At 41.9% G+C, this 115,343-nt stretch carries 113 protein-coding genes, 2 pseudogenes and 2 other annotated features (1 of these 117 running past the window's edge); of the genes and pseudogenes, 29 read left to right on the top strand and 86 right to left on the bottom strand.

Annotated elements, in window-relative coordinates; translation table 11 throughout:
• The 3 genes in view from IEW82_RS09130 to IEW82_RS09120 are tightly spaced (at most 13 nt apart) and all read right to left on the bottom strand, a layout consistent with a single transcriptional unit that may run on beyond the window.
• Positions 1 to 533 carry the 5' portion of a DUF4129 domain-containing protein gene (locus tag IEW82_RS09130; protein WP_188692663.1) on the bottom strand. Its footprint begins 778 nt before the window's first position, so only the first 533 of its 1,311 coding nucleotides appear in the window; it begins with the start codon at positions 531 to 533; its stop codon lies off the left edge, out of view.
• Between the two features lie 13 nt (positions 534 to 546).
• Positions 547 to 1,638: a DUF58 domain-containing protein gene (locus IEW82_RS09125; protein WP_188692660.1), complete on the bottom strand. Its 1,092-nt coding sequence runs from the start codon at positions 1,636 to 1,638 to the stop codon at positions 547 to 549.
• Positions 1,639 to 1,641: 3 nt separating this feature from the next.
• On the bottom strand, positions 1,642 to 2,607 hold the full coding sequence (locus IEW82_RS09120; RefSeq protein WP_188692656.1) for an AAA family ATPase: 966 nt from the start codon (positions 2,605 to 2,607) through the stop codon (positions 1,642 to 1,644).
• Positions 2,608 to 2,786: 179 nt separating this feature from the next.
• Here IEW82_RS09120 and msrA point away from each other — a divergent pair, with 179 nt between their 5' ends.
• Positions 2,787 to 3,320, top strand: coding sequence for a peptide-methionine (S)-S-oxide reductase MsrA (gene msrA / locus IEW82_RS09115; protein WP_188692820.1), 534 nt, complete (start codon positions 2,787 to 2,789; stop codon positions 3,318 to 3,320).
• 49 nt (positions 3,321 to 3,369) lie between these two features.
• Here the strand turns inward: msrA and IEW82_RS09110 are convergent, their stop codons facing one another.
• Positions 3,370 to 3,765: a DUF4064 domain-containing protein gene (locus IEW82_RS09110; protein WP_188692652.1), complete on the bottom strand. Its 396-nt coding sequence runs from the start codon at positions 3,763 to 3,765 to the stop codon at positions 3,370 to 3,372.
• Between the two features lie 183 nt (positions 3,766 to 3,948).
• On the opposite strand from IEW82_RS09110, the gene IEW82_RS09105 reads away from it, so the two are divergent.
• Complete coding sequence (locus IEW82_RS09105; protein WP_188692817.1) at positions 3,949 to 4,533, top strand: HD domain-containing protein; 585 nt, start codon at positions 3,949 to 3,951, stop codon at positions 4,531 to 4,533.
• A gap of 320 nt (positions 4,534 to 4,853) precedes the next feature.
• Here IEW82_RS09105 and IEW82_RS20005 read toward each other — a convergent pair.
• Positions 4,854 to 5,328 (bottom strand): annotated as a pseudogene (locus tag IEW82_RS20005) (transposase); the annotation flags it as partial.
• Positions 5,329 to 5,631: 303 nt separating this feature from the next.
• Here IEW82_RS20005 and IEW82_RS09095 point away from each other — a divergent pair.
• Entirely contained in the window at positions 5,632 to 6,258 is a 627-nt protein-coding gene (locus IEW82_RS09095; RefSeq protein WP_188692647.1) for a hypothetical protein, read from the top strand.
• A 21-nt stretch (positions 6,259 to 6,279) separates the two neighbouring features.
• Here IEW82_RS09095 and IEW82_RS09090 read toward each other — a convergent pair whose 3' ends face one another.
• The 3 genes from IEW82_RS09090 to mgrA all read right to left on the bottom strand — a co-directional run bounded on the left by IEW82_RS09090 (position 6,280) and on the right by mgrA (position 10,085).
• Complete coding sequence (locus IEW82_RS09090; protein ID WP_188692645.1) at positions 6,280 to 7,527, bottom strand: glutamate-5-semialdehyde dehydrogenase; 1,248 nt, start codon at positions 7,525 to 7,527, stop codon at positions 6,280 to 6,282.
• A complete protein-coding gene (gene proB, locus IEW82_RS09085; RefSeq protein ID WP_373285708.1) occupies positions 7,502 to 8,644 on the bottom strand; it encodes a glutamate 5-kinase in 1,143 nt (380 codons plus the stop codon). The genes IEW82_RS09090 and proB overlap by 26 nt, the downstream gene beginning before the upstream one ends.
• A 445-nt stretch (positions 8,645 to 9,089) precedes the next feature.
• On the bottom strand, positions 9,090 to 10,085 hold the full coding sequence (gene mgrA / locus IEW82_RS09080; RefSeq protein ID WP_188692639.1) for an L-glyceraldehyde 3-phosphate reductase: 996 nt from the start codon (positions 10,083 to 10,085) through the stop codon (positions 9,090 to 9,092).
• Between the two features lie 208 nt (positions 10,086 to 10,293).
• Here mgrA and IEW82_RS09075 point away from each other — a divergent pair, with 208 nt between their 5' ends.
• Positions 10,294 to 11,637: a sugar porter family MFS transporter gene (locus IEW82_RS09075; protein ID WP_188692635.1), complete on the top strand. Its 1,344-nt coding sequence runs from the start codon at positions 10,294 to 10,296 to the stop codon at positions 11,635 to 11,637.
• Positions 11,638 to 11,662: 25 nt separating this feature from the next.
• Here the strand turns inward: IEW82_RS09075 and IEW82_RS09070 are convergent, their stop codons facing one another.
• From IEW82_RS09070 to IEW82_RS09060, 3 genes are all read right to left on the bottom strand, one after another.
• Positions 11,663 to 12,862, bottom strand: a complete 1,200-nt coding sequence (locus tag IEW82_RS09070; RefSeq protein ID WP_188692632.1) for an MFS transporter — start codon at positions 12,860 to 12,862, stop codon at positions 11,663 to 11,665.
• Positions 12,863 to 13,495: 633 nt separating this feature from the next.
• Entirely contained in the window at positions 13,496 to 13,699 is a 204-nt protein-coding gene (locus IEW82_RS09065; RefSeq protein ID WP_188692629.1) for a hypothetical protein, read from the bottom strand.
• 98 nt (positions 13,700 to 13,797) lie between these two features.
• A complete protein-coding gene (locus IEW82_RS09060) occupies positions 13,798 to 14,280 on the bottom strand; it encodes a GNAT family N-acetyltransferase (protein WP_188692627.1) in 483 nt (160 codons plus the stop codon).
• Between the two features lie 222 nt (positions 14,281 to 14,502).
• Between IEW82_RS09060 and IEW82_RS09055 the strand changes: the two genes are divergently transcribed.
• Entirely contained in the window at positions 14,503 to 14,685 is a 183-nt protein-coding gene (locus IEW82_RS09055; protein ID WP_188692623.1) for a hypothetical protein, read from the top strand.
• Positions 14,686 to 14,790: 105 nt separating this feature from the next.
• Positions 14,791 to 14,949 carry a Fur-regulated basic protein FbpA gene (locus tag IEW82_RS09050; RefSeq protein WP_229672477.1) on the top strand — a complete coding sequence of 53 codons (159 nt, stop codon included), beginning with the start codon at positions 14,791 to 14,793 and terminating at the stop codon, positions 14,947 to 14,949.
• Positions 14,950 to 15,006: 57 nt separating this feature from the next.
• Here the strand turns inward: IEW82_RS09050 and IEW82_RS20205 are convergent, their stop codons facing one another.
• From IEW82_RS20205 to fabL, 7 genes are all read right to left on the bottom strand, one after another.
• On the bottom strand, positions 15,007 to 15,135 hold the full coding sequence (locus tag IEW82_RS20205) for a hypothetical protein (RefSeq protein ID WP_268237348.1): 129 nt from the start codon (positions 15,133 to 15,135) through the stop codon (positions 15,007 to 15,009).
• A gap of 567 nt (positions 15,136 to 15,702) precedes the next feature.
• Positions 15,703 to 17,889 (bottom strand): anthranilate synthase component I, encoded by a 2,187-nt coding sequence (locus tag IEW82_RS09045; protein ID WP_188692620.1) that lies wholly within the window; start codon positions 17,887 to 17,889, stop codon positions 15,703 to 15,705.
• A gap of 337 nt (positions 17,890 to 18,226) precedes the next feature.
• Positions 18,227 to 19,273 (bottom strand): alcohol dehydrogenase catalytic domain-containing protein, encoded by a 1,047-nt coding sequence (locus tag IEW82_RS09040; protein ID WP_188692617.1) that lies wholly within the window; start codon positions 19,271 to 19,273, stop codon positions 18,227 to 18,229.
• A gap of 1 nt (position 19,274) precedes the next feature.
• On the bottom strand, positions 19,275 to 20,510 hold the full coding sequence (locus IEW82_RS09035) for an acyl-CoA dehydrogenase family protein (protein ID WP_188692613.1): 1,236 nt from the start codon (positions 20,508 to 20,510) through the stop codon (positions 19,275 to 19,277).
• An 86-nt stretch (positions 20,511 to 20,596) separates the two neighbouring features.
• Positions 20,597 to 22,243, bottom strand: coding sequence for a class I adenylate-forming enzyme family protein (locus IEW82_RS09030; RefSeq protein ID WP_188692611.1), 1,647 nt, complete (start codon positions 22,241 to 22,243; stop codon positions 20,597 to 20,599).
• Positions 22,244 to 22,263: 20 nt separating this feature from the next.
• Entirely contained in the window at positions 22,264 to 22,518 is a 255-nt protein-coding gene (acpP, locus tag IEW82_RS09025) for an acyl carrier protein (RefSeq protein WP_188692609.1), read from the bottom strand.
• 59 nt (positions 22,519 to 22,577) lie between these two features.
• Positions 22,578 to 23,351, bottom strand: a complete 774-nt coding sequence (gene fabL / locus IEW82_RS09020) for an enoyl-[acyl-carrier-protein] reductase FabL (RefSeq protein ID WP_188692607.1) — start codon at positions 23,349 to 23,351, stop codon at positions 22,578 to 22,580.
• Positions 23,352 to 23,563: 212 nt separating this feature from the next.
• Here fabL and IEW82_RS09015 point away from each other — a divergent pair, with 212 nt between their 5' ends.
• The gene (locus IEW82_RS09015; RefSeq protein WP_229672475.1) at positions 23,564 to 24,823 is read left to right on the top strand and encodes a beta-ketoacyl-[acyl-carrier-protein] synthase family protein; all 1,260 of its coding nucleotides are present in this window, start codon (positions 23,564 to 23,566) and stop codon (positions 24,821 to 24,823) included.
• 538 nt (positions 24,824 to 25,361) lie between these two features.
• On the opposite strand, the gene IEW82_RS20000 is transcribed toward IEW82_RS09015, so the two are convergent.
• Positions 25,362 to 26,198, bottom strand: coding sequence for a lysozyme family protein (locus IEW82_RS20000; protein WP_229672473.1), 837 nt, complete (start codon positions 26,196 to 26,198; stop codon positions 25,362 to 25,364).
• 141 nt (positions 26,199 to 26,339) lie between these two features.
• On the opposite strand from IEW82_RS20000, the gene IEW82_RS09005 reads away from it, so the two are divergent.
• The gene (locus tag IEW82_RS09005; RefSeq protein WP_188692606.1) at positions 26,340 to 26,981 is read left to right on the top strand and encodes a L,D-transpeptidase; all 642 of its coding nucleotides are present in this window, start codon (positions 26,340 to 26,342) and stop codon (positions 26,979 to 26,981) included.
• Between the two features lie 83 nt (positions 26,982 to 27,064).
• On the opposite strand, the gene IEW82_RS09000 is transcribed toward IEW82_RS09005, so the two are convergent.
• The gene (locus IEW82_RS09000; RefSeq protein WP_188692603.1) at positions 27,065 to 28,084 is read right to left on the bottom strand and encodes a permease; all 1,020 of its coding nucleotides are present in this window, start codon (positions 28,082 to 28,084) and stop codon (positions 27,065 to 27,067) included.
• Positions 28,085 to 28,332: 248 nt separating this feature from the next.
• Between IEW82_RS09000 and lgt the strand changes: the two genes are divergently transcribed.
• Together lgt and IEW82_RS08990 are read left to right on the top strand one after the other, a co-directional pair.
• Positions 28,333 to 29,148: a prolipoprotein diacylglyceryl transferase gene (lgt, locus tag IEW82_RS08995; protein ID WP_188692600.1), complete on the top strand. Its 816-nt coding sequence runs from the start codon at positions 28,333 to 28,335 to the stop codon at positions 29,146 to 29,148.
• A 142-nt stretch (positions 29,149 to 29,290) separates the two neighbouring features.
• Positions 29,291 to 29,698 (top strand): Fur family transcriptional regulator, encoded by a 408-nt coding sequence (locus IEW82_RS08990; RefSeq protein WP_188692597.1) that lies wholly within the window; start codon positions 29,291 to 29,293, stop codon positions 29,696 to 29,698.
• Positions 29,699 to 29,822: 124 nt separating this feature from the next.
• On the opposite strand, the gene rpsN is transcribed toward IEW82_RS08990, so the two are convergent.
• From rpsN to IEW82_RS08975, 3 genes are all read right to left on the bottom strand, one after another.
• Positions 29,823 to 30,092: a 30S ribosomal protein S14 gene (rpsN, locus tag IEW82_RS08985; protein WP_188692594.1), complete on the bottom strand. Its 270-nt coding sequence runs from the start codon at positions 30,090 to 30,092 to the stop codon at positions 29,823 to 29,825.
• A gap of 75 nt (positions 30,093 to 30,167) precedes the next feature.
• The gene (locus IEW82_RS08980) at positions 30,168 to 31,850 is read right to left on the bottom strand and encodes a GTPase (protein ID WP_188692592.1); all 1,683 of its coding nucleotides are present in this window, start codon (positions 31,848 to 31,850) and stop codon (positions 30,168 to 30,170) included.
• Positions 31,844 to 32,956, bottom strand: a complete 1,113-nt coding sequence (locus IEW82_RS08975; RefSeq protein WP_188692589.1) for an NAD(P)/FAD-dependent oxidoreductase — start codon at positions 32,954 to 32,956, stop codon at positions 31,844 to 31,846. Before IEW82_RS08975 ends, IEW82_RS08980 begins: the two co-directional genes overlap by 7 nt.
• Positions 32,957 to 33,300: 344 nt before the next feature.
• Here IEW82_RS08975 and IEW82_RS08970 point away from each other — a divergent pair, with 344 nt between their 5' ends.
• Both IEW82_RS08970 and IEW82_RS19995 read left to right on the top strand, forming a co-directional pair.
• On the top strand, positions 33,301 to 34,029 hold the full coding sequence (locus tag IEW82_RS08970) for a CPBP family intramembrane metalloprotease (RefSeq protein ID WP_188692584.1): 729 nt from the start codon (positions 33,301 to 33,303) through the stop codon (positions 34,027 to 34,029).
• Positions 34,030 to 34,210: 181 nt separating this feature from the next.
• Positions 34,211 to 34,360, top strand: coding sequence for a hypothetical protein (locus IEW82_RS19995; RefSeq protein ID WP_229672471.1), 150 nt, complete (start codon positions 34,211 to 34,213; stop codon positions 34,358 to 34,360).
• Positions 34,361 to 34,429: 69 nt separating this feature from the next.
• On the opposite strand, the pseudogene IEW82_RS08965 reads toward IEW82_RS19995, so the two are convergent.
• From IEW82_RS08965 to IEW82_RS08920, 10 genes and pseudogenes are all read right to left on the bottom strand, one after another.
• Positions 34,430 to 34,844 (bottom strand): annotated as a pseudogene (locus IEW82_RS08965) (transposase); the annotation flags it as partial.
• A gap of 428 nt (positions 34,845 to 35,272) precedes the next feature.
• The gene (gene hisIE / locus IEW82_RS08960) at positions 35,273 to 35,953 is read right to left on the bottom strand and encodes a bifunctional phosphoribosyl-AMP cyclohydrolase/phosphoribosyl-ATP diphosphatase HisIE (RefSeq protein ID WP_188692582.1); all 681 of its coding nucleotides are present in this window, start codon (positions 35,951 to 35,953) and stop codon (positions 35,273 to 35,275) included.
• On the bottom strand, positions 35,934 to 36,704 hold the full coding sequence (gene hisF, locus IEW82_RS08955; RefSeq protein ID WP_188692579.1) for an imidazole glycerol phosphate synthase subunit HisF: 771 nt from the start codon (positions 36,702 to 36,704) through the stop codon (positions 35,934 to 35,936). Before hisF ends, hisIE begins: the two co-directional genes overlap by 20 nt.
• A complete protein-coding gene (hisA, locus tag IEW82_RS08950; RefSeq protein WP_188692578.1) occupies positions 36,701 to 37,405 on the bottom strand; it encodes a 1-(5-phosphoribosyl)-5-[(5-phosphoribosylamino)methylideneamino]imidazole-4-carboxamide isomerase in 705 nt (234 codons plus the stop codon). The genes hisF and hisA overlap by 4 nt, the downstream gene beginning before the upstream one ends.
• Entirely contained in the window at positions 37,402 to 38,004 is a 603-nt protein-coding gene (gene hisH / locus IEW82_RS08945) for an imidazole glycerol phosphate synthase subunit HisH (RefSeq protein WP_188692576.1), read from the bottom strand. The genes hisA and hisH overlap by 4 nt, the downstream gene beginning before the upstream one ends.
• The gene (gene hisB / locus IEW82_RS08940; RefSeq protein WP_188692572.1) at positions 38,001 to 38,588 is read right to left on the bottom strand and encodes an imidazoleglycerol-phosphate dehydratase HisB; all 588 of its coding nucleotides are present in this window, start codon (positions 38,586 to 38,588) and stop codon (positions 38,001 to 38,003) included. The genes hisH and hisB overlap by 4 nt, the downstream gene beginning before the upstream one ends.
• Positions 38,589 to 38,617: 29 nt before the next feature.
• Positions 38,618 to 39,904: a histidinol dehydrogenase gene (hisD, locus tag IEW82_RS08935; protein WP_188692568.1), complete on the bottom strand. Its 1,287-nt coding sequence runs from the start codon at positions 39,902 to 39,904 to the stop codon at positions 38,618 to 38,620.
• Positions 39,885 to 40,523 (bottom strand): ATP phosphoribosyltransferase, encoded by a 639-nt coding sequence (gene hisG, locus IEW82_RS08930; protein ID WP_188692565.1) that lies wholly within the window; start codon positions 40,521 to 40,523, stop codon positions 39,885 to 39,887. Before hisG ends, hisD begins: the two co-directional genes overlap by 20 nt.
• Positions 40,520 to 41,647: an ATP phosphoribosyltransferase regulatory subunit gene (locus IEW82_RS08925; RefSeq protein ID WP_229672469.1), complete on the bottom strand. Its 1,128-nt coding sequence runs from the start codon at positions 41,645 to 41,647 to the stop codon at positions 40,520 to 40,522. The genes hisG and IEW82_RS08925 overlap by 4 nt, the downstream gene beginning before the upstream one ends.
• Before the next feature lie 414 nt (positions 41,648 to 42,061).
• A complete protein-coding gene (locus IEW82_RS08920) occupies positions 42,062 to 42,667 on the bottom strand; it encodes an alpha/beta hydrolase (RefSeq protein ID WP_188692561.1) in 606 nt (201 codons plus the stop codon).
• 393 nt (positions 42,668 to 43,060) lie between these two features.
• On the opposite strand from IEW82_RS08920, the gene IEW82_RS08915 reads away from it, so the two are divergent.
• Entirely contained in the window at positions 43,061 to 44,818 is a 1,758-nt protein-coding gene (locus IEW82_RS08915; protein WP_188692558.1) for an ABC transporter ATP-binding protein, read from the top strand.
• On the top strand, positions 44,815 to 46,596 hold the full coding sequence (locus IEW82_RS08910; protein WP_229672467.1) for an ABC transporter ATP-binding protein: 1,782 nt from the start codon (positions 44,815 to 44,817) through the stop codon (positions 46,594 to 46,596). The genes IEW82_RS08915 and IEW82_RS08910 overlap by 4 nt, the downstream gene beginning before the upstream one ends.
• Before the next feature lie 235 nt (positions 46,597 to 46,831).
• Here the strand turns inward: IEW82_RS08910 and helD are convergent, their stop codons facing one another.
• Together helD and IEW82_RS08900 are read right to left on the bottom strand one after the other, a co-directional pair.
• The gene (helD, locus tag IEW82_RS08905) at positions 46,832 to 49,156 is read right to left on the bottom strand and encodes an RNA polymerase recycling motor HelD (protein ID WP_188692551.1); all 2,325 of its coding nucleotides are present in this window, start codon (positions 49,154 to 49,156) and stop codon (positions 46,832 to 46,834) included.
• Positions 49,157 to 49,517: 361 nt separating this feature from the next.
• Positions 49,518 to 50,075: a DEAD/DEAH box helicase family protein gene (locus tag IEW82_RS08900; protein WP_188692548.1), complete on the bottom strand. Its 558-nt coding sequence runs from the start codon at positions 50,073 to 50,075 to the stop codon at positions 49,518 to 49,520.
• A 160-nt stretch (positions 50,076 to 50,235) separates the two neighbouring features.
• Here IEW82_RS08900 and IEW82_RS08895 point away from each other — a divergent pair, with 160 nt between their 5' ends.
• The gene (locus IEW82_RS08895) at positions 50,236 to 50,439 is read left to right on the top strand and encodes a methionine aminopeptidase (RefSeq protein WP_188692545.1); all 204 of its coding nucleotides are present in this window, start codon (positions 50,236 to 50,238) and stop codon (positions 50,437 to 50,439) included.
• Positions 50,440 to 50,454: 15 nt separating this feature from the next.
• Here IEW82_RS08895 and IEW82_RS08890 read toward each other — a convergent pair whose 3' ends face one another.
• The 3 genes from IEW82_RS08890 to IEW82_RS08880 all read right to left on the bottom strand — a co-directional run bounded on the left by IEW82_RS08890 (position 50,455) and on the right by IEW82_RS08880 (position 53,841).
• Positions 50,455 to 51,099, bottom strand: a complete 645-nt coding sequence (locus IEW82_RS08890) for an HD domain-containing protein (RefSeq protein WP_229672465.1) — start codon at positions 51,097 to 51,099, stop codon at positions 50,455 to 50,457.
• Between the two features lie 56 nt (positions 51,100 to 51,155).
• Complete coding sequence (locus IEW82_RS08885; RefSeq protein ID WP_188692805.1) at positions 51,156 to 52,907, bottom strand: ABC-ATPase domain-containing protein; 1,752 nt, start codon at positions 52,905 to 52,907, stop codon at positions 51,156 to 51,158.
• A 64-nt stretch (positions 52,908 to 52,971) separates the two neighbouring features.
• Entirely contained in the window at positions 52,972 to 53,841 is an 870-nt protein-coding gene (locus tag IEW82_RS08880) for a GNAT family N-acetyltransferase (protein WP_188692539.1), read from the bottom strand.
• A gap of 259 nt (positions 53,842 to 54,100) precedes the next feature.
• On the opposite strand from IEW82_RS08880, the gene IEW82_RS08875 reads away from it, so the two are divergent.
• Both IEW82_RS08875 and IEW82_RS08870 read left to right on the top strand, forming a co-directional pair.
• The gene (locus IEW82_RS08875) at positions 54,101 to 54,673 is read left to right on the top strand and encodes an NAD(P)/FAD-dependent oxidoreductase (RefSeq protein ID WP_188692536.1); all 573 of its coding nucleotides are present in this window, start codon (positions 54,101 to 54,103) and stop codon (positions 54,671 to 54,673) included.
• Positions 54,674 to 54,934: 261 nt separating this feature from the next.
• Positions 54,935 to 55,354 (top strand): retropepsin-like aspartic protease, encoded by a 420-nt coding sequence (locus IEW82_RS08870; RefSeq protein ID WP_188692533.1) that lies wholly within the window; start codon positions 54,935 to 54,937, stop codon positions 55,352 to 55,354.
• Positions 55,355 to 55,566: 212 nt separating this feature from the next.
• On the opposite strand, the gene IEW82_RS08865 is transcribed toward IEW82_RS08870, so the two are convergent.
• The 22 genes from IEW82_RS08865 to IEW82_RS08775 all read right to left on the bottom strand — a co-directional run bounded on the left by IEW82_RS08865 (position 55,567) and on the right by IEW82_RS08775 (position 71,749).
• A complete protein-coding gene (locus IEW82_RS08865; RefSeq protein ID WP_188692530.1) occupies positions 55,567 to 56,133 on the bottom strand; it encodes a GNAT family N-acetyltransferase in 567 nt (188 codons plus the stop codon).
• 153 nt (positions 56,134 to 56,286) lie between these two features.
• Positions 56,287 to 56,859 carry a histidine phosphatase family protein gene (locus IEW82_RS08860; protein WP_188692527.1) on the bottom strand — a complete coding sequence of 191 codons (573 nt, stop codon included), beginning with the start codon at positions 56,857 to 56,859 and terminating at the stop codon, positions 56,287 to 56,289.
• A 27-nt stretch (positions 56,860 to 56,886) separates the two neighbouring features.
• Positions 56,887 to 58,083 (bottom strand): MFS transporter, encoded by a 1,197-nt coding sequence (locus IEW82_RS08855; RefSeq protein ID WP_188692522.1) that lies wholly within the window; start codon positions 58,081 to 58,083, stop codon positions 56,887 to 56,889.
• A 35-nt stretch (positions 58,084 to 58,118) separates the two neighbouring features.
• A complete protein-coding gene (locus tag IEW82_RS08850; protein WP_188692519.1) occupies positions 58,119 to 58,661 on the bottom strand; it encodes a nucleotidyltransferase family protein in 543 nt (180 codons plus the stop codon).
• A gap of 489 nt (positions 58,662 to 59,150) precedes the next feature.
• Complete coding sequence (locus IEW82_RS08845; protein WP_188692516.1) at positions 59,151 to 59,606, bottom strand: NUDIX domain-containing protein; 456 nt, start codon at positions 59,604 to 59,606, stop codon at positions 59,151 to 59,153.
• Positions 59,607 to 59,635: 29 nt separating this feature from the next.
• Positions 59,636 to 60,616 carry an NAD(P)H-quinone oxidoreductase gene (locus IEW82_RS08840; protein ID WP_188692514.1) on the bottom strand — a complete coding sequence of 327 codons (981 nt, stop codon included), beginning with the start codon at positions 60,614 to 60,616 and terminating at the stop codon, positions 59,636 to 59,638.
• 173 nt (positions 60,617 to 60,789) lie between these two features.
• Positions 60,790 to 61,275 (bottom strand): NUDIX hydrolase, encoded by a 486-nt coding sequence (locus IEW82_RS08835; protein WP_188692512.1) that lies wholly within the window; start codon positions 61,273 to 61,275, stop codon positions 60,790 to 60,792.
• A gap of 151 nt (positions 61,276 to 61,426) precedes the next feature.
• Positions 61,427 to 61,729 (bottom strand): iron-sulfur cluster assembly accessory protein, encoded by a 303-nt coding sequence (locus IEW82_RS08830; protein ID WP_188692510.1) that lies wholly within the window; start codon positions 61,727 to 61,729, stop codon positions 61,427 to 61,429.
• Between the two features lie 305 nt (positions 61,730 to 62,034).
• The gene (locus IEW82_RS20405) at positions 62,035 to 62,256 is read right to left on the bottom strand and encodes a serine hydrolase (RefSeq protein WP_188692802.1); all 222 of its coding nucleotides are present in this window, start codon (positions 62,254 to 62,256) and stop codon (positions 62,035 to 62,037) included.
• Positions 62,223 to 62,357, bottom strand: a complete 135-nt coding sequence (locus tag IEW82_RS20200) for a hypothetical protein (RefSeq protein WP_268237347.1) — start codon at positions 62,355 to 62,357, stop codon at positions 62,223 to 62,225. Before IEW82_RS20200 ends, IEW82_RS20405 begins: the two co-directional genes overlap by 34 nt.
• Positions 62,358 to 62,415: 58 nt before the next feature.
• On the bottom strand, positions 62,416 to 63,240 hold the full coding sequence (locus IEW82_RS08820) for a deoxyribonuclease IV (protein ID WP_188692508.1): 825 nt from the start codon (positions 63,238 to 63,240) through the stop codon (positions 62,416 to 62,418).
• Between the two features lie 46 nt (positions 63,241 to 63,286).
• Positions 63,287 to 64,342, bottom strand: a complete 1,056-nt coding sequence (locus IEW82_RS08815; protein ID WP_188692506.1) for a hypothetical protein — start codon at positions 64,340 to 64,342, stop codon at positions 63,287 to 63,289.
• 448 nt (positions 64,343 to 64,790) lie between these two features.
• Entirely contained in the window at positions 64,791 to 65,021 is a 231-nt protein-coding gene (locus tag IEW82_RS20530; protein ID WP_308422146.1) for a hypothetical protein, read from the bottom strand.
• 11 nt (positions 65,022 to 65,032) lie between these two features.
• Positions 65,033 to 65,233, bottom strand: a complete 201-nt coding sequence (locus tag IEW82_RS20525) for a transglutaminase-like domain-containing protein (RefSeq protein WP_308422147.1) — start codon at positions 65,231 to 65,233, stop codon at positions 65,033 to 65,035.
• Positions 65,234 to 65,271: 38 nt separating this feature from the next.
• Positions 65,272 to 65,403 carry a hypothetical protein gene (locus IEW82_RS20520; protein ID WP_308422145.1) on the bottom strand — a complete coding sequence of 44 codons (132 nt, stop codon included), beginning with the start codon at positions 65,401 to 65,403 and terminating at the stop codon, positions 65,272 to 65,274.
• A gap of 64 nt (positions 65,404 to 65,467) precedes the next feature.
• A complete protein-coding gene (locus IEW82_RS08805) occupies positions 65,468 to 66,505 on the bottom strand; it encodes an Rpn/YhgA-type helix-turn-helix domain-containing protein (RefSeq protein WP_188692504.1) in 1,038 nt (345 codons plus the stop codon).
• 782 nt (positions 66,506 to 67,287) lie between these two features.
• Entirely contained in the window at positions 67,288 to 67,938 is a 651-nt protein-coding gene (locus IEW82_RS08800; protein WP_188692502.1) for a fumarylacetoacetate hydrolase family protein, read from the bottom strand.
• 466 nt (positions 67,939 to 68,404) lie between these two features.
• A complete protein-coding gene (locus IEW82_RS08795; RefSeq protein ID WP_188692499.1) occupies positions 68,405 to 69,031 on the bottom strand; it encodes a spore coat protein in 627 nt (208 codons plus the stop codon).
• Positions 69,032 to 69,148: 117 nt separating this feature from the next.
• Positions 69,149 to 69,481, bottom strand: coding sequence for an iron-sulfur cluster biosynthesis family protein (locus tag IEW82_RS08790; RefSeq protein WP_188692497.1), 333 nt, complete (start codon positions 69,479 to 69,481; stop codon positions 69,149 to 69,151).
• A 14-nt stretch (positions 69,482 to 69,495) separates the two neighbouring features.
• A complete protein-coding gene (bshB2, locus tag IEW82_RS08785; RefSeq protein ID WP_188692495.1) occupies positions 69,496 to 70,155 on the bottom strand; it encodes a bacillithiol biosynthesis deacetylase BshB2 in 660 nt (219 codons plus the stop codon).
• 23 nt (positions 70,156 to 70,178) lie between these two features.
• Entirely contained in the window at positions 70,179 to 70,523 is a 345-nt protein-coding gene (locus IEW82_RS08780) for a YojF family protein (RefSeq protein WP_188692493.1), read from the bottom strand.
• Positions 70,524 to 70,525: 2 nt separating this feature from the next.
• On the bottom strand, positions 70,526 to 71,749 hold the full coding sequence (locus IEW82_RS08775; protein ID WP_188692491.1) for an alanyl-tRNA editing protein: 1,224 nt from the start codon (positions 71,747 to 71,749) through the stop codon (positions 70,526 to 70,528).
• Positions 71,750 to 71,922: 173 nt separating this feature from the next.
• On the opposite strand from IEW82_RS08775, the gene IEW82_RS08770 reads away from it, so the two are divergent.
• Positions 71,923 to 73,281, top strand: coding sequence for an MATE family efflux transporter (locus IEW82_RS08770; RefSeq protein WP_188692489.1), 1,359 nt, complete (start codon positions 71,923 to 71,925; stop codon positions 73,279 to 73,281).
• Positions 73,282 to 73,345: 64 nt separating this feature from the next.
• Here IEW82_RS08770 and glsA read toward each other — a convergent pair whose 3' ends face one another.
• From glsA to IEW82_RS08745, 5 genes are all read right to left on the bottom strand, one after another.
• Positions 73,346 to 74,281, bottom strand: coding sequence for a glutaminase A (glsA, locus tag IEW82_RS08765; RefSeq protein WP_188692488.1), 936 nt, complete (start codon positions 74,279 to 74,281; stop codon positions 73,346 to 73,348).
• A gap of 200 nt (positions 74,282 to 74,481) precedes the next feature.
• Positions 74,482 to 75,753 carry a tyrosine--tRNA ligase gene (gene tyrS / locus IEW82_RS08760; RefSeq protein ID WP_308422144.1) on the bottom strand — a complete coding sequence of 424 codons (1,272 nt, stop codon included), beginning with the start codon at positions 75,751 to 75,753 and terminating at the stop codon, positions 74,482 to 74,484.
• A gap of 141 nt (positions 75,754 to 75,894) precedes the next feature.
• Positions 75,895 to 76,130, bottom strand: a binding site (T-box leader).
• Positions 76,131 to 76,187: 57 nt separating this feature from the next.
• Entirely contained in the window at positions 76,188 to 76,691 is a 504-nt protein-coding gene (locus tag IEW82_RS08755) for a mismatch-specific DNA-glycosylase (protein WP_188692482.1), read from the bottom strand.
• 25 nt (positions 76,692 to 76,716) lie between these two features.
• Positions 76,717 to 77,565 (bottom strand): metal ABC transporter permease, encoded by an 849-nt coding sequence (locus tag IEW82_RS08750; protein WP_188692479.1) that lies wholly within the window; start codon positions 77,563 to 77,565, stop codon positions 76,717 to 76,719.
• A 9-nt stretch (positions 77,566 to 77,574) separates the two neighbouring features.
• On the bottom strand, positions 77,575 to 78,270 hold the full coding sequence (locus IEW82_RS08745) for a metal ABC transporter ATP-binding protein (RefSeq protein ID WP_188692476.1): 696 nt from the start codon (positions 78,268 to 78,270) through the stop codon (positions 77,575 to 77,577).
• 185 nt (positions 78,271 to 78,455) lie between these two features.
• On the opposite strand from IEW82_RS08745, the gene IEW82_RS08740 reads away from it, so the two are divergent.
• Positions 78,456 to 80,345, top strand: a complete 1,890-nt coding sequence (locus IEW82_RS08740; RefSeq protein ID WP_188692474.1) for an LTA synthase family protein — start codon at positions 78,456 to 78,458, stop codon at positions 80,343 to 80,345.
• Between the two features lie 627 nt (positions 80,346 to 80,972).
• On the opposite strand, the gene IEW82_RS08735 is transcribed toward IEW82_RS08740, so the two are convergent.
• The 5 genes from IEW82_RS08735 to IEW82_RS08715 form a co-directional block, all read right to left on the bottom strand.
• Complete coding sequence (locus tag IEW82_RS08735; RefSeq protein ID WP_188692469.1) at positions 80,973 to 81,224, bottom strand: hypothetical protein; 252 nt, start codon at positions 81,222 to 81,224, stop codon at positions 80,973 to 80,975.
• A 118-nt stretch (positions 81,225 to 81,342) separates the two neighbouring features.
• Positions 81,343 to 81,687 (bottom strand): fluoride efflux transporter CrcB, encoded by a 345-nt coding sequence (crcB, locus tag IEW82_RS08730; protein ID WP_188692465.1) that lies wholly within the window; start codon positions 81,685 to 81,687, stop codon positions 81,343 to 81,345.
• A gap of 2 nt (positions 81,688 to 81,689) precedes the next feature.
• Positions 81,690 to 82,076, bottom strand: coding sequence for a fluoride efflux transporter CrcB (gene crcB / locus IEW82_RS08725; protein WP_188692462.1), 387 nt, complete (start codon positions 82,074 to 82,076; stop codon positions 81,690 to 81,692).
• A 192-nt stretch (positions 82,077 to 82,268) separates the two neighbouring features.
• Entirely contained in the window at positions 82,269 to 83,387 is a 1,119-nt protein-coding gene (spoIIP, locus tag IEW82_RS08720) for a stage II sporulation protein P (protein ID WP_188692459.1), read from the bottom strand.
• A 287-nt stretch (positions 83,388 to 83,674) separates the two neighbouring features.
• Entirely contained in the window at positions 83,675 to 84,529 is an 855-nt protein-coding gene (locus tag IEW82_RS08715; RefSeq protein ID WP_188692456.1) for a cytochrome c oxidase assembly protein, read from the bottom strand.
• A gap of 259 nt (positions 84,530 to 84,788) precedes the next feature.
• Between IEW82_RS08715 and IEW82_RS08710 the strand changes: the two genes are divergently transcribed.
• Both IEW82_RS08710 and IEW82_RS08705 read left to right on the top strand, forming a co-directional pair.
• Complete coding sequence (locus IEW82_RS08710; protein ID WP_188692452.1) at positions 84,789 to 85,193, top strand: MarR family winged helix-turn-helix transcriptional regulator; 405 nt, start codon at positions 84,789 to 84,791, stop codon at positions 85,191 to 85,193.
• 22 nt (positions 85,194 to 85,215) lie between these two features.
• The gene (locus IEW82_RS08705) at positions 85,216 to 86,400 is read left to right on the top strand and encodes an MFS transporter (protein ID WP_188692449.1); all 1,185 of its coding nucleotides are present in this window, start codon (positions 85,216 to 85,218) and stop codon (positions 86,398 to 86,400) included.
• Between the two features lie 532 nt (positions 86,401 to 86,932).
• Here the strand turns inward: IEW82_RS08705 and IEW82_RS08700 are convergent.
• Positions 86,933 to 88,477, bottom strand: coding sequence for an ABC-F family ATP-binding cassette domain-containing protein (locus IEW82_RS08700; RefSeq protein ID WP_188692447.1), 1,545 nt, complete (start codon positions 88,475 to 88,477; stop codon positions 86,933 to 86,935).
• Positions 88,478 to 88,917: 440 nt separating this feature from the next.
• Here IEW82_RS08700 and IEW82_RS08695 point away from each other — a divergent pair, with 440 nt between their 5' ends.
• On the top strand, positions 88,918 to 89,025 hold the full coding sequence (locus IEW82_RS08695; RefSeq protein ID WP_188692444.1) for a YjcZ family sporulation protein: 108 nt from the start codon (positions 88,918 to 88,920) through the stop codon (positions 89,023 to 89,025).
• Positions 89,026 to 89,673: 648 nt separating this feature from the next.
• Here IEW82_RS08695 and IEW82_RS08690 read toward each other — a convergent pair.
• The 3 genes from IEW82_RS08690 to IEW82_RS08680 form a co-directional block, all read right to left on the bottom strand.
• Positions 89,674 to 89,940, bottom strand: a complete 267-nt coding sequence (locus IEW82_RS08690; RefSeq protein WP_188692440.1) for a hypothetical protein — start codon at positions 89,938 to 89,940, stop codon at positions 89,674 to 89,676.
• Between the two features lie 170 nt (positions 89,941 to 90,110).
• Positions 90,111 to 91,799: an arginine--tRNA ligase gene (gene argS / locus IEW82_RS08685; RefSeq protein ID WP_188692800.1), complete on the bottom strand. Its 1,689-nt coding sequence runs from the start codon at positions 91,797 to 91,799 to the stop codon at positions 90,111 to 90,113.
• Between the two features lie 80 nt (positions 91,800 to 91,879).
• Positions 91,880 to 92,095, bottom strand: a binding site (T-box leader).
• A 267-nt stretch (positions 92,096 to 92,362) separates the two neighbouring features.
• Positions 92,363 to 93,823, bottom strand: a complete 1,461-nt coding sequence (locus IEW82_RS08680) for an ATP-binding protein (protein ID WP_188692437.1) — start codon at positions 93,821 to 93,823, stop codon at positions 92,363 to 92,365.
• 359 nt (positions 93,824 to 94,182) lie between these two features.
• Here IEW82_RS08680 and IEW82_RS08675 point away from each other — a divergent pair, with 359 nt between their 5' ends.
• Entirely contained in the window at positions 94,183 to 95,232 is a 1,050-nt protein-coding gene (locus IEW82_RS08675) for a M20/M25/M40 family metallo-hydrolase (RefSeq protein ID WP_229672463.1), read from the top strand.
• 41 nt (positions 95,233 to 95,273) lie between these two features.
• Here IEW82_RS08675 and IEW82_RS08670 read toward each other — a convergent pair whose 3' ends face one another.
• From IEW82_RS08670 to kapB, 5 genes are all read right to left on the bottom strand, one after another.
• Complete coding sequence (locus tag IEW82_RS08670; RefSeq protein ID WP_188692434.1) at positions 95,274 to 96,344, bottom strand: hypothetical protein; 1,071 nt, start codon at positions 96,342 to 96,344, stop codon at positions 95,274 to 95,276.
• Positions 96,345 to 96,396: 52 nt separating this feature from the next.
• A complete protein-coding gene (locus IEW82_RS08665) occupies positions 96,397 to 96,612 on the bottom strand; it encodes a hypothetical protein (RefSeq protein WP_188692431.1) in 216 nt (71 codons plus the stop codon).
• Between the two features lie 578 nt (positions 96,613 to 97,190).
• Positions 97,191 to 97,688 (bottom strand): dihydrofolate reductase, encoded by a 498-nt coding sequence (locus IEW82_RS08660; RefSeq protein ID WP_188692429.1) that lies wholly within the window; start codon positions 97,686 to 97,688, stop codon positions 97,191 to 97,193.
• On the bottom strand, positions 97,685 to 98,479 hold the full coding sequence (locus IEW82_RS08655) for a thymidylate synthase (RefSeq protein ID WP_188692426.1): 795 nt from the start codon (positions 98,477 to 98,479) through the stop codon (positions 97,685 to 97,687). The genes IEW82_RS08660 and IEW82_RS08655 overlap by 4 nt, the downstream gene beginning before the upstream one ends.
• Positions 98,480 to 98,539: 60 nt before the next feature.
• Positions 98,540 to 98,926 (bottom strand): kinase-associated lipoprotein KapB, encoded by a 387-nt coding sequence (gene kapB / locus IEW82_RS08650; protein ID WP_188692423.1) that lies wholly within the window; start codon positions 98,924 to 98,926, stop codon positions 98,540 to 98,542.
• A gap of 95 nt (positions 98,927 to 99,021) precedes the next feature.
• Between kapB and hpaB the strand changes: the two genes are divergently transcribed.
• The 3 genes from hpaB to tgl all read left to right on the top strand — a co-directional run bounded on the left by hpaB (position 99,022) and on the right by tgl (position 102,344).
• Entirely contained in the window at positions 99,022 to 100,476 is a 1,455-nt protein-coding gene (gene hpaB / locus IEW82_RS08645) for a 4-hydroxyphenylacetate 3-monooxygenase, oxygenase component (protein WP_188692420.1), read from the top strand.
• An 88-nt stretch (positions 100,477 to 100,564) separates the two neighbouring features.
• Positions 100,565 to 101,533, top strand: a complete 969-nt coding sequence (locus IEW82_RS08640) for a hypothetical protein (protein WP_188692417.1) — start codon at positions 100,565 to 100,567, stop codon at positions 101,531 to 101,533.
• Positions 101,499 to 102,344, top strand: coding sequence for a spore coat transglutaminase TGL (gene tgl / locus IEW82_RS08635; protein ID WP_229672460.1), 846 nt, complete (start codon positions 101,499 to 101,501; stop codon positions 102,342 to 102,344). Before IEW82_RS08640 ends, tgl begins: the two co-directional genes overlap by 35 nt.
• Before the next feature lie 52 nt (positions 102,345 to 102,396).
• Here tgl and IEW82_RS08630 read toward each other — a convergent pair whose 3' ends face one another.
• From IEW82_RS08630 to IEW82_RS08610, 5 genes are all read right to left on the bottom strand, one after another.
• On the bottom strand, positions 102,397 to 103,560 hold the full coding sequence (locus IEW82_RS08630) for an acyl-CoA dehydrogenase family protein (protein WP_188692410.1): 1,164 nt from the start codon (positions 103,558 to 103,560) through the stop codon (positions 102,397 to 102,399).
• A 178-nt stretch (positions 103,561 to 103,738) separates the two neighbouring features.
• On the bottom strand, positions 103,739 to 104,647 hold the full coding sequence (gene trhO, locus IEW82_RS08625) for an oxygen-dependent tRNA uridine(34) hydroxylase TrhO (protein WP_188692407.1): 909 nt from the start codon (positions 104,645 to 104,647) through the stop codon (positions 103,739 to 103,741).
• 37 nt (positions 104,648 to 104,684) lie between these two features.
• Positions 104,685 to 104,996: a DUF2164 domain-containing protein gene (locus IEW82_RS08620; protein ID WP_229672458.1), complete on the bottom strand. Its 312-nt coding sequence runs from the start codon at positions 104,994 to 104,996 to the stop codon at positions 104,685 to 104,687.
• Positions 104,997 to 105,151: 155 nt separating this feature from the next.
• Complete coding sequence (locus IEW82_RS08615) at positions 105,152 to 105,586, bottom strand: BrxA/BrxB family bacilliredoxin (RefSeq protein WP_188692402.1); 435 nt, start codon at positions 105,584 to 105,586, stop codon at positions 105,152 to 105,154.
• Between the two features lie 140 nt (positions 105,587 to 105,726).
• On the bottom strand, positions 105,727 to 107,409 hold the full coding sequence (locus IEW82_RS08610) for a formate--tetrahydrofolate ligase (protein ID WP_188692398.1): 1,683 nt from the start codon (positions 107,407 to 107,409) through the stop codon (positions 105,727 to 105,729).
• 255 nt (positions 107,410 to 107,664) lie between these two features.
• On the opposite strand from IEW82_RS08610, the gene IEW82_RS08605 reads away from it, so the two are divergent.
• From IEW82_RS08605 to IEW82_RS08595, 3 genes are read left to right on the top strand one after another with little or no spacing between them, the layout of a single operon-like run.
• A complete protein-coding gene (locus IEW82_RS08605) occupies positions 107,665 to 108,081 on the top strand; it encodes a reverse transcriptase-like protein (RefSeq protein ID WP_188692393.1) in 417 nt (138 codons plus the stop codon).
• A 1-nt stretch (position 108,082) separates the two neighbouring features.
• Complete coding sequence (locus IEW82_RS08600) at positions 108,083 to 108,988, top strand: DMT family transporter (RefSeq protein ID WP_188692390.1); 906 nt, start codon at positions 108,083 to 108,085, stop codon at positions 108,986 to 108,988.
• A gap of 35 nt (positions 108,989 to 109,023) precedes the next feature.
• Positions 109,024 to 112,680 (top strand): dynamin family protein, encoded by a 3,657-nt coding sequence (locus IEW82_RS08595; RefSeq protein ID WP_188692386.1) that lies wholly within the window; start codon positions 109,024 to 109,026, stop codon positions 112,678 to 112,680.
• Between the two features lie 140 nt (positions 112,681 to 112,820).
• On the opposite strand, the gene IEW82_RS08590 is transcribed toward IEW82_RS08595, so the two are convergent.
• Both IEW82_RS08590 and cshA read right to left on the bottom strand, forming a co-directional pair.
• Positions 112,821 to 113,048, bottom strand: a complete 228-nt coding sequence (locus IEW82_RS08590; protein ID WP_188692383.1) for an IDEAL domain-containing protein — start codon at positions 113,046 to 113,048, stop codon at positions 112,821 to 112,823.
• Positions 113,049 to 113,548: 500 nt separating this feature from the next.
• Positions 113,549 to 114,985, bottom strand: a complete 1,437-nt coding sequence (gene cshA / locus IEW82_RS08585) for a degradosome RNA helicase CshA (RefSeq protein ID WP_188692380.1) — start codon at positions 114,983 to 114,985, stop codon at positions 113,549 to 113,551.
• Positions 114,986 to 115,343: the final 358 nt, after the last annotated feature.

Below are 115,343 nucleotides of genomic sequence, written 5' to 3'. Positions count from 1 at the left end.
CTTAAAAAGGGGCGCTTTTGATTAGATAATGCTGCTGCCATTAATTGCCGGTGGTTATTCACAAATAAAACGATAACTAATGTCATAATGCCTAGCCATGTGAGTAATGATTGATACGGCATTAATGCATTAAATGCCCCGAAGAGAAAATAGCCGACAAAATAAATCGGGAGGCTTCCCCATAAGATAATGAGTGGTAAGCTCTCTTCCCACTCCCTTTCAGCATGGATGATTCCCCTGTAGACTACTCCGATGGCTAGAATTTCAATGACCAATGTTATTAATAAGGAGCTGAGAAAACTTAAAGTACCGATACTCCCTATAAGCACACTAAGGAGTAGATAGACGCCTCTTTTTTTATTTTTAACTCTAGCGCGCACAATAACTCCAGCTATGAATAAAACGAGTAGGCTTGCCATCCAGATGATATGTAGCGTGTTTGGAAGAAGATAAATAGATATTAATAGGAGGATTGGCAAGACAACCAACCCCTCAATGATTCCTTCTATTACTTTACGGATCAGCCACTTCATCCATCTCCCCTCCTTATCGAACGAGATTGTCTAATTCATGTAGCTTAAAGAGCTTGACGGCATGCCCTCTTTCCTCTAAACGTCTGATTTCTTCCTGAAGAGAATCGTTGATCCAGGCGGTAAGCATAAGAATATCAGTTTTTTGAGACAGAAAGAGCTGCTGCAAAAAAGTAATGAATGAAACACTGCGGTCGGATGGCAAACTTGCTAGTGTTTCTAACAAATAGCCATATTGCTCTCGGTTATTATTCGGTGCAATAAAAATCGGTTTTTTTCTTGTTTGTCCGCTGCGAAGAATACTATAACTATTACAGCCAAAGCCAGTAGGAATGCCACGATTAAGGGCAGTGTCAGCAAGTGTAGCGATATAGGAAATGGCCCATTCCAACCGATCTTCCTCTAGTATCGGCATCCACATATCCTCTGTTAGATCAAAATTTAGTAATAACAGCAAGTGATGATCGGCAGTGGGGTCATGTTGATTCACCTGTAATTGCCCTGTTTTTGCTGTTAGTTTCCAGTTTATTGTATTCAGCGCATCTCCTGGAGTGTAGCCCCTTACTCCAGCTTGAAGAAACGGATCAAGCAGCATCCAGCGCTGAACGAGAGCCTCTCCCTGCATGCGATGAGCAGGTAAAGCGAGCATTTCCCGATCAAGCAATCGCGGATAGACCAATATTTCGGCTGTTACTTGCTGTTGGCGATGTGTTGTGCCAATTCCGAACGGATCACCAGCCGTCATATCTATGGTTTTAAGCGGATAGTAGCCTCGCTTTGTACAGGTGACTTGGTGCCGTCTGGTGATTTTCTGAAAAGGCATCATGCTAAAGAGACTGCGATGAAATTGTTCAGCAGCCACCTCAAGTTGAGATGGAGCATTAAATTGTAAAGCTGGACTAATCTGGGATTCAAGACGCAACCAAGGAATCGGTAAGCACTTTTTATTGATAAGCACTTCAATCATTTCAATCTGTTCCCCTGCAAACACAGCTTCTTTACTAAAATATCGATCATAATGTAAATTTGTTAGTCCCCATTTTGAAAAAATAATACTGAAAATGAATACACAACACAGGGTTGAAATAATGATCCATACAATCGTCATCGCTTATTCCTTCCTTTTGTCCAGCAATTGCTCTTCCGTAGGAACCGTCACGCCTTCTAAAATCTCATTTAAAATGGTTTCTGGTGAATGCTGTCTAAAGGACTGTTTTAATAAAAGACGATGGGCAAGGACAGGGATAAGCATCACTTTTATATCATCAGGAATAACAAAAGTTCTTCCTTGAATAGCGGCATAAACTTGCACAGCCTTTAATAAGGCCTGACTCCCTCTCGGACTGACACCTAATGTAATGCTAGGGTGTTGGCGTGTTGCTTCGACAATCTGCATGATGTAATAAAGCAGCTCATCACTAATATAAACATCAGAGAAGCTATTTTGAGCACTTATTAGTTCATCCTGACGGATAACAGCAGCCATTTCATTCAGCGGAGGTTGGGCTTTAAACCGTTTAAGAATATCAATGCCCTCTTCAATTGAGGGATACCCCATGTGAAGCTTTAATAAGAAACGATCTAACTGTGCTTCAGGAAGAGGAAAAGTGCCCTGACTTTCAACAGGATTTTGGGTAGCAATGACCATAAAGGGGCGCCTGAGTGGATGGGTTTTACCATCTATCGTTACCTGCCGTTCTTCCATACACTCAAGCAGACTTGATTGCGTTCGAGGCGTCGCCCGATTGATTTCATCGGCTAAGACAATATGAGAAAAAATAGGACCAGGATAGAAAACAAACTCCTGTGTATGCTGGTGATAAATATGAACACCACTCACATCAGCAGGTAATAAATCTGGAGTAAATTGAATTCTTCCGAAAGTGCAGTGAAGCGATCTGGCTAAAGCTTTTGCTAAGAGCGTTTTTCCCGTCCCAGGCACATCTTCTAATAAGACATGGCCGGATGAAATAAGGGCCACGACCAGTTGATCAATAATAGCTTCCTTACCAATGATCACCTTTGCGATATTCTCTCTCAATTTTCGTGCAATGGTTTCTATAGCTTCAATGCTCATACTTCCATCTCCTCATTTTTGTAAACCCTTTCATATTTTCTTTTAGCTAATCTGACATGCGTTTGCCTATACATCCCTACACTTATTTAACTTAACCCTTATCATACCATGAGGATTATGGATTGTCAGACGCAGACAAAAACTTTATAGTAGGATTATAGATAGAAAGGATGGCAGCAATCATGAACAAACAATATGAATTAGCAACCTTTGCTGGAGGATGTTTTTGGTGTATGGTAAAGCCCTTTGACTCACTCCCTGGAATTATTAAAGTTGTCTCAGGCTATTCTGGAGGAACGATAGAAAATCCAAGCTATGAGCAGGTGAAAAAAGGTGACACCGGGCATTACGAGGTTGTACAAATTACTTTTGATCCAGCCGTCTTCCCTTATCAGCAGCTTCTCGACCTCTACTGGCCTCAAACAGACCCTACGGATGATGGAGGTCAATTTTTTGACAGAGGGCCACAATATAGAACGGCTATTTTTTATCACAATGAAGCGCAAAAAAAATTGGCAGAGGCTTCGAAGGAACAGCTCGAACAAAGTGGAAAATTTTCTAAGCCGATTGTAACTCAGATTCTTCCTGCCTGCCCTTTTTATGAAGCTGAAGATGAACATCAACACTTCTACCAAAAAAATCCTGAACGCTATAAGCAAGAACGTCAGGATTCCGGTCGTGACGCATTTATTCAAGAGCATTGGCAAAAATAACAAGTCATAAGACACCCGTACAGCCCCCAATAAGGGGGCTCTTTAAGTACTAAGTCAGCCTGTCTTTAGGCTTTCTTACCAAGGTCATAATCCCAGCGATTAAGTATAGAATACCTGGAATGATTTCAACCAGGCTGACGATGCCAGCCACAATCAATAGCCAACCGCTTAATACAGGTTTTTTATTGCCTTTTAAAAACACCAATGCAATGATGGATAAAATCACGCTGATCACAGATGCATAGAGCACAAATGTTCCAATCTGACTCATTGTATCTAACGACTGATTAATTTCAGCTTGAGAAAGATTTGGTGCCGCATCTGCCCATTGTCTTTTTAATTCATCGTTTGACTGTGCAGAATGAAAATTAAAGCCGCCAGAGAAAGCTAATACATTAATAATTATAGCAATGATGGACATAACGAATTCGCCAGTGCGTTTCATAACGCTCCCCCCTGTTATTTATATTGGTTAAGATGACACTATTATGCTAACATATTCATCCGCTTAGCGAAATGGATTATCAATGCCTTACTTCATTCATATGTGATCGAGTAAAGATTAGAAGACAAGAATACCGCTAATTTCTTAATAGACTAATGAGGTGGGATTCAATTGGATACTAAGATTATTCAGAAGATTCTCGAGGTGATTCATCTAGCAGAGCGACTTAAAAAGGAGCTTAGACATAGCTGGCTCAGCAATGGTCGGCAGGAGAGTGTGGCCGAACACTCATGGCGTCTCGCTCTCATTGCAGTTCTTGTTGAACCCTATTTAGATCATCCGGTAAATCTAGAAAGATTATTAACAATGAGTATTATTCACGACCTTGTAGAAGCCATTGCTGGTGATATTCCAGCGTTCGATACACAACAGAATCAAGGGCTAAAGGAAAAAAAGACCCATCGAGAACTCGCTGCAATAGAGACAATACGTTCTACCCTTCCAACGGAGCTTGGTCAAGCTCTCTATGATAGTTGGATTGAATTTGAAGAAAAAGCAACCTATGAAGCGAAAGTAGCTCAGGCAATTGACAAGCTTGAGGCTCAGCTTCAACATAATGAAGCGGATATCACCTCTTGGTTAGACATTGAATATCAAATGGTTTATCGTTTGAAAAATCATGTAAGCTTCGACTCTTTTTTACAAGCATTTGAACAGGCCATTCGAGAAGAAGCAGAAGAGAAAATGACAGCTGCACGCCTTGAATAATCAATAAACCTGATTTATTCATCCTTCAAAGAAAACGAGATTTCAGTTCAAGACCAAACTATATTAGGAATAATATTGAGAAATTCACTGCGATGAAGCAATAAAATGATCGTGCACTAAAAAGTTATCTGTTTTTGGGCATACTTTTCCCTTGGCGCGAAAATAAATGTTGAAATTGGGTATAGCATGGGTAGGTGATTTCCGCTCCAGGATGCTCGCTTTCCACGGGCACGGCCTCAGCCTTCTCGGAAGAAAGACACTTCCTGCGGGGTCTTCGGACACGTGCTGTTCCCATAGGAGTCTCGCACCCTCCGCTCCAATCACTCGAGTTTGAGCCTTTGAATGCGCTGTAGTATGTCCCCAAAAAACGCTTGATACACGAAACTGGAAGAACATTTGAAGGACAAAGATCGACCTGACTTTACTCATTTGCTGTCCACTTTAATGATCTTTGTACGTATTGTTTGGATTGGCATATTCTTTTGTCCCTCAAATACAGATTCAGCTTCACATAAATCGTACAAAGCGGGGACGGCAAAGCCACTGTCCCCACGCAAGAAAAGTAGGGTTGCCGGGAATGTAAATGTAGGTGGCCTCTTCCTGTTCACCGTATGTATCGGCATGTGTTGAATCTAAATCAAAGATGAGTGCCTCTGGCGCTCTATGTTGATGGACTTTGTCCAAAAGTTCCTGATTGGCTTGATTTAATCCTTCAATTGATTGGTCATCAAATCGCCGAAAGAAGCGAGATAAACTCGGTTGAGAGGCCAACGCCTCTGTGCCAATGGGTTGTGTATGTGGTGATTTAACCTTATCAGAAACGGATTCTTTTTTCATTTATTTGATGCGTTGAAATACAGAATAAATCACTTGATAGATAAGCCTTTTTACTGTGTTTTGCGAACTTCTATGAATAATCTAGGATAAAATATTATCGCTTGATCTCTTGAAGATTTTCTTGATGGGGCTTAAGACACACACATTGACATAACCCTTCATGCTTTAAAAGGTGATAAGTAGAAAGCTTCAAAATATACCAGTGCACTCATTAATTCCATAGATCTTGTCAACACTATGGACAAAAGGTGGTGTAGAGGAATGAAAAGTCCTAGGATAGGTGGGGGGTTGACAATCATTGGCGCTGTTCTTTTTGCTATTGCCACACTTTTTCATCCCCCTCTGACCAATCCGTGGGATGTGTCGTATGCTTATAAAGAAATGAGCACCCATGAGCATTGGGTCCTTGATCACTGGGTGTTTCTTCTCGGTGTGACGCTATGGCTTATTGGTTTAACGCACTTATCTCTCATACAGTCTGGAATCCAACCTATTTATCGTTTAAGTGCTTATCTTATTATGGTTGCTCTTACACTCTGGGTGATCATCTTAGCGGGCGAAATCGCTGTCCTCCCCTTTCTTATGAAACAAATCACTGTATATGGACAAAAGGCCTATCTTCCCGCTTGGAATGCCTTTTTCATTTGGGGACTTTTCTCAGGCTATCTGGCGATGCTCTTTATCTACATCGCTCTACTTTTCCTTTCAGCTGGTCAGCGGCGCTGGATGAAGGGCTTTGGCCTCCTTTCAAGTGGGCTATCGATTATCGGTAACCTATTAAGCCTGTTGTTTCCAGAAGCTGCGCTCCCCTTAATCGTGCTAAATCTATTGCCGTTTGCCTGGAGCCTCATTTTCGGATGGTTTCAGTTAAGAGGCAAGTCGCTTTAGTTCATTTGCTTTTATCCTCATCTACTCTCTGATTTGCCCTGTTCCAGCAATAAGGTATTTGGTTGTTGTTAAAGCAGAGAGCCCCATCGGGCCACGGGCATGAAGCTTCTGAGTGCTGATGCCGATTTCTGCACCAAAGCCAAATTCGAATCCGTCAGTAAATCTTGTCGAAGCATTATGGTAAACGGCAGCAGCATCAACATTCTGATAAAAATAATCGACATGTGCCTTCGTTTCAGAAATAATGGCTTCAGAATGCTTTGTTCCATACTGATTGATATGTTCAACAGCTTCTTCAACATTAGCGACTTGTTTTAAAGCAAGAATGTGGTCTAAATATTCTGTTTCCCAATCCTCTTCTGTTGCGGGCTGTAATCGCACATCTAATGCCCGAATCATGTGATCCGCTCTTAGCTCTACTCCATGGTCTATTAACGTATTAATTAAATGCTCAACCTGATGTTTTGCCCACTTTTCATGTATCAAAACCGTTTCAATCGCGTTACATACAGAAGGACGTTGTGTTTTGGCGTTAATCGTAATAGATATCGCCAATTCAGGATCGGCGGTTTCATCAATATAAACATGACAGTTGCCTGCTCCTGTTTCTAGGACAGGAACATTCGCTTGCTCAACAACGGTTTGAATCAATTGTTTTCCTCCACGTGGAATGAGTACATCAAGATAGTCTTTTAGCTGAAACATGGCTTGCGCGGTTTCTCGACGAGTATCCTCTATCAATTGAACGGCATCGACCGGCAATGCTGATTGCTTAAGACCGTCATGGATTACTTTGAGCAGCGCGCAATTCGAATGATGTGCAGACGAGCTTCCCCTTAGCATAACGGCATTTCCGGTTTTTAAGCAAAGGCTTGCAGCATCGACGGTGACATTGGGCCGCGCCTCGTAAATCATGCCGATAACTCCTAATGGCACACTGACTTTATTAATCGTTAATTCATTGGGTCTTTGCCATGATTCCAACACCTGTCCAGTAGGATCCTTTAATGCGATCAATTGTTCGAGAGCAGTTGCCATTGCCTTAATACGTGTTTCATTAAGCATAAGCCGATCAAGCAAGGATTCGTTTAAACCGTTCGCTTTCCCCAACTCTAAATCCTTCAGATTCTCGCCAATGATAAACGAAGCTTGGTTCTGCAATGCCTGAGAAATACAGTGTAAAGCGTCATTTTTTTGCTTAGTTGTACATTGATTCAGCTTTTGAGAAGCTGTTTTAGCCCGTTTAGCTTTGTTGATTAATTCGGTCATCTTCCTTTTCCTCCTTAAAAGCAAGCACAAGTCGATCGCGATGAATAACTTCTGGTCGGGAAGCGGCAATCTCCTTGGCTGCGTTTTGACTTTTCATACCCTTGATTTTTTGCAGTTCTACATAGGAATAGTTGACCTGCCCTTTTGCTAGCTGAGTTCCTGCCTTATTTAAAATCTCTACCACCTCACCGCGTTGAAAATCCCCATCACAATGGACGATGCCTGCAGGAAGTAGGCTTTTACCAGCAGTCATAATTGCCTGCTCGGCTCCCTGATCAATATAAATCTGCCCTTGAACAGGTGAATGAAAAGCAATCCATTGTTTCGGTTTGTTAAGATAATGCGTATTATCATCACCTATATAGGTTCCATCTCCTTTTCCATCTAGTATGCGTTTCAAACCGTCTATCCCCTGTGTTTGCCCAATAAAGAGATTGACTCCGAGTGAAAGTGCGGTTTGCGCTGCACTGAGCTTAGAGGCCATTCCTCCTGTTCCTACTTTTGAACGCGAACCTTTTGCTTGTAAAAACAGTTCCGGTGTTATCTCTGGTAAAAAGTCATAACGCATGGCGTGAGTATCCTGATAAGGATTGTTGGTGTAAATGCCATTAATATCTGTGAGTATGATTAGAAAATCAGCATGGATAAGCCCGCTTACTAAGGCGGAAAGCATGTCATTGTCACCAAAAGTCAATTCGTCAACACTAATCGAGTCATTTTCGTTAATGATCGGGATCACTGAACGCTTTATCAATTCGGATAACGTTGCATACGCATTGCTATAGTGAGCATGCTTTGAGAAGACATCACGTGTAAGCAAAAGTTGCGCAGTGATTATTCCATGCTGTTTAAAAGCTTCGGTATAGGCTTCGATCAATAAGCCTTGACCAACTGCCGCTGCCGCCTGTTTACCAGCAAGTGTCACTGGGCGGGAGGGATAGCCAAGATCATTAAATCCAGCCGCGACTGCTCCTGAAGAAATAAGAATGCATTCATGTCCTTGCTTATGCAGATAGCTCATCGCCTTTGCATGTGCTTGAACCTTTTTTAGGCTGAGCGATCCATTGGTATTTGTAAGTGAGCTGCTCCCGATTTTGATAACAATCCTCTTTTTCACAACAAACAAGTCCTTCCTTTCGTCTAAAACATATGACTTATACCATTTTCACTTGGTACTTTGGCTAGGATGTCACCAAGTTTGAGGCAATAACAGCCAAGTCTAAGCTTATCCTTTTTCCTTAATCATTTTGGAAACTAAAAACCCCTTCCATCCTTTAATTAAAAAGGACGGAAGGAGTTTTTTCCGCGGTACCACCTTGATTGACCTTTAGGCTCATAGGAGCTAAAAAGATCCACTTGAAATCCCCTAACGCGGGAAAACGGCCGAGTTGCCACCCTCAGCAGCTCCATGGATGGGTACGATAACTAACATCAATGGAATTTTTCAGCCTAGAATTCCACTCTCTTATGATGTGCCTCTCATCGATTGGTCCATATCAAGGCTTAACGTATGATAATTAAAAATAATTATCGTCAAAGTCAACACATTTGTCAAGCTATTTTCACTTGGATTGAAGAATGCGGTCAATTGCTTCTAATTCATCTTTTGTAAAGGTTAAACGTTGAAGGGTTTTAACATTTTCCTCGATCTGGCTGACTCGGCTTGCACCGATGAGTACAGAAGTTAGTTTTCCTTGATGAAGCGCCCAAGCGAGCGCCATTTGTGCCAGGCTTTGTCCACGATTTTCAGCGAGAGTGTTTAATGCCTGTATTTGTTCCAGAACGTGATCATTGATCGCTTCGGTTTTTAAAGCGCCAGTGGGTTTTGCAGCCCGTGAATCCTCAGGGATACCATTAAGATATTTTTTCGTTAATAAGCCTTGAGCAAGCGGACAAAAAGCAATGCTTCCCACACCATTTTCTTCAAGAACATCTGTCAACCCGTCTTCAATCCAACGGTTGAGCATGGAATAATTCGGTTGATGAATAAGTAAGGGCGTTCCCAAATCCTTTAATATTTTGATGGCTTCTTTGGTTTGAGTTACATCATAGCTGGAGATGCCAACATAGAGCGCCTTTCCTTGACGAACCACTTGATCCAAGGCCATCATTGTTTCTTCAAGCGGTGTATTTGGATCAGGACGGTGCGAGTAAAAAATATCCACATAGTCCAATCCCGTGCGCTTCAAACTTTGATCCAGACTAGCGATAAGATATTTTTTGGATCCCCACTCCCCATATGGCCCTGGCCACATGTAATAGCCGGCCTTTGTTGAGATCACCAGTTCATCACGATAAGGCGCAAAGTCTGTCTTAAGCAATCGTCCAAATAGCTCTTCAGCTGATCCGGCAGGTGGCCCATAATTGTTGGCGAGGTCAAAGTGAGTAATGCCCAAGTCAAATGCCCTATGAAGCATAGCTCGACCGTTTTCAAATGTATCTACTCCACCAAAATTGTGCCATAACCCTAATGAAATGGCGGGTAAAAGCAACCCGGATCTCCCTGTACGATTATAGTGCATTATTTCATAACGCCCTGCATTTGCCTGATAGACCATCTCAGCTTCTCCTCCTAATAAGAGATATGTATGGTCTTAGTATAATGGGTTACCAGCAATCCACACAATGATAACGCTCACAAAAACTTGCTCACTCAAAAGGAGGGAGATTTATGTTTGAATCCAAGATTTTAGTGAAATATAAATAAAAGGAAGAACTTGAGGTTTTGAGAACCTTTGCATCTAAGACTTGAAGGAGGGACCTTTCATGTTTAATAAAACAAATAAAGGCTTGATCTATTTTTTTGGTGCACTTGGTGGTCTGCTTTATGGGTATGATACAGGTGTTATTTCTGGTGCCCTTTTATTCATAAAGAAAGATATTCCATTAAATGATTTTATGCAAGGTTTTGTAGTCAGTGCCCTACTTATTGGGGCGATTGTAGGCTCAGGACTTAGCGGGCCACTCTCCGATCGATGGGGACGACGACGTGTTGTCTCATTGATTTCCATCATCTTCATCATCGGTGCATTGTGTGCGGCCTTTTCAACAAACGCTTCCTTTCTCGTTATTTCCAGAATCATTTTAGGATTGGCTGTTGGCGGTTCAACAGCGCTCGTTCCTGTCTATTTGTCAGAAATGGCCCCCACTCACATCCGTGGTTCCCTGGCATCTTTAAATCAGCTGATGATCACGATTGGTATACTCATTGCTTATATCATAAATTATATCTTTACTGCGAGTGAGGGCTGGCGGTGGATGTTAGGTTTAGCAGCCTTACCCGCAGTTATCATGTTAATTGGAACAGCGTTTATGCCAGAAAGTCCCCGTTGGCTCATCAAAAGGAATCGCGAGGATGAAGCGCGCCGTGTCATGGCATTCACCCACGCTACCCATGAAATCGATAAAGAAGTAGACGAGATGAAGGAAACCGAAAAAAATCAAGAGGATGCTTGGAGTATCCTGAAATCCTCTTGGATTCGTCCCATGCTTATTGCAGGGATAGGGCTTGCTATTTTTCAACAAATCATTGGAATTAATGCTGTGATTTATTATGCACCAACCATTTTTTCTAAAGCAGGGCTGGCTGACTCTTCCTCTATTTTAGGGACTGTTGGTATTGGCATCGTGAATGTGCTTATGACCTTCGTCGCCATTGCTGTCATCGATAAACTGGGGCGAAAAAAACTTATGCTTTGGGGCAATGTAGGCATGTCACTCAGTTTATTTATTTTAGCGATGATTATCTTCACCGCTGGATTAACAACAACAACCGCTTGGCTAACCGTTGTTTTTCTAGGATTATTTATTGTGTTCTTTGCAGCGACATGGGGACCAGCCGTTTGGGTCATTCTTCCTGAGCTTTTCCCTTTAAAAGCACGCGGTGCAGGCACCGGAATTACAACACTGTTTCTCTCATTAGGTAATCTTGTTGTCTCTTTCCTTTTCCCTGTATTATCGGCCTCTTTAGGTGTAGCTTGGGTCTTTATCATCTTCGCCATTATTGGCGTCCTAGCCTTTATCTTTGTGTCACGATTTGTCCCCGAAACAAAAGGCCGCAGCTTAGAAGAAATTGAGCGCGACCTTAGGAGCAAAGCCCCTAGCAAATAATCACATCATGTTACTATATCAGCGTTTAAGATGCACCACTCTTGATATCAAGAGGGTGCTCTTGTTTTTTCCGATGCAACCTCGAGATAAAAATGAGGCCGAATAGGTACAAAAGTGAAAAGCCAACGATCAACCATAGTGCTGCTTGTATGCTTGCAGCGTCCATTGTCATGCCAACTAATGCGGGAAATGCAGCATTGCCAATGCCTGCGAAGGCGGTAATTGTACTGGTGATTTGTCTAGATAATCCTGGAAAGCTATGATTGGCGTACACCATGGTAATGGAATAAATGCCAGACATCGTAAACCCTAAACAAATAACAAGCAGAAAACCAACCCATTGCTGCCGTAAGAGAATAAAAGCAATAAAGCAAAGAATCGTGCTGCAGATGCTTGCTGTTAAAAAAAGATCATAAGTGACCCTTCGAATCATTATACCTGTTACCATCCGACCAAGGACCATGGTTACCCAAAAAGCACCAATGCTAAGTGAAGCGACATACGGGATGGCATGCAGGTAGTGAATAAAGATCGAGGAAAGAAAATTATTTAAGCTTCCTTCAATGCCTGTATAGAGGCAGATCATCCCAACAAAAAGTGCAAAGACCATCCATTTCACATATTTTTTCATGTGTATGGGAGAAGGCGCAGCGGCATCCATGGCTTTGGAGTCATCAATATCAGTTTTTGAATAAGTGACCTTTAACCATAGTCCCATCATGACCAAAGCAATGCTTCCTGAGATAAAGAAGGAAAAACGCCAAGCGCTAAACGCAATAAACGCACTGGCAATGAGCGGCATGACAAAAGCACCAAGACCAAATGAAACCTCGAGATAGCTCATCATGACAGCTCTCCTGCCTACAAACACCTCCATGATAAGTGTCGCCACGATGGTTTCGAAAATAGCCGCACCAGTATTATTGATAAAATTGAAAACAAAAAGCCAATGATAGGATGGCAAGAAGAAAAAGCCAAATTGAGCAACGGCTATCAAGCTGGCCCCAAAAGCTAAAATCAATTTTTCGCCCCAATGAGAAAGGAGTAATGTAGAAATCGGGACACCAAATAAAAAACCGATAGACCCAACAAAAACCAATTCTCCACCTTTTGTATAGGACAAATCATAATGATTAAGTAATTGCGGCATGACTGATCCTAATGTAGTCACCACTAATCCTGCTAAAAAATACGTCGCATAAGATGCCAAAGTAAACGATCTCATTTTATAGACTCCTAATCTCAAAGGTTTAGCACACTGTTATCATTCCAGTCATTTTATCATGACTTTCAATAAAGTAAAATGCTATTTTGCATTTTTAATCAAAAGGATGCTATAGTTCTCCGTTACAAGTATAAGAGATAATTGCTTTTTTATACTATCCGAATTTATAACTTCGCTGACGCTCATAAAGGAAGAGAGTATAAGTGTCACTTTGACTTTCGCCTTCTAAGGCTTGGCGCCAACCTAAGTGTGTGATTTGCAAAAATCACATCAGGAATACTAGCAAAGTGGTGCAAGCCAAGTTTCTAAAGAGATCAGAAAGTATAAAATTTCTGATTATGAGGACGGTGCGGATTTCCGCTTCAGGCCGCTTGCTTTCCGCAGGGGAGTGATAAGCGCCTTCGCGCTGCTGATCTCCCACCTCCCGCAGGACTCTAGTCTCCGCATCATGAGTCAGCGGCGCCCAAGGAACACATGATTTTAGAGTGTTCCGAATCTCGTGCCTTGCACTCCAATCCACTTGATCAGGCAATGAAGCCTATTTCATATCTGCTGATGCTCTTGCTCTATACTAAGGACAAGAACCGGGCATGCTTTTCTCATTCCATATAAAAAGCACCCTCTTAGAGGTGCTTAAAAGCCGATGGATGAGTGCTTCTTCTCATCTATTTCTTCGAGTGCTGCAATATGCTGAGGATTAATATAGAAATCTTCAAGTTGGACAAATGCATTGTGGAGCTCGCCATTTTCATCCGTTAAGTGATTGTTTAATAATGATTGTACATCGGACTCAATCTCATACATACGGCCATTATCTAAAAATAGTCTTGTTTTCATTCATAATCCTCCCGTTCAATAAAATCAAGAAAAAATTATACACAGTGAGATTAAGGCTCTGTTGCCTCGTCTTAAAAGCTTCATCCGTTTAGCTCTTGTTATAACGAAAGAGACTTTTCAAGCAACCACTCATCCAGAATGGGGATGCCGTTATTAGCCATTTTAGGAATCTCAGGCTTCAACTTACGAGCTTCATCAACTGCATTCAAAAGCACCTTAACCAATCGATACCCGCGCTTTTGGTAAAAGCCTAATGCGTGCATATTATCATTGGTGGTAATGAGCTTTACCAAAAGGCGACCACCGCGAAGCGCTTCTTCCTCTACACGATTGATCAATTGTGTGCCTATCCCCTTATTTTCTTCAAGACTGTCCAAGGAAATGATTTCACACTCCTTCTCCCTTAGAATATATGTAATGAGCCCAATAAGACACCCCTTTTCAGATAAGATGGCAAATCCATCTAGCTCATCGCACCGATAAACACCACTAGAAATCACCATTTCAGTACTGCCCCAATGTGTTGTAAAAAAATCAGTAAGCGTTGCTTTTTTTAGTGCATGTGTAGGTACACATTCCATAATCCTCATCCCTTTTTACGCTAATACTTGCTCCTCAATTGTCGGCGCTTAGACACACACATCATTTTTATAGATGGTTTCGATGAAGGCTACAGCACAAAGCACGGCAGATCATAACGCCGCTCTTTGGTGGCAATAGTGAAAAGTTGCTGAAAGTTCGTCAAGAGTCAGCCTGTTTGCCAAGGTATAATGTGGAATCCAACGCTTTAGAAGATATAACGAGTGAGCAGCAGCATCATAGAGACGGAAAACGTCGTGATGGTCTTTATAGAATTTGAGCAAGCTTTGAGTGATTTAACCATTGACACTACTTTACCAATTTTTAGACGATTGAACAAGCTGTTTTTTAATACTTTGGGCGACATGATCCAAGGCTGGTGCTCTATCTTAAATCCAACACTTTAAAAATCCTATCATAATTCAACACTTGCTCATGATTATGCGTTAAATTTTAAAAATGAGTTTAAAAAATAAAGGAAATGGGAAAAGTGAGTTTGGGAGGTATGATCGGTGATTAACAATCATGCGAATGACACTAAACAAGTATATATCCAGAAGCTTTTAAAGATGGGTATTTATAAAATAAAGGGAAAACAGCTTTATGAGTTTCCGGTTCAGTATTTACGTTCTTATTATGATCGAATTCATCTCAATCTACATTTAAAGTAAGAAGCTTGGACTAAAAATGCCCAAGCTTTTTCTTTTCTCACTTTTATTCGTCAAGGCTTATAACATACGGTTAAAAGCATAGATAACTAAAAACAAGATGATAAATAAAATAAGTAATCCCCAACCAAAAGCTTTAAAGCGCCTTGTTCGTGAGTGATCATAGTGTGAAGAATTATTTTCGCTCATATCGATCCATCCTTTCACGCATTATTTTGTCTAAAATGCAAAAGAATATGTGAAAAATGCGTTATCTTCTGTAAGAGCGGGCTTTTAATAACAAATGATTTCGCAATAAAAAAACAGAGGCTAGAATCATTGCGGCACCATTGGTTATTTGCTGTTACCGCAACGGCTCTCACCTTTCCTATTTTTTTGGCCTTATTCTTACGCAAATCTTTGGCCACTTTTATCAGCGTCACCCTTCTGCAACGTAAAACTATGATAAGCATCTGCGGAGTATCAATCAGCATTGACATTCACGACTTAAGGTATAAATTCTAAAGATATAAAGGCGCTGGGGCAGAAATATTTAGGACATAAAGAAGCCGAACGCATGCACATTTTTAAAGGCATGCGTTTGGCTTTTTGGTACATCATGAAGCGTTCCGCCAAACAACTTCTCTTCCCGCCGGAGTCACCGGATTTTGACTACGCTTCCGCTTTCCCTATCTCCTTTTAAAACCTTATCCTTCAGCTTGAAGGTGAGTCCTTTTAGTAGGTCTCAGTCTCCTTCAATAAGTAAGCTTCAGAGAATCATGAATAAATTGAGGTTCGGTCTGAAAGGATCTTCATAAGATTTTGGACAAGCAATATCCCTTTCTCCTCAAATGTACTTAAAATGGATTCCGGATGAAACTGAACGCCGTAAATAGGAAGTGTGCGGTGTTTTAAAGCCATTAAAACATTATCGTCGGTGACTGCTGTACCAATTAAAGGCTCTGGCAGCTCAGCCACAAATAAGGAGTGGTAACGGCCCACTTTCATCGTATCAATGCCTTTAAAAAGGCCATTTGGTTCTAAGATTGTAAGTGTTGATGGCGTGCCATGGCATGGCACTGATAACACATCAAGTCGCCCACCAAAATACTCAGCAATACCTTGCATCCCAAGACAGACTCCAAAGATTGGCATGGCTTTTTGCACAGCTAAATCAATCGTTTCCTCAAGCCGAAAGCGCTCAGGACGACCAGGACCTGGGGACAAGACCACGAGATCAAAATGCTTTTCCTGTAATTGATCACGTGCTACCTCTGAACGACACGTGATGACCTCAGCTCCTGTTTGTTTAAAATAGTTTGCTAACGTATGGACAAATGAATCTTCATGATCAACAAGCAATATGGTTTTACCCCGCCCTAAATGCTCCAGAGCTTCTGATATACCCGTTGGAGTAGCTTGCTTAGGAATAAGCGCTTTTTCAAGTGCTGCCACTTTGATTTCCGTCTCCTTTTCCTCTGCCAACGGATCAGACTCATGTAACAACGTTGCCCCTACACGAATTTCAGCTAAGCCATTGTTCAAGCGCGCCGTTCGCAAGGTTAATCCTGTATTTAATTGGCCATCAAAGGTATACCAGCCTACCGCTCCCCCGTACCATTTCCTTGGTGTTTCTTCATATTTCTCAATCCAGCGAAGGGCATCGAGCTTTGGGGCTCCCGTAACCGTCACAGCCCACATATGCGTCATGAATGCATCAAAGGCATCAAATTCTGGTCGTAATTCTCCTTCGATATGATCGACCGTGTGAAACAAATGCGAATAGGCCTCAATTTGTCTGCGCCCGATGACCTTAACAGATCCTGGAACACAAACACGTGATTTATCATTGCGGTCTACGTCTGTGCACATGGTAAGTTCGCTTTCTTCTTTGACTGAATTTAACAAAGATTTAATATTGTCTGCGTCCTCAATGGCGTTGTTTCCTCGCTGGATGGTTCCAGAAATTGGACAGGTTTCTACACGTTTTCCTTCTACTCTAACGTACATTTCTGGTGAAGACCCCACCAAAAAATCCTCTCCAAGATGAATGATAAACCCATAAGGACTTGGATTCATTTCTCGCAATTGTACAAAGACCTCGGAGGGCTTAAGGGGCGAGGCTTTATATAAGACACGTGTTGGAACAACCTCAAAAAGGTCTCCTCTATAAAAATAAGGTTTGGCCTTTTTCACCAAATCAGCATAATAGCCTTTATCCTTATTTGTGTTTAACAGTTCTTGATTAGGCTTAAAGGTGTAGTCGGTGTAGGCACCGTCTCTTTGGAGTCCTGTCGTCGATTGCCCTTGAACTTCAAAATCATAGCTAATTCTAAAGGCGATGTCCTTCTTACGGTCAACGACATAGAGCTCATCAGGTAAAAACAAATGGATATCATCCTGATGCAGGTCACGCATTTTTTCCTGCTGAATGTGCTCAAATTGAAAAATTAAATCGAAGCCAAAGGCGCCATAAAGTCCCAAAAAGGCATCATCTGAAGAACGAAACAGCTTTTGAAGATGGCGCAAAACATCAAAAATCGTTATCTGCTTTGTTCGTTCCTCTTCATTTTGGATGGCCTTTGAGGAATGGAGGTGACCACTCAAAGATTCACTGTTTAATTCTACTGTTTGTAAGAAAACAGCGTTCTCTAAATGAGAATAAATCAATGGGAGTAAAAGCTGCCCTCTAGCATTTAAAGCCTGAATGGTAAAAGCAGATCCTTGACTGCGAATTTCTAATGGAGGCTTAACAAAGCCGACATCCCATCGTGTATAGCGGCCTGTATATTCAAAATTACTAGAGAATAAAGCACCTTTATAGTGGTCTAAATCCATGAGAAGCTCTGTTGTAATCGCTTCGACATCCTCATTGATGGGCTGGGTCGTTCTGAAAATTTTCACATAGGGTGTAGAAAGGGTTAGGTGGGATTGCTCATTTTCAAGCTCAGTAAGACTGATCATGGTAGTCCTCCTTGTATACTAAAAGTATACAGAGAGAAGCGAATACTGGAAGGATATAAAGTAAATGTATTTATTTTTGAGGAAAAAACAATACGACTAACGTACGTTCACTCATCTCTGCTCCAGCTATCTCTGCTCCAACTCTGCTCTCAACTCAACTATGACTCCATTATATATGAAAGGACAAAAAGATTAAAGAAGTTTAATAAAATATTAGTAGCAGTCATTCTTAAAAGGAAACCGTCGACTATCTTTTTCTCTTGAAACCACGCATGGAAAACCCCCTTCTTTCTGATTTAATCCTGACAATGTCCTCATAAACAGTAAACAGCCCTCATTAAAAACGAGAGCCGTTTACCACAGGATTGGGTTGTATGACCCAGCGCCCCGAAGTCCGTATGCCAGAAAAAGCATGTTCAACCTCTTCTAAGGAAAGCATACCAGCTACGAGCATGGTCGGATCAAATTGCGCTTCATGGGCAGCCGCCATAAGCTGCTCTATGTCCTTCATCGTCGAACCATAGCTCATCTTTAGGGTTGCCCCTTTTCTCACACTTTTAGCAATAGAAAGTGTCATGGACTCAGAAGACATCCCCACAATCACCACAGTTCCACCTGGGCGGACGATTTCCATCGCTAATTCTGTACTTTGCGCATTGCCAATGGTATCTAGAATGACATCAATACCTACGGAGCCACCCCAGCGCCTTATGGCACGTGCTGTTTTACGTGTTTCACCTTGAGATTGAACAAATTGGTCAATCTCATTGAGACGCTCAGGTAACTGAGAAGCACGTTGGGTGACATTGGCGACACGCTGCAAGCGGAAAAGCTTTGAAAGCTGTAAAGCGGCTAAGCCAAGTCCACCTGTCCCGATGACCAATAACGTCTGACCTTCTTGCAAGCCAGCTTTTTTCATGGCGTGATAAGGCGTTGCATAGGCATCAACAAGCAAAGCAGCACCAGCAGCATCCAAATGTTTTGGCCGTTTAATAAGCTGCTCAGCGGGCACAATCACTTGTTCCGCAAATCCTCCGGATTGATGATATCCGATACACTTTTGTTGGGTACATAAATTGAACGCGCCATGCGTACAAGCTGCACACGTTCCACAATTAATAAAAGGATAGACAACGACAGGATCGCCAGTGTCAACATTGGTGACATGCTCTCCTATTTCGAGTACTGTTCCTGCTATTTCATGCCCCATAATCAGAGGAAAACGTGTGCCAAATGGAGCTGGCTCTCCTTTGACGATTTGCCGATCGCTCCCGCAAACACCACATGCGTTTACTAAGAGACGAACCTCCCCCGATTTAAGAGGGAGGTTCTGGACTTCTTCAATAGTAAAGCCAGCTTCATGACTAAACAAAGCAGCGCGCATATTAAACCTGCTGACTGGAACGGCGAGCTTCGCGTTCGCGTTGTCTTGCATTTTTTAACAAAGACTCTGCGATCGTCATTTTTTGCATTTCGGCAGTTCCCTCTTCAAACCAGAGAGAACGCGCATCACGGTAGAGCCGTTCAATCGGACTTTCAACGCTGTAGCCGATACCGCCGAACAAGGAAAGTGCCCCGTCTGTCACTTCACCAACCATACGAATGGCATTAGCCTTAGCGATAGAGGCTTCGAGAGAAATGTCTTCACCCTTATCATATTTTTTAGCAGCGTCTAAACATAATAAGCGCGCACCTTGGATAGCGATTTGCATTTCAGCAAGGCGCATTTGAATCGCTTGCCGACTGGCGATCGCTTTCCCAAATGTTTTCCGTTGTCGGACTTTGTCCAAAGTCACATCTAGAGCTTCCTGTGCTAATCCAACAGCACTTTGGGCGATGCAGACGCGGCTTTGATCAAGAAATCCTCTGACAGCAATACCAAAACCATCGCCAATTTCTCCTAAGATTTCGTCCTCGCTCACTTCGCAGTTTTCAAAGGTGATGACAGCATGAGAGCAGCCTTTATCCCCCATCATGTGGGCCATAGGCTCCAGCTTCATCCCTTTACGACCTTGTGGGACAAGGAATGCTGTTAAACCATCCCTTCCTGCCGCGCCGTCCATTTTCGCAATGACCGTGATTACCGCTGCTTCTTCTGCAAACGTGATCAAGTGTTTTTTCCCATTCAAAATATATTTCCCATTTTCATAGGTTGCCATCGTTCTTAGATCAATACCTGTTCCATTATCAGGCTCTGTAAGTGCAAATGCCACAAGATCGCCATTATCAACTAAGCGTTTTAACCAATAGTTTTGCTGTTCGTCAGACCCTTGGCCTACTGTTCGCCAAATGCTGTTATAGGCATGGAAAACCATGCGGATTGACCCATGACAATGCGCCATTTCTTCCAATATTGGAAAATACAATTCCAAAGGGAGCCCTTCACCACCCACAGATTGTGGAAGTGTCAGCTTGTGAAATCCAAGCTCTTTGACCCTATCCCAAAGGCTTTGAGGAATCTCTTGAGTGCGTTCAATTTGCTCGCCCCACTTTTGGGCCTCTTCCTTGCAAAATTGAATGACTCTGTTGCGAACTTCATTGGCTCTTTGGATAAGCTGCGGTGTACAAGCCGGAGAGTTTGACGTGATCGTATCATGTGCTGATGGATTTAAAATTGACATAGTGCGTTCCCCACCCTTATATTAACAGATTAAGTCCCAAATCCTAATAGGGATAAGGGACAATGTACCTATTGATTTCTTTCAACTTAATGCGCTTGTGCTTCAAGTAAAAAGCGTTCTCTTAAGTCAATCTTTTTAATTTTACCAGAAGGTGTCATTGGCAGTTCAGATAGAATTTCCATGCGGTCTGGGAGCTGGAACTTAGCTAATCCTTTATCTGCAAGGAAATCACGTAATTCTCTTAATGTGAAAGCCTCTGCACCTTCCTTAAGCACGATACAGGCAACCGTTTGTTGGCCCAATGTTTCATGAGGTGCACCGACCACCGCAACGGTCTCAACTGCATCATAAGCAGCAATGACATCTTCAACACTTTTTGGATCGATTTTGGTTCCGCCGCGGTTAATGATGTCATCCGCACGGGCAATAAACTTATAACGGCCATCAGGATTTCTGCGTAAAAGGTCACCGGAATGGAACCAACCGTCCTTATCCCATTGCTTCTTAGAAGCTTCTGGATTTTCGTAATAGCCTGGGCTGAAGTTAGGTCCGCGAGACCAAATCTCACCCGCTTCACCGTCTTTTACATCATTGCCCTCTTCGTCAACCAAGCGAATTTCAAGACCTGGAAGAGCGAACCCGATGGTACTGCTGACCGCCTCAATAGGGTCATCCGGGCGATTGGCTGTCGCCACGAAGCCTTCCGACCAACCAAACATAGCACCAACAGTGATGCCGCCATCTTCTTGTAAGCGTTGAAGCACAGCACTTGGCACTGGGGCACCTGCATAAATAAACACTTTAACACTTGACGTATTGGCTGATGCTAGTTTTGGTGAATTTGCCAAGTGAATGACATGAGGTGGAGCACCAATAATAAATGCAGGTTGCTCTTTTTCAATCCAGTTAAGAATGCGGTTGGCAGAGAAGCGGTCCACAAGAAGAATGCGGCCACAAGCTGCTACCGTCATCATAATCCCGGCAAGCATACCTGTTTGATGAAAAATAGGTGCGATATCTAAGACACCATCGCCTGCTTCATAACCAAAATTCTTTGCTAATACACGTGCAGACCACAAGTAATTGGCATGAAGATGAACAACGCCTTTAGGCGATCCAGTCGTTCCTGATGTAAAGACCATGAGATAGGCATCAAGAGGCCCTGGGCGATTGGCTTCTAATACGTCCTCTTCCAGCCTCTTCCCACTTTGCCTTATCGTTGTAAAATGCAGCGCATCTTCATAAACGGTCTCATTTTGTCCTTGAAGAATAAGATGCTTTAGTTCAGGCAGAGACGTTTTGACTTCTTGCGCAAAGTCATAAAGCGCTTGTCCACGGTAATTATCTGTGAGAATCCATACTTTAGCTTGTGATTGCTTCAAGCTCTTCACTAAGGCATCTCTGCCCAAATCGACCTGAAGACTAACCACTGCAGCACCAATGCGTGCGGAACCAAATAATGCTACAACATAATCAAGGGAATTGGTAAGCTGAATAGCAACTTTATCCCCTTTTTTAACGCCTAATCCGTAAAGGCCTTCAGCAACAGCTTCAACTTCATGCCACAATTCCTTATAGGTTAAGCTGCGATGTTCATCCTTATGAACGAGGTCAGGGTGATTTTGGACATTGCGCTCTAGGACATCAATGAAAGAATCCTGACTCCAAATCCCTTTTTCTAAATACGCGTTCGCGCGTTCTTCTGTCAGCACGCGGCCATTAAAATCAAACATTGAAAAGCCTCCTTTAAGAGTTATTGTAGGCGCTGGCTAATATATTGAACAACGCCATCTACAGTCGAAAGGTGACCGAAATCCGAATCGGGAATCTCAAGATCAAATGCGTCTTCAAAGCCGACGGCAAGCTCTGTTAAATCAAGGGAATCTGCGCCTAAATCATCCACGATAAGACTTTCTGGTTTGACGTCTGCCTCTTGAACATCCAATTGATTAACGATTACTTCACGAACCTTTTCTTCAATTTCTTGCTTTGATAATGTATTTGCCATATGTACCAATCTCCTTTTATATTTATTTAATTTATAACCACTAACGACATTTACTAGTCTTATGGAAGGACTAGTGAAATGCCACCATCTAATCGTACTGTCTGTCCGCGAACCATTTCTGCCTGATCGGAGCATAGAAATAAAGCTAGATTGGCGATATCTTGCCCTTCTACCATTCGATGGTAAGGCATCTTTTCTTCAAGCTTTTTGAGTGTCTCGTCCATTTCTGGAAAATGGTTCAACGCATCTGTTTTTACGGCTCCTGCAGAAATCGCATTGACATTAATTCGGCGCTCTGCTAACTCGATGGCAAAGTAGCGAACCAAGGCCTCAAGTGCTGCTTTACTTGCGCCCACCGTCGTATAATAAGGAAATACGTGATCAGAACCAAAAGAGGATAAGGCTAATATAGCACCCCCACTTTTAGGCATCAAGGTGGCAGCCTGCTGCGCACTGACTAGAAACGCTCGTGCGTTGACATTTAATGTCCAGTCCCAGCCTTTTACGTCCACTTCCATTGCCTTTCGATTGCGACCAGAAGCGGCATTATGTATAAATACATCAAGGCGACCAAAGGTTTCTCTTATTTTTTCAAACATTGACAGAATTTTTTCTTCCTGAGCAACATTGGCTCGAATCGTCAAAGCCTTTTGGCCAAGCGCCTCAATTTCAGCTGCCGTTTTTTTGGCTTCATCACCGTTACGAAAATAATTGATAACGACGTCAGCCCCTTCACGCGCGAATTCAATGGCAAGCTTGCGGCCAATACCTCTTGAACCACCGGTGATACAAACGACCTTCCCTGCATAGCGTCTTGTTTCAACAGCACTCAAATTTTCAATACCTTCTTTCTCTTCATTTTAACATTTACAAAACCAATTCGCACGGTCACGTGGACAAATATAGTGATTTCCATTCAACAATTTGTCTATAATTAGTTTTGAAAGATGAAAATCTATAGTTTTTATGATAAGCTCCTAATAGCTAATAATCAATCATTTTGACTCATTAATTTGTTAATGACGGTGTTGGAGAGGTGTAAATTTTGAATAAAGATCGTATTGTAGTAACTGGAATAGGAACGGTAACCCCCTTTGGAATCGGGGTTTCTTCCTTTTGGGACAAGATTATAGCTGGACAGTCAGCTGTGCACAAAACAGCAAACGAGGAGCTCGAACAATGGGCGCCAGTTATGGCAAGCTATGACGGCTTTGATCCAAGTGCTTATCTTCCAAAGAAACAAGCACGGGCGCTGGATCGCTTTGCGCAAATGGGTTTAATTGCAGCGATTGAGGCTCTTCAAGATGCTGGATTCTCAAATAGTGAAGCCTTACAACAGGTGTATGATAAAAATAACATCGGCATTTCCATCGGTTCAGCGTATGGCGGTGTACAAACTTTAGAGGAAGGCTCGGAACGCATCGCTAAAGGCATTTCCAAACGGGTGAGTGCAAGGCTTGTCCCTAAGTCGATTCCAAATGCCTGTGCCTCAGCCATTGCGATAAATTATGATATTCATGGACCGGCAATGACCTATTCTACGGCTTGTGCCTCTTCTTCAAATTCCATTGGTGAAGCAAGTTATTGGCTCCAGCTTGGCAAAGCCGATATGGTGATTGCCGGAGGTGCTGAGAGTCTTTTTAGCCCCGCCATTCTTTCAGGCCTGCGCGCTGCTACAGCCCTGGCTAGCACAGGCCCAGAAGATTTGGGAACCTGGTCTCGGCCTTTCGATAAACATCGTTCTGGTATGGTGATGGGCGAAGGCGCAGCCATTGTTATTTTAGAAAGATTGGAAAAAGCAAAGGAAAGAAACGCGCATATCTATGCTGAGCTTGTCGGATACGGCACTTCTAATGATGCCTTTCATGAAACAACCCCTAATCCAGCTGGAAGTAGCGCGAAGCTAGCAATGGAGCATGCCCTAAAAAGCGCTGCATTAAAACCAGAAGACATTGATTATGTCAACGCCCACGCAACAGCAACCCCAGTTGGTGATCAAGCTGAAGCTGTTGCCTTGCGGTCACTATTTGGCGACCATTTAGATCAGATCCCTGTCAGTTCTATAAAAGGTGCTGTCGGTCACATGCTAGGTACAGCTGGTGCTATCGAAAGTGTGGCTTGCATTAAAGCCATGGAAACAAGTCAATTGCCACCCACCATTAATTGTGATGACAAGGATGATAACATGCCTAAGGATATTGTACCAAACCATACTCGCACACATGATATGACCTATACCTTAAGTAATTCATTTGGCTTTGGTGGGCAAAATAGTGTGTTAGTCTGGAAAAAATACATGGACTAATCGCGTCTATTGTTTTCAGCCGTCCCGTAGGTCCACAGTTGGACATTGGGACGGCTTTTTGCACTATCAAAATTTATAATTTCGCTGTCGCTCTTGAAGGAAGATAGTATAAGTGTAACTTTGACTTTCGCCATCGACTTGGCGACAAGTCAAGTTTTCTAATACTATCAAAATTTATAATTTCGCTGTCGCTCTTGAAGGAAGATAGTATAAGTGTAACTTTGACTTTCGCCATCGACTTGGCGACAAGTCAAGTTTTCTAATGTTTTTTTTAATTAACTTACATGAATGCCTCACCTTTAGTGGCGTTCTATATAATAGTCTTCGGATTTAAGCTTCGCATTTTCTATTATGGAACGGATTCTAATAGGCATGCTTTTTATTAAGTAAATCAGCATATACAGGGATGGTGTCCATGATACCTAATAGATAATTGGTCACTTTTGTAGTGTAGGTAAAATCGCCATAACAATAAGGATATCGGAAATTCGATGTATCCCCTCCGCAATTATAAAGCTTCGGATTTTTATGCACCTGCTCAATTGAAAATTGCTTGGCGAGTGCTTTGATGTCCTCCATGTTTCGCTACATAGCTAATATAGCCGACGCCCATGTTATACGATTGTAAGATCGTTTTAAAATCGACCCCCTTCTCTTCTCCAAGCAGTAGGACGCGGTGGAAATATTTAACACCTTGTTCAATACTTTTATTAGGATCTTTAATGCTATTTGGCTTCAATCCGGCAGATTCTGAAGCTTGCATGGGGTCTCCTCCCTTCCCCTTACTCTCCTGCTCCATAAGGGCCATTAATATTGGCGTATACTCTTCAAGATCATATTTCCTTAAATCCTTCTCTAGCAATGACTGATAGGTTTCAACCCCTTTATATGAGATGGATGTCATGGCTGTTACACTTGGGGACTTTTCTGTAGAAAGCTGTTGGAAGAATTGCTCCAAGATAGAGTTTAAAGGGACAGGTGACTCATACTGAAGACGACCGTCATTTTCCTTTGCACTATTGATAAGCGCAAGTGCGGCAAATTGCGATTTTAGCAGAGATGTCAAGTCACCCAAATCTATAAGTGTAATAGTATGAAAAAGCGATGAGAAAATGGATGGTGGGCGTTCTGATTTAGCAACCTCATGTGCAAAATAAATATTTTCATTACCAAAGATTTCATACATTATCGTTGTCGGTTTCCAATGCATGGTTTCAAGATGCTTTTGCATAAAATCACTTCGGGTCCCCCAATAGATAAATAAGAGGACAAAACAATAACTCGCAATAATTGTAACGAAAAAAATTCTGGTCAATTGCCGTGTAAACAGGTGTGATTCTGATTGTTTCTGAGTCGCATGTGTTAGTGTGGTCATTGGCTTTTTCCTCCCTGTGAATCTTTACAAATGTCTAGGGGGTCTTTATAATAGTTTTATAAATAGGAACGATTACGATTTGTTTTTATGCTATGAAGAAAAACATAGCTTTAGACCATTAAATTGAAATGGAGATGTACAATGAAAAAGCTAGCAATGTTTCTACTTCTTTTAGTATTGTGTTTATCAATGATCGGCTGTTCTCATGAAGGAAACGCCTCAGATCAAAAAGCAAAATCAAAAACAGCAACACAAAACCAAAACACGAAGCAAAAGACAAGCGATCAACAGCAGCAACGAAAGGCAAAAGCAGAGGCGCCCCCGGCAAAGCCAAAAGTTGTCGATTGGACGAAGCCGACAGGCGGTTCTTATCCGACAAATCTAAGTGATGATAAGGACCTCTGGATCGATGTTTCAGTAGAAAAACAAAGAGCATACATCAAAAATGACGATCACACCTTATACACCATGATTGTCTCAACGGGTTTAGATACAAAGCCTGATGATTCGACACCTAAAGGCACCTATCATATTCAACCAGAAAAAGGCACTTGGTTTTATTCAAATGGTGAAAAAGAAGGAGCAGAATATTGGGTGTCATGGAAAAACCACGGTGAATTTCTCTTCCATACAGTTCCCATGGATGCCGACAAAAAAATCATAAAGAGCGAGGCTGAAAAGCTTGGCCATAAAGCTTCCCATGGCTGTGTGCGCTTAAGCATTCCAGATGCCAAATGGATCTACAATACGATCCCAACGAACACCAAAGTTGTAATAGAATAAAAGGAATGGGGACAGCTAGGTAAGTCCCCTCCCCTCTTTTTAACTGCCATTTACATACATTTACAGCCTTGCCTCATCCTCCTCTACATGTGCCCGCCAACAATGTCAACAAGACTGACAAGAATCAGGACATATATACTCACAATCATCATGAATACAAGTACAAAACGCCATTTAAAATATGAAAATAGCATTAACGTATTTTTAATATCTAAAATCGGACCGAGTAATAAAAAGGCTAAGACAGCACTCAATGGAATGTGCGGATAAAAAGAGGCCGCAACAAACGCATCGGCTTGGGAACATACGGATAGAATAAATGCCAAGCCCATCATAAATAAATTGGAAAATAAAGTATTTGATTGAAGGGTCATGATATGCTGCTGATCAATAAAGGTTTGAAATCCAGCTGCAATAAATGCACCAAACATTAAGAGTTTACTCGCTTGAACAAAATCCTCAATGGCATGCGATAATGTTGCTCTCCACCGATGATGCTCATGATGGTGGCTATGATCATGGTCATGATGATGCCCATGGCGTTCCTTTTGTACAGGACGCTGGTGCTGAAAGACATATAAAAGTGTCGCACTCACTAAAATTGTCAGAATTAGAGCTAAGCAAATGCGATAAACCAACACATCAATAGTTGTATTGAAGGCATAATAGGTAGATAGTGCGACAATGGGGTTAACAATCGGTGGTATGATTAAAAAGATAGCACCAATATGTGTGGGAACCCCTTTTTTTATCAGACGATAGGCAACCGGAATAATCGCGCAGTCACAAACTGGAAAGAGGACGGCAATGACTATCGCTGGAAAGATGGCGAGGAAGCCACTCTTAGGTAACCAACGCTTTAAGCGATCTTCGGTTAAATAAACTTGAATAATACCGGAAAATAATGTCCCAATTAAAATAAAGGGTAAGGCCTCAAGTAAAATACCTAAGTATGTCGTGATTGTTTCTTGAAGTGGATAAGGGAACTGGATATGAACGATCCCCTGTGCCCCTTTACTAAGTAAAAATCCCATTAAACAAAGAATAAGCAGAAGGACACCTAGCGACTCCATGCGGAAGATTTTTAAAATCAATTGAAACATGCCGTTCCCCCTTTTAACCAATCCAAAAATATTTAAACCATAATAATTACGATTTATGAAGTGTTGCTTGTAGTACTCTATGTCCCAAAAGGACAAGATATGCCTAATTCTTTAGTGAGTCGTATCCCCTCTCTTGATCTGTGGTTAAAAACTCATCCCTTCTCGAGTATTTGTTGCTTGACCACACTGTTACTTTATCTTATACTTTAAACCGTAATCTTTACTATTGTAATTTTGGAGGCGAGACATTGCACTATCCACTCAACCCCATTGCTCTGAAATTAGGAGCTTTAGAGATTCATTGGTATGGCATTATCATTGTAACTGGTTTACTTTTAGGCTTTTTTATTGCCCAAAATGAATTAAAAAGGCAACGTTTAGATCCTGATCTTTTGACGCAATTTATCTTCTATGCACTACCGGCTGCCATTATCGGCGCCCGGATTTACTATGTTGCTTTTGAATGGAATGACTATAAGGGGCAGCCATTAGAGATGATTGCAATTTGGCACGGTGGGATTGCGATTCATGGAGCAATTTTGGGTGCTTTGCTCATTACATTACTTTTTGTGAAAAGAAAAAACTTATCCTTTTGGCGTTGGACAGATATTGTTGCTCCAAGTTTAATTCTTGGTCAAGGTATCGGCCGCTGGGGCAATTTTATGAACCAAGAAGCACATGGTGGTCCCACTACACGCCTGTTTTTAGAGCATTTACATTTGCCCTCATTCATTATTAACCAGATGTATATCGATGGTACATACTATATCCCGACATTTTTATATGAATCTGTTTGGGATATCGCAGGGTTTGTTCTATTGTTTATCTTAAGAAGAACCTCCCTTCCCTTTAAAATGGGTGACATTTTTTTGATGTACCTCGTCTGGTATTCAATAGGGCGTTACTACGTTGAAGGCTTACGAACCGACAGCTTAATGCTGACATCAACACTGAGAATTGCTCAAGTGATTTCCATTGTACTCATTATCATTGCTGTGTGTATCTTTATTTATCATCATTTTGTTTCTGCAAAGTGGCGGGAAAAAGATCGAAAGGTAGTCTAAGGCGAGCTATAAGACAACACGCTTCTTACGGTATGGTTTACTTTTTCCCTCTGACTTATAAAGCTGGATCTATTTATTTTGTCACCTATTTTCTGTTACAATAGGAATAGAAGGAGTCCTTTTAAAAAGCGGGGGATTGTAAATGAATATCGGAGAAGCGTTGCACCTCTTAAAAGAAAAAGGCTATAAGACAACGCATAAAAGAGAAGAAATATTACAATTTTTGAAACAACAAAATAAATATACGTCTGTCAGAGAAGTAATTGATCATCTAAAAAAGGATTATCCTGGACTCAGCTATGAGACTATCTATAGAAATTTAGCGCTTTTTACTGAGCTAGGCATCCTTGAAGAGACGGAATTAGATGGCGAAAAAAGATTTCAATTAAGCTGCGGAGCGGATCATCATCACCACCACCTCATTTGCTTGGAATGCGGTAAAACACAAACCATTGAAGATTGTCCAATGATCGTCATGCCTGAGGTTGATGGATTTAACATTACTGGACATAAGTTTGAGATCTATGGAGTATGTGATGCCTGTCGCTGACAGCCACCAATTATATATAATAACAATAAAAGCCCGAATGAAGGTCTGGTAAATGCCAAACAACTCCATTCGGGCTTTGTGATGCGTGTCATTATCACGAAGTCTAACACTGCAAAGGCTTAACTCACCAGCTCGCCTTCTTGACTCCCGGAATCTGTCCTTTGTGTGCGTACTCTCTAAAAGCAATTCTTGACATGTTGAACTTTCGCATATATCCTCTAGGCCTTCCGGTAATTTTGCAACGGTGATGCAACCGCGTTGGAGAAGAGTCTCTCGGCAGTTTTCTTAAAGCTTCATAATCTCCTTTTGCTTTTAATTCTCTTCTTAAATCTGCATATTTCTCTACAATCGCTTGCCGTTTTTGTTCTTTTACCACTTTTGACTTTTTAGCCATTGATAAATCCCTCCATAGTAATGATTACGATTTGTAAATTATATTTAATGCCTTAATACATCCTAAAGACCCAGCTCATTTAAAAAAATAAATGAGGGCTGAGATCAAATAGGCACTGATAACTGAAGTGAAGAACTGCTTTGCAAATAATCTTCCAGCTGCAACCCACCCCCACTCTTTTTTTAACGTATATAAAGTGACCAAGCATGAAGACAACGTGGAAGCTAAGTAAACCAATATAAAAATTTGCATGACGGTTAATGTACTGAGTACCTCACCATGACCTTGATTAAGGACGAGAAGCCCGTCCTTTCGAATAAACGAAAAGACAATTCCTGGGGCTACAGTAGGTGGAAGATTAAAAAAGTGCAATACGGGTGAAATCAAGACAGCGATAGCGCCCAACACATGTGTATATTCCAAAGCCGTTGCCACACCACAAATGATGAAAAAAATCGGCATGGCTTGTAAAAGAAATTGTTTGAGAATATTTTTCACCCGCCAAATGAGCCCATACCACGTTAAGCTTTGCAAATATGGTAAAGAGGTGATGCGATTCAAACTGATAGTAGTATCATTTTTATTCCATAATCTTGTATGGATAGCTCCTACTATAAAGAGTACAAAGATGTATGGGATAAACAGCCAAGGCTTATGAGCAGAACCAAATAACGACAAAGTCGCCCCAATCTGATAACTACAAGCTGAGCCAAAGGAAATCAGTGAAACACAGGATTGTCGTGTACAGCTGCTGCAACTTCTACTTTGAAGAACCGCCACTACATTACAGCCAAATCCCGTTAATACGGGAATCAAGTCTCGTCCTGTTAAGCCGATACGTCTTAACCATGGATCTAAGCTTATCGTAATGTGCTCTTGAATTCCGGTTTCTTCTGATATTGCCGTTGTCACCCCAATTAAAAAGACGACTGGAAACGCCCAAAGGAAGGAATACCACCCGAGTGTAATCAAACCATAATCCCCCACCAAAAACTGCTGGATGATCGTCGGAAAGGGATGAAAAAAAGTCTCAATCCCTTGTATCCCATATTTTTCTGAAAGAGGCTCCATCCACTGAGCAAATTGGTAAGCTATATAAACCGGCACAGCAAACATGGCTAAAATAGTTCCTAAAGATAGCCATGGCCCAATAAGGGGCAGCGTGTACCAGGACTGCTTGAAACGGGATGTGGTCTTAACTGGAAGTATAGGTAAAAACGTTAGTAAATGATTATTAAGCTTCCATGGCTTTGCATGTTGAATGCCCTCAATAAGCTGTTGTTGATGAGTTGCCTCAACCTCCCGAGCATTAAGCCACATTACAGGAACATCAAGAAGTTCGCTGATTTGTTGTCGCTCTTGGTGAGAGTGAAGACATTTATCACAATACGTGATAGCAATGGCAACATGGCGATTGCGCAAATGGAGCATAGTGTTCAAAGTCATTAACTCTTCCTTATAATCCGTCGCCTTAATAACGAGCAACAAAGTGTCTGCTTTGTTCGCCTGTTCAAGGGCTAATTTTGTTGTCAGGCTATCTCCTTCAAACTGAATGCCTGGCGTATCAATGATCATTGTACTCTCGTCATTCATAAGTGGACCTGTTAAACAGCTCACCGTTGATCCCCTAATGTTGGTGACAATCCCTGACCGATTCCCAGTGAGATGCCTAAATAGCGTTGATTTTCCCACAGATTCTAAGCCTATCATCACAACGGTTCCTGATTGATTTTGTTTGAATGCCAGTTCTTCTAACATTGGCAGCGTTCACCACACGATGATAAATCATCCAGATAAAAATTCTGTTTTCTATATTCTTCAATAATGCTCATATCTAAGTTGAGCGCTTCTCCAATTGCTTCAGCAATGATGGGATATCTTTGCCTAAATTTATAAATGAAGCAAAAAATATGATCGTCATGACGAAGCTCAGGGCCTGCCAGAAATAACCCAGGTGTTTTGATAGATTCATCATAAGCATCAACTAACGGCTCACCGTGCTCACCATAGGAAAAGAGATGCTGAATTAATTGCGTGCTCCCTGTAAAGCCTGTTGCGATAATTGGTCGATAACGGGTTGAGAAGTGTGCTCCACCCTCCGTCATAATTTGATATTTTTCGGAAGACCATTTAATACCAGTGACCTGTGCATGCCCGACAAGATGCAGCAATTCTGGTTCTGGTAAATTTTCAATTAACGAAAAAGTATAGGGGGATAATGAGCGACTTGGGTCGCTCTCTTCCATTTCCCACGTACTCGTTTTAGCAATAACAGTGACCTGCTTTCCCCGTTTACATAATTGATAGGCGGCGTTCATTCCACTTTCAAAACCGCCAATAATCATTAGGTCGTCTCCTTGAATTGCATCCCATGAATCCACTAAACTGCTATGTATGCCGAGCTCAGCACCTGGAAAAGGCTGAAGGTTAGGATAATGAAATTGACCAGCAGCCCAAATGACAAAGGAACTCTGTAAAGTCCCTGAGGATGTTTCAATAGTAAAACCTCCATTTTCCAATTTATTCACCGTCTTTACCTCAATACCCGTCATCACAGGTAAATTAAAATGACGATGAAGCAGCTCGAGATATTCGGCATAATCCACTCCACTAGGATGCTCGACATTTAAAGTATAGGCAGGAGAGGTTTTCGGAGCTACAGCATTTAAATCGGTTTGCCCAAAGCCTTGACATGGAAATGATGGAGTGATAAAACGCATGTCATCAGGCCAATTGAAGAAACTCGCACCGATGCGCTCCTTTTCTAAAATACAAAACTCACAATGCATGGCCTTTAACAGAATGCCTAACCCAATTCCAGATGCACCTGCACCAACGATGATGACATCATATTGTTTTTTCATGGTAGTCCGCCCTTTCTTCTAACATCTAAAGCTTCCTTATGAAACAACAGGAAGCGAATAATCAAACGTTCTGTCCCCGACACTATCAACGATTGCCTAGCTTTAAATCGTAATAATTACGATTTGATAACCACAGTATAGTATAGATCTTTTAAAATGTAAACTTTTTTCTCTTTGTTCATGTGCTATCATCTAAGCATTTTTCCTGTTATTCTTTCCATTCATTATTAAATCTGTTTCCATGCCTTTTTCTCAGGTTTAGTCCAAGTATCCCTTCCCTTTTCGTCCAATTTCCGATATGCTTTTAAATGGTGACATAGGATGTCATAGATTGAGGTGTTACAATGAAGTATAAGATTCGCGCTTTTTTTGGTGTTCGCTTTACACCAACGTTTGATTTGATGATGGCCATCACTACTGAGTTGGTTATGATTGTATTTGGACTTATCAGCAGTAAGACACAACAGTTGATCCCAGGATTGGTCATTAATGGAGTGCTTATTCCTCTCCTTCTTTCCGTTCTCGTTCCATTGTTATTTATATTAGCTTATAAAAAACAACCATTGGCTAGCTTGGGCATCAAAAAACATTTTCTCTTCTCTTCATTGCTCATCTCTTTTGCGTTATCCATTGTTTTATTCCAATCCTTTATCCCTATCACACGGGATTCTAATCATATTTTACCGTTATTATTGCACAATGGTTTAATGCTATGGCAACCCTTTTTTATATATGGCTGGTTACAGCTTCGCTTTGAAAATGCGTTTGGCCCCATTCCAAGTATTATTTTATCCGGGCTCTGCTATGGTTTAAATCATTTAGGGACTTTACCAGCAAGTATCTTATTGCCTTATATCGGACTAGGACTATTTTTTGGACTAGTCTTTAAGCTTGCAGAATCGAACCTCTTTGTTCTATTTCCAATGACATGGATGGTAGGCACTACAGCCGTACAAGCAAACCATTCTATAGCCTTGCAATGGCATGGGTACGGTCTTGTTACCATTCTCTTTCTATGCGTGCTATTTATCCTCATCGGTCACGTCGCCCGTCGTCGCCGTTTAAATCAGTGACAATGAGAACGCATGGATTCGTAAATAATCAAAGGGATGAGACAATAAGAATTTTAAGAGTGAACCAGAAGATCAGGAAATGCAGCCCAAATACGGAAACTCAAAAAATTATAAAACGTATGATTTTGTCTATGAGGCTTATTCTCCTGAGCACTCTTCTTAAATCTTCGAGAAATCGCACATGTCCAGAGCTCTGCTTGGTAAACGACAACAGCACTTCGGCAGGCTGCTTCACCCCCATATGACATTGCCAAAGCTAGCACATCCTGTACGTCGGTGGTTGTACTCGGAGGAAACGCAAGGCTTAACTGAAAAAATGGCTGGGACATAACTAGTCAAAAATAAATGAAAAAAGGTTCCCGTTATCTATTTTTGGATGATGGGAACCTTTTTTGTTGAATTATTCATCAATCGTTATATTTAGCGTTTGGGCAGTGTACTTTCTTAAGTTCACTGCCATAAACGCAAATCCGAATCCATTTTCCACTTTCTCTTTGCCTCGGACTGACATACAAGTGAAACACAAATTCGCCTTCAGAAATCCAAAAACTGGTTCTACGTCACTTTTATGCTTGCCGTAGATTTCATCAGTTTTCTCTTCCGAAAGCTGTTTTCTAATCGTTTCTTTTTGTGGTTCCCATTTCTCATTGTCATAAACTCTTCGAGGATTCCCTTCAATAACCGGCGTCTGCAACGATATAATGCGGGAGTTCGAAAAAATGTTTCTCGATGTTATTTAGAAAAGGAATCAACGTGCGTGTATCCGTTGGATTGGGAAAGACATCATAAGTGAGAGTTTTAATACCAAAAGCAGCGTCGGTTTTCAAGTGGATTGGAGCGAAAGACGCTCTGGCGCCTTCGGGAACGGGGCCAGCGTTACTTCACGAATAAACGTCGTGTTCCGAGAAAGCTGACTTCGAAGCCGCATACGCGTAGACGCAGGAACAGGGGTTTTTATTCATAAATACTTGGAACACCATTCATCCATTCCAAAATGAGCTGAGGCGCTAAGGACGATCGGCTAAAAACGTCACGTCCTGTGACAACGCCGACCCTACCCACATCGTGTGGGCATGAGGAAAGTGAGCGCTCTGGAGCGGAAATCAACATTGCCAATTCCGATGCCAAACAGACTTTTATACTTTTTAATTCAAAAGAGTGGTGCCCACCAATTTTTGGTAGGTACCACTCTTAATTTACTGGGTTTTTCCCCAGCCTCTTTCTATGGCTCCCTCATTTAATCTTACCAGTCTTTGACTGCTTTTCGTTCTCCCTTAAAGTTGCCTTTTTTAGCAAAGCGGCGTTCAAGCTCTGCCTCGACTGCACTTAATGGCACATTTTGTTCAGCCAATAAGACAAAATTATGATAAATAAGATCGCTTGTTTCATTAATGAGTTCTTCTTGACTTTGATTTTTTGCTGCGATTACCACTTCCCCTGCTTCTTCAATCACTTTTTTCCCAATTTTATCGGTTCCCTTTTCAAGTAGATAATTGGTATACGAGTTTTCAACAGGATGGGTTTGGCGATCAAGTATTTCATCCATAACGGTATGATAAATCCCTTGTTCTTTAGAAGCAGTGGATTCTGAATGCAGCGGTTCGAGTGTTTTCGTGTCCAAGTTATATTCTTGGAAGAAACAAGAGGGGGCACCAGTATGACAGGCTGGCCCTAATGGCTCCACACGAATGAGCAACGTATCCTGATCGCAATCCACTAAGATTTTTTTGACCCTTTGTTTGTTACCACTTGTTGCGCCCTTATGCCATAACGCTTGACGAGAGCGCGAATAAAACCATGTTTCCCTCGTCTCACACATTTTTTCAAAGGCTTCTTCATTCACATATGCCAGCATTAATGTTTGTTCAGTTTGGTCATCAATGACGATGGCTGGAATTAAACCTTTAGAGAAGTTCAACGGCACGGATGCTCACTCCTTCCTTTTGACACAAGCTTTTGACCTCTGAAATAGAATGGGTACGATCATGAAAAATAGAGGCGGCTAAAGCAGCGGAGACATCGGTTTCTTTAAACACTTCAGCAATATGTGCAGGCTTACCACATCCCCCGGATGCTATCACAGGGATTTTCACGGCATCAATAATAGCTTGCGTTAAAGGAAGATCAAAGCCTTCCTTTACACCATCTTGATCAACACTCGTTAACAGAATCTCCCCGGCACCAAGGGCTTCCGCTTGTTTGGCCCATTCAATCGCGTGAATACCAGCATCCTTTTTGCCGCCATGGGTCATGACGTGCCAAGAGCCATCGGGAAAGGCTTTCGCATCAATGGCCACGACAATGCACTGGGCACCAAAGCGATAGGAAGCTTCCCTGATCAACTCTGGGTGTTGTACAGCTGCTGAGTTCATCGCCACTTTATCAGCACCTGCTTTTAGAAGTGTGGTCACATCTGCAATTGTTCGGACACCACCACCAACGGTAAAAGGGACAAAAACATTTTCAGCCGTTTTTCTGACGATATCAATGAGTGTTTGGCGCCCTTCGTTCGTTGCTGAGATATCTAAAAAGATGATTTCGTCTGCTCCTTCGTTAGAATAAGCCATTGCTAATGCAACAGGATCACCAACCACTCGCAATTCAATAAAATTAGTACCCTTAACCACCTTACCGTCTTTAACGTCTAAACAAGGAATAATGCGTTTGGCAATCATAAAGGAGCCTCCTCTAACCTTATACGCCCTTCATAGAGGGCCTTTCCTACAATCGCTTCCTCTATACCAATCTCCTCAAGGGCTCGTAGGTCGTCTGGAGTTGTTATGCCACCAGAAGCAACAATTGTGGCACTCACTGCTGTACTCAACGCTTGTAACTCCTCTAAATTCGGCCCCTTCATTGTCCCATCTTTTGATATATCAGTATAGATGATTCTTTGGACACCTAAATCCTCCATTTGTTTAGCAAAATCGATATAATTGATGGTACTGACCGTTTCCCAGCCTTTTGTCGCGACTTGTCCATGGAGCGCATCGATCCCAATGATGATGGCGTCTTTATAGGTGCTTAGCGCAGCTTTTGTAAACGCATGATTCTCTAACGCTCCCGTACCAAGAATAACTTGAGATACGCCACTAGAAAGATAGCGCTCAATTGTCTCCAGTGAACGAATGCCTCCACCTACCTGAATAGGAAGGGTCGCCTTTTTTGCTAAGCGGGCTATCAGCTCAAACTGTTCGGCATGTCCTGAACGCGCGCCGTCCAAATCAACGATGTGAATACGCTTTGCTCCGTCCTCCATAAATTTAACCAATTGTTCTTCTGGATCATTAGCAACTTGAGTCGATTGATCAAATTTACCCTGATATAACCGAACACATTGTCCCTCAATCAGATCGATGGCCGGAATAATTTTCATACACTCACCGCTTCCTTTAAAAAAAGTTTCAGTAATTCTCTTCCGTAGATGCCGCTCTTTTCTGGATGAAATTGCATACCGTAAATATGGCCTTGCTTCACAATTGCCGTTACTTCAGTGCCATAATCCGTAGTCGCGACGATATGAGCAAGAGACGTCTTTACCGCAAAAGAATGAACAAAATACACGTGCTTATCATTTAAGGGCAAAAATTCTTGATGTTCAGGAAGAACACGAAGTGTATTCCAACCCATATGTGGTAAAATATATGGGGTTTCGATTTTGCTTACCTTACCAGGTATAAGATCTAAACCTGCTGTTTTCTGACCCTCTTCCCCTTCAGAAAAAAGTAATTGCATACCTAAACAAATCCCTAGAAAAGGGGTTGTTTTCGCCATGTGACGCAGTGGCTCCCTTAATCCGCGCTTCTTGATTTCCTCCATTGCTGTGGGAAACGCACCGACACCTGGAAGGATGATGTGACTGGCTTGCTTTAATGTTGCGCTATCATCAGTGACCACAACGTCATGCCCCAAATGTTTTAAAGCCATTGTCACGCTAGCGATATTCCCCATTCCATAATCTACAATGGCGATCATTCAAGGACCCCCTTTGTTGAATTTACACCTTCAATGGTTGGGTCAATCATGATCGCTTTAGAGAAGGCCCGACCAAATGCTTTAAATAAAGCTTCGATTTGATGGTGAGTATTCGTGCCATAAAGTACACGGGCGTGAACAGTCATCGCCGATTGAAAGGCCACCGCTCTGAAGAATTCTTCAACAAGTTCAGTGTCGAATTGACCAAGCTTTGGATTCGATAAGGTGGCATCAAAATGTAGGTAAGGGCGTCCGCTAATATCAATGGCAACAAAGCCAAGACTTTCATCCATCGGGACATATTCAGAACCATAACGGGTGATCCCTGTCTTGCTTCCCAGAGCCTCACGAATCAGCTGCCCAATAACAATGCCAACATCTTCAACTGTATGATGACTATCGATGTGTAGATCGCCACTTGCTTTCACTTCCAAGCCGATTCGTCCATGTCTAGCAAATAATTCGAGCATATGATCAAAAAAACCAACACCTGTGTTCATACTCACTCGCGATGGCTCATCAAGATTAAGCGTAACCTCGATGGCCGTTTCATTGGTTTGGCGTGACTTTGTTGCACTTCTCATTTTCCGACTCCCCTTCTGTTTAACCGTGCTTATCTATCTAAAAATCTCATTCGTACGGCTCGTGCATGCCCCTCCAGCTGTTCTTCAGTGGCAATGGTCTCGATGTAAGGGGCTGCCTGTTCAAGCGCTTCCTTTGAATAATAGAGAAAAGTTGTCTTTTTCACGAAATCGTCCACAGATAATCCAGATGCAAAGGCCGCATTGCCTTGTGTCGGCAAGACATGATTTGGACCGGCAAAATAATCACCAAGTGGCTCAGGGGTGTAATGTCCTAAAAATACGGAGCCTGCATTTTGTACCTTACCTAATAATTGTAATGGCTCCTGACATTGGATCTCCAAATGCTCTGGAGCCAAAGCATTTGCCAGCTCAAAAGCGGTATCGATTGACGTCACCAAGACAAGCGCGGCATGCTCGAGTAAGGAAGCTTTGGCAATCACTTGACGTGGCAATGTCTGTAATTGCTTTTCTAGCTCCTTCTGTGTCGCTTCAATTAAGGACTGTGATGTTGTAAATAAGAAGACACGCGATCGCTGATCATGCTCGGCCTGGGCAATTAAGTCTGCCGCAACACATCGTGCCTCAGCAGTGTCATCAGCTATAATAGCCACTTCTGAAGGCCCGGCAATCATATCAATACCAACATCCCCATAGACCAGTTTTTTGGCAGCAGCAACATAGGCATTACCAGGTCCCACAATCTTATTGACAGGTCTGATCTTTTCAGTACCGTAGGCTAGGGCAGCAATTGCCTGTATCCCCCCTATTTTATAAATGGTTTGAATCCCCGCGATATCAGCGGCCACACATAATACAGGGGCAATGGTTTCGCCGTTACGAGCCGGACTCGTCATGACTATCTCCTCGACCCCAGCAATTTTAGCAGGAATGGCATTCATTAAAACGGTTGATGGATAACTTGCCGTCCCACCTGGAACATATAACCCTACACGTTCAAGCGGGCGAAACAATTGTCCACTCATGATGGATTCAGTTGCTGTCATCATTCTTGATTGCTGCAGCTGTTTTTGATGGAAAGACGTGATATTTTCAGCCGCTTTTTTTAAGGCGGCAATGATTTCAGGTGATACACTTTGCCAAGCCTTTTCTTTCTCCGCATCCGTTACAGTCCACTGTTCTGGGAGGCCACCATCTAGCTCTCTCATATATTTTTCCAGAGCTTGTTGCCCATTTTTTTGAATGTCTTGTATGATCACTTCAGCTGTGGCAAGAATGTCAGGATCCATTTTATTAGAACGCGAGACTTGCAAATAGCGCTCTGTAAATGTTTTTCTATCATAGATTTGAAGAAACATGACGCGGCTCACTCTCCTTATCGATGGCTTCTATAAACGGCAGCATTAGTGAACGCTTGACCTTTAAGGAGGAGCGGTTGGCAATACAGCGCGCGGAAAACCGCATGAATTCCTCTTTAACGACAAGCCCATTTTCCCTTAGTGTTGTCCCTGTTTCAACAATGTCAACAATATCATCGGCTAAACCAAGTAGCGGAGCCAGTTCTACAGAGCCCTCTAATTTGACTAAATCAACAGACTCCCCTTTTTCCTGAAAAAAGGAACGCGCAATATTAGGATATTTAGTGGCTATCGTTCGTTTTCCTTCCGGCGCTTCCTCGGTTGGAATGCCCGCCAGTGCCATCCGACAAATACCAAAGGGTAAGCCAATTAAATTGAAAACATCAGGCTGATATTCTGTGAGTATATCCTCACCCACAATTCCCAAATCTGCAATGCCGTTTTCAACATAGGTAGCGACATCGACACCTTTAGCAAAAAAAACTTTAAAATGATCCGTTTCAACACATAGCTTTCGGCCTTTTTCAATGAGCGGGGTGACATCAAAAGCACGCTGTTCTAAGTAGTCTAAGCATTGCTCCTCTAATCGCCCTTTTGTCAATGCAATGCATAATTTCATTGGTGAATCACCTCAATCGCTCCGTTTTTCTTAACAATCTGTAAGACTAGATCATACGTTTTGGCTTCGTCTCGTTCAAACTGGATGTCGATAATACAATCCCCGTATTCTTGCAATAATAGCTCGGCTTCAGCAAGTGTATCGATGCTTGCAAGTAAGCAAATACGCTTTTGATTTGAGCGTGCTTTTATATGATGGACCAATTCGTCAACATCGAAGGCTAAGCCGACTGCCGTTCTTTTTCTTTCATATTGATCATAAAGCCGATCATAGCGTCCGCCTGAGAATAATGTGGTTCCTTTTGTTTGAGAAAAACCTCTGAACATAATACCCGAGTAATAAGGAAGGTTTTTTACCCGACCTAAATCAATTAAAATCTGATTCATTCCAATGTCTTGCAGTACTTTAACAATGGTTTTGAGATGGTCGATAATCCCTAATAGTTCCGAATGATTCGACCAATGGGTGGCATAGCGATCCAATATCTCTGTTGAACCAAAGGCATTGATCAGTTCAACTAACTCTTCTGCATGCTGCTGATTACTATGCTGTTTTGCAATCTTGAAAACCTGATCTTTATTTTTATCATGCATTGCTTGGCGAAGCTGCTCACTGACCTTATCGGTAAGCTGCATCGCTAATGTCAGCTGTTCAAAAAAACCTGTATGTCCTAGTTCTATATAATAAGGCTCACACTGAATTTCCTTTAAAAATTGTTTGGCTAGGAATAGGCATTCAAACTCTCCCAAAGTTGGATCAGTGTCTACAACCTCAATGCCAACCTGTCTATACTCCATACCAGGTTTATCCCGTTGGAAAACCGAACCTTGGTAAGCCCATTTTTTACAATGTGAATGATCATTGGCTAACGCACGGGCAATGGCAATGGTCCAATCCGGTCTTAACACTTCGATTTCCCCATCCTCATCAAACCATTTAAGCATCGATTGCAGCTTCATGCCGATGAAAGGATTAGTAAAGGTTTCTGCATACTCAACCACGGGGGTTGAAATCGTATTGAAACCACGTATCGTCGTTGTCCTGTGAAACTTTTCAAAGATTTCTAGTCTCTGGTTCACGATTAAACCTAAAGCATCTTGACTTCCTGAAGGTAACTGCATCATCCATGTCCTTCCTATTTGACATTGTTTAACACTTTAGTTAGATGAAGAATTAAAATATTTGTCTCATCATATCATAGTCTTTTCTTACACGTCAATGGGTTTGAACAAAAAGTGTTTGAGTGCTTTTTAACATTTATTAGGACTGTTAATAGTATAAAGGAAAAGTCCATCTAATTAAAAGAGATTTACATAAATATTCTGTATGTTTGAAAAAAATAGTAGTTCGCTACAAGCTGTTGTTCATGGAAAAACCGAACACATCACAACTTCAATTGAATGTGTTCGGCGCTTATGTGTAATATTAGTATTTATAGCTTTGCGAGAGGAACTAATAAGGGGATTCTATTGAAGGCCTTTGGACAAGCGATCAGAAGGCAAGCTTAAATAAAGAGCGTTTGCTCACGCCTACCTTCCTTATAAAAAGGTTTTGCTATACCATCGTTGGGCTGCATGAAGCTCTGTTTGTGTCAGTTGATGGCCGCCTTCTTCCCAGTGAAGTAAAACCTTGGCATCCGCCTGTATTAAAATATCTTCTAATTCAAGGGTTTCTTCCTGGGGAATAAGCGGGTCACGACGCCCAGCACCAATGAATACAGGTGTCCCTGCTAGCTTAGGAAGAGAAAGACCCCGCCTTGGAACCATGGGATGGCAGAGTATCGCTCCTTTTAAAGCCTCTTGATAGTGGAACAGTAAGCTTCCAGCAATATTGGCACCATTTGAAAAACCTAATGCGACAATGTTCTTACGATTAAACGTATACTGCTTAGCGGCATCGTCTAAGAAATCATTGAGCTCTTTTGTTCGATAGATCAGATCCTCTTCATCAAATACACCCTCAGCTAAGCGCCTAAAAAAGCGTGGCATCCCCTGTTCACTGACATTACCGCGTACGCTTAATACCGCTGCTTGAGGATCGATATAAGCTGCTAATGGCAGTAGATCCCGTTCATTTCCACCTGTCCCATGAAGGAGCAATAAAACTGGATGTTCAGGCTGACCTTCTTTAAATAGATGAATCATGTATCTGGACTCCTTTGAGATTCATTTGATTTTATTTGATTATCTCGAATTCAAGATAATATGTCAACTCTTCTGCTCGTGCGCATAAAGCATAGACATGACATTTTTCTGTTAAAAATGCAAAATCCTCTTTACTTTTTAATAATTTCAAGGATATAATAATTTATGGATTATGAGAATTGTTAAAGAAAGCGTGGTGTGTGTCATGAGAGACCTTAAAGAAATGTCACGAACTTGCACAAAAGAATGGCACGAGACCACAGCCTTTATAAACAATTCTGCAGACCTCCATAAATCATTTCCGAAAAATTGAGGACTATAGAATAAAGCACCCATGGGCTGTTTAACACGCCCATGGGTTTTTTGCGTCTAGTCGATGGATGAGGTGAAAGTATGAAATTATTCTTAGACATGTTTTGGTATTTTAAACAAGAAAAGTGGAGGTATATTTTCGGTATTATTTTATTAATGTGTTCTAGTTTGATGAGTATGGTTCCTCCTTATGTTGTTGGGATCATCGTTGATGCCATCCGTACCCATACCCTCACATCAGCTGCATTGATTAAATGGATGAGTTTATTGGTTGCTTCAGGGTTGGCTGCTTATGGCTTTGGCTATGGATGGCGCATGTATATATTTGGTTCCTCCATGCATCTGGCAAAGCTATTGCGTGATCGTCTTTATAAGCACTTTACTACAATGACTGCCGGATTTTTTGGCAGACGTCGAATCGGCGATTTAATGGCCCATGCGACCAATGATATTCGCGCTGTACAAGAAGCAGCAGGCGACGGCATTCTGATGCTTGTGGATTCACTCACTATGGGGGCGATGGTCATCGTTTCGATGTCTGTCATCATCGATTGGCGTCTGACTATTATCGCTTTGCTTCCTATGCCAATTATGGCATGGGCGGTGAACTATTACGGCTCCTTGCTTCATAAAAATTTTCACAAAGCGCAAGCTGCTTTTTCTGAGTTAAATGATCGCGTACAAGAAAATATTTCTGGCGTTCGCGTCATCAAGGCTTTTGGGCAAGAAGACGCTGAAAAAGAGAACTTTAGGCAGCAATCAGAGGATGTTGTTAATAAAAACATTAAGGTGGCTAAAATAGATGCTTTATTTGACCCCACCATCACCTTTATTGTCGGTCTCTCCTATTTCTTAACGCTCCTCTTTGGCGCGATCTTTGTTGTCCATCATTCCATAACGATTGGAGAGCTTACCAGCTTCACTTTGTATCTTGGACAGCTTGTCTGGCCAATGCTGGCGTTTGGTATTTTGTTCAATATTGTTGAGCGTGGAAGAGCGTCCTATGACAGAATTCAAGCCTTGCTTAAAATTAAGCCAGAAATCACTGACCAACCAGAGGCACTGGAAGCTATTCCTACAGGAGATGTTCATTATGCGATCCATACTTTTTCTTATGGAGAATCAAACGCCTCAGTACTTGAAGCGATTGACTTTACGATTAAGCAAGGTGAGACCATTGGCATTGTTGGCAAAACAGGAAGTGGTAAATCGACGCTGATCAAATTGCTATTGCGAGAAATGGACTGTCATGATGGCGATATATTGATTGGTGGAACGTCTATTTATCGTTATACAATGCACAGTTTGAGATCAGCCATCGGCTATGTGCCACAAGATCATTTTCTATTCTCAGCTAGTGTTGCTGAAAATATTGCCTTTGCTAAACCAGAGGCCAGCCGTGAGGAGATCATTCGTGCGGCTAGGCTTGCTCATATTCATGAGGATATTTTGAATTTTAAAGAAGGCTATGAAACCGTTGTCGGCGAGCGCGGTGTCACCATGTCTGGCGGTCAAAAGCAACGTATCTCCATTGCCCGTGCCCTACTCATGAATCCGGAAATCTTAATACTCGATGATTCTTTGTCAGCTGTTGATGCCCGCACAGAAGAGGCCATTCTTCATTCATTAAGGCACAACCGTGAAAATAAAACGACTTTTATAACCGCGCATCGTCTGAGTGCCATTCAACATGCCGACCTGATTATCGTTTTAGAAGATGGAAAAATTGTGGAAAGAGGTACTCATGCCACGTTAATGACAGATGACAAATGGTATGCCACCATGTATCGTCGGCAACAGCTGGAATCTTTTGTTGCACAAGGAGGGATGTCTTCATGAACGAAAATTATCCAAGAGAAAATCTCACACGCAAGCATGTGTTAAGGCGTTTATTGAGGTATACAGCACCTCATAAAAAGCAATTGTTATTTGCTTTTATAATTTTAATACTTGCAACAGGAGCGGATGTACTGGGCCCTATCGTAGCCAAAATCTTTATTGATGATTTTCTAACCCCCAGACGCTTCGATGGGCAACCGTTGACCCTTTTGGCGGTAAGCTTTGTTTGTCTTTATGTCTTTACAGCTCTCTTTCATTACTTGCAATTGATTAATTTTCAAAAAGTAGCACTGAAGATCATTCAACAGCTTCGTGTGGATGTGTTTAATAAAGTCCAGCATCTTGGCCTGTCCTTTTTTGATAAAACGCCTGGTGGGAGCTTAATTTCACGAATAACAAACGATACTGAAGCGATTAAAGAGCTGTTTGTCACAGTCCTTTCTACCATCGTTCAAAGCACTGTTTTTCTCATTGGCATCTTTATTGGGATGTTCGCACTTAATGTAAAACTTGCAGCCTATTGCTTAATCATTCTTCCTGTTTTATTCGTCCTTATGTATCTGTATCGACGTGTAAGCTCGGTCATTTTTCGGGTGACTCGCGAAAAACTCAGTCAATTAAATGCCCGATTAAATGAATCTCTGCAGGGAATGGCTATTATTCAAGCGATGCGCCAAGAAAAAAGGCTTCGGAAGGAATTCGACCACATTAATACAGAGCATCGCGACGCTTCTCTTAAAAATATTAAATTAAATAGTTTGCTCCTACGTCCAGCCGTACAACTTATCTATGTATTAGGTATTGTTTTAGTGTTAAGTTATTTTGGAATTCAGTCCTTCCACCTCTCAGTTTCTATCGGTGTTATCTTTGCCTTCGTCAACTATCTCGATCGTTTCTTTGAGCCTGTCAATTCCATGATGCAACAGCTCATGAATTTTCAACAAGCCACTGTTTCTGCTGAGCGTGTCTTTGGTCTATTAGATGAGACTGAGCTTGCTCCTACTCAAGAAGGTCAATCGGCTCATAGGATCTCCGCAGGAAACATCGAGTTTAAAAACGTGAGCTTCTCTTATGACGGGAAAACAGAAGTGTTAAAAAACATTAACTTCACAGCGCGTCCTGGAGAAACGGTAGCACTTGTTGGTCATACTGGCAGCGGAAAAAGCTCCATTATCAACCTGCTGATGCGATTCTATCCCATTGAAAAGGGCGACATTCTCATCGACGGGAAATCATTAAAAACATTCTCGGATCAGGAACTGCGAGCAAAAGTTGGCTTGGTTTTACAGGACCCCTTTATTTTTGCTGGTGATGTCAAATCCAATATCCGATTAAATAATGCTTCAATCAGCGACGAGGCAATTAAAACTTCCGCCCAATTTGTGCAAGCTGATCGCTTTATTGCCAAACTGCCAAAAGGTTATGATGAACCCATTGGTGAGCGTGGTTCAACCTTTTCCAGTGGTCAAAGGCAATTGCTTTCCTTTGCACGTACGATGGCCATTGATCCAAAAATACTTGTTTTGGATGAAGCGACAGCGAATGTTGATACAGAAACCGAAGAAGCGATTCAAACCGCACTTGAGAAAATGAGAAAAGGGCGAACGACTATCGCTATCGCTCACCGCTTGTCTACTATCCAAGATGCCGATCAAATTTTGGTCCTGCATCACGGAGAAATCGTAGAAAGAGGCAATCATCAAGAACTCTTAAGCCAAAAAGGACTTTACCATAAAATGTATCTTCTTCAGCAAGGTGAAGCTGAAGTGACAGCTTAAGCCCCCCGCTCTAATGGGAAGTAGCAAAGCAAGTCTGGTGTTGGATGATAGAAAGAAATAGGCTCCATTTGACCGAATAACGTCATCAAAAAAGTATGTTTCATATCATAGGGAAGTCGAACGCATTCACAATCTGGAAGGTATGCGTTCGACTTTTTGAGTGAATCATGAAGCGCTCCGTCAAAATCTTTCGCTTTCTGCAGGCACGAGCTCAGTTAATTTAGGAATGGAACGATTAAGTATAGACATGGTAGCGCGCATTAGGAACTCGATCAAGAAAGTGGCTTTTCTCTCCAATTGATATGAGATGTAGCTCATGCATAGCACGTGTACATGCTGTATAAAAGAGCTTCCTCTCTTCTTCTCGCTCATAATGTGTTCTTGAGGCATTCGTCACAATGACAGCGTCAAATTCGATCCCCTTGGCCAAGTAAGCGGGCAAAATCACAAGGCCTTTTTCGAAGTGGCTTGTTTTTTTCGTCATCATGCGGACCGGAAGTTCTCCTTTGAATGCTTGATAAAGTCTATCACTTTCCAAGGCTGTTTTAGTAATCAATGCGATGGTTTCATAGCCCTTTGCTTCTATCATACGCACGCGTTCCTTAATGAGAGACTGCTGTGACTCTGCAGTACCAAAGGTTAAAGTCGGAAATTCACCATGACGATTAAACGCTTCAATCCTATCCTCTTGGTTTACAATTGGACTGGTAAATTGAGTGATCTCGAATGTTGAACGATAACTCTTGTTAAGCAGAATACGCTGTGTGGTGCCTAATTGATAGCGTTCTTCAGCAAATAATGCATGCACATTAGTCGTCTGCGGGTAAATCGCTTGATTAAAATCACCAAGAACAGTCCATCTGCTTTTTGGAAAAGCCGCTTTAAGCAAGGCCAATTGAAACGGCGTATAGTCTTGTGCTTCATCTAAAAAAATATGTCGAATTGACGCGTGATGACTTTGTTTAATTAAATGGCTCTTCAAATAAACAAAAGGTGCGGCATCTTCAAAATACAGCTGATGGGATTGGATATGCTCAATGGATTGGGCTGCAATCTGTTCCCATGAAGCTTCCGTATCTACCTTCATCATCTCAAATAACTGCTGATAGAGTGCGCTGAGGTGAATAAATTTAAGCTGCTTGATCTTTCTCATTAAGGGTTTAAAGTGACGGCGAACAATATATTGGCTTAACCACTGTTGTTCCCTTTCATGATCGTCAAAGCTATCCTCTCGATTCCCGTAGGTTTCTTCCAGTTCTTGAAAAGCTTTTAAATAGGCTTCCTTACTTAGCAATTCAATTTCTTCCTCTACCCAGACTTGGGTTCGCTCACGCTTCGCATGTTTTCTAAGCGCTTTGATGAGCCACTGCTGAACATTTTCGATGCGTGTCGCTATAGATTGGTGAGGATCTAGAGAATAAAAATAATCAGAGATCGCGTGAGCAGAAATTAACGTTTTATCACGAAAAACAATGTTTTTAAAACGCATGCCCTCGGTTGCTAACCTTGTAAGATAGTCATCCATGAGTGTTTTAAAGTTGAGACTGGACTTTAGTTTGATCCCTGCCATTCTTACCTTATAATTTGGATCAGATTCATCCAATGAGAGCGTGTACTCTATTTGTTGAAAAGGATCTTCGACTGCCAAAGCTTCACCTATCTGACTGTCTAAATAGTGATAAAAGGTCGTTTGCTCCATGTTTTCCTCCCCCAACTCAGGAAGGACTGAAGCAACATAACTATTGAACAGAGGATTAGGTGAGAACAGCAAAATATTACTGGCAGTCAATGTCTCGCGATATCTATATAATAAGTAAGCAACCCGTTGAAGAGCTGCTGAGGTCTTGCCACTGCCGGCAGCCCCTTGTACGATGAGCAATGGACTCTTATCGTCCCGAATGATCTGATTTTGCTCTTTTTGAATCGTCGCAACAATGCTCTTCATCTGTGTATCTGAATGATGGCCGAGCACTTCCTGCAGTAATTCATCACCGATTGTCACTCCGGTATCAAACACACCCTTAATCTGACTGCTCCGAATAATGAATTGTCGTTTCAGCTCCATGATACCTTTTATTTTCGACTCGGGGGTTTGATATTCTGCCTCACCAGGAGAAAAGTCGTAATAAAGACTGGAGATAGGTGCACGCCAATCGTAGATCAGAAAATCCTCATTCTTTTCATCCATTAAAGAAGCGATACCCAAATAAATAGACTCAGCTTTGTCCTCGCTCTCTTCTTTAAAATCAATGCGTCCAAAATAAGGATTCTCTTTCAATCGTTCAAGTGTCTTCAATTCTTTATAATACTGTTTATGGCTTCTTTCCCGTTCAGCTAACATTTCTGATTGTTGTTTAATACTGGCATGAGATTCTATGATATCATCAGGTTCATCGATATTTACTGTGACATCCTCCCAGAAATTCTTACGAAGGCCTATGATATCTCCTTTAAGACCTTCGGTGCTTTGAGTTAGAGCTTTAGCTTTTTCATCAATAACGTCCACAACGTGATCCACTCTTTTTTGTTCTTCCAACCACTGATTTTTTTCAATTGCCATACAGACATTCCCTTCTCTTGTAAGGTGATCGGGTGTAGTGCTAAAAAGACTTTATAAGTAATAACTTAGGCCGTTCGCTGTCAAACCCTTGAGCGTTAAGCTAAGTTCTCCCCACATTATTTAAAAAGATAACTTCTTTCCGTATTATAGTTTATGGATAACGGAGCCTCTTAAGTGCTTATAATGCCTACAAGCACAAAAATTGACGCATAAAGGTTGACAGATAAAAAAAATTAAGTTATAATTTATATTGGATAAATATAAATTTGTAATTATATTATTAAGAGACCAAATCCATCATATAAAAAAGTTACATAAAAAGCAAGTAAAAAAGTTTGGCAATCGCCAAACTTTTTTTTACTCATAATTGAAAGCGTTCCTTTATAGTGAGCGCTGCAGCCTTGGCACTCATACTTGAGTTGTCTATCCTCAGATAATTTTTCTCGGTGATTTCGCCTTCCAAAGAATTTAATCTCATCGTTTCCATAGTGCTTAATAAATGATGTTCGGATTCAGCAATATTGCGCTTAGTTGGTTTATGTTGCAGACGATGCACTGTCCGATTTCGTTTTAATCGTTCTTCAACAGGGGCTTCTAATTCTACAAAATAAATTTCTATGCCCTCAGCGCGAAAGATTTGGCATATTTTTTCAACACTATCCCAATCTTTTCTATCATTAAAGGCCCAAACCGTTGTAAAAATCATCCCGTAAAGATCACTCTTGGCCGTTGTTTTAAAAATCTCTTCACGAATCAAGTGGCAAAGTCGCCACATTTCTGAGCTATACCCAAATAAAGGAACGAGTAAATCGATGGTCATATGATTGTGAAAGCATTTCAAATCGGTTATCTTTGCAAGCTCCTGCCCTACCGTCATCTTCCCGACAGCTTGTGGGCCAAATAACAGGACAAACTTCATTGGTACTCCTCCTCATACATGATCTATCAATAGCATACTGAATTCATTCGCCTATACCACTGTAATACACCATGATGATATGAGCCAAAAAACATTCAGAAGTATAAAAATCCAGCAATCAAGCAAACTGATAGATATACATCAAAGTGGGGTGACATCAATGGGATGGTTTAATAAATTTTCAGAGTGGAACACAGCAAGACAAGAAAAGCATCGCTCTGAAATGGAAACTTTGGGCCTATGCCCAGATTGTAATGGACGTGGGTTCATACCTGTAAGCGGTTTGGAATACACACAGCCTTTCGACTGTCCAGGCTGTAACGGCACAGGCTTATATAGTGAATGGGATGGGGAAACTGAATAACCCATCCCCATTACACTAGTTCTCTTCCCATTCCTTATAAAAGTTGTCTAAATACTCCAGCATAAAGCGATGACGCTCCTCAGCCAGTTGTTGACCATATGCCGTGTTCATTGTAACTTTCAATTTTAGTAATTTTTCATAAAAATGGTTGATCGCCGTGCTTTTCTCATTGCGATAAGCGGCATGGGTCAAATGCTCTCGAACCGTTATGGATGGGTCATAGATGAGCTGGCCTCTAGCTCCGGAATAAGCGAAGGTTCTCGCAATTCCAATAGCTCCTAGAGCATCAAGGCGATCCGCATCCTGAACAACCTTTCCCTCTAAAGTTTGCATTGGCTGCCGTCCGCCGCCTTTAAAAGACATCGTCTGGATAATCGCCAATATATGCTGTTGATCCTCAATATCGATACCATGCTCCTTAAGCCACAGCTCAACTTTCTGAAGACCCGTCTCTTCATTATCGTTTAATTTTTCATCTGCGACATCATGTAACCAAGCCGTCAATTCACAAATAAAGGCATCCGCCTGTTCTTCAGCAGCCAAGCGCTTCGCCAGCTTCGCTACTCGCCAAACATGCCACCAATCATGGCCACTCGGATCACCACCAAGCTCAGATCGAGCAAAGGCTTTGGCCTTATTAATTATTTGAAGCTTTTCCAACGTATCCCCTCCATCACACAAGTGTAATTTAAACATAATTTAGGCGTCTGAATTCCTCATCTCTCGTTCTCTCCTATGTTACTATTTTTTTCTACACATCCATTTAAGACCTTTAAGTGTTGCCAGCGATTCATCGCCGCGGCTACCTCATGGATTCTTGGCCTCGCCAGCTCCCCTGGATGACCGTTAAAAGCAGAAAATGAAGCCAGGCCGTCTATTTCAATTTGTTTCTGGATGCGCTCGAGTAAGTCACGTAACGATAGTGTAGAGGCTCCACGATTAAAGTGTCTTTCGATAAAAGAGAAGATTTCAGCAATCATCCGAGTCTGACTTGGATGGACCAATTGTTCCACAGCCTCAAGATGAATTGAACTTTTGCCATACTGAATAGTGGCTGGATGATGTACCTTACTCAGTTGCTTATGGCCAACTTTACTGTTGAAGCAGCTAAAATCAAGCGACCTCGATTGGAGATTGCCAAAGGGACACGGATCTTCCGATTGACGCGCGCTCTTCATTTGCCTTGCGATGGTCTTTGCTTTATCAGTGACATCATAGGCGAGAAAATGTTCCATTTTAATCACAGTGTCAGCTACATCAAAATAATCTCCTGATCCACCCATTACCAATATTGTTGACACTTTGTGCACATCAAACAATGGTTGAATTTTATCAATAAAGGGCGTGATCGGTTCATCGTCTTTATGGATGAGAGCCTGCATGCGCGCATCTCGAATCATAAAATTTGTTGCACAGGTATCTTCGTCTAGTAGCAACGTCCTCGTACCAACCTCAAGCGCTTCAACAATGTTGGCAGCCTGCGATGTACTTCCACTGGCGTTATCCGTGGTAAACCGCTCGGTATCTCCTGCAATCGGAAGATGATTAATAAATGGAGAAATATCGTCCTTACGTACTGATCTGCCGTCTTCAGAACGAATTTTTACTGCAGTAGGATCGGTCAGTACAAATTCACGGCCATCCCCTTTGATATGGTAGTAGACCCCTTTTTCAATGGCTCTCAGCAACGTGCTTTTTCCATGAAATCCACCACCGACAATCAAAGTAATCCCCTGTTTTATGGCCATGCCTTTTATGGGGACCTTTTGATGAGGAACTGGGATCGCCACTTCCAAGCTCGCCGGTGATTGAAATGGAATCACCGGCGAATCACGTCGTGGCCGATCGCTCACACCACTTTCTCGTGCTAAAATCGCTTGATTACCGATAAAAGCGATAAGATTGTGCTGCTTCATATACTCTCGAATCGCCACTTGTTTGTCTATGAGCTGAACGTGATCCTGCAACAGTTCTTCCTTCAGAGCAAAAATAGACTGATTGAGCACCTGAGGAATCACTTCAAAAAAAAGCCTGATGGCTTGTTGACCAAGTATACGTCTGCCATTTGCAGGGAGACCCACTGAAAGGCAAAGTGTAATGGTTGTCTTATTAATCTGAACAGCCGTTCTTTCTAAAATTTCCTGACCAGGAGGATCAATGGATAGTGCACCACTTTTACCCGTCCCTTTTACGTTTATGTTTATTGAGGCGAGCGTACGATGGATCTCCCGAAGAAAGACATCCTCACACATCATTTTCTGAGTTTTTGTTTGCATACATTTATTAGAAATTGCCGTTTCCTCTCTTGAAACGCGTATTCTGATTTTAGAAGGTGAGGCAAAGGGATCACCTTGTACAGCATCAATCACAAGATTAAACTTAGGAAAGCGATAATCTCCTTTAATGCTTTTATAAGCTTTGTACCCTTTACCATCTATAATCATTAATTGTTCTCTCAACCTTTGAATAGCGGCTCCTCTCCTTTCCTAATGTTGGATATGTAGGTTATCGTAGCGCTATCCTGCCCCTTCGTCAAAATTGATATTCGTCATTAACTACTTGATAAGCCAATGAGTCCGCAATAGGATAATAACCGATTGCTTGATAGATCTTATTAGAGGTAGGATTGGCGAGATCTGTGTAAAGTGTGCAATATGTAAAGCCCTGTTTCAGAAGCTTTTCACTCAATGCTTTTACACAGCTTGAGGCATAACCATGTCCCCTGTGTTCAGGAGGTGTATAGACTAAAGTCACGGTAATGCCATTATCCGTTGGTCGCGAGCATTTTGCCATGGATACAGGCTGTCCGTCTACTTCCCACACATGGATGGCTTCAGCCGCAATGCCGAGCTTAACCTGTTGCTTGACTTTCTCTTCGAGGATCGCTTCGTTAAGTGCTTCAAGTGAAAAAGCCGTATACCACTTCTCAATGTACTGACTATCCCTCAGCTTCGCCACTCGCAAATGGCCAAGACACACTTCTATTGGTTGAACACGATCCAAGCGATAGATCCGCTGCTTCATCTTTACCTCGGTTTTAACGCCAAACTTTTCTTCACACATGTGTACAAATGGATTGACGAGCTCGGCAGCTCCAATAAAGCCAGGCACGTGGACGTTACGAATACCCTCAAGGGCTATCGAGAGAGTTTCATCCAGAGCTTCATCAGACCCACAAATGATTAAATTTTGAGGAGGTGTCATCACTAAAACCAAACGTGGGTCTGCTTCTGAACCGACATAGGCCATCAGCGGGGGACTTTCAAGCAAGGTTGGTAAGTCACGATTGATCAAAGAATGGATAATGCCTAAGGGTAATTGATTGATGACCTCTTGCTTTAAAAGTAAACGCTCAACACGCGTATGAAATATCTGTGGGTCGTCAAATCTAAAAAAATCCATCTTTCCACTCTCCCACACCTTTATTAAATAATTCTATAATTTTTACATAATAGAATGTTTTTTACAAGATATTTTTAGAAAAATATTAATCTATATTGCCATTGGTGTTGTGGAGTGAGCCTTCTTTAACCCCTATGCTAAACTTCTCTTAAGAATTATTAACCTTATCTTAGTCAAAACAATTACTATTTTCAAATAAATATGATACGCTTAAGTAAGCTGAACACATGTATTAGAAAAGATTTGGAGGTGCTATGACATGTATGATGTCGTAATTATTGGTGGTGGTCCTGCTGGTCAAAGTGCTGCGTTATTTACCAGCAAGGCAGGCAAAGCCACACTTATCATTGATGACGCTAAAGGATTAACACAAAAAGCTTGGGTGCGTAATCACTACGGGGTTGACGATGTTGCTGGAGGTGACCTCGTTAAAGTCGGACACCAACAAGCCGCAAAATTTGGTACCGAATTCGTTAAAGCAAAGGTCAAAAATATCATTCAAAGCGGCGAAGGTTTCACAATTGAAACAGAAGAAGGAGAAAACTATCAGGCCCAACAGGTGATTTTAGCCACGGGCGCTAATCAAAAGCTTGCACAAGACATTGGATTAGAAACAAAAGATGGCCAAGAGCCTTATGTTAAAACGGTCATTGTAGTGGATGCCGAGGGACGCACGAGTCTAAAAGGCATTTGGGCAGCGGGAACTGCTGGTGGCGTTAGCGTCCATACCATCGTAACCAGCGGCGATGGTGCGCGAGTAGCTATCAATCTTCTGAGTGAATTGGAAGGCAAACGCTATGTCGATCATGATGTTTTAGATAAAAAAAAGTAATGTACTTAAAGCGTGCATAGAGAGCCGATTATAAATCCTTTTCTATGTACGCTTTTTTTGCAATGTCCAATATGAATGTAAAACAAGCATTGCATTTGTCGAATTTAAACGATCGTTTAAAAAATTGCCGATTGATGATCCCTTAAGCTATAAACTATAAAAATAAAAGATAGTCAGCAAATTCCCCTAGCAAAAAGCTGTCATGATTTCTAGTCCACACTCATAAATTCTAGTAGTCTACTAGGATAATGAGTGAGAGAAATGAAAATTACTTTAAACAATGGCCTCCCGATGGTCAGCTGCTCTATACAATATCAAAATAAAAGCTGCTATCTTGAGCACGTTTTAATTGACAGCGGCTGTGCGGTATCTGTCTTTGATCGCGACCAAGTGACTGCTATTGATCTTGAACCGTCTCGCGAGACACGCATCGTTCGTATGTACGGCATCGGTGGGCATAGTGAATGTTGCTTGGAAATGACAGCTGACCTTCTGGTTATTGATCAATGTCCTCTCACATCCTTCACCTTTCAACTTGGCACTTTATCTCACACTTATGGGTTTGATGCTATTTTAGGTATTGATTTTATGATAGCCGCTTCTTTAGTATTAGACTTAAAAGCAATGCAAGCTCATACTGCCTCAGCCAGACCATTTGATCGTGTTGAATCATTAGAATAACCCATTCAACTTCTGATTAACAATCCAGAGTTTTTCACAAAGGCTTGCACTCATACACTCAGTGCCATAGTGCTGCAATAAACAACTGAAAATCACTAGATGTTGACGGCTAAACGCCCCTTTATAGCCCTCTACTTCTGACCTACCAGTGACTTAAGCCCGTATTTAGATCCTTCTAGTTTTTGATATCATGTATTTGGAGCCACAACAAATTATTTGCTCTGTCCTAGCTGTTCATAAAACTCCTGCGCAGTGCAACCAAAAATCAATTCGTCGTGAAAGCTTCCCTGGCTATAAATCATCTGGCGCAGACGTCCTTCTAACTGAAAACCGAGATGTTCATGAAGCCGAATCGACGCTTTATTAAAACTATAAACATGGGCATTGACTTTTTGATAGCGAAGTTCATTAAAAAAATAGTTCATGAGAAGATGTATCGCTTCCTTCGCATAACCTCTTCGCCAATAGGGTCTAAAGATAGCCAAGCCATAATAAAAGGAGCCGTTGGTTTGATCGCTATTATAAGTCACTATAGTACCAGCAACCTGCTCGGTTTCCAGACTCTCAATGGCAAGCATCCAGTCATGCCCCTCTTTTTCCTTAAGCGCCTGTTCTTCCGCCCATTTTTGTGCAGCATCAGTCGACCGTGGTGGATAGATGATATCAGATAAGCGAGCGGCTTCGCTATCTTCATCATTGACATGAAATGCCTCCCAGTCTTGACTTTCAATCGCCCGCAAGATCACTTTTTGCCCCCTCCAAATATTCTTAACAGTCAACCCTCTTCCCCCCTTCACGGCTCTTCATTAATTAGGATAACAGCTATCATCCCCAGTCTACTTATTTGGCTTTATACCCTTTAAAATAAATTGGATAGTTTCCTCGAGCTCTTCATTCAAGTATTCAAAGCAACACTATTCTGCTGCCTATTCCTATGGGATTGTTCCATCACTTTGCCCCCATATCCGTTCAATCTTTGGTGTCTGTGTTTCAGCATAGTGAACAAATGTGAGACAGAATACATCGGGATTTGTCAATCCCTCCCAATCAGTGAAGCTATAGTTATCATCATAATACTTCAGGATGAGAGAAAGCAATCCCCCATGAGTCACTAGAACTGTCACTGATTGCGCTTCTTGAAGGCACCCATCGATACATTCTATAGCGCGATGCATCGCTTCTCTTGTTGATTCACCTCCCGTGTACTTCAAATCAACATCTTCATACGTTTGTTTCAAAGCGATGTACCAATCTGAAAGCTTTTCGTTCGATAAGACGCGTTCTCGCAAACGTTCATCCACGCGAACAGGGAACTTTTCCTTCTGCGCAAAAGGCTGGATCGATTGCTTAGCGCGTAAAAACGGACTGCAGACAATTTGCTCAATGGATAGATTTGAAAGAAACATGCTCAAGCTTTCGCTTTGCAATCTTCCCTTGTCGGTTAACAGCGCTTCAGGGGCCTGACCTGAAGCCTCACAGTGACGAATCAAATAGAGTTTTTTCATTCTGACACCTCCCCTTCTTCGATAGTTTTATGAGATGCGTTTTTTTAGTGGCGAAACGCTCTGGAATCGTGCTAAACGAGCGACAAAACCGATGCTGACCATCAAAGCAAATAGAAATACAAAAATGAACAAAAATCCTGTCGCTAACCCAACGAATGTCGAGACGGCACCAATGAGCCAATTAACGACGAAAGTACCAATGCTAGCAGAGGTAAAGAGAAGCCCGAGCACCCTCCCCGATTTTTCAGGAAACAAACTACTAGCCATTGCAGCGATGGTCGGAAATATGACAGCAAAAGCAAGCCCGGTGAACCAGAAGAAAAATAACAAAAATGGTCCTCCAAATATCGCCAGACTCAGAAAACAAATGGCACATACAGTACTGATCATAATAGCCCATAAATTTCCCACTTTATTCACCCAAAAAGGTGCCGTTAAACGACCGATGGTAAAAGCGAGATAAAAGCCTGATAAGTAGGCCGAGCTGTGCGTAACAGTCAGCCCTTTTACGCGCATCAAAAAAGAAGGAAGCCAAGCTGCAATCGTTATTTCTGCCATAACATAAGTGACTATACTCGCTAATAGTGCATAGAGAAGTGGTGTCCGTAACACCCCTTTTCCCTGTTGCCCTTCATCAGATCCTGTGGCTTTGGAAGCCGTAGCAATGGCTAAAGCGTGTTTGCGCAAGCTGGCCACAACAAAAATAGTGAGCACAGCCAATAACAAAAGTCCATAAACATACCGCCAATTCCCAAAATAGCTAATGAGTCCCGCGGCCGCGATCGGAAATAAGCAAGCGCCTAAGCCATAAACACCATGCAACCAATTAAAATAACGCGCTTGCCCTTCTTGAGACTTTTCCATTGCTGGAACAACATCGTTGGCAGCTATCTCTAAAAAACCAGCACCCAATCCTAAAAAGAAAAAGGCTGGCAGCATGATGAGATAAGTTGAGCCACAGACGATAACAATAGTACCAATAGCCATTCCCATTGCGCCAAGCATCATCACCCAACGCATCCCTAAACGCCCAATGATCCACCCGCAGCAAAAGGTGCCAAGCATATACCCACAGCTATCAAGTAAAAAGATATTGCTGATCTGTAAATAGCTCAGATGCCAATCCTCTTGCATAAATGGAGCGGACACCCCTTTTAACATTTCAAAGGCACCGAATAACAGCATTGTAAATAAAGCTAATAGAAAAGGGAGCTTGATTCTCATTGATGTTCCTTCTTTCATATGTTCTTTAAAGCGCATCACTTCACTATACGCAGCTGTGGCCACCGCTCCAGCCATTTCTTCTTTTTAATTCTATTCATAAATAGCGTGGCATCTTTACATTTGGAGCTCTGTCGTAGCAGGAGTTGAACAAGATCACTCACCCCATAGGGTGCTAATAGCTGAACAGAACCCCATTCATCTCGTTGTGCAGCAACGGCTGTCGCTGTTTCAGGCCAATAACTCATCGCTTCGCCTACATTCTTGTATGACATATGGCCATTTTTAATATACATGCGCGCTTGATTTTTAACTTGCCAATTTATCGAGCTATTCCTTTTTCTTAGATAGCTCTCAACGTGTACATCCGTCATTTCACTGCTCGTTGGATCAAAATAAACCACATCGACATCATTTAAAGGCGTCCGCTCAGAATAATGGTGACATTCATCCCAAATAAGCTGACGTATCGCTCCAGCAGCTACCCATGCCGAGGGTAAATTGAGGCACTCTACTTCTCTTAATAACTGCATCGTGTATGTATCTGACTGAATCCTTTGACACACCCATGTTCCTAGCATTCCATCAGCTTCTTTTTTAAGAATTTATCTTGCGTTCCTCATTTCAAAAGCAAAGGCATTCTATCACTTTCCAAGTCTTAGAGGATGTCAAAACAACGTCTTTAGTCCATAACTTCAAAAAGCTTCTAGCGCCATTCCATTCAAACATACCACGGATTTAAGGTGAGATAAAGATATTTCCTAAACAAAAAAACGAGTCAGTAAATACTTAATCAAAGACGCTTGTTTTTTTTGAAAGAAAAGGTGTCATAGCGTGATTAATTGGGGAGGTTGTTAAACCATGTCGCTTGCTTTCAGTGAAGGAATGAGAGCATGCGGCGAGAAACGCTGTTCACGGTATCACTCCTTCAGCCATTCTTCCGTTTTTTGAAAAAAATCTATTTTTGTATGCCCAATGCATAAACTGTCCCCAGAAATACTGGCAGGACTATTGCCTTGCTTTTGAATACAATAAAAGACAATGATTTCTGAAAGTGAAATCATTGCCTGTCATTGATAGTTACGAAAGGTATTTAATTTATGCTGGATTAAAAGGTCTTTAATTTGTGGCATAAGGGCGAACGGTAAATGATTGACATCAAAAAAGCAGTCAGATAATTGGTCAGCATCCTCCATCATCACCTTAGGTTTAGAAAGATAGACAACCGATATAAAATAGCCATCTTTCAGCTGCTCGCTTTCTAAAGGAAATAATCGCTTGCCATGGATAATTTTATGCATATGCAGCGTTTGTATGTTGAAGCCACCTGTGGCTTGTTCTACAAAATACCTTGCAGCCTCTTCCTGGGACATCCCCGGCTTAGGAATCCCTCCAGGTAGACACCATTCCATAAACGTCCCTTGATGCAAAAGGTATTTACCGTGATCATTCATCACAATAACAGCCACGCCAACACAAGAGGATGAGAGTGGCCACCTTACAAGATTTGATCCGTAAATGGTCAAGTCAATCTCCGCCTTAGTGACGCATAAATTTATATAGAAAGAACAATTTTTCCTATATTTTTATTTGCTTCCATATAGGTATGAGCTTCCTTTACTTGTTCAATCGGAAAGACACGATCAACCACAGGTGTAATCTTCCTTGCTTTAAAAAGCGGTAAAGCCCACAATGCAAATTCTTCAGTCAGTCGTTCTTTATAATCCAACTGTCTTGATCGAAGCGTTGTTCCTGTCACTGTGACACGTTTTGCCATTAATTGGCCTAAATGAAACTGGTCAAGTTTCGCCCCACCAAGAGTACTGATTAAGACATGGCGGCCATCTACAGCGATCACGCGCATATTTTTCTCCCAATAGGATGCACCTATAAAATCAAGGATAACATCAATAGCCGCCTCTCCACAGGTCTCCTCTATCACCTGGTCAAAAGCGGATGTTTTATAATTGATCACAAGATCTGCTCCATAATCACGGCACGCCTGTAGCTTTTCATCTGATCCTGCTGTCGCCACCACTTCGGCACCCGCTTGTTTTGCTAATTGGATTGCTGCTGTACCGACACCACTCGCTCCCGCATGAATGAGGACGCGTTCACCCTTTTGTAAGTGTCCAACCCAAAACAAAGTTTGATATGCTGTTAAAAACACCTCTGGAATAGCAGCTGCTGCTTCAGCGTCCATTGCTTCTGGGATAGCCATAGCCATCTTTTCAGGTAGTACTGCGTATTCCGCATAGCCCCCACCACCAAGCAAGCCAAATACCCGATCCCCCTTTTTCCACATGGTGACCTCTGAACCCATTTCCTCGACAATCCCAGCGAGCTCCAAGCCCATCAAAGGACTCGCTCCTTTTGGGGAAGGGTAGTGTCCCTCTCTTTGCGCGATATCCGCTCGGTTGATCGCCGTAGCCTGAACCTTAACTAAAATTTCGTGACTTTTTGGTTGCGGTTTGTCATACTCCCCAATATAGAGTTGATCTGCATTGCCAAACGCTTTTAATAATACGGCTTTCATCAATTACCCCTCCAGTTGTAGATTTAATAAAAAAAATCAAAGCTTTCGACTTGGGTGCACATCGCTAAGTATGGCCAGAATTAGAATGAAAAATCTAGATTTAAGCCCCTCTATAAATGCGCTACGAAACCCTTTTACTATTTACCGCCTCTAATTTTTTCCATAGGCCTTGCTTATTCTATGTGTGAGTGAGTTTGTAAAGGAATACGTGTAAAGGTCTCAAGCTGCCCTTTATCGTTAAAATAGCAGCGATGTTCGTAGCTTTTGGGATCATTAAAGAACAGTGTAAGTGCCTGCTTGATATGCTCAGCGACCCCACCATTTTGTGTGTCAATAAGCCATGAAATCGACTTCCAATCTAAGATCCCTTCATTTGTCGCCTTGGGTGTTTCATAAGTAAAATTAAGAGGTAGTGTCGCAATAAAAACATACATTCCACCTTCATTATTCCAGGTCACAATCCCTTTTTCCTGCACATCGATTAACCGAATACCTGTCTCTTCCTGTATTTCTCTTAACGCACAGGCCTTAGGCGTCTCTCCTGATTCTAATTTTCCCCCAACACCATTCCACACACCCATCTCTGGTGATTTTAAGCGATTCAGCATAAGAACATCCTCGCCGCGTCGTAAGAAACAAATAGTGTAAGCTAAGTTCATTGCTCCAGCTCCCTACTTCTATAGATTTGGCCATGCTTTCCATGAACAAACTTAAAATAAATGGCCTCTTTCACTCAAGCTACTATTAAGTGCCTAAAAACCCCAAGGCAACGGCTCACCTTGGGGCTTCAGAATGGTGCTTTCGACAGACTCAGTGGTGATGATGACCACTTTTCGATGAGTTAGTAATAACAAATCCTTCTTCTGGAACGAAAAAATATTGAATCCAAATGCCGTCTAAAAATTCTTCTCTTGTATCCAAAAGAATATCAATATCTTTATCAGTGCTGACAATTTCATCATGTTCTTGTGGCGTATCAAAACTTATTTCATAGTGGGCATGGTCTCCGTGCATATGTGATACTGCAACTCGGATCATTTTTCCCTCTGCTTCTTCCGTTTCAAGCATCTTTTTCAATTGCTTGGCCGCATTACGATTTATTTTTACTTTCATGAATTCTGTCTCCTCACATCAAATCTAGGTTAAGTAATCGTTGTTGGTAATGTCAAACAAATTTCAAAAAATTTGTTGATTCACGCCACGATCTCCTTTTCATTGTACATTGATTGCTTCACATTTTACAATGAATATGATAGCCGAGTCTCACATATTTTACAAATCATCTTTGGGTTTAAGAGAAAAACTACAATTTTCATGATGTTGATGCAAGGATTAACAATGCATGACATCTTCGATTGGCTCTATTGGCGCTTTTAAGAAAAAAGCCTGTCGGTTTCTGCGCTTGCCTTGGAAATCATTTATGCTTGTAACAAAAGCCGCATGCTAAATAGGACAGCAAAAGCTTTGTCTTTGTCTTGATGAAAATAAAATCGAAGAGGTTGGTGTTTTTCCTCAGCTTCCAAATCGAGGATGGCCATCGCAGTAAAGGACTTTGTGACTGAAGCGGTTCCAAAAATGGTTTGCGGTATTACAGCTTCCTTTGATTTTAGATCACGATAGCCGAAGCCTTTTTGATAAATGACCTCGCCATTCTTTGCTTTGCGATCGCTAAACCAGGAACATGCTCCCTATTCATAAAAGTTGCGATGTATTCCTCTAAAGCTGGCCATTTTAAAGTCATAACACCTCACTCCCACATCTTCACTGATGTTTAAAAAGTAAACCATCTCTAAGCTTTTTCATGATAATGCTTTTTTTATCTCAGCTAATTCATCAGCATGCGTATAACCTGCCGTATTGGGTGTCTCGAGGATCATAGGAATATCCTTTACGCTGTTCGATTGCATAAAGGCCTTGAGTGCTTCAAAGGGAATCGCGCCATGTTTTACATTCGCGTGCCGATCGCGCTTAGATCCTGCCGAATAGACAGAGTTGTTAAGATGGATGGCCTCAAGAAAATCAAAATAGCCCAGCCTCTTGCCTTTTTCTTCTATTGCTGACCAATCGGTCCCGTCCCATAATCCACTAGCAAAAGCATGACAAGTATCGAAACAAAAACCGACCTTCTCGGGATGATTTAAAAGTTGCCTAATTTTGACCATTTCCTCCAAAGTTAAACCAAGCTGTCCACCTTTCCCAGCATTATTCTCAATCAAAATGAGACTTGTCCCTTCCCATTTCAATAATACATGATTGAGTGTGTCAATCATTTTTTTATACCCCTCAATCGGCTCACCATGATAAGAGGCAAAATGAACAACTGTACCTATCGAGCCACAGGTCTGCGTAATATCTAAATCATTCAAAATAGAATCAATCACCCATTGGCGTTTATCGTTATCTGCCGCCAAATTGCTTCCATAAGCAGAATGACCAATTGAAATAAGATGATGTTCCTGACAAAATGAAGCACAGCGCAGCGCATCCTTACGATCAAACCTTTTTGTCTTCAAGCTTCGGGGATTTTTAGGAAAGTATTGAAAGGTGCCAGCCCCCATTTCCATCGCGGTTTGTGCTGCACCATAATACCCATTTCTCGTACTGAGATGACAACCGATACGCATGATGAATCACATCCCATTTTTACTTTTATCATGCGCTTAGATGGCTTCATTCATGCGGTGCTCGGCCCTTCCTTACGTCTTGATTCCTCTCCATTATCTCTTCAGCTACACTGCGGAGCTTCGGTATAAAATCACACACTTGCCTTGCGCGTCTAATTATGCTGTCTCTGGACATCAACCCTAAATCATTCGTTACCTTATGGAAAGCTGATGCTCTCTTTTGTTCAAGCTCTGGAGCATCTACAGCTAAGATTTTATGACAGCGGGTAAACGTCGCCACTATCCAAAAGACCGCTTCAAGATGATTACCCGAATGGATCAATTGCCAACTCCCGTCAATGGCCAGTGCTCGGGCCTGTAAAGTAATATCACTACTGAAAAAAAAGGGTGTTTTTGAAACAGATACCGTTGCATCAAAAGTCTCAGTTAGCGTAACAAGATAATGAGAGACTTGCTCTTTAGTAAAAGATTGACAACCTAACAATTGCAGTAGCTCATGATAAAAATCATTCAAGCCATAATCAGAAAGGACATCACGCACGGCCACATATCGACGACGTATCGTCGGATTTTTAAGCGCTGCGACAAGAAGAACATGTGTCGTAACACCTGTAGAAAATAACCAAGCCATCACTTGATCATACCACAGATTTTTTAACCCTATTGAGTGCATTCCAGTTACAATTCGATGCATTGCATCATCACACCGTTTCAGCACCCACTTTTTTTCAGTAAAGTGATCAGCAACCGCTTTTTGCACGTGATGCAGCTCCCCCACAGGATCATAGATAATCGTGTCAAAACGCAGGCTATTCGCCAAATGATAGGAGGATAATACACGTTCGATCGATTCCAATTGCCTCGAAGAAAGAAAGGATACTTCGAGTAAGCACCCTTTAAAAACAAATTTTCCTAGCTTCATTGAAGGTATTTCGTTCGCCATTACAATCATGATGTCAACATCTGAGTCAGGAGATAATGCGGTTTTATCAGACAGGATACTGGTAGACCCGATTAAGTAGGCACCAAGAATGTCTTTATTCTCAGCTACATGCCGTAAGGTCCATTCTTTTGCCAACATTCGCGCTACGCCAGCCTTCATAAACACCCTCCTCTTTGCATCCCTTGTGATTGAAAGAGAATCATTGATCGAAAGATGTATAAAGTATAAATAATTAAGACCATTAATTATAGTCTGATAAAAATAAGAAAAATATGCTATACTTATGTTATTAGTAAAGCGCTTATCCTCGCGGTATCCACATCACATGCTTAACTTTAGCCGGCTTTCAGGTAAAAGTGATCCGAGTCGTTTCTTTTAAGTACTCCGCTAATCAAGGAAGGGCTTCTTATCACTCCACTTGTATATCAAATCCTTTAAAATCTTTGGCTGAATTCATGTGATAAAATGACTTTTAAATACCCATTTAATTTATTAAATTGTTAAAAGGTAAAGTGTTGATAGTGGTCTGCACGAATGATTGTATTTTCGCTAGTGAGGAAAAAAGAGGGGCTGTATATATTAATGGGCTTCCCCAACTCTTATGTTTCTACAGGCAAGTAGGCAAATGCCGCTTGTACATGACAAGTGTATCGGTCTGTTCTTGGAGAACAGCGACTGTCTTGGGATGAGGAGCAACATATATCATGGGATAATCCTTTTCACCTAAAGCTTTATTAACAGAAAATGCGCGTTGTTCACCACTTAGTGAAAATTGCGCGTTTACTCCCTTTTTATTTCCACGAGCATCCAAGCGCATCCACTTATTAATAGCCTTCAAATAAATCGCATTCAGTGTATGAAGACAATCCCCTGTTCAGGAGAATCAAATAGTAAAAGCCTCTGATAACAAAAACCCACAGAAATACTTTGAGTACGTAATAGCGCCGCAAGTAACATGGTTTTGGCATAGCATATCCCGTGTTTTTGCTGTATAACCTCAGAGGCTGTAGCGGTAACCATAGAATTTTGGATATCCCAAGAATGAGAAATGGTATCTCTAACAAAGGTAAAAGCAAGTTTTGCTTTTTCTATATCAGAAAGAGCTGAGCTCCAACAAATAATTCCCTTGCTTTATCTTTTTTCTCTGGATGAGAGAAATCGACTTCAGGCGTTTCATTTAAATAATTTTGTAGATCTTTTGATTCAACAGTTAGATCCATAATACAGCCCCCGACACCGCATCACTTCCAAATAACGTTAAATGCGTTCAATTAAACGCTCACTTTAATTCTTTGGCTCAGATTGTTTAATGATATTACTGATATCCTCTTGAGATAATCCAGTGACTTTCACTATCAGCTCTTGTTCAAGCCCCTCTCGTAAAAGGGCCTTGGCAATACTTTGCTTAGCTTGGCGTTCCCCTTCTTGCATGCCTTCTTGTTTTCCAACTTCTAGACCCTCTGCTTTACCTTCTGCTTTACCCTCTGCTTTACCTTCTGCTTTACCCTCTGCTTTTAAATGTTCAATATAACTTCTTATCGTTGGAGAAGGTCCATCAAGCAATCCTGACATCTTTGATTCCTCCTTTATCATCAGCGGATTAATCGTGCTATAAAGCTCAGCGGTTAGTGATTGAGGGACTTGTAGTAAATAATCAATAAAGATCAAGATTTTCCGAAGCATTTTTTGACTTGTTCGATTATCATTATACTTCTTTTTAATGAGTTCGAACAACTGTCGTTTATAATGATAACGCTGATGACTATTCTTACTTTTTATGACGTACTTTCCTGCTAAAAGCGCTAGGGCAAAAGGATTTTTCGAAAGAAGAAGCATTGTCTCATCCAGTTCTAATAATTTTACAAAATTGTATGTGTAGTGAACCTCTGTTCCATAAAAGTGATAATGAAATGGATCAGGTCTAAATACTTTACTGTTATCTGTGAAAAGAGCTAGTGCTACTACTTTTTGTTTGTATTTATCCAAAATTCTGTAAAAGTACTGAAACATACGAAAAGAAAAATCCTTATCCGGCTGTCCCTGGATCTCAATATGAATTAAAATCCATTGTTCCTGCCCATTCTTGAGATAGGCCTTAACAAGCTTATCAGCTTCTCTCCTTCCTTTTCTATTCACATCGATACCATGAAGCTCTTGTTCCAGCATTTCAGGCTGCTTTTGCCAATCCAGCTGTTCAAATAGGTCTGGCATAAAAAATAATACAAATGGTTCAAATAATTCAGTAATAATTTCTTTCCAAAGGCGGTCTTGATCAAGATAAGATGAAGGGGTTTCACAGACGATTTTTAAGGGAACTGACATACATTTCACATCCTTATTTAACATGATGCGAACATACTCTGAGAGGAGATTATCTATTCATTATTATAACTAAAGGACAAAAAGAAAACAACCGTTCCCCTTTTTGTAGATTTTTTGAATATAACACACTGTTACTTGACCCTCACGTATCACTAGTTCTCCTAATGGGATTTTGCAAATTACCTACTTAAGAGGTGTCGGCAAGCCTTAGACAGTGAAAATCACAGCGGTACTTAAATGATCATCTTCCTAAGAGCGTGAGCGAAGTTAGAAATTATGAAAGCGACTGGAACAGACGTATTCGGCTCATAGAGAAGCCCGCAGAACGCATTCACCCATTTCGAATAATGCGTTCCGATTTTTAAGTGAGTCATGAAGCGCTCAGTCAAATATTTCGCTTTCCAAGGTCACGACTCCGACGAACAATCGGGATCCCAAAAAGCACTTGACTTTTTGGGATGGTAATGATGAGCTAGTCTTACCACTCTCCCGCGGAAAGTGAGTACCTGAAATGAAATCAGCACCGAATCTTCCTTGTGCCATGACAAAAAATAAGGTAAGGGAACTTTTCCAGTGGTTTCAATACATTTTGGAATAGACGATTTGTGTTCCCTGTTCCTGCATCTACTAGATTAGGCTTCGTAGTCAGCTTCCTCGGAACAACGCGAAGTTTATTCGTGAAGTAAAGCTCGCCCCGTTCCCTCTAGGAGTCGCCGCTTACGACGCTTCCGTTTCCCCTAACTGCTTTTAAAATTTATCTTTCGGTATTCGAGTAACCTCTTTTAGTTTTTCCCCACCCTTGAGGATTGCAAATCAACGGTAAATTCTGCGAGAGACGCTTCACCCCATTTTAAAACAAATTTATCTTGATCTGCCACTGGGCCTACACCTGATGGGGTTCCAGTGTAGATGATATCCCCCTCGCCTAGGCCAAAGTGCTCTGCCGTAAATGCAATAATCGACGGTAAATCGAAAAGCATCTCTTCAATATTACCCGTTTGGACGTTTTGATCATTCTTCCATAAAGAAAAAGGCGTTTGCTTACAGGTTTCCAGACCAGGAAAGTCTATCCATTTGCTAATGATCGCTGAATTTGGGAACCCTTTCGCGAGCAACCAAGGCTGTCCTTTTTTCTTTAATTCGCTTTGAACATCACGCAAAGTAAAATCTATGCCAAGCGCCATCTTATCAATCAAATCTTCTAACGACATCCCTTTTTGATAGGGTCTACAAATATGTACAACCCATTCTGCTTCATAGTGAATAGTGCCCCGATGACCTGGTAGTGGGATGGATTGGCTCTTAGCCTCTACTAAGGCATGCGTCGGTTTGGAAAATAAGAAGGGCGAGGTTGGGACTTCGTTGTTTAACTCTTTGGCATGCTGCGCATAATTTCGGCCAACACAGTAAATATTTCGTATGGATTGTGTCATACAATTCTTTGCTCCTTTCTAGTCATGTATGAATCTAATATATACTATGCTGAAGTATAATTTAAGCCCCACGCCTTTTTTAACCAGAACCAAAATAAGAAAAACCGCGCGTAAAGCTCTGGTCCTTGTCTAGTTAGAGCATCAGCAGATATGGAAGAGACTTCATTGCCTGAACAAGTGGATTGGAGTGCAAGGCGCGCGATTCGGAACACTCTAAAAACGTGTGTTCCTCGGGCGCCGCTGACTCATGATGTGGATACTAGAGTCCTGCGGGAAGTGGGAGATCGGTAAGACCTTAGCAGTGCGCAGGCGCGAGGAGGCTTACCACTTTCCCGCGGAAAGCGAGCGGCCTGGAGCGGTAAGCCGCACCGTCCTCATGACCAGAAATTTTACTTTCTTTTCTTTTGAAAAAAGACCCGTAGAATGATGAACACGGGTCTCTCGACAAGCACATGTCACTTGGATTTCACTGATAAAGCTGGTTACTTTGTCCTGCAATTGGATTTTGATGTTCAGCTATATACTGCTGAATATGTGGCTGGTTTTCAGGAACTACTTGATATATCGCTGCAATTTTGGTTGTCATAGTAGGATCAGCAGCCTCAAGCGGATAGTACCCTTTTTGAACCATATATTGCCATATGTCATAGGCATGTGAACAGCTCATCATAAAGGCAGTTTGGCAAAACGAACGGACTTCAGGGTTAGCCATTTCCATCGCCTGCCAGGCATATTCTCGTCCGGCCCGTTTCAGAGTTAACAAATAGGCTGTTGCCATTTCACGATCATTCATATTATCTACCATCGTTCTTGGCTGTATGGGTGGATAAGTTGCCACAGGAGATGCCGTAAAATCGTTGAGTTTGGCTTCCTCCTTTAATAGAGGTAACTCCTTTGTCGCCCCTTGCGCTTGAGTTAGGAACTCTACTTTCATATTGTAATCACGAACATGAAGAGGAAAATGTCTTTCTAAAATCGCTTTAAATTCTGGATCCATCACATGCTGTAGCATATACCCCATATTCGTGATCGAATTCACACAACTCATCGTCAATTCATTCAATGCATGAAGCTCATGGGCCGCTAATTTCACTTTTAATAGCCTCCTTTTCATTATATCTCTTCTAGAGTGTTACAAGAAGAAAAGAATTATCCCAAGAAAAATTTTAAAAACGCACAAGAAAGAACGTATCTTTCTTGTGCGTCATGTTTACCGAACATTCACTTTATTCAATAACCGCATTCTTGGATTCAAGATTTGATTAGGACTTTTAAGCATGAACATCTGGGTGACATCTGAGTAATCGACGGTCAGCGCTTCATCCAAAAAAACCCGTTTAGACCGTTCTACAAGAATAGGTGTCCCGTTGGTTTCGATGAAAATATCATCAACGTCAGGCGCGGTGACCACCCACAATTCGTTCACTCCTGAGACGACACAGCCACAGCCCTCCGTTTCATATTTTAATTTTAATAAACTGTTTTCCACAGTGTTTAACTCTTCTAAAGCTTGATTGGCTCGATCGGTTATAGTGATATTCATCACTTTGATCCCCTCTAGCCTTTATATGTCCAAAACGTTTCTTTGGTAAGCCAATTGAGGAGTTCTGCATCTTGAGCGACGATTTTTTCATCCCACACTTTAAAATTTGCTTCCGTTTGACTTTTATGGGCACGAATTGTATCTAATTTTTGGTCAAGAACATCAGCAACGTCGTTGATAACGTCAGGTTTTCCAATAAAGTCCTCACAATTTTTGGAGAAGGCCTTACAGTGAATGGTGGGACGTTCATTCTCTGGTAGGCGCATCAAAGCCTTGATCATAGCGGCGCCATAAGCATCATGATCCGGGTGAACGGCATAGCCTGGATAAAACGTGATCACCAATGATGGCTTAGTTTCTTGTATAACAGCGTAGAGTTTGTCTGCAATCGCTTCTTCATCCTCAAATTCAATGGTCTTATCGCGCAAGCCCATCATGCGGAGATCTTGAATCCCCATCACTTTACAAGCATTTTGGAGCTCCTTCTTTCTTACTTCAGGTAAAGTTTCTCTATTTGCAAAAAAAGGTTGCCCCATATTTCGTCCCATTTCTCCAAGTGTTCCACAGGCATAAGTTACCGGGACACCTGCTTGTGTATAATGAATAATTGTTCCTGCTACACCAAACGCCTCATCGTCTGGATGAGGGAAGGCGACGAGCACATGTCTCTCCATATCATGGTCCTCCTCATTTACTCTTAGAATGGTTCTTTACTTAATTGCAGTGCCGCTGCTAATTTTCCATCAGCATGGTGTCCAGCTAACAGCAATCTCCCTTTATCATCTAACTCCCAATCTGTTAATCCTTCTGCATATACCCAGCCTAAATCGATTTTTAGTCCTACACGATAAGGACCTACGCCAGTAATTTTGCCTATACTGTAATTGATTTTACCGTTGCGGATGTATGCACCAACAGAAAGCGCATTTTCATCATTAAACGCTGTGTACACACCATTGGTCGTCTCCAAATGCAAATAGACATCTTGATTCAGAAAAAGATCCAATGCTTCTTGAACCTTTTCTTTATTTATACTTTCCATCTTCATTCCTCCACAAGAGTTTCTTTTTCTAAAAACTGTGTTGCATGCTTTAAAAAGAAGTCGGGTGTTACAACAGCTTCTCCACCACCTTGAGCGCGCTCAGGTCTTCCTCCGCCTTTACCGTTAATAAAAGGTAAGGCTTGTCTGACGATGGCATTCATATTGTAATGAGGCTCTGTCCCGCGAGCGGCGATGAAATGTAGGCGGGCATCATTATGTATAACAGCCAATACAATTGCTCGTGGTTCTTGATCAGTAATGCTCCCCACTAGCTTTTGACAGGTTTTCACAGAACGGTCAACAAAGCTGGTCGAAATGAGCTTATACGTATGGAATGGCTGTGCTTCAGCGATGAGATCACGAATTTCGTAATCAAGAAGCGTGTCATTCTGCTCTTCTACTTTCTTTTGCAGTTTATCTTGCCTGTCGAAAAGCTGATCTATGGCAGTGGGAAGTTCATCCTCAGGACTGTTGAGCGCTTGTGTCAGCTGCTTAAGCAATTGCTGTTTTTTTCCAAAATCATGGATGACCCGCCAGCCACAAATAAAAGAGACCCTCGTCCCTTGCTTATGACGTTGCCAGCCAAGGACTTTTACAGCGCCAATTTCACCCGTTCCTTTTGGATGCGTACCACCACAAGCATTATAATCGATACGATCAATCATAACGATACGAATATTTTCAGATACAGTTGGCGGTTTTCTTAACGGATAACGCTGCCAGTCATCGCCTTCCACCCAAGTCGCTGTGATCGGACGATGCTCAAAAACCACAGTATTCACAGCCTGTTCTACTTCGTGAACAGCCGCTTCTGAGAGAGAATCTGTTGATAGATCAATGGTATTGATTTCACGACCAAGGTGAAAGCTCGTCGTTTGCCAGCCAAAATGATCTGCAAATACAGCCGACAATAAATGTTGTCCAGCATGCTGCTGCATATGATCAAAACGCCGCTCCCAATCCAGTCGCCCTGTCACTTTGGTCCCTTGTTTCATTTTCAAAGGACTTTTCAAGTAATGAATAATTGCATCATTGCTCTTTTCAACATCAATGACAGGAATATCCTCAATCGTGCCCTGATCAGAAGGCTGTCCACCGCCAGTCGGGTAAAAAGCAGTTTCTTCAAGAATCACATATGGACGCTCTGCTTGATCAACCCCTGTTTGGACAATAAGAGAGGTGAATTGCTTGATATAGGCATCTTCATAATACACTGCTTTGGTCATCCTGTTTCCTCCACCTAACAAATATCTATAGCCCTATTATAGCATCAAGCGTCTCAGAGTCGAAATATCTAGCTTACTATGCGGTAAAAAATCATCCCAACTATATGTAGAATGACAGAGCCTATGGTATACTTCTATAGGTCTATATTGTCTTGGTCAAAGGAAGGAATCTTATGTATCCAACACATCGCCTATCGGAAAAATTGAAAGTGATTCTCACCTTACTCTTTCCGATTCTTGTCACCCAGATTGGCTTATCCGCCATGAGCTTTTTTGACACACTTATGTCAGGACACGCCGGGACAAATGATCTTGCTGGTGTCGCCATTGGCTCCAGTTTATGGATGCCTGTATATACAGGCTTATCTGGTATATTGATTGCGATCACCACACTCATTTCCAACCATCTTGGTCGTAAAAGGCAGCGAGCAATCCCTTTCACTTTAATGCAAGGAATTTATTTATCCATTGCTATCGCTTTAGCCGTTGTCATCATTGGTGGTGTTGTTTTACAGCCCATCTTAAATGCTATGGAATTGACCGAAGTGGTTCAAAGTATTGCTAAGCGTTATCTTCATGCGCTTGCTATTGGCATTCTTCCTTTATTTGTCTATGGTGTTTTGCGCAATTTCATGGACGCCCATGGTAAAACCACTATTACTATGGTGATCACGCTCTGTTCATTACCCATTAATATTCTTTTTAACTATTTATTCATATTTGGAAAGTTTGGGTTTCCAAGGCTCGGTGGTGTCGGCACGGGTTATGCCACTGCCATTACTTATTGGATCATAGCGTTAATTGCACTTATTGTTATCATCCGTGTGCATCCCTTTGCAAGCTATAAACCTTTTCGACACGTTTATAAAATTTCCTTTAAAGAGTGGAAGGCGCAATTGAAAATTGGTGTCCCCATTGGCTTTGCTATATTTTTTGAGACAAGTATTTTTTCTGCAGTCACCTTGTTTATGAGTCGATATGGTACAGTAACTGTTGCGGCGCATCAGGCCGCTCTAAATTTTGAAGCCTTGCTCTTCATGGTGCCCTTAAGCATTGCTATGGCCTTAACGATAGCAGTCGGCTATGAAAATGGCTCTGGGCGTTATCAGGATGCCAAGACCTATAGTTTTTTAGGTATTGGTCTAGCGATCATCATCGCCTGCGTCTTATCTATCTTTTTATATACTTTTAGAGAGTCGTTTGCTCGCTTGTATACTGAAGATTCTCATGTTCTTCAACTGACCAGCCATTTTCTTATTTACGCTGTGTTTTTTCAACTTTCTGATGCTCTACAGGCCCCCATTCAAGGTGCCCTACGTGGGTATAAAGATGTGAATGTTGCACTCATTCTTACACTCATTGCTTATTGGATCATTGGGCTTCCCCTTGGCTATATCCTGGCAGCTTATACCGGGCTGGGGCCATATGGGTATTGGGTTGGGCTTATTTGCGGACTTGCTCTTGGAGCGATTGGCCTCGCCTTGCGTTTAATCACCTTACAAAAGCAAGAAATGCATCAAAGCATCCATTAACAGCATGATGACAAGCATGATGTCTCCCACTCGGATGACATGCTTGTTCATTTCATCAGTTTTCCTAGGTTAAAAGGTGCAAGTCATAGCTTTTAGAAATAGCCGATAACAAGCTTAAACCAGCAATGCTATTTCCTTTTTTGTTAATAGCGGGACCAATAATGCCAATCCCCATCCGCCCTGGTGCAACGGCCAAAATCCCTCCGCTCACACCACTCTTTGCTGGAATACCTGTGCGGATCGCACTTTCTCCAGATTCATTATACATACCGGCAGTGAACATGATGGTATTCGCGACCCTTATAATATCCTCACTTACTAACGGCTGCCTTTGCCCTGGAATCACTCCTTTATTAGCCAAAAAGGCCCCAATTCTAGAGAGATGACAGCAGGTAACGTTAATAGAACAAAGACGAAAATAAAGATCAAGGGCTTCATCAACATCGGTCTCGATCACCCCGGTACTTTTCATAAAATAGGCCAGCGAGCGGTTACGATCCCCAGTCGCCTTTTCTGAGAAATACACTTTTTCATTAAGAGTAATGGTCGAATCATCGGCAATCTTCTGAATGAAGTTGAGCACCCTTTCAAACCGATGTGCCACGGAGTCTCCCTTAATTAAAGCACTAACCGCAATCGCACCTGAATTAATCATCGGATTCAAAGGAATATGATTCTCCATCGTTTCCAGCTTGCTGATAGAATTGAATGGTTCACCACTAGGCTCCATGCCGACTTTAGAAAAGACGTTATCAAAGCCATTGTCCATAAGTGCCATTATTAAACTGAGGACTTTAGAGATGCTTTGTAGAGAAAAAGCATCCTGACAATGACCTACGGAAAGCGTTTTACCATCAAGCGTCGTGATCGATACCCCTAAGCGTAAAGGATCGGCTCGCTTTAATTCCGGAATGTAGGAAGCAAGCTCCCCCTGCTGTGCGAGCCAACGTTTATCCTCAACTAATCGTTCAAGGTCATAGCGACTGATGTTCTCTGCCATCCAACTCTCCTCCACATCGATTGACTATCCTTAATATGGCACTAAAGAGGCGCGCTCATTCGAGTATCGACATCAGAAACTTGACTTATATGCCAAGCCTCAAGCGGAGAAAGCCAAGGGGCATTTAAAGGGCTTCCACAAAGTTATACATTCTAACGTTACCAAAAGCACATGATGCGCCCATCATGTGCTTTCTTCAATCAATATTGAACCAATGTGTATTTCTTCTTGCCGCGACGAATTAAAAGGTAGTGTCCTTCAATTCGATCCTTTTCGGTCACTCTATAGCTGACATCCGTTTGTCGTTCGCCATTAATGTAAATGGCACCATTTTGGATATCCTCACGTGCCTGCCGTTTTGATGGGGTCACACCTGCAGTCACAATTAAGTCAACAAGGCTCATTTCACCCTTCTCTTCCATCACATACGTAGGCACATCCTTAAAGCCTTGACGAATATCAGCAGCAGATAAGCACTTGATATCACCGCTAAATAGCGCCTCAGTAATTTTGATCGCTTGCTGCAAAGCTTCTGGACCATGAACAAAAGCTGTGAGTTCTTCTGCTAAACGCTTTTGAGCCATGCGTTTTTCTGGAGCCGTTTCAACTTCCTTTTCTAATTCAGCAATTTCCTCTTTTGATAGAAACGTAAAATATTTTATAAAACGAATGACATCACGGTCGTCGGTATTAATCCAGAATTGGTAGAACTCATAAGGTGTCGTTTTTTCTGGGTCGAGCCAGATGCCATTGCCCATTGATTTACCCAATTTTTGACCATCACTATTGGTTATAAGAGGCATGGTCAGACCAAAGGCCTGTTCTTCATGACCAGAGCGACGGATTAATTCAAGACCTGCGGTAATATTGCCCCACTGATCACTGCCGCCGATCTGTAAACGCACGCCTTCTTTTTCAAAAAGATTTAAGTAGTCATAAGCCTGAAGCATCATGTAGCTAAATTCAGTGTAAGAAATACCCGCTTCCATTCGGGAAGTGACAGAATCCTTAGAAAGCATGTAGTTTACTGGGAAGTGCTTGCCAATATCACGTAAGAATGAGATGAGAGTCAACTTCCCGAGCCAGTCATAATTATTGGCCAATAGGGCCTTATTATCACCATCCGTAAAATTAAGGAAGCGTGAGAGCTGCTGTTTTAATTTATTGCCCCAATCCTCGACGATATTCTGTTCATTTAACTGTCGTTCACTAGAGCGTCCACTAGGATCACCGATCAAACCTGTCCCCCCACCTACTAAAGCAATCGGTCGGTGTCCAGCATCTTGAAATCTTTTTAATACGATGATTTGCAAAAGATTACCGACATGTAAGCTATCCGCTGTTGGATCAAAACCACAATATAGCGTGAGTGGCTGCTGTAAAGCGCTATTTAAACCCTCTTTATCGGTTACTTGAAGCAATAATCCTCTGTACTCTAAATCCTGAATTAAATCCACTAAACCTTCCTCCATTCGGTGTCTTAAAAGTTATCTTGTTTACAATGCAACAACCATCCATCTTAGAAAAACCTCGGCTATACCTATTTGCAATGCAGAACCAGGCATTTTAGCGTATAACTATACTTCTTAAGATATAAATAAAAGCGCTCCTCATAAAGGAGCGCTTTATATGCGCGGTACCATCCTTTTTAGATCCGTTAATATTTAATCGGTGTAACGAACCCAACTTCTTTACGTTTAACGATGATTGCTCACCGTCCTTTGCTACTAAAATTCACAAAGGAAGCTCAGAGAGGTAATTTGCAAAGACTTTGTGCACCGACTCGCAGCAACCGTCGGTTTTCTGTGCCAGGGAAAGCTTCACTACTGTTTCTCTTCAACGCTGATACTATTATTTTATGTACTACCTATCATATAAACAAAGTATGAGCTCTGTCAATATCCATTTACAAATTTTTTAATTGACTATAAATCGAGACGATTTCATCTATTTTCATCCGCACAAGTCCACTGGATGAAGGCACAACAAAATCAATCATCCCCTCCACTTGTGAATAGCTTTGTTTTCCCCATGGTGCTGATTTTAAACGTGCAAATTGAAGATAGACACCTTTCCCGACATAGCAGGCACATTTTGGCTGGTAGGTCTTTAGCTTTTCTTTTAGCTTTATTCTGCCTTCTGCATACTCCTGTGGAGTAATCTCATCAGCCGCCTTTGTGGGACGGTCGACGATATTCGTCGACCCATACCCCCATTTTAATAGGTGAGTATCCTCATCTGCAGATAATTGATAAGGCGTAAGACCGGAGCGATAAAGAATGGTCCAAAAGCGATTATTGGGACTGGCGTAATGATGGCCTACCTCCGCTGACCGTAGGCTTGGATTGAATCCAATAAATAATATGGATAGATCCTTGGCAATCACATCTCTGAGTAGCGATGCTGTCATGCTCCCCTCCCCCTTTCGCATAAGTTCAGGTTTGTGTATCCTCATTGATTAGGCGGTCCCGACGTAAACGTTGCTTGGTCCGCAACAGGTCTATCGTCATGACTGTAAAATAAGTGATCCCAGTGAGGAATACAATCGCTGTTCCGGAAGAAATATGAAGGACATAGGAAATGACAACACCCACAAGAACAAAAAATAGATTTAAAACAATCGTCAAGATAATCACGCGATAAAATACTTTTGTTAGCCGTTTAGCAATAGCAGGCGGTGCGGAGTACAAGGCAATGACCAGTAGCATGCCCACAACTTTTATCATCAAAATGGTCGTGAAACCAAGGACAATAAAGAGGAACCATTCAAAAAAACGGACATTGAGACCTTGAACAGAGGCATATTCTTCATCGAAGAGATAGGCTTTAAACGCATGAAAAAGCCCTATGAAAACAAGAATAAGCAAAAGCATTAATCCTAAAAACAACCATAATTGCAAAGTAGATATCGTGAAGATGTTACCAAATAAATATTCCTCAAATTCAACTTGCTTACCAGCAAGATCCATTAAAAAGACACCGATCGCCATACTCACTGCCCAAAATATACCGATCAAAACATCGCTTGTCTCGTTTTGCCTTCTCTGAAAGCGCCCTATCCCTAAGGAAGCAAGCACCGCGACGACGACAGCACCAATCATTGGAGCGAAGTTAAAGAAATAGCCTAGTCCCATCCCACCAATAGCTGAATGGGCAATCCCTCCACTCATCATCACCAATCTTTTTTCCAAGACAATAATGCCGATAATACCACAAATAATACTTGCCATAACGCCGCCGATCAAGGCATGCATTAAAATATGCTGTGTAAATTCGATTTTCATGACGCCCTCCTATATATTCGTTGAAACAAGGAGCTGCGGTGGAAAATCCTTGCCTTTATAAAGAATCCTCTTATTAAAATAAATCATGGTTGACCCATACTGACTGATGGTTTGATCATCATGACTAATCATTACAATGGTCATCTTTTCATTTAACGTTTTCAGGATGTTATAGATTTGTAGTCGTGAAGGTGGATCCAGGCTTGTCGTTGGCTCGTCTAAGACAAGGATTTCAGGATGAGTGGACAACGCTCTCGCAATAAGTACTTTTTGCTTTTGTCCTCCTGAAAGCTCGTCCAAATTTTTATGGGCTAAATGTTCGATATTCAAATCCGCCATCACGCGCTGGGCAATCTCATGATCCTGTGCGCTATACCTGTGAAACCAACGCATTTTTGCAGGCAATCTTCCCATCAGGATCACATCTTTGACCGTAATTGGAAACTTATGATCAAAATAGCTTTGTTGGGGGACGTAACCGATTTTCCCAAAGGAATGCTGGCGATTTTGCCCGTTGATAGTGATCTCTCCTGCTGTTAAGGGAACAAGATCTAACACGGCCTTTATTAACGTCGATTTTCCGCCACCATTAGGCCCCATAATGATTAAAAATTCTCCCTCTTCAACAGCAAGACTCACGTTCTTAACAGCAATATCTGTTTGATATTGTACTGTGACATTTTTTAATTCGAGTGCCAGACTCATGCCTATATCCCTCAATATCTCTAAATGATAATTATTTTGATTTAGCTAACGTTAATTTTAACTGCCTCTATTGAATTTGTAAATAATAATGATTTTGATTTATGCGTTCGACATTTTGTCAACATAACTTGCCCACTTTCGACATATGCTATAGCTGATGTGCTACAGGGAGGTTTTTTTCAGGTATGCAGTACAGCCAATTACAAACGATTAACCCAAAGAATGTGGTATGGCTAACCATTTTCTGCTTTTGGTTAAAGTCATACCTTGCCTTTTTATTTGAATTCCACTTGGATATTGAGAACAATGTGCAAGGCTTTATTTTGCTCATTTCGCCTTTAAGCACTGCTTTTTTCTTTTTTGGATGCGCCCTGCTTTTTAACGGGCGACTTTTTAAGCTCTATACAGGCGCCTTCACTATTTCTTTTACTGTGATTTTATATGCTAATATAATTTATCATCGCTTTTTTAATGATTTTTTAACAGTTCCGGATCTCATGCAATTCAAAAATTTTAGCCAGTTGGGGAATAGCACTCAGGCCTTAATGGCCCCACATGATTTTCTCTATTGGCTCGATACACTTTGCATTCTCTCCACATTATTTATAATGAAAACCAACGACAGGGCGTTTGATAAAAAGATCAATATCAGTTCTATGTTTATTATTGCAGGGTGTTTATTTCTTTTTAATCTATCCCTTGCTGAAGGCCAGAGACCACAGCTCCTCAGCCGCGGCTTTGATCGAGCTAAACTCGTTAAACTATTAGGACTGTATAATTATCATATTTACGACATGATTATGAATATCCGGACCTCTTCTCAAAAGGCCTTTGCCGATGATTCCGATACCATAGAAGTAGAAAACTATGTAAAAGCCAATTATACGCCGCCTAACCCGAATCTTTTCGGCATCGCCAAACATAAAAATGTCATTCTTGTCTCCTTAGAATCCACACAAAACTTTCTTATTCATTATAAACTTCATGGTGAAGAGGTGACGCCCTTTCTCAATCAATTGACAAGCGACACTTTTTATTTCGATCATTTTTATCACAATACCGGACAAGGAAAAACCTCTGATGCAGAATTTCTCATAGACAACGCTTTATATCCTTTGCCCAGAGGAGCAGTCTATACAACGAATGCGCATAATCATTATCAGGCCTTACCGCATATCCTTGACAAAAGTGGCTATACTTCCGTCGTCTTTCATGGCAATCATAAGAGCTTTTGGAATCGAGACATTATGTATGCGACACTAGGTTATGATCACTTTTATTCGGAAAAGGATTTTCACTTGACAGAAAAAAATACCATTAATTACGGCTTAAAGGACAAAGCCTTTTTCAAACAAGCTGTCCCAAAGCTCGCCAGGCTCAAACAGCCTTTTTATGCCAAATTCATCTTACTCTCAAACCATTTTCCATTTTTATTAGATCATGGTGAAGCCTCTCTCAAGAGAGCAGACACTGGTGATGGTGTCGTCAACCGATATTTTCAAACGGCACGCTATCAAGATGAGGCGCTGAGATATTTCTTTCAAAGGCTTAAAGATACTGGCTTGTATGATCAATCCGTTGTGATTTTATACGGTGACCATTATGGCATTTCCGATAATCACAATCCAGCAATGGCAAGCGTATTAGGCGAGGATAAAATCACAGCCTATTCACATTACAAATTGCAAAAGGTTCCTTTATTTATTCATATTCCCAACTTAGATGGCGCTTCATCACACGTCATGCACACCACAGGGGGCGAGGTGGATCTTAGACCGACGATCCTTCATCTTCTTGGCCTATCTACTGACCATCTCATCGGGTTTGGCGCTGATTTATTTTCAAACAAACGCAAAAGCTTTACCGTGCAACGGGATGGCAGTGCGATCTCCGACCGTTATCTTTATGCAGCCAATGTCCATCAATGCTACAAACAGCCCACTGGAGAAAAAGTAGCGATGTCAAATTGCCTAACACTTAAAGAAGCGGCCCATCAAGACCTTATTCTATCAGATCATGTCGTGTACGGAGATTTGCTGCGCTTTTTACGGTCACCATCGTCTGAGAAAAATTAGAAAAACCGAGCTTAAAAGCGTGCCCGCTCCTTGTCCTTAGTATAGGGCATCATCCAATATGAAAGAGGCTTCATTGCCTGGTCAAGTGGATGGGAGCACAAGGCGCGAGACTCCTGCGGGAAGTGGGAGATCAGTAAGCCCCTTCAGGCGCGAGTTATCATGAACGAAACAAGCTCCTCACTTGTCAATTCGTAGGTTAATTTGGCAGAATGTTGATAAATAAAAAAACAAAAATTAAATCAGGGCTGCATTACGAAAGGAGCTTGTTAGAGTTAAAAGGCTTCGAGAGCCAACAAATGAAGTGGAGCAGAAGATGCGAGACTCTAACGGAAGCGGGGCCAGCGTTACTTAACGAATAAACTTCGAGTTGTTTCGAGAAAGCTGACTTCCAAGCCATACGCGTAGACGCAGGAACAGGAGACTTTTAATCATAAATACTTAGGAACACCACTTTTCCATTCCCAAATGAGCTGAGGCCGTACCCGTAGAAAGTGAGCTGCCTGGAGCGGAAGCGGCACGATCCACTCCATTAAAATTTTATTTTCCTCATTAAAGTGAAAAGGAGAGGTGAAGTCCTCTCCTTTTTTACTTTAACGCGTATTTTTGTTGTGTCATTCGCCCGCCATTTTACCAGAAAGCAATCGCTGCTAAGGCAGCAATGCTTGCTAAAGCGATTGGAAAGCCCCAGCCATATCCCCAGTAGTAAAGACCAGGTCCTCCATCGAATCCATCTTGATTCCCAGAAAGCGGTGATAAATAAACATGATTTTGATCAACACGATTAATAATACCGCGATGCACTTGACCGTCGACAGTTCTAATTTCTACGGCACGGTGCATATGTGCTTGACAGAGATCATAAAAACGATTATTAGACACGCATAGCCCTCCTATCCCATGTTGAATGTCACCATAGTATATGAGCAATATAGGACAATGGTATAGGAGAATATAACATGTAAGAAAAAATGTTAAAAATTAGTGATAAAGCTGAATGTTATTGCCCCATCCAATAACCTAGCCAAGCGAGAAATATGCCAAGACCATATGTGATCACAACGTAAAAGGTCAGTGGTCTCCACAGCTTCTTTAAATGAAGGGCTAGATTCTCCACTTTGAATGTTGAGAAGGTTGTAAATGCCCCCATAAATCCTGTGCCCAGCATCATATTGATGTATTTATGCTGATGGCTCCCTGTGAGTAGCCCAAGTAAAAAGGCACCAACTAGATTGACAATTAACGTGCCCCATGGAAAGGCCTCTTTGTTAAACAGCTTGCTAAACCAAAAGCGTGCGATGGCTCCAAAAAAGGCACCTATGATAACGTAAATAGCATATGGCATCTTTATTGACTCACCTCTCTATGCTTGCGTTGTCCCAGCTTGTCCCCCAAAAAGACAAAGCACCAACCGCCAATAAGGCTTACTAAAATATATAAGATGCCTAAAGAAACATGGTGCTTTTGAAACAGCTCAATGGTTTCAACACTAAATGTTGAAAATGTGGTAAAGGAACCAATTAAACCCGTACTAATGCCTATTTTTATATTTGTATGTATTTTTTCGGAACGCTTAATGCTCTGATTAAACCAGCCTAATACCAAACAACCAATTAAATTGCACAAAAGTGTTCCAATTGGAAATGTGGTTCCCTGCCACAGTCCGATATCTGATAGTTCATATCTTAACAATGCACCAATCATCCCAAAGAATCCCACGACAATACTTACCACTTTTCTCCACCTCCAGTAAATAGACTCCTACTCAGGAATCGATCACCTCGTAGGAGTCTCTCGCTCATGGTGGCAGCTTCTGCACAAAGATACTATAAGCAACATGCTACCGCCTTTTTATATTGTCTGTCCATTGATGCTGTGGATTTTTTTATTTTATATGAAACCCATTGACTCGTCAAATACAAACACCTAGACTTTATCAGCCTGTTTGACATATTCACTGATCACATCCGCAAGAGCATTCGCCGTCCGCTTTAATTCTTCTAAGGTATTGTCAACCCCTCCAACTTCAATTAATAAAGCGTGTGGGGATAGATCTTGGTTATATACCCCATTACCTTCAGCTCTCGTTTTTTCAAAAACACCTTTACTTACACCAGGATAGGCCTTTGTTAGCTTATGATGAAGCTCTTGAGCTACCGTCTTGTTCTTTTCAGCATTCGGATTGGCCGCTCCAATGATAAAAGAGACGCGTGCATAGCTCTTGCCATTAATGGTTGTTGTTGTATCCTTCTTACGAGAAGAGTCACGATGAATATCTAAAAATAACTGATAATCTTTTTTACTATCAATCGCTGCTTTGATAAACTTTCGAGAAATGCTGTACGCAGTATTGTAATCCGTGACAATATCTTTATCCTGGACAGCTTCAACGCCATCATTGGCAAGACCATCTATGATGAATTGATCGACAAGATGGACATTTTTGCTCTGATCTTGTGTTGAAGCAAGGTTGGCATTTTTTGCCCCTGTTTCACCTAGAAGCGGAAGATAAGACTCCCAGCTATGCGTATTATAGAAAAACACCTGAGCATGAGTAGCTGTCTGTTTTGGTGGTGGTGTATCCTTCTTTTCATCAGCGTTCTCCTTCTTATCCCCTTTTAATACATAATCGGGTGGAGGAGGCGATTCAATTGGGACATTCGTATAATTAGTCCCTTCACCTGCAATTATGATCTTTGTATCAAAGACAGAAAACCCAGGAAGTTCGTTACCTAACAAACTTCTTTCATCTTTAAAATTAATATTAGTGACCGTTTGTAAAGCCATCTTTGAGAAACTGATCCGCTCATATTCATCGGGAAGCTCTTTGTCATAATATGGGTTTTCCCACCCCATGAGCTCTAGGAAAGTTTCCGCCTTTATACCACCTAAAGCACTATTCATACTATCAATAAATAAAAACCGCTGAACTTGAGTCATCGTGAGAAGTGCAGTACAAATAAATATAAAAACAATAGAGATGGGTATAACGATGATTAATTTTGGGCGGTTAAAATGATTGCGAATGAGTTGAGGTCCTATCATAGAATCTTCCTTTGCTTGCGGCATTTCTATAGTCTATGATTAGTTATACCAATTCATGCCCGCTCTAAACAAAACTTTAATAGAATATCGATGGCAAAGTGTCAAACGATAGGAAAGTGGCTAGGACAGAAGGATTCTGCTCATAGAAAAACCGAACGCATCACAATTTCTAAAGGAAACGTTCGAATTTTCCAGAAAGGCATGAAGCCCTCCGTCAAAACCTTTTCTTTTCATGAGCAGGCCTCCGACACACAATCGGGGTCCCCGAAAAGTGTTCTCGTTCTTTATTAATAGTCTGGTTGTTGCATTAAATCAACATCAGACGTTGGATTAAGATCATTAGCTTGGGGGTCTCTTTCCTTTTTGGCCCATTTATAAATTATAGAAGCTAACACACAAATAAAGACGATCTCCTGCATGATTTTCATCACGACACCGCCAGATTTTTGATCCTGTAACGGCGGTAAAAAATGGAGAACTGTGACTTCACTTGCTGTTTTAATATAGAGAAAATGATCAGCAAACATGATCATCGCACAGGCCGGAGTCAAAATAACGCTAGAAGCAAAAACATAGCCTAGCTTTTGAAAATCCGTCAGCACTCTTGTGTTTTTTTCAGTAGGTGTAAAGACGAGCCACCACATGATAAAAGCAAAAAAGATTAGAACGACATTAGCCATCACCATCATCCATGGATGACTCATTATAAAATTAAAAATCACTGGAACATGATAAAAAGACAATAAAACGTTAAATAAAAGTACTCCTAGAATCGGATTCGTTAAAAAGTGAAGAATGCTGCGAACGCTTTTCTGCTTTAATAGTGGATCAACCATCCAATCATAAAGACCAGATAGAATCAGGGGCGGCATGACAAAATAGGTGATAGACATGCTCAGCATATGCGCTGAGAATAAATAATGATGACCAAATGCGTGAAACGGACTCCCCTCAGCCGCATAGAAGGCAAATAAACCTGCTAAAAAGAAAAAGGCTTTAAGCGACGGAATCCTTCCAAGCTTAGAGCGAACACTATAAAGGTAGAGCCAACCAATGGCAATCAGTATAATGACCATCACAGGATGCCATAGATTAAAAAAACCAAGGGACCAAAACGCATCAGGAGAATTCATACCCTGCATTACAATCACCTCACCGCTTTCAAAATCTTAATACGAAAGCTTTTTATTTTCAGATTAGCATTGTCATCACCCTACAGTCAAACGCTTACTTTTTTGAAATATATAAAAATAGTGAATAAGAAGCATTTGTCACAGGATGTTCAAATTTATAGTCGATTTTATTTTGTTGAGGTAAATAGTTTACATAGGTAAAATAATTTTGTATGATAATTGATGTGATTAAAAGCATTATTATAAAGATCACAATTAGGAGGCGACAATGGCTGAGGTTAATCTTTTTACCTTCATTCGTTTAAATCGCAGCATTAATCGCGAGGTACGCCAAAAGTGGAACTTCTATTTGTCCAGTCCACAGATTCAACTCATAGAATCCTTAGACAGCGATGGACCTAAAACCATGTCACACGCAGCGACAGAGCTCGGCATTTCTGTTGGAGCAATGACGGCGCTCGCTGATCGCATGGTGCGTTCTGGCATCATTGAGCGCCAACGTTCTGCTGATGATCGTCGTGTCATCCATCTCGTGATTACTGACAAAGGGCGGGATTTAATCAAGGATATTTCGATATCACGGTCCACAGTTTTAGAGAAATATTTCGGCAAATTAACTCCAGAAGAAGCAAAAGAAATGATCCGTTTGTGCTCCAAAATGCTAGAAGATTGAAAAATGAATTAGAGGTGATTGAATGAATTCGCATGCTACAAACAATAAGAAGGCCAACCCTTTTCATCAGCCAAAAGCAGCCTATGCTGTTGCTTTTGCATGCGTTGTGGCTTTTATGGGGATTGGCTTAGTTGATCCGATTTTAAAATCCATTGGAGAAGAGCTTCATGCTACCCCTTCTCAAGTTGAACTACTCTTTACGAGTTATATGCTCGTCACTGGTGTAGCTATGTTAATTACTGGTTTTGTTTCAAGCCGAATTGGTCCAAAAGCTACTTTACTTGTTGGGCTACTCTTAATCATTGTTTTTGCCTTTCTTGGAGGTATGTCCAACACTGTTGGCCAAATCGTAGGCTTCAGAGCGGGCTGGGGATTAGGCAATGCGCTCTTTATTTCTACTGCTCTTGCCGCAATTGTAAGTGTGGCAACTGGAGGCTCTGAATCTGCCATTATCTTGTATGAAGCAGCCCTCGGTCTTGGTATGTCCGTCGGTCCATTATTAGGTGGAACGCTCGGATCAATCAGTTGGCGCGGACCTTTCTTCGGAGTGTCCATACTCATGGCCATTGGTTTTATAGCCATTTGGATTCTCTTAAAAGGTGTGCCAAAGCCTAAACAAAAAACATCGATTTTAGACCCCTTTCGTGCGCTCAAGCATGGTGGATTATTAAGCCTTGGTATTACTGCACTCTTATATAATTTTGGCTTCTTTACTTTGCTTGCCTATTCTCCATTCGTCATGGATTTAACAGCAATTGGCACAGGCTATGTCTTTTTCTTTTGGGGTGTACTTTTGGCGATTACCTCCGTATTTGTTGCTCCTAAGCTGCAGGCGCGCTTCGGCCTGCTGAAAACTCTATATGGTATTCTAATCTTATTTGCACTGGATTTGCTCTGCATGGGGTTATTTACAAGCTCACAAAATACAGTCATTTTTCTCATCATTATCGCTGGTGCTTTCTTAGGGGTTAATAACACGCTGATCACAACAGCTGTTATGGAGGTCTCACCTGTAGAACGCGGTGTTGCTTCATCAGCCTATAGCTTTGTTCGTTTTGTTGGCGGCGCCATCGCTCCTTGGCTAGCCGGAAAGCTTTCCGAGGTCTTTAACCTACACGTTCCTTTTTATGTCGGCTGTGCATGCGTTTTAGTCGCCATGATCGCCCTTACTTTTGGCAAACCTTATTTTGAAAAAATGGAATATTAACCCACATATTTATTAAAAGGGGCTGAGATAGAAGTCTTCAGCTCATAGAGAATCCGAACGCATTCATAATTTTGAAGGCATGCGTTCGGATTTTTAAGTGAGTGATGAAGCGCTCTGTCAAACTACTCGCTTTCCTCATGCCCATACGATGTGGGTAGGGGTGGCCATCTGGGGCCCTGAAAAGTGGTTCTTTACTTTTTTTGGGGGGCCTGAGGTGCTCGCTTCGGTGTTATCACATGGATGTGATGATGTTAGCCGAAGTGCCTTGAAAACCATAAAAAACTTAGACTAAGAAACCCCTGTTCCTGCGTCTGTTAGGCTTGCTTTGTCGTCAACAACAACGCGTCGTTTATTCATTCGTGAAGTCACCCTCGCCCCGCTCCCAAAGGAGTCTCCGTATTTTGATTACGCTTTTGTTTTCCTTAGCTCCTTTAAACTCTTAGCGTTCGGTATAAGGGGAATCTCATCCTCCTTATTATATTTCATAACATTCTCTGCATAAATCAGTCTTAGTAGCTCTCCCCACCTTATACTAATTAATCCACGTCTCACTATCCCACACATGTGTGACCCAATCCTCAAAGAAACTGCATTCATGTGATACGAGTAAGATGGTTCCTTTATAAGCCATTAGCGCCTCTTTTAAGGACGCTTTGGCCTTGACGTCAAGGTGATTGGTTGGTTCGTCTAAAATAAGCCAATTGGACGGGGCTAATGTCCAATAACACAAACGCACTTTAGTTTGTTCCCCTCCAGATAAAACAGGAAGCGGTTGGCGTAAATGGCGCTCGCTTAATCCACACCTTGCAAGAGCCGCACGGATAGATTTCTGTTCATATTGCGGAAAGGCTCTCCATATAAATTCAAGAGGTGTTTCATTTGGAAGAAGATGCTCTTGTTCAAAATAAGCTGGGGATACCCTGTCACCAATAGTCACCTGCCCTGCAATCGGGCGCTGCCAACCTAAAAGTGTCTTTAATAAAGTGGTTTTGCCAATCCCATTATGCCCCACAATCGCCACTTTTTGTCCTCGTTCTAATTTAAGATCAAGTTTAGGAAAAAGCGGGCGTTCATACCCAACGGTTAATCCATCGGCTTGACAAACCAGACGAACAGACGCTTCTCTCGTAGGAAAATAAAAACGTGGTTTTGGAACTTGGGTTGGCTTTTCCAGTCGTTCTATTTTTTCTAAGCGCTTTTCTCGAGATTTAGCTTGTCTAGCCGTCGCAGCACGGGCTTTATTCTTGGCAATATATGTTTCCAGCTTCTCGATTTCCTTTTGTTGCCTATTAAAAGCCTCCAGCCATTGTCGCTCTCGTTGTTCACTCTGCTTTAAGAAAGCCGTGTAATTCCCAACATAGCGTGTTAAGCGCTGATGCTCGAGATGATAAATCAAATGAACAACCTCATTCATAAATGCCGTGTCATGTGAGATCAAAATAAAGGCATGCGGATAGGACTTAAGATATCCTGTCAGCCAGTCGATATGTGCCGTATCAAGATAGTTTGTCGGTTCATCTAAAAGCAGTACATCTGGCTGTTCCAGTAACAGCTTTGCTAAGAGAAGCTTTGTCCGCTGGCCGCCGCTCAAATGGGTCACATCGCTATCCATACCTAGAGCCATCAGACCTAATCCATCGGCAACATGATCTACTTTGGCATCAATGGCATAAAAGTCGTGCTGTTCCAGCCATTCCTGAATCCGACCGTATTTATCAAGCAGCACTTCAAGTTCCTCTGCATTTGCCGTCGCCATCCCTTCAGATATTTTGATGCCCTGCTTCTCTATCTGAAAGTGCTCCTGAAATGCCCGCTTTAAAAAGGCACGCAATGTGAGGCCTGGTTTTAAACCGATATGCTGTTGCAGATGTCCAAACCGCACCTTAGAGGCCCATTTAATCGTTCCTTCATCAGGTAAAAGCTCTCCTGTTAATAACTTGATTAACGTGGACTTTCCCGCTCCGTTCGGACCGACTAAACCGACCTTTTCACCGTTTAGTAAACGAAAATTGATATTTTGAAAAACGGTTTTATCTCCGAATGTATGAGATAATCGCTCAACAGTTATTAAACTCATTTATCCTTCACTCCTTGATGCTTTGTTATTGTCGTAACCAACCGCAAGGAGGAAGCCTGACCTGCCTTTTTAGTCATTATCCTCAGGAAGAGGTCCCAAGGCTGAAAAGGCAGTCATTAAAAAAGGCAAAGCCCGCCGACTTTGCCCTTCTCTAAAACATCCGTTAAAGCTGTGAAAGGAAATCGAGACGTTCCGTTGCTTGCAGTTGGTAAGTGCTTAAAAAAGGGCAGACTTCTCCCGTACTCACGCACAAACCATTTGCAAAACAACGGATAATTTCATCGATCCTTTCACCTCTTCTCGTTATATTACTTATTATCATACTATAAATACGAATAAACTGCAAATTTTCCGAAAAAAAAGGAGTAGGCCATCATTGAATAACATTGTTGGTACGACATGCATAAGATAACGTATCACCGATAAGGAGTTGATAAATTATGAGTTATGGAACAGATGGAGTAGGCTTTGGCGGTGGAGCAGGCTTTGCTTTAATCGTCGTCTTATTTATATTGTTGATTATCGTTGGAACGGCATACGTGTATTAATTAAAAATTCAACGCCATTCCTTTTAGGAATGGCTTTTATTCTACCATTATAAAACATCCTTACTAAGATAAACCATTGAAGGAAATAAAGTAGCTTTCGCTATACCGCTTAACTTACGCTTGAGTGCAGCGGCAAAACAAGTAAGTATTTACATAGGCAAATGTGAAAAAAGCTCAAAACCAAAGGCATACGTGTACAAGCTTAGTCCTCATCGTTTTGAAACACCTTTGATGTCATTGGTCAATCTATAGCTAAGAAAAACCGGGCGAAGAGTATACCTGGTCCTTGTCCTTAGTATAGAGCATCATCCAATATGAAAGAGGCTTCATTGCCTGGTCAAGTGGATGGGAACGCAAGGCGCGAGATTCGAAACACTCTAAAATCATGTGTTCCTCGGGCGACACTAACTCATGATGCGGAGACTAGAGTCCTGCGGGAAATGGGAGATCGGTAAGACCTTAGCAGCGCGAAGGTGCGAAAAGGCTTACCACTCCCCCGTGGAAAGCGAGCGCCTGGAGTGGAAATCCGCACTGTACTCATGACCAGAAATTTTATACTTTCCGATCTTTTAAAAAATGGCCAGAGTCCCCCAAAAAACACTGGGGATTCTCTGACCACCTAATGGTCGACTTTTATAGCCTTATAGATTAGTAGAAAAACGGATAGGGCCTAAAAAAAGCAATGTTCCCTAATGCTACCCCAGTTAAGCCGCCTAAAAATCCTCCTGCAAAAGCTCCGAAAGCAAATAGGCCTGGTCCTTGTGGGCCAGGTGCGCCATCAAACGGACGAAGATAGACATGTGTTTGATCAACGGAATGGACAATACCGTGATGGAGAACTCCATCATGGGTACGAATTTCGACAGGATGGTTAATGTGTTTTTGACAATGTGTGTAGTAATATTGTGCAGACATCCTCTTCTCTCCTTTCAGTCATGCTGATTTCAGGTGCTTTAAGTTAGAGGACTAGAGGACATAGTAATAGCTGTCTTACTGCATCATATGCATCACATAAAAAAAATGAAGGGCACGCGTGGAAGGCACATGCCACATTTTAATTCGATGAATTGAAGAATCACTTCTTTTCACATTTCTTCTGGCGCCTGTATGCCGAGTAATCTTAGGCCCTCTTTAATGACAATGGCCGTTGCTTTTGTTAAGGCAATTTTTTGTTCCTGATCTCCTCCCACTAGTATGCGCGTGTGTGCGTAATAGTGGTTAAAACACTGAGCAATTTTATAAATAGACTTTGCAAGAAGTGAAGGGTCACGCCACTCAAAAGCATCTGCGATATGTCCAGGAAAATAAGTGAGCTGTGTGATGAGCTCCCACATTTGATCGGTAACAGTAGCCCCTTCTTTGTAGACAGGCTTAGAGAGCTTGCTCTTTCTTAAAATCGAAAGCGCTCGTGCATGAGTGTATTGCAAATAAGGCCCCGTATTCCCTTCAAACCTCAGCATGTCATCGTAAGAAAACTCCACATCATTTTGACGATGGTGCTTGAGGTCGTGATATATCACTGCCCCAACCCCCACCTGCTCTGCCACACGTTCTTGATCTAATAATTCAGGATTTTTTTCACGAATATTTTGGACTGCCTGTTGGATGATATCTGCTAATACTTGTTCTAAAAACACAACTTTTCCTTGGCGCGTCGACATCTTTTTTCCCTCTTTTAATATCATGCCAAAAGGAATGTGCTCCATCGTCTCTGCCCAGCAGTACCCCATTTTTTTTAATACTTGAATAAGCTGGTTGAAATGCAGAGTTTGCTCATTGCCTGCAACATAAAATGAATAATCAAAATGATAATGCTGCTTTCTGTACAGTGCAGAAGCCAGATCGCGAGTAACGTATAAGGTGGCACCGTCTTTCTTTTTAATCAGGGCCGGTGGGATAGATGCCTCTAAACGAACAACCCGTGCTCCATCAGACTCTTCCAATAGGTCTTTTTCCTGCAATTCAGTGACAACCGGTTCCATTTTATCATTGTAGAAGGCTTCTCCATTCAGTGAATCGAACCTTACACCAAGTAAAGAATAAATGGCATTAAAGGCTTGGATAGACTCCTCTCTAAACCAACGCCACAAGCTTAAAGCTTCCTCATTTCCAGCCTCAAGCTCTTTAAACCAATAACGCCCTTCATCCTCTAATTCTGGAAGCTGAACAGCCTCGGTATGAAAACGCGTATAAAGCTTAAACAATTCAGCTATAGGGGCGCGTTTAACAGCTTCCTCATTTCCCCAACGCTTATAGGCTGCGATCAGCTTTCCAAATTGTGTTCCCCAATCTCCAATATAATTCAAACGAACGGTCTCAAATCCACATTTCTCCGCCAATTGGGCAATGGCATTACCAATTACAGTCGAACGCAGGTGCCCCATGGAAAAAGGTTTAGCAATATTCGGCGAAGAGAGATCTAACACAATGACCTGACCCTCACCAAAATCATGCGCCCCATAATCCTCTTCCTTCTGCAAAATCTCCGTGAGGGTTTCTTGAGCAACGACCTCTCGATTCAGAAAGGCATTAATATAAGGTCCAGCGGCTTGGAAGCTTGTAAAAAGTGGGTCATTCAACTGTACAGCTAAAGTCTTTGCTATCGCTTGTGGGGATCGCTTCCACTCTTTCGCCAATTGAAAGCATGGAAATGCCAGATCACCATGTCCACGATGCTTTGGTACTTCTATAAGCGAAATGATCGCTTCTTTTGATAAAGAGGGCTCAAGTTTCTGTGTTAAAGTCTCTGCATAGCGTTCCGTATAGGTTTTCATCATGACGCCTCCAGTCACGCTGGCAATCAATGTCCAGCAAAGGTTTACCCTTTCTAATCGTGCAAAAAGCCCGCCTCTATAATAGAGACGGGCTGAGTTGTCCGCGGTACCACTCTTATTGTCCAAAAAGACCTGCTTTCAACGCATAACGACGTTAGCCGGCATTATCTACTAAACTGTCTTGTTCAATAATGCATCTCCAAAGTCCGCTTCATTATTTCTTGATCAACAGGCTTCCACCATCCCTGATTCGCTATAGATCGCCAAATAATTACTCTCTTTTTCAACGATATTAAATAGTATTGTCCCTATACTAAGAAAAATCTTTTGTTCTGTCAACAGACGATTTCACCCATTGCTTTCACTCAGCTCAGCCAGACATAATTATAAAATAATCATGCACTTAAGGATGTCCGCAAGTTTCAGGTGGTGAAAGTCGAAAGTTTAAATGGATACGAGCATCCTTAAATAGTGCTAGCAAAGCTTTTATACCTTTTGATTGTACAAAAAGCAGCGATAATTCCCTAACACCACCAAATGACTCCAGAGCAGTCTCTCAAACATTACTGAGAAAATGGAAAGGTAATGGTGATGGTTGTTCCCTTACCAACCGTGCTATGAATAGACAGCGTTCCGCCATGACTTTTGACAATACGATCACAAATCATAAGCCCAAGACCTGTCCCTTTTTCCTTCGTGCTATAAAAGGGTTCACCGATCTTCTCCAATCTTTCCTCAGGAATGCCATTCCCCTCATCTTTAATTTGGATTTCAATAGCTCCATCTCTATTGATCTTTTGTGTGATATAAATCGACCCGCCTGACGCTTCCATCGCATCGATTGAATTCTTAATGATATTAATAAAAACCTGCCGGATCTTATTAGGTTCACACTCAAAGAGAAGGGACTCATTCTCATGGTCAAACTCAATATAAATATTATTAATAATGGCCTGCGATTGCAGGAGAGAAATCATCCGTTTCATCAAGTGAATAAGGTCAACCTCTTCTTTTGCTATCACTTCGGGCTTCGCTAAAACTAACAAATCCCCAACAATGGTTTCAATGCGATCAAGCTCCTGCATAATGATGGAGGAATATTTCTCATCGATATTATTTTTCAACAGCTGTGTAAATCCCCTGATCGATGTTAAAGGATTGCGAATTTCATGGGCAATACCGGCAGCTAAGTGCCCGATAACCGATAACTTTTCCGTTTGTTGCAATAGTTCTTCTGTCTTCATGCGTTCAGTGATATCGGTAATAACGACCTGCAAGGTGCGCCTATGCTTATAATTCGTCGGAATAATATCGATCTCTGTTTGGCGTGTTTCCTTATCTGTCCGAACAATGGTAATATTATTTAACTTAAAGGCATGGCGTGATCCCCTATTTTCTTGAAAGACATTGTACACATGTTCCCGCTGGGAAGCATGGACGAAGTCAAAAATGGAACACCCAATCACTTCCCGAGGCTGTGTTATTCCTAGTAACCGTTTGCCACTTTCATTAATAAAAATCCAAAATCCCTCAGCGGACATCATGCCGATGGTTTCATTAGAATGCTGAACAAGTGTGCGATATTTGTCTTCTTCCTCTTTCAGCTCTTCTTCCGCCATCTTATAATCCGTGATATTTCGTGTAATACAAAAACATTCATCCTCTGAGATTGAATTTGAAACACCTTCAATTTTTTTCTTATAAATACTCTCTACCCACACATATTCCCCCGATTGTCTTCTCAGTTTATAAGTCACCTTACCCGAAGACTGAAAGGGATGACAAAGTTGTTCTTTGACCTGTTCTCTATCATCAGGGTGGATATATTGATAGAAGGATTGACCATGCAGATCCTGAGGGAAATATTTCAATAAATGCTCTGAAGATGGAGAAACATAACGAATTTCCCCACTTTTAATGTGATGACGAGAAATCATTTCCGGAAAATATTTGGTGTATATAAAATAGTTTTCAAGCTCTTGTTCTTTTGTGATATGCGGATGTGATTTATCCAAGTGGTCCATCAATAGTCCCCCAATGAATTTAACACTCTATGAAATAAATGAAATTGAAGACGAACATCTCTTTAAGAAGTAGTAAAAAATCCCTGTAATGCATGGGGTATATATTGCTTGAATGTAAAAGGTGGACACCATTTTTCCAAGCTTAATCATACTAACCTTTAACAACGCTGTGGTTTTGATTCGATCCATTGTACATCTGGTGAGCACACTCTATCTATAGAAACATTATATATTTATTATAACATGTGATAAAGTATTGTTAGGGGAAATACTCACGATCAAAACGCTACAATTATTTTACCCTAAACAAGCGCTAATTTCTATACTCTACATAGTTTCATCTTAAGGAGGAATTCACATTGAATCAACACTTTTTACTCGATTTACTAAAAACACCATCCCCCTCTGGTCAAGAGGTGGCTATACAAAAAAAGTGGATGGAATACGTCAAACCCTTCGCTGATCACATAGAAACGGATGGTTCTGGAAATGTGATTGCCGCCCTTAATCCAGATGCGAACTTTAAGGTGCTGCTTGCGGGGCATTGTGATGAGATTGCCATGGCCATTAAGCAGATTGATGACAACGGATTTTTACGTGTAGAAAAAGTGGGTGGTATCGGTGCGAAGCCCGCCATCGGTATGAAAGTACACATCCTCGGATACGGCAAGGCATTAACAGGCGTAATCGGAGCGAACGCTGAACACCATGGCGGCATAAAAGATGATTTTGATTTTGATGATTTATACATAGATTGTGGCGCAAAATCCAAAGAGGAAATGGAACAGCATGTCCAAATTGGTGATCTAGCCGTCTATAAACGCACCCCTGAAATTCTTGAAAACAATCGCTTAACAGGACGAGGCCTAGACAACCGCACAGGAGCCTTTATCGTTGCTGAAGTATTACGTAAGCTGTCAGAAGTACATCCTAAAGTTGGTGTATACGCTGTGAGTACAGTGAATGAGGAAACCAATTTAGGCGGAGCCTATTTTGCCGCTGCCCATGTGCAACCGACCTTTGCCCTTGCTTGTGATGTCACCTTCGCCACAGACTATCCCGGTGCTAATGATGGTAAGCTTGCTGAGGTGAAGCTCGATGGTGGTCCTGTCCTTGCAAAAGGAGCTCCCATTAATCTTAAGGTCAATAAACTGTTAGAAAAATCGGCTGCAGAATTGAATTTGCAAGTCCAGTATGAGCTCACTCCCCGCAATACCGGAACAGACGCTGATCGCATGCGATTGACAGGAAAAGGGGTACCCATAGCTTTAGTCTCACTTCCCTTGCGCTATATGCACTCTCCAGTTGAAACCATCAGCTTACAAGATATGGAACAAGAAATTGATTTATTAGTCCATATGATCGCTAGCCTCACCGGCACAGAAAGCGTCAAGCCCCTTGAAGATTGATCTTAAAAAGGACTGACTCTGAGTATCAGGGTCAGTCCTGCTTATTTTTCAATGTCTCCAACAAGCTTCTCCCAATCTTCTATTACTTGATCTAACCAGGTCCTTTGTGAACGGTTCAAAATATATTCGGCTTGCTCATGCATATTTTTCGCTTCTTGTAAAAAAAACTGGGCGTCATGCATATACTTTTTATAGTGCATGTTGGCTTCCTTTAGTTCCATTGCAAATGAATAGAGCGTTTCTTCATTAACACATTGTTCTTCTAATACATAATGGCGATCATTCGGATGAACCGGTTCAATAGAATGAGGTTCTGACCCATCAATAATCGCTGTTTTTAATTCAGGAATGACCACTGCGTCAAGACTTTCAGGATAAAAAGGACAACGGTAAAGCTCAACAGATAGGCGGGCTGCTATCGCCAAAACAGCCAATGCCTTTAAAATTTTTGTTTTCCCTGTTCCAGAAAAGCCTTTTAAAATAATATAGCGCTGAATCGATTCCCTTGACCATTGGAACATGTGCTGATATCTCGCACGGTTATTAGAACCAAAATAACTTATAGCCACCCCTTGACAGGCTTGAAGCTTCACATCTTTGATTGAAAATAGCTCATAAACAATGTCTTTTAAAAGAAGATTTAATGCTTCTTGATTTATGGAGGCTTGGTAAATTTGTTTGATAAAGTCTAAGTACTCACGTGCTTTGAACAGCTTCTCACTCGCTTGATCCATACAGAATTTTTTTTCAGCTAAGAACAAGTCGATACTCTCATCGTCCAGGCTCTTCCCTTTCCGCCACTCTAACTCGGCAGTTTGACAAGGGATGGCTGAATGTAGCTCATTAAAAAGCGACTGGTCCACAAAGCCTACTCCTAATGAATTAACAATCAGCCCTTGAACCCCTTCAGGATGAATCGGGTCCATCAAAAAAGTAAATGTTTCTTCGGCAAATGCGCCGTGCTTTAGTTGATTCATCAACTGTTGTTTTCTACTCAGCGTCAAGCGCTCGACAGTATAAACTTTTTTTAATTCCCCCAAGTGATAAAGGATATCCTCGGATGGGTGCGAGCTGCAAATACTTTGCATGTATCGTTCTTGTACCTTCTGCATGGCTCATCTTCCCCTCAGCAAATGGCATGAACAAACTCAAGCGGTACTCTCCTTAAATATGTGAATCAACAGATACCGATTTAACAAATGGACCAATGATCAAGCTTAAAATCGCTAGCGGCAGCCATAACACTAACAATGTGCAAAATAACCAGCCCCACTGTTGCCTATCGCTTACCAAAGCTTCATTCCGAACGCCAAGGATGAGAAGAGAAAAAATACTTCCTACTAGACCATACATAGTGAGGATCAACAACGCACTTAACACACTTATCACTCCATCCATGCGCTACACGCTTTTTATCAGATTATGCAGGGTAGGAATTTGTGTGATAAGGACAAACCCACTAAATACGGCGATGTGCATGAAAGTCCAAAATCAATAAGAGAAAATAGATGGAAATATGAGAGGTTCATTCAGGAGGTGCAAAATGATAAAAGAGGGGGTAGAGAAAGCTTGAATAGAAAATGGAAGAAAACCTTTAACCCCAAAAAGTTGGGCCTTCTATGAAGACCACTGAAAAGTGACGGTGTGTGATGATTTTACAATTTCTGCTGTTGGTTTTCACTCCTTGTCCTTGCTTTTCGCATGCCTGCATGATGCAGGGAGGTCGACGTTCGACGCATAGGACGTGCTGGCTTCGACATTGCTACATGGTGATGTGACAGTTTTAGCCAAAGTTCCTTGAAGGACGTTCGCACTTAACCCAAGTCCCTTAATCACGTGTGATGGTTTTGGTCGATCCTCCTTATAAGAAGCACCAATCATACTAAGAAGGACTGAGCTTCGTAGTATGCGGAATATTTTACAATATTGTCGTTCGATTTCAGTGCTCACTCTTTCCGTTAATCTTCTTCCCGTTTAAGCGATTTATTATAAATCAAAAACTCATGCGGATAACGGTTTTGATCATCTACTGTCCCCATTTTTTTAGAGACAAGCTGCCAGTCAGCTGGATTAAAATCAAAATAGGTGTCCCCTGTAAATTCAGCATGAATCCTCGTAAGATAAAGCTGATCCACAAAGGGTGAAAAACTTTTGAACACCCCTGCCCCGCCAATCACAAACCATAAAGGCGTGTCAGTTAAATACATCATGATTTCCTCAGGATGATGAAAAACCTTACAGCCCTCAGCGCTATATTCGGTGTTATGCGTTAAAATGATGTTTTGACGCCCTGGAAGCGGCTTGCCAATGGACTCAAATGTCTTCCGTCCCATGACGATGGGATGCCCCATCGTCACACGCTTAAAATAGCGGAGATCAGCAGGTAGATGCCATGGTAATGCGTTCTCCTTACCAATGAGCCCATTGCGATCCATCGCTACAAGAAAAGCCATCATACAGAAACCTGTCCCTTAATATGAGGATGTGGATGATAATTGTCAATCACAAAGTCCTCAAATTGATAATCAAAAATGGAGGAAACCTCACGTTGGATCTTCAGCTGTGGTAAAGGGCGGGGCTCCCTTTCTAATTGCAGCTTCACCTGATCCAGATGATTGAGGTAAATGTGAGCATCTCCTAAAGTATGAACAAATTCGCCAACTTCTAGACCAGCACTATGGGCAATCATATGCGTGAGTAAGGCATAGGAGGCAATGTTAAATGGCACACCAAGAAACACGTCGGCGCTACGTTGATACAGCTGACACGATAACTTTCCATCATTAACATAAAATTGGAACAGACAATGACACGGGGGCAAAGCCATATCTGGAACATCAGCAGGGTTCCAGGCCGTTACGATGAGGCGCCGTGAATTAGGATTATTTTTGATCATATCAACAACATTGGCAATTTGATCGATCGTCTCCCCATGCTTACCAGGCCATGAGCGCCATTGATGCCCATATACGGGACCAAGATCGCCCTTCTCATCTGCCCATTCATTCCAAATACGCACACCGTGTTCCTGGAGATAAGCCACATTGGTATCCCCTCTTAGAAACCATAAAAGCTCATAAATGATTGACTTGATATGTAGTTTTTTTGTCGTTAAAAGCGGAAAACCTTCCTGTAAATCAAAACGCATTTGATGACCGAATACACTTAGGGTTCCCGTCCCCGTCCTGTCCCCTTTTTCGTTGCCTTCTTGTAGAATGCGTTCGCATAGAGCTAAATATTGTTTCAAAAGCTTCACTCTCCGATCCTTTTAATAATAATTACGCCCTTTGATTCATATAACATACTGTTAATGAAAGTATTCTTGTTCTAGCTCTTGTAAAAGAGCATAAGACTTTTCGGCCCAAGAATCCTGTCTTGTCTGCAGTTGGGCCATTTTATCTTGAAGGGCTTGCTTTAATGATTGCTCATAATTTGGTACTTCTCCTGTATAAGCAGACATAGCGCTTCGATTCACCACAACCTTTTCGTGAAACGCATGCGCTCTTCTTTGATGGAATAACGGCACATTCACTTCATTGGGCTGATGTAAATCGCCTTGAGTTGGATGCTTCAAAACAGCTAATGTCTCAGCAACTGCCATCTGTTCATTCCTATATTCAAGAAGCTTAGCAACGTATTCGCCCGTCTTACTTCTTACTTTAATGATATCGCCAATACTAAATTGAGCTTTCATAGGCATCTCCTTTCATTACTTCTTAGTAGTATATCAAATTTTACAGTAACTTTGGTAGAGAGAAACGTAGGAGTATCAGAAAGTGGGGGTATCTCATGATTAACGGCAAACAATATATTGCGCGTATCAATGCTTTAAAACCAAACGTCTGGTTTCGCGGCGAACGCATAACAAGCAAGCTCTCAGAGCACGTTGCTTTCAAAGGGCTGCTGCGGTCACAGGCAAAGCTTTACGATCTGCAATGTGATCCTGATTATCAGGAGCTATTCTCATGGCCATCCGACACAACGGGCCACGCTATTGGAACGACGTATCTGGCTCCCAAAACGCCCGCAGATCTTGAAAAGCGGCGCAAAGCCATACAGGAATGGGCAAAGCTTTCCCTTGGCATGCTTGGTCGTTCACCAGATTATATGAATACCACGATCATGGCTCTTGGTACATCAGCTGATATTTTGAAGGAAGACGCACCACAACGGGCTGAAAATATGAGGAATTATTATGAATATGTCCGTGAAAATGATTTATCGCTCACACATACCTTTATCTTGCCTCAAGTCAATCGTTCACAATTTTATTTGGAAGATCAAGACGCCCCAGTCATAGCAGCGCGGGTCATTGATGAAAACTCCCATGGCATCATTGTTCATGGGGCAAGACTTCTTGCAACCCAAGGGGTAACAACAGATGAACTCCTTGTGTTTCCATCAGGAGCGCGTTTGCCGCAAATGAAGACGGCAGAACCGATGGCCTATGCCTTTGCCATACCGACCAATACCGAAGGCGTCACCTATTATTGTCGGGACTCCTTTGTTGGTGGTGACTCTCACTATGATCATCCACTCAGCAGTCGATTTGAAGAAATGGATACGATCGTTGTTTTTGACCATGTCCTTGTGCCTTGGGAGCGTGTCTTTTTATATGGAAGCATCACCGCTAATAATCGCTTATATCCAGAGAGTGGCTTTTTTTCACAGACCACCCATGTTGTCATCAGTAAAAACATCGTTAAAATCGAGAGTTTACTTGGCATTATGAAACAGATGATTCAATCGATCAATATTAGTGAATATCAGCATATTCATGAAAAAGTCTCAGAGGTGGTCGTCGGTCTTGAAGTGATGAAGGGCTTAATCTATGCGTCTGAAAAAGAGGCACAACTCAACCGCTGGGGCATTCTTACACCTAATGCAAACCCACTTCAGGCCGGCATCCTTTATTATACGAAGCTCTACCCACGCATGATCGAAATCATTAAACTTATAGGTGCTAGTGGGCTCGTCTCGATCCCTACAGAGAGCGATTTCCAGTCCCAGGCTGGAACTGATTTGCGCCACTACTTACAATCATCTACACAAAATGGCGAAGAGAAGGTGCGGCTCTTTCGCTTAGCCTGGGATGTATCCTTAAGCGCCTTTGGCGGCCGTCAGGAATTGTATGAAAGGTTCTTTTTTGGTGATCCCGTTCGCTTAGCTTCTCAACTTTTTAGATCTTATGAAACAAGTGATCTGGAAGCGCGTATCACTGCATTTTTACATGACAAAGCTTAAGTCCAGTGCTTTCCTCTTCAAAAGCATGAATAGGCAGGTTCAATCATAGTGTTGAGATAACGATGTTTGTAAATTGGAGGCATTCACATTGAGACAGCGCCATTTATTTAATCGCGTATTTTCGGAAGAAGGCCCAGAAGCACTCCGGCAAAAATGGATCGAAGAAGTCTCCCGAAAGCCTAAAGAAGCCTACGAAAAACTCAATGATCCGTTTCTTGATTTCCCAAGTTTATTTGTTTTAAAAGATGACGTCAAAGAAATTGAGGAGCTATCGATTCGTAACCGCATTGCGTTACTGCACATCGAAAAAGTGTTAAATTTAAATTTGACTGCTCCACCGATATTAGATCTGCCAATGTCAGATCTCGAAACCTATGATAACCATGTCCAATGTTATTCATGGATGATTGAATCTGGCAGTGCAACTTTATTAAATAATGATTTTTTATATGTCATCGACCATGCGTGTACCCATCTCTATCACTTTTATAAAGAAGGCCATATGGCTCAGCTTGTCGAATTATTGTTTCATCGCTATCGAAACAGCGCGCAGCACCATTATCTCCTACAGCTACTCTATGATTCGCCCCAATGTGAATGGCTATTATATGTTGCGCGGTATTTATACGCATCACCAAAGGAACGCCGCTTCGCTCAAAGAATTTTACATTTTATTCCAAATGTTCGTTCTACCTCTCCAGAAGTGGCTATTGAAACGATAGAAGATTGGTATGAAGAGCATCATCAATACTTGCTTTTCACTGGCGAAACGAATGATACCAATCATGATCCTGTCCCTTTTGTCATTCATTATGGGGCTAAATATCTTGGCAAAGCCATCCATTGTCAGACTGGTCAATACATTTCACCACTGTCACATCAAGAATTTGACAAGGCACAAAGCTTCGCACAGCTTAGCCTAGACGTCCAAGAACGCTTATCCACGACCTCCGCGCATTATCGCAAGGAAAATCGCAGCAAATGGCGAGAGTGGATAAAACAACCATTATCAGCGCATTTGGATGAGCATCGCATCTACCGTCCTTGCTGTCATTAATATCATCGAAGGAGGAGTGATCAGTCATATGCTTGTTATCCAAGGGCAGCGCCTTACAATAAGTCAAGCGCAGCAGCTCGCTCCCGCTTTAAATCATAGCCAAGAGATCATCTCTAGCATGGTTAACAATGGTGAGGTTTATCTTTTTAGCAGTGAACTCGTCTTTCGTTTAGCAGTGACTTTAAGATCACATATTATTGATTCTGCTCTAACACTTGCAAAAAGCGGGGCCGACTTTGAAACCTTTTATCGAACAAAGGGCAACCCTAATTACTGGGAAATAACAGAAATGGGCGGACTACAGCTAAAAAATAATACACAGCCTAGCACAGGGCTTCAAGATATTTTTAACAATGGCAGCACCTATGGATTTGAATGTGCCACAGCGATGGAAATCGTTCTCCTTCACGGGATATTACTCAGCATTGGCGAAGAGCTTTTTAATACACTCTATGCTCATCTCTACTTGTGGGATTGGCAGGATGTTCCGAATCTCCCTCTCACTATTGAACCGGTTCAGCAAGGGGATATCCCAGGGGATGTTCGGTATTTCAAAAACCCGCAAGTGAGCCCAAACCATATGGCCTTTCAAGGCGAAAATGTCATTGTTCTTCCTAACGGACGCTATTATGGTCATGGGGTTGGCATCGGTGATCATGATTATTTTGTCACACAATTAAATAAAGCGAGAAGGCCAGGCGCCACGATTGATGCTTACCTCATGCCTAGAGCAACTCGCATCGTCGTCGAAAGACTTGCCTACCTCTCGCAAAGCTTTATTCAAATTCCACAACCGACTTTACCCGTTTAGTAAAGTCCGACTCAGTACACGCGTCTCATATATCGGCTGATCTCGATGCCCATCACTCATTAAAAGCTTGTTTAGCAAGCATGGCAAGGACAGAGTCTTCGGTTGGAGGATTAAATAAGCCTGCTCTTACATCGCGATAGTAGCGTTCAAAAGGTAAGGAACGGTTAAGGCTTGTTCCTCCAACAATGCGCATGGCGATATCAACCACTTGGGATGCAGCTTCTAATGCTACGGTTTTTGCTACTGCCAAAGATGGTCCAAGAGCTTGTCGTTGCTCTGGGCATTCATCCCATTGTCTGGCAACATTATACAGGACATGACGAGCTTGAAGCAGATGATGTTCAATTTCGCCCACTCGATCTCTTACTCTTGGAACATCTTTAATGGCAAAATCCAAACTATTTGGCTTATAGGTTTCGGCAAATTGAATCACATCCCGGCGAGCAGCCAAGGCAATCCCAAGATAACAAGCCGGAATATGCAGGAGCCAGGCAGGAGGTAACGCTTGCTCGGTTTTTTCTTTCGTAATGATTTCGACAAGCGCTTCTTCACCTATGTGCACTTGATTGAATAATACATCGTCACTCCGTGTTGCTCTCATGCCAAGCGTATCCCACGTCTTATTAACCGAAACGCCTTCTTCCTTTCGATGGACGAGAAACCAGCCCACCTCTTCCCGCCCCTCTATAGAAGCGGTCACCAAAAACCAATCAGCGAAAGCGGATAGTGTGGAAAAGGTCTTCTTTCCATTTAAAACCCAACCCTTTTCCAGCTTTTTGGCCGTGGTTTGCGGTTTACCTCCTCGCGTTGGACTCCCTGTTTTGGGCTCAGTCATCACACGATTCATAAGCTGCTTCTGCTTGACTAACCCCTCGCAAAACTCTTGGAACCTCTCCGGAGCCCAGGATCGACGGTCTGCAAGGTCCATTACCACACCTAAATGCCAGCCTAAGCTTAATGCTGTCGCGGGGTCTCCTTGACCAAGCTGTTCCTGTAAAATAACAAGTTCTGTTACGGAAATCTCTTCTCCGCCAAATTCACGCGGAACCGTATAGGAAGTCACGCCTTCTTCCTTCAGCTTTTCAAAATGCCCAAAGGGAAACTGTGAGGTGCGGTCATTTTCTGCAGCGTCTTTAGAGAACTGTTCGGCAAGTGCCTTAGCCTTCTCATATAATTTCCGCTCATGCTCATGACGTAAAAATAAATGCTCTACCATCAAACCCCTCCCAAATATTGTTATGTACTGAACTAAAAAAACTTAGTCTTTGCCACTTGGCGATTACACATCAAAAGGCCGAAGTCACCTGAGCTTATACTGTCTCCCTTTATAAGTGTCAGCCAAGTGCTAAATTCTGATGGTATTAAAAAGAGAGACGTATAAGCGGTCTCTCTTTTTAAGCATTTTGTGCCATTCTATAGCGGTTGTGAGGATGTTCACGACATTCTTTACTACAAGAACGCTCGTACTTCACTTCACATTCTTCGCAGCAAATATGCTGGCGATTGCACTCTGGATTCGCGCAGTTCACTAAGCGATCCTCTGCCTTGCCACAATAATAGCATTGTCCAACAATCACATCTTCCTCGGTGCGATTAACCGGAACGGCGATTCGGCTATCAAAGACATAGCACTTTCCATCATAATATTTTCCCTTTACCTCGGGATCTTTGCCATACTCAACAATGCCGCCATGAAGCTGGCTCACATCCTTGAAGCCTTCTTTAAGCAAATAGCCTGTGAACTTTTCACAGCGAATCCCACCTGTACAATACGTGAGGATTTTCTTATCTTTTTTATCAGCTAGATTCTCCTGAATCCATTTTGGAAGATCACGAAAGGCGTGGATATTAGGTAACAAAGCATTACGGAAATGACCGATTTGATGTTCATAATCATTACGAGCATCAATAATGATGACATCCTCATCCTGCATGGCTTCAAGAAATTCCTTTGGCTCAAGATGCTTCCCAGTAAGTTCGTTGGGATTGACATCCTCCTCAAGTTTCAAAGAAACGAGTTCTGGCTTATAACGAACAAACATTTTTTTAAACGCATGGTCATCCGCTTCATCAATTTTGAACTCAATGCCTGCAAAACGGGGATCATTTTTAAGCTCGTCCATATAACGTTCTGTCTGGTCGAACGTTCCAGACACTGTGCCGTTAATCCCTTCGGCTGAAACAAGAATTCTTCCTTTGAGTTCTAACGCCTTACAGAAGGCAAGATGCTGAGCTGTATATTCTTCTGGATTATCAATGTGTGCATATTTATAATAAAGTAGTACACGATATGGTTTTGTCATAGTTGATACCTCCCAAATTATTATAATAACACACTTTTTATCGATTGTGCTTGATTGTTTTTTCTAAAACATATAATTCTTCATTTAAAGATTCCATCTGCCGTTCAGCAACATTCCGTGCGTCTAAGAGGGCCTCATTGTAAACATATGGCGCAAACTCCTTAATGAAAAAATCATATAAATTCTCCGCACCAATTAACCCTAATTCTTCACCGCGTTCACTATAAAAATAGCTTTGCAATTTCTCAATAATCGCTTCCTTTACTTCTTTTGATAAGATGGGGCATCCACTCCTATTTCTTAAAATATATTCCTGCAAAGAGAGCAGCTGCATGGCATTCTTCAGCATGATGTCTCCGCGATTAGAGCACTTAACTTGCACCGCACCGCTTTGCTTTGTCCTCCTACAATCACCTTTAAAGAACATCAGCAAAAGCTATATATTTGATAGTAAAGGGCAAGAAAAAACGCCAAGGAGGCCTTGGCGTTTAAATATAAACGTGTTTAGCAGTGTTGTTTAAAAGCCTCAACAAGATTTTGAATGATATCTTCTACTTCCTCATCCTCTATTTCTTCACGAGGAATAAAGTGAACCACTTCTTTTCCTTTAAGAAGTGCCATAGATGGTGATGACGGTTCAAATCCATCAAAATAATCTCTCATCTGAGCCGTTGCTTCACGATCCTGCCCTGCAAACACTGTCACCAAATGATCGGGTTTGAGGTCACTCTGCTGCAATGCATTGACAGCTGCCGGCCGCGCAAGACCTGCGGCGCATCCGCAAACGGAATTCACAAATACAAGTGTGGTTCCTGCAGCTGTTGCCATATAATCATCCACGGCTTCTGGTGTTCTTAATTCTGCAAAGCCAGCATCGGTTAATTCCGCACGCATGGGTTTAACGATTTCACGCATATATTCTTCATAAGCCATTGACATCACTATCCACTCCTTAATAAGGACTTTGGTCATACAATACCACTTTTATAGGCTAAGAATCAACTCAAATGCAAGGGACTCTTTCTCATTTTAACCAAAATGCGTGCAAAATTGCCAACATATTTCATGTAGCTCCGTCCTTAAAATAATCCTTCCACTTGTCCATCTGCATTCAACCCTATATTCAAAGTTGCAGGTTGTTTTGGGAGCCCTGGCATCGTTAAAATGCTCCCTGTCATAACAACGATAAACCCTGCCCCTATACGAGGAACGAGCTCACGAATATGGATGGTAAATCCTTCGGGTCTACCAACCTTGGTCGGATCGTCAGATAAAGAATATTGTGTCTTGGCAATACAGATAGGTAAATGCTCCCATCCATGTGCAGCAATGGCTTGCAACTGCTTTTTGGCTGTTGCCGAAAATTCAATGCGGCCGCCTCCATAAACCTTTTTAACGATTTGATTTATTTTTTCTTCAATGGAATCATGAAGAGCATATAACGGTTGGAAGGCATTGCTCTCTTGATCAATGGCCGCAACCACAGCTTCAGCGAGCGCGATACCGCCCTGTCCCCCTTCCTCCCAAACATTGGCTAACTCAGCCCTAGCCCCGTTGGCTTTGCACCAATCAATCAGGAAAGCAAGCTCTGCTTCCGTGTCGGTTGTAAAGCGATTAATGGCGATCACATAAGGAAGCCCATAATGAGAAATTGTCTCCATATGCTTTTTCAAATTGGCAACCCCTTGCTGGAGCGCCTCAAGATTTTCTTTTTGTAAATCAGACTTTGCCACACCACCATGCATTTTTAAAGCTCTGACCGTTGCTACGATGACCACAGCACTGGGTTTGAGGTCACCTGTTCGCATTTTAATGTCTAAAAACTTTTCAGCCCCCAAATCGGCACCAAATCCAGCCTCTGTGACACAATAATCAGCGAGCTTAGCCGCCATCATTGTTGCCACTAAACTGCTACAGCCATGGGCGATATTGGCAAACGGTCCCCCATGAACAAAGGCAGGCGTATGTTCAATGGTTTGCACTAGGTTGGGGTGAATCGCATCCTTTAATAAGACCGTTAAAGCCCCTTCAGCACCGAGATCCTTCACTGTAATGGGTTCCTTGTTATCACTATAGGCAATAACAATGCGGCTTAAACGCGCTTTTAAATCTTCAAGATCCATCGCGAGACACAGAATGGCCATGATTTCTGAAGCAACGGTGATGTCAAACCCGTCCTCTCTAGGAGTGCCATTAGCGGGGCCTCCTAACCCAATCACCATTTGCCGAAGCGCGCGATCATTGAGATCCAAAACGCGTTTCCAGACGATGCGTTGTGGATCAATGTGAAGAGAATTACCTTGATGGATATGATTATCGATTAAGGCTGCCAACAAATTATGTGCAGATGTTATAGCATGTAGGTCACCTGTGAAATGTAAGTTGATGTCCTCCATTGGCAGTATTTGCGAATAACCGCCACCTGCTGCACCCCCCTTCATCCCCATTACTGGACCCAAGGAGGGCTCTCTTAAGGCAATTACCGCATTTTTTCCAATTTTATTAAGCGCTTGTCCCAACCCTACCGTGAGCGTTGATTTGCCTTCGCCACTTGCGGTCGGGTTAATAGAAGTCACGAGGACGATATGACCAGGCTTTTGATGCTGTAAATCTTTTAGGACATCTATAGAGACCTTGGCTTTATGTCTTCCATAACATTCATACTGATCTGCTTTCAGATTTAGCTGCTGGGCAATGGTTTGAATAGGAAGTAGCTCAGTTGATTGGGCAATGTCAATATCCGATAGCTGTTGTTGTACCATGCGAGACCTCCAATAGTTAATTAAGCATTTTTCTATGTATTTAGGCAAATTATTTTCTTCTTAATCATTATAAAGGATAAAAGAAGCTTGAACAAAGAAAACAAGCTTCGTTCAGGAGCAACCAGACACTTCTTAAAATGATGAAGGAGCTTTGGGAGACTCTTTGTTGTCACTTAGTCCTTCCATCTTGTTAGCCCTTGTTGTATTCTTGTAAAAGACCTATGGTAACAAAGAGATGAATTTAAAGGAGATAGAATGGTGATCGAAGTCTATATTGATGGAGCAAGCGCCGGAAATCCTGGTCCATCGGGCATTGGCATACTTATCAAGCTTGAGCGTGGACAGACCGAGGAAATAGCCCTTCCGCTTGGCTCAACAACGAACCACCACGCTGAATTTCAGGCCTTGATTACGGCGATGCATATTTGTATAGATAAGCACTACCAAGCGATCTCTGTGCGAACGGATTCTCAGCTGGTTGAGCGTGCAGTAGAAAAAGAATATGTTAAAAATAAAAGCTTTCAGGCCTACTTGGATGAAGTGCTTAAGCTCAAATCACACTTTTCTTTATTTTTTATCAAATGGATTCCAAGTGCTGAAAATAAGAAGGCAGATCATTTAGCGCGCTCGGCCATTCAAAAAGCCATCCAACAGCAAAAACGGAGGGAATGACATGCAAAGAAAATGGTTCGCAGATTTGGGATTATTAGCTGTAGCCTTCATATGGGGAACAACCTTCGTGGTTGTCCAAGATGCGATTGCTGTTATTCCACCCCTCGCCTTCAACGGTTGGCGTTTTCTTATTGCTGCCTTATTTTTATATATTGGCTATAGGCTGTTTTCTAAAAACAGAACAAGGCTTTCTTGGGCATTGGTGCTTAATGGGATCCTGCTTGGTGTGCTCCTTTTCATTGGCTATGCCACGCAAACCATCGGCTTACTCTATACAAGCTCCTCTAAAATGGCTTTTATCACTGGGTTAAGCGTCGTTCTTGTCCCTTTATTCGCATGGGTGATCCTTAGACACACACCAAAGTGGACTGCTATAATTGGAGTAGTTTTTTCGACGGTTGGCCTTTATCTATTAGCCATGTTAAAATCCGTTGTCATTAATCAAGGAGACCTACTCGCCTTCATATGCGCCTTGGCATTTGGTCTTCACATCGTTTTGACTGATAAAGTCACACGGTCTTTTTCAAGCGCCCACCTCACCATCGTGCAGCTTGTGACCGTCTCTGTCTTAAGCTTAATAAGCGGTACAGGCTTCGATGGTATAACAAAGACCTTTTCTTTGGCTCCTTTTGCTCAGTCGCCCGTGCTCTTTGCTTGTTTATTTACTGCGCTATTTGCAACAGCTTGTGCTTATTTTTTACAAACGAGCCTACAGCGCTTTACCTCCCCTACTCATGTGGGCATTATCTTTATCATGGAGCCTGTGTTTGCAGGTCTAACGGCGACAATTTGGCAACATGAATCTATGAATCTTTCTGCTAAAATCGGCGCAACGTTGATTGTATGTGGTATGCTTTTAGCGGAGTGGCCAATTAAGAAATCGAAAAGATCATTAAGTGGTGAATGATTCATACAACATTTTGATAAATTTAGGTGATGATTGTGAAGGATACATCAGGAATAACGTTTAAGAATGAAGATACACTGCTCTCACTCTATGAGCTATTCAACAAACATGGCGACGCCTTACGCGCTCGACAAACCTTTAATCTTTTGAAAAAGCATGAGGCTAGACGCTTTGATGTTTGCTTCTGCGGTCACTTCTCCGCCGGCAAGTCAAGTCTCCTCAACACGCTTATGCAAGAGGACTTATTACCGACCAGCCCAATTCCAACAAGTGCCAACTTGGTGTCAATCTCTCATGGCACTCCGGAGATACAGATCGTCTTTTGGGATGGCCGGCTTGTAAGCTTTACTCCTCCCTACGATTTAAAAGTCATCAAACAACATGCTAAAAATGGCGCTGAGGTATCAGAAATTCGTGTCAAAACATTAGCGGACTTTCCGCCTTATTGGGGATTAATGGATACGCCTGGGATTGACTCTACCGATCCTGCCCATCAAGCAGCGACTGAAGAAGCAGTGCAGCTTGCCGATGTCATTTTTTATGTGGCAGATTACAATCACATGCAGGCGGCTGACAATTTCCATTTTCTAAAGAGCATACAGGCATTAAATAAACCGTTCCACATTATTGTTACACAAATGGATAAACATAAGGAGTCTGAGATCCGCCTAGTCGATTACAAGAAAAAGGTTGAAGAGGGATTGGCTTCATGGGGACTCTCTCCTTTAAGCCTCCATTATGTCTCGATCGTAGAGCCTGCTTCAAGTCGTAACGATATCGCTCAGCTTAAAACACTTTTACAAGAACTACAACATAATGGTCAGCCTGCGGATGCAGTGGATGATGCGCTTATTCAGCATCTCATTGATACTCACAAACAGTGGTGGATCAACACGCACAAAAGGGAGATGGATGCTTATAAAGACCGGTTAATGGATACAGATATCCGCCAACTCAACACGACTTATGTCGACCTGCAGCAACAGAAGGAAGCGGCAGTAGACGCAAAAGAAAATTGGACCCAAGCTGTTGTAAAAAAGACGAACCAAACCATTAATAGTGCCATTCTCATGCCCTATGAAACGCGCGAAGCTGCCAGAAGCTTTTTAGAAGCCTATCAGCCCAAGTTTAAAGTGGGAATGTTTTCAACAAAGCAAAAGGTGGAAAAAGCGCGCCTAGAACGGCTTGACATCTTTTTTAAGCATTTATCTGACCATGTCAATACCCTACGCTTGCAGACGACCGATACTTTAAGTCAAGAAATCGAAACGCTTATAGGGAAGCAAGAAGCCGTACAAGCCATTATATTAGGCATCAGTTTTTCATTAAAACGCGAGCGACTCGTGGAGCTCATTCACAGCGGTGCGACCTTATCAGGAGATTATCTATTACGATATACAGAAGACGTAGCTGAGGACATTAAAAAAACCTTTCGCCGACTTGTTCAAGAGGCGCTCCAGCAAATTGAAGGCATCATCACTCCACAGCTTGCAGACCACTTACAGCAGATCGATGACCAAGTGGCGCAGCTACAAGACCAATTTGATGCCGCATCGCGCTATGAAACCCTCTCCCAGGAGCAACAGCATTACTTTGAACAGCTTGATACGCTTTCGGAGTCACACGACTTGTTCTCTACTGAAAGCATTGAACAAGTCAAAGCAGCGATTGCCGAACTGCCAATTTGGACGACGGAGCAGCTTCCTGACTCATTCAAGACCAAAAGACAAGAGACGCTCTCTCCACTCCTGGATGTTGAGGCAAAAGCAGTGCCTGTAGTTGAGCAAGAGAAAATCACTGATATACAGGTTGATCAAGATCAAATCAACCATTGGTCGGAGCAATTTGCACGCTTCTCTCAAGCTCTAAAGGCCGTTCATGGTTTTGAAGCCTTTGTCACTAATCTAGAAAACAAAGCCGATCGCTTAGCGCATCAAACATTTACGATTGCCCTATTTGGTGCTTTTAGCGCGGGGAAATCGTCTTTCGCTAATAGTTTATTGGGTGAACAGGTCCTCCCTGTCTCGCCACATCCAACAACGGCGACAATCAATCGCATTTTGCCTGTAGATGCAGACCATCCACATAAAACAGCTCATATTAAGCTAAAAACGGAAGCAGCATTATTAGGAGAAATCAATGAGGCTTTGGCGCCATTTCATCTTGCGGTTGAACGATTAGAGGATATAAATAATGTCATTAACAAACTGTCCGAAAAAGAACATGAGCACCTCACCTTTTTATTAGCTGCTGCCCGCGGCTGGCAAGCAGTTGCCGCTCATCTTGGTACAACACTTACCGTTTCATTAGATGAAGCCCAAGAATTTATTGCAGATGAAACAAAAGCTTGCTTTGTAGAGACGGCCTCTATCTACTATAATTGTGACATCACGCGTCAAGGCTTAATCTTAGTAGATACGCCAGGGGCTGATTCCATCAATGCTCGTCACACCGAAGCGGCGTTTCATTATATTAAGAATGCTGATGCCATTTTATATGTCACTTATTATAATCATGCCTTTTCCCGCGCCGATGAAGAATTTCTTATTCAACTTGGACGTGTGAAGGATGCCTTTGAATTAGATAAGATGTTCTTCCTTGTCAATGCGATTGACTTAGCGCGTGATCCCCAAGAGGTTGAGGATGTAAAAAACTATGTTGAAGATCGCTTGCTAAGCTTTGGCATTCGCCAACCAAGATTATTTGGTGTTTCAAGTCATTTGGTCTTGCAAGCAAAGCAAGAAGGCGTCGTCTTTAGTGAACAAGCAGATAATAGTAATGATCCTTCTGGCTTCCAAGCCTTTTATCAAGAATGGATGCACTATATCCAAAACGATTTAAAAGGCCAAATCGTAACGCAAGGAAACCATGAAATACAACAGGTTAAAACCATCATTCATGAGGTGTTAGATTCGGCTTCTTTGGATGAAAATGAGAGACGTTTACGTCAGCAGAATATCCAAGCAGAATTCACGGACATCCAAGCTTTATTGGCAAGGGATCATATAGCGTCGTATACAGAACGGCTTAAACAAGAGATTAAAGATTATTATTTTTATGTTAAAAAACGTGTGATGCAGCGCTATCTTGATACCTTTACGCGTTTTTTCAATCCTGCAGTTTTACAAAAAAATGCGAGTGGTTCTAAGAAAGCATTGCTCACTGGCTGTTTGGAAGAATGCATCCAATTTTTATCCTTTGACCTTGATCAGGAAGGTCGTGCAACGTTCATCCGCATTGAATCAGTGCTTGATCGCTTAGCTAAAGAGAGACAAACGCTTCTTGCTCATCAGTTGAGCAGCATTGGTAAAGGCTGGCCGCTTCAAGGGCTTAATAAAAGAGAATGGACGAGCGCAGAGATTGTTGCTTCTTTAAAAGAAATGAGCATTACCGCTTATCAAGACGTCTTTAAACACTATAAAAATCCAAAGCAATTTTTTGAAGGGGATGGACAAAAGCTCTTCCGCGAGGCACTGAGGAAGCAGCTTGATAAAGCAATTGATAGGATTATTGATGAAAACATGAGCAAGGTCAGTGACCATTACGAACAACAATGGTATAAGACCATCACTGCTATTGATGAACAGAATAAAAATGCTTTGACAACTATTTATGAACAACGGCTTGAAGCCTTACAAAGTGATCAAACACTTATCAACCAATATAAAGCCCTTCTTGATCAATTAAATTAGCCATGCATAAAAACCTCATCGCAGAAACAGCGATGAGGTTTTATATTTATAGGTTTCTCATTTCATTTTAACTGTCTGTACATCATTGCATTGTGTAGGTTCCGGCAAATAAATCTCTCTCGTAACCCCTTTTACTCTTATCATTTATTTAACTGACGATACGCATCACTGTACTTCATGAAGGCTTCACGATCACGCTGATCAAGTGCTTTATCAATGAGGCTATGCAATCTTTCTTTCGATGCATTAATATAGATGGAATCTAAAACCATTTGCGCATAATCTTTATCAATGGAGACAAGCTTTTCATTGGTTTTAGCGCCTTGATTAGCTGGTATAGACTGCTCATGGGAACGTTCTGATCTCATTTGTAATGCCCCCTTGCCTTTTCTCTAATTATAACATCTATTCAGATAATTTCAACCATAAAGCCTTAGCAATAAATTCCATCCCTCTACTAAAAAACAAGTATATGCTTTACTTTTTTTAAAAGAAAAGAAAGTATAAAATTTCTGATCATGAGGACGGTGCGGATTTCCGCTCCAGGTCGCTCGCTTTCTGCGGAGGAGTGGTAAGCCCCTCGCGCCTTCGCACTGCTAAGGTCTTAGCGATCTTCCACTTCTCGCAGCCGACTCTAGTCTCCGCATCATGAGTTAGCGGCGCCTGAGGAACATACGATGTTAGAGTGTTCCGAATCTCGCGCCTTGCGCTCCCATCCACTTGACCAGGCAATGAAGGCTCTTTCATATTGGATGATGCTCTATACTAAGGACAAGGACCGAGCATGCTTTTAAGCTCGATTTTCTTTGCTTAAAGCATAAATAAAAAGCCATCGATAGCTCCGATGGCTTTTTTGAATGTGAATAGCCTACTGTTTTTTTGCACGTGGCTGGCTATGATGACGACGCTGTTGTGGGCGCCCGCCTTTGTGATGTTGCTGGCGCGGGTGACGTGGTGCGCGTCTTCTTCTTCCCTGAAAGCTTTTGGATTGTAACGGCTTTTCATCAGTTAATTTAACTTTGCGCAATTCAGGCTCATTGGTTAACTGTTTCAACGCAGCAGCAATGATGTCTACTGCATCATGCTCTTCAAGCAGCTTCTCAGCTAATTCACGGTAATTACTGTTTGTTCCTCTATTGAGTACCTTTAGTAATTCCTCTGTGGTTTCCTGTCGTCTTGCATCCGCTGCATCCTCCTGAGAAGGAATGGGCATGCGTTCAATTTTCTTCTTAATCGTTTTTTCTATCATGAATAAGTGTTGCTTCTCGGAAGTGATGACAAAGGTAATCGCTTCGCCCCTCTTCCCTGCACGTCCTGTTCGACCAATGCGGTGAACATAGCTTTCTGGATCTTGTGGCATATCGAAATTGTAAACATGGCTGACATCGCTGATATCAAGCCCACGAGCCGCAACATCCGTAGCCACAAGAATGGCTACTCGATGGTTTTTAAAGTCATCCATGACTTGGTCGCGTTTCGCTTGCGTAAGATCACCGTGCAATCCGCGCGCCTTGTAGCCAAGCCTTCTCAACCCAGAAGCAAGCTCATCAACCCGGCGCTTTGTCCGACCAAATACAATGGCACGCTCAGGGGATTGAATGTCGATCAAACGGAGAAATACTTCAAATTTTTGACGTTCCTTGAGCTCGACAAAATGCTGGTCAATACGATCTACTGTTAAGGTTTTTGCCTTGATTTTAACTTCATCTGGATTTTTCATAAATTGGTCAGCAAGGTTGCGAATGGCCGGTGGCATCGTTGCTGAGAACAAAAGTGTTTGTCTTTCCGTCGGAACTTGATTAAGAATTTTCTTAATGTCGTCAATGAAACCCATGTTTAACATTTCATCGGCTTCATCCAAAATAACCGTATGCACTTGATCTAAATGAATTGTTTTTCTATTAATGTGGTCCAGCAATCGCCCTGGTGTAGCCGTAATGATTTGTGGATGTTTTTTCAAGCCACGAATTTGTCGACCAATATCTTCTCCACCATAAACCGCCATGGCGTGAATATGCTTGTATTTACCAATATTATTAAGTTCATTAGCCACCTGCACTGCTAATTCCCGTGTGGGTGCAATGACTAAGCCTTGAGGGTTTCTTTTGGTAGAATCAATTTTTTCAATTAGTGGGATTCCAAAAGCTGCTGTTTTTCCAGTTCCTGTCTGTGCTTGTCCAATCACATCTTGCCCGCGACGAACAAGTGGAATCGCTTGAGCTTGAATGGGTGATGCAGTCGTAAAGCCCATTTCTTGAACTGCTTTTAAAACTTCGTTCGTAAGTCCTAATTCGTTAAAATTCATAGTAATGATAATTAGCTCCTTCTTTTTCAACTCTTTATGCTTAGACTATTTCCCATATTTCTCCGTTGTCTAAGAGACTAAGCAACAAAGATGTAGAAAATAGCCAGTAACGTAGGTTCGTATTAAACATAAATCTCATTTAAATCTTATGCATACGAAAAGCATTTCCCGCGATCAACGGAAAATGCCCGTTAAACACAAATATAAATTTACAATAACAAAAATCGGGGTTGAATGCAACGGTTAACGTTATTTTGTTTGTGTCAAACTTTTCTCGGTACCCTATTCATCCCAGTATTTCTGGCACTCTAAATTTGTACGCTTTTCCAGCTACCGCGCGAATGTCTTCGCTTGGTTC

The organism is Pullulanibacillus camelliae, assembly GCF_014642655.1.
In the GTDB taxonomy this organism is placed as follows: Bacteria; Bacillota; Bacilli; order Bacillales; family Sporolactobacillaceae; genus Pullulanibacillus; species Pullulanibacillus camelliae.
The sequence above is the reverse complement of the archived record's forward strand: the minus strand, read 5'-3'. Positions and strand labels throughout refer to the sequence as shown.

Coding starts and splice junctions, on each gene's coding strand:
- IEW82_RS09125 (WP_188692660.1), bottom strand. CDS start 1,638: ATGACGATTGTATGGATCATTATTTCAACCCTGTGTTGTGTATTCATT.
- IEW82_RS09120 (WP_188692656.1), bottom strand. CDS start 2,607: ATGAGCATTGAAGCTATAGAAACCATTGCACGAAAATTGAGAGAGAAT.
- IEW82_RS09110 (WP_188692652.1), bottom strand. CDS start 3,765: ATGAAACGCACTGGCGAATTCGTTATGTCCATCATTGCTATAATTATT.
- IEW82_RS09095 (WP_188692647.1), top strand. CDS start 5,632: ATGAAAAGTCCTAGGATAGGTGGGGGGTTGACAATCATTGGCGCTGTT.
- IEW82_RS09090 (WP_188692645.1), bottom strand. CDS start 7,527: ATGACCGAATTAATCAACAAAGCTAAACGGGCTAAAACAGCTTCTCAA.
- mgrA (WP_188692639.1), bottom strand. CDS start 10,085: ATGGTCTATCAGGCAAATGCAGGGCGTTATGAAATAATGCACTATAAT.
- IEW82_RS09075 (WP_188692635.1), top strand. CDS start 10,294: ATGTTTAATAAAACAAATAAAGGCTTGATCTATTTTTTTGGTGCACTT.
- IEW82_RS09070 (WP_188692632.1), bottom strand. CDS start 12,862: ATGAGATCGTTTACTTTGGCATCTTATGCGACGTATTTTTTAGCAGGA.
- IEW82_RS09065 (WP_188692629.1), bottom strand. CDS start 13,699: ATGAAAACAAGACTATTTTTAGATAATGGCCGTATGTATGAGATTGAG.
- IEW82_RS09060 (WP_188692627.1), bottom strand. CDS start 14,280: ATGGAATGTGTACCTACACATGCACTAAAAAAAGCAACGCTTACTGAT.
- IEW82_RS20205 (WP_268237348.1), bottom strand. CDS start 15,135: ATGAGCGAAAATAATTCTTCACACTATGATCACTCACGAACAAGGCGC.
- IEW82_RS09045 (WP_188692620.1), bottom strand. CDS start 17,889: ATGATCAGTCTTACTGAGCTTGAAAATGAGCAATCCCACCTAACCCTT.
- IEW82_RS09040 (WP_188692617.1), bottom strand. CDS start 19,273: ATGCGCGCTGCTTTGTTTAGTCATGAAGCTGGCTTTACTATTGAAGAA.
- IEW82_RS09035 (WP_188692613.1), bottom strand. CDS start 20,510: ATGTCAATTTTAAATCCATCAGCACATGATACGATCACGTCAAACTCT.
- IEW82_RS09030 (WP_188692611.1), bottom strand. CDS start 22,243: ATGTTTGATTTTAATGGCCGCGTGCTGACAGAAGAACGCGCGAACGCG.
- acpP (WP_188692609.1), bottom strand. CDS start 22,518: ATGGCAAATACATTATCAAAGCAAGAAATTGAAGAAAAGGTTCGTGAA.
- IEW82_RS20000 (WP_229672473.1), bottom strand. CDS start 26,198: ATGACCACACTAACACATGCGACTCAGAAACAATCAGAATCACACCTG.
- IEW82_RS09005 (WP_188692606.1), top strand. CDS start 26,340: ATGAAAAAGCTAGCAATGTTTCTACTTCTTTTAGTATTGTGTTTATCA.
- IEW82_RS09000 (WP_188692603.1), bottom strand. CDS start 28,084: ATGTTTCAATTGATTTTAAAAATCTTCCGCATGGAGTCGCTAGGTGTC.
- IEW82_RS08990 (WP_188692597.1), top strand. CDS start 29,291: ATGAATATCGGAGAAGCGTTGCACCTCTTAAAAGAAAAAGGCTATAAG.
- rpsN (WP_188692594.1), bottom strand. CDS start 30,092: ATGGCTAAAAAGTCAAAAGTGGTAAAAGAACAAAAACGGCAAGCGATT.
- IEW82_RS08980 (WP_188692592.1), bottom strand. CDS start 31,850: ATGTTAGAAGAACTGGCATTCAAACAAAATCAATCAGGAACCGTTGTG.
- IEW82_RS08975 (WP_188692589.1), bottom strand. CDS start 32,956: ATGAAAAAACAATATGATGTCATCATCGTTGGTGCAGGTGCATCTGGA.
- IEW82_RS08970 (WP_188692584.1), top strand. CDS start 33,301: ATGAAGTATAAGATTCGCGCTTTTTTTGGTGTTCGCTTTACACCAACG.
- IEW82_RS19995 (WP_229672471.1), top strand. CDS start 34,211: ATGTCCAGAGCTCTGCTTGGTAAACGACAACAGCACTTCGGCAGGCTG.
- hisF (WP_188692579.1), bottom strand. CDS start 36,704: ATGATTGCCAAACGCATTATTCCTTGTTTAGACGTTAAAGACGGTAAG.
- hisA (WP_188692578.1), bottom strand. CDS start 37,405: ATGAAAATTATTCCGGCCATCGATCTGATTGAGGGACAATGTGTTCGG.
- hisH (WP_188692576.1), bottom strand. CDS start 38,004: ATGATCGCCATTGTAGATTATGGAATGGGGAATATCGCTAGCGTGACA.
- hisB (WP_188692572.1), bottom strand. CDS start 38,588: ATGAGAAGTGCAACAAAGTCACGCCAAACCAATGAAACGGCCATCGAG.
- hisD (WP_188692568.1), bottom strand. CDS start 39,904: ATGTTTCTTCAAATCTATGATAGAAAAACATTTACAGAGCGCTATTTG.
- hisG (WP_188692565.1), bottom strand. CDS start 40,523: ATGAAATTATGCATTGCATTGACAAAAGGGCGATTAGAGGAGCAATGC.
- IEW82_RS08925 (WP_229672469.1), bottom strand. CDS start 41,647: ATGATGCAGTTACCTTCAGGAAGTCAAGATGCTTTAGGTTTAATCGTG.
- IEW82_RS08920 (WP_188692561.1), bottom strand. CDS start 42,667: ATGATTCATCTATTTAAAGAAGGTCAGCCTGAACATCCAGTTTTATTG.
- IEW82_RS08915 (WP_188692558.1), top strand. CDS start 43,061: ATGAAATTATTCTTAGACATGTTTTGGTATTTTAAACAAGAAAAGTGG.
- IEW82_RS08910 (WP_229672467.1), top strand. CDS start 44,815: ATGAACGAAAATTATCCAAGAGAAAATCTCACACGCAAGCATGTGTTA.
- helD (WP_188692551.1), bottom strand. CDS start 49,156: ATGGCAATTGAAAAAAATCAGTGGTTGGAAGAACAAAAAAGAGTGGAT.
- IEW82_RS08900 (WP_188692548.1), bottom strand. CDS start 50,075: ATGAAGTTTGTCCTGTTATTTGGCCCACAAGCTGTCGGGAAGATGACG.
- IEW82_RS08895 (WP_188692545.1), top strand. CDS start 50,236: ATGGGATGGTTTAATAAATTTTCAGAGTGGAACACAGCAAGACAAGAA.
- IEW82_RS08880 (WP_188692539.1), bottom strand. CDS start 53,841: ATGGATTTTTTTAGATTTGACGACCCACAGATATTTCATACGCGTGTT.
- IEW82_RS08875 (WP_188692536.1), top strand. CDS start 54,101: ATGTATGATGTCGTAATTATTGGTGGTGGTCCTGCTGGTCAAAGTGCT.
- IEW82_RS08870 (WP_188692533.1), top strand. CDS start 54,935: ATGAAAATTACTTTAAACAATGGCCTCCCGATGGTCAGCTGCTCTATA.
- IEW82_RS08860 (WP_188692527.1), bottom strand. CDS start 56,859: ATGAAAAAACTCTATTTGATTCGTCACTGTGAGGCTTCAGGTCAGGCC.
- IEW82_RS08855 (WP_188692522.1), bottom strand. CDS start 58,083: ATGAGAATCAAGCTCCCTTTTCTATTAGCTTTATTTACAATGCTGTTA.
- IEW82_RS08850 (WP_188692519.1), bottom strand. CDS start 58,661: ATGCTAGGAACATGGGTGTGTCAAAGGATTCAGTCAGATACATACACG.
- IEW82_RS08840 (WP_188692514.1), bottom strand. CDS start 60,616: ATGAAAGCCGTATTATTAAAAGCGTTTGGCAATGCAGATCAACTCTAT.
- IEW82_RS08835 (WP_188692512.1), bottom strand. CDS start 61,275: ATGAACTTAGCTTACACTATTTGTTTCTTACGACGCGGCGAGGATGTT.
- IEW82_RS08830 (WP_188692510.1), bottom strand. CDS start 61,729: ATGAAAGTAAAAATAAATCGTAATGCGGCCAAGCAATTGAAAAAGATG.
- IEW82_RS20200 (WP_268237347.1), bottom strand. CDS start 62,357: ATGACTTTAAAATGGCCAGCTTTAGAGGAATACATCGCAACTTTTATG.
- IEW82_RS08820 (WP_188692508.1), bottom strand. CDS start 63,240: ATGCGTATCGGTTGTCATCTCAGTACGAGAAATGGGTATTATGGTGCA.
- IEW82_RS08815 (WP_188692506.1), bottom strand. CDS start 64,342: ATGAAGGCTGGCGTAGCGCGAATGTTGGCAAAAGAATGGACCTTACGG.
- IEW82_RS20520 (WP_308422145.1), bottom strand. CDS start 65,403: ATGGATCTAACTGTTGAATCAAAAGATCTACAAAATTATTTAAATGAA.
- IEW82_RS08805 (WP_188692504.1), bottom strand. CDS start 66,505: ATGTCAGTTCCCTTAAAAATCGTCTGTGAAACCCCTTCATCTTATCTT.
- IEW82_RS08800 (WP_188692502.1), bottom strand. CDS start 67,938: ATGACACAATCCATACGAAATATTTACTGTGTTGGCCGAAATTATGCG.
- IEW82_RS08790 (WP_188692497.1), bottom strand. CDS start 69,481: ATGAATATCACTATAACCGATCGAGCCAATCAAGCTTTAGAAGAGTTA.
- bshB2 (WP_188692495.1), bottom strand. CDS start 70,155: ATGGAGAGACATGTGCTCGTCGCCTTCCCTCATCCAGACGATGAGGCG.
- IEW82_RS08780 (WP_188692493.1), bottom strand. CDS start 70,523: ATGGAAAGTATAAATAAAGAAAAGGTTCAAGAAGCATTGGATCTTTTT.
- IEW82_RS08775 (WP_188692491.1), bottom strand. CDS start 71,749: ATGACCAAAGCAGTGTATTATGAAGATGCCTATATCAAGCAATTCACC.
- IEW82_RS08770 (WP_188692489.1), top strand. CDS start 71,923: ATGTATCCAACACATCGCCTATCGGAAAAATTGAAAGTGATTCTCACC.
- glsA (WP_188692488.1), bottom strand. CDS start 74,281: ATGGCAGAGAACATCAGTCGCTATGACCTTGAACGATTAGTTGAGGAT.
- tyrS (WP_308422144.1), bottom strand. CDS start 75,753: ATGGAGGAAGGTTTAGTGGATTTAATTCAGGATTTAGAGTACAGAGGA.
- IEW82_RS08755 (WP_188692482.1), bottom strand. CDS start 76,691: ATGACAGCATCGCTACTCAGAGATGTGATTGCCAAGGATCTATCCATA.
- IEW82_RS08750 (WP_188692479.1), bottom strand. CDS start 77,565: ATGAAAATCGAATTTACACAGCATATTTTAATGCATGCCTTGATCGGC.
- IEW82_RS08745 (WP_188692476.1), bottom strand. CDS start 78,270: ATGAGTCTGGCACTCGAATTAAAAAATGTCACAGTACAATATCAAACA.
- IEW82_RS08740 (WP_188692474.1), top strand. CDS start 78,456: ATGCAGTACAGCCAATTACAAACGATTAACCCAAAGAATGTGGTATGG.
- crcB (WP_188692465.1), bottom strand. CDS start 81,687: ATGCCATATGCTATTTACGTTATCATAGGTGCCTTTTTTGGAGCCATC.
- spoIIP (WP_188692459.1), bottom strand. CDS start 83,387: ATGATAGGACCTCAACTCATTCGCAATCATTTTAACCGCCCAAAATTA.
- IEW82_RS08715 (WP_188692456.1), bottom strand. CDS start 84,529: ATGCAGGGTATGAATTCTCCTGATGCGTTTTGGTCCCTTGGTTTTTTT.
- IEW82_RS08710 (WP_188692452.1), top strand. CDS start 84,789: ATGGCTGAGGTTAATCTTTTTACCTTCATTCGTTTAAATCGCAGCATT.
- IEW82_RS08705 (WP_188692449.1), top strand. CDS start 85,216: ATGAATTCGCATGCTACAAACAATAAGAAGGCCAACCCTTTTCATCAG.
- IEW82_RS08700 (WP_188692447.1), bottom strand. CDS start 88,477: ATGAGTTTAATAACTGTTGAGCGATTATCTCATACATTCGGAGATAAA.
- IEW82_RS08695 (WP_188692444.1), top strand. CDS start 88,918: ATGAGTTATGGAACAGATGGAGTAGGCTTTGGCGGTGGAGCAGGCTTT.
- IEW82_RS08690 (WP_188692440.1), bottom strand. CDS start 89,940: ATGTCTGCACAATATTACTACACACATTGTCAAAAACACATTAACCAT.
- argS (WP_188692800.1), bottom strand. CDS start 91,799: ATGAAAACCTATACGGAACGCTATGCAGAGACTTTAACACAGAAACTT.
- IEW82_RS08680 (WP_188692437.1), bottom strand. CDS start 93,823: ATGGACCACTTGGATAAATCACATCCGCATATCACAAAAGAACAAGAG.
- IEW82_RS08670 (WP_188692434.1), bottom strand. CDS start 96,344: ATGCAGAAGGTACAAGAACGATACATGCAAAGTATTTGCAGCTCGCAC.
- IEW82_RS08660 (WP_188692429.1), bottom strand. CDS start 97,688: ATGATGGCTTTTCTTGTAGCGATGGATCGCAATGGGCTCATTGGTAAG.
- kapB (WP_188692423.1), bottom strand. CDS start 98,926: ATGAAAGCTCAATTTAGTATTGGCGATATCATTAAAGTAAGAAGTAAG.
- hpaB (WP_188692420.1), top strand. CDS start 99,022: ATGATTAACGGCAAACAATATATTGCGCGTATCAATGCTTTAAAACCA.
- tgl (WP_229672460.1), top strand. CDS start 101,499: ATGAGCATCGCATCTACCGTCCTTGCTGTCATTAATATCATCGAAGGA.
- IEW82_RS08630 (WP_188692410.1), bottom strand. CDS start 103,560: ATGGTAGAGCATTTATTTTTACGTCATGAGCATGAGCGGAAATTATAT.
- trhO (WP_188692407.1), bottom strand. CDS start 104,647: ATGACAAAACCATATCGTGTACTACTTTATTATAAATATGCACACATT.
- IEW82_RS08620 (WP_229672458.1), bottom strand. CDS start 104,996: ATGCTGAAGAATGCCATGCAGCTGCTCTCTTTGCAGGAATATATTTTA.
- IEW82_RS08615 (WP_188692402.1), bottom strand. CDS start 105,586: ATGTCAATGGCTTATGAAGAATATATGCGTGAAATCGTTAAACCCATG.
- IEW82_RS08610 (WP_188692398.1), bottom strand. CDS start 107,409: ATGGTACAACAACAGCTATCGGATATTGACATTGCCCAATCAACTGAG.
- IEW82_RS08605 (WP_188692393.1), top strand. CDS start 107,665: ATGGTGATCGAAGTCTATATTGATGGAGCAAGCGCCGGAAATCCTGGT.
- IEW82_RS08600 (WP_188692390.1), top strand. CDS start 108,083: ATGCAAAGAAAATGGTTCGCAGATTTGGGATTATTAGCTGTAGCCTTC.
- IEW82_RS08590 (WP_188692383.1), bottom strand. CDS start 113,048: ATGAGATCAGAACGTTCCCATGAGCAGTCTATACCAGCTAATCAAGGC.
- cshA (WP_188692380.1), bottom strand. CDS start 114,985: ATGAATTTTAACGAATTAGGACTTACGAACGAAGTTTTAAAAGCAGTT.